At 38.2% G+C, this 115,343-nt stretch carries 96 protein-coding genes and 1 pseudogene (1 of these 97 running past the window's edge); 62 read left to right on the top strand and 35 right to left on the bottom strand.

The annotated features are described in order from the left end of the window. Both GVK91_RS13035 and GVK91_RS13030 read left to right on the top strand, forming a co-directional pair. Positions 1 to 4,072, top strand: partial view of a CotH kinase family protein gene (locus GVK91_RS13035; RefSeq protein WP_159729227.1) — the 3' portion only. It extends 2,516 nt beyond the left edge of the window; the window shows 4,072 of its 6,588 coding nt (coding positions 2,517-6,588); the start codon falls outside the window, past its left edge; its stop codon occupies positions 4,070 to 4,072. 5 nt (positions 4,073 to 4,077) lie between these two features. Next, on the top strand, positions 4,078 to 4,545 hold the full coding sequence (locus GVK91_RS13030) for a hypothetical protein (RefSeq protein WP_159729225.1): 468 nt from the start codon (positions 4,078 to 4,080) through the stop codon (positions 4,543 to 4,545). 33 nt (positions 4,546 to 4,578) lie between these two features. Here GVK91_RS13030 and GVK91_RS13025 read toward each other — a convergent pair whose 3' ends face one another. Further along, entirely contained in the window at positions 4,579 to 5,094 is a 516-nt protein-coding gene (locus GVK91_RS13025) for a hypothetical protein (protein ID WP_159729223.1), read from the bottom strand. A 62-nt stretch (positions 5,095 to 5,156) separates the two neighbouring features. On the opposite strand from GVK91_RS13025, the gene GVK91_RS13020 reads away from it, so the two are divergent. From GVK91_RS13020 to GVK91_RS12960, 13 genes are all read left to right on the top strand, one after another. Continuing rightward, positions 5,157 to 7,388 carry a hypothetical protein gene (locus GVK91_RS13020; RefSeq protein ID WP_159729221.1) on the top strand — a complete coding sequence of 744 codons (2,232 nt, stop codon included), beginning with the start codon at positions 5,157 to 5,159 and terminating at the stop codon, positions 7,386 to 7,388. Between the two features lie 28 nt (positions 7,389 to 7,416). Continuing rightward, positions 7,417 to 7,785 (top strand): hypothetical protein, encoded by a 369-nt coding sequence (locus GVK91_RS13015; RefSeq protein ID WP_159729219.1) that lies wholly within the window; start codon positions 7,417 to 7,419, stop codon positions 7,783 to 7,785. Between the two features lie 106 nt (positions 7,786 to 7,891). Beyond that, entirely contained in the window at positions 7,892 to 10,633 is a 2,742-nt protein-coding gene (locus GVK91_RS13010; protein WP_159729217.1) for a hypothetical protein, read from the top strand. Between the two features lie 59 nt (positions 10,634 to 10,692). Next, positions 10,693 to 11,295, top strand: coding sequence for an XkdF-like putative serine protease domain-containing protein (locus tag GVK91_RS13005; protein ID WP_159729215.1), 603 nt, complete (start codon positions 10,693 to 10,695; stop codon positions 11,293 to 11,295). A 42-nt stretch (positions 11,296 to 11,337) separates the two neighbouring features. Beyond that, the gene (locus GVK91_RS13000) at positions 11,338 to 11,934 is read left to right on the top strand and encodes a hypothetical protein (RefSeq protein WP_159729213.1); all 597 of its coding nucleotides are present in this window, start codon (positions 11,338 to 11,340) and stop codon (positions 11,932 to 11,934) included. A 25-nt stretch (positions 11,935 to 11,959) separates the two neighbouring features. Further along, positions 11,960 to 12,859 (top strand): hypothetical protein, encoded by a 900-nt coding sequence (locus GVK91_RS12995; protein ID WP_159729211.1) that lies wholly within the window; start codon positions 11,960 to 11,962, stop codon positions 12,857 to 12,859. A 75-nt stretch (positions 12,860 to 12,934) separates the two neighbouring features. Further along, complete coding sequence (locus GVK91_RS12990) at positions 12,935 to 13,459, top strand: hypothetical protein (RefSeq protein WP_159729209.1); 525 nt, start codon at positions 12,935 to 12,937, stop codon at positions 13,457 to 13,459. Between the two features lie 97 nt (positions 13,460 to 13,556). Next, a complete protein-coding gene (locus GVK91_RS12985) occupies positions 13,557 to 13,883 on the top strand; it encodes a hypothetical protein (RefSeq protein ID WP_159729207.1) in 327 nt (108 codons plus the stop codon). Beyond that, positions 13,867 to 15,705: a hypothetical protein gene (locus GVK91_RS12980; RefSeq protein ID WP_159729205.1), complete on the top strand. Its 1,839-nt coding sequence runs from the start codon at positions 13,867 to 13,869 to the stop codon at positions 15,703 to 15,705. The genes GVK91_RS12985 and GVK91_RS12980 overlap by 17 nt, the downstream gene beginning before the upstream one ends. A 7-nt stretch (positions 15,706 to 15,712) precedes the next feature. Then, positions 15,713 to 16,276 carry a hypothetical protein gene (locus GVK91_RS12975; RefSeq protein WP_159729203.1) on the top strand — a complete coding sequence of 188 codons (564 nt, stop codon included), beginning with the start codon at positions 15,713 to 15,715 and terminating at the stop codon, positions 16,274 to 16,276. Continuing rightward, positions 16,269 to 16,694 carry a hypothetical protein gene (locus GVK91_RS12970; RefSeq protein ID WP_159729201.1) on the top strand — a complete coding sequence of 142 codons (426 nt, stop codon included), beginning with the start codon at positions 16,269 to 16,271 and terminating at the stop codon, positions 16,692 to 16,694. Before GVK91_RS12975 ends, GVK91_RS12970 begins: the two co-directional genes overlap by 8 nt. Before the next feature lie 77 nt (positions 16,695 to 16,771). After that, positions 16,772 to 17,257, top strand: a complete 486-nt coding sequence (locus tag GVK91_RS12965) for a hypothetical protein (protein WP_159729199.1) — start codon at positions 16,772 to 16,774, stop codon at positions 17,255 to 17,257. Next, entirely contained in the window at positions 17,244 to 17,396 is a 153-nt protein-coding gene (locus tag GVK91_RS12960; RefSeq protein ID WP_159729197.1) for a hypothetical protein, read from the top strand. Before GVK91_RS12965 ends, GVK91_RS12960 begins: the two co-directional genes overlap by 14 nt. 126 nt (positions 17,397 to 17,522) lie before the next feature. Here GVK91_RS12960 and GVK91_RS12955 read toward each other — a convergent pair whose 3' ends face one another. Together GVK91_RS12955 and GVK91_RS12950 are read right to left on the bottom strand one after the other, a co-directional pair. Beyond that, positions 17,523 to 18,038 carry a hypothetical protein gene (locus tag GVK91_RS12955; protein WP_159729195.1) on the bottom strand — a complete coding sequence of 172 codons (516 nt, stop codon included), beginning with the start codon at positions 18,036 to 18,038 and terminating at the stop codon, positions 17,523 to 17,525. A gap of 1 nt (position 18,039) precedes the next feature. After that, positions 18,040 to 18,333 carry a hypothetical protein gene (locus tag GVK91_RS12950; RefSeq protein WP_159729193.1) on the bottom strand — a complete coding sequence of 98 codons (294 nt, stop codon included), beginning with the start codon at positions 18,331 to 18,333 and terminating at the stop codon, positions 18,040 to 18,042. A gap of 75 nt (positions 18,334 to 18,408) precedes the next feature. Here GVK91_RS12950 and GVK91_RS12945 point away from each other — a divergent pair, with 75 nt between their 5' ends. From GVK91_RS12945 to GVK91_RS12935, 3 genes are all read left to right on the top strand, one after another. Beyond that, the gene (locus tag GVK91_RS12945) at positions 18,409 to 18,651 is read left to right on the top strand and encodes a helix-turn-helix domain-containing protein (protein WP_159729191.1); all 243 of its coding nucleotides are present in this window, start codon (positions 18,409 to 18,411) and stop codon (positions 18,649 to 18,651) included. Positions 18,652 to 18,877: 226 nt separating this feature from the next. Continuing rightward, positions 18,878 to 19,399: a M15 family metallopeptidase gene (locus GVK91_RS12940; protein ID WP_159729189.1), complete on the top strand. Its 522-nt coding sequence runs from the start codon at positions 18,878 to 18,880 to the stop codon at positions 19,397 to 19,399. 3 nt (positions 19,400 to 19,402) lie between these two features. Next, positions 19,403 to 19,837, top strand: coding sequence for a phage holin family protein (locus GVK91_RS12935; protein WP_159729187.1), 435 nt, complete (start codon positions 19,403 to 19,405; stop codon positions 19,835 to 19,837). 15 nt (positions 19,838 to 19,852) lie between these two features. On the opposite strand, the gene GVK91_RS12930 is transcribed toward GVK91_RS12935, so the two are convergent. After that, positions 19,853 to 20,575, bottom strand: coding sequence for a hypothetical protein (locus GVK91_RS12930; protein WP_159729185.1), 723 nt, complete (start codon positions 20,573 to 20,575; stop codon positions 19,853 to 19,855). Positions 20,576 to 20,656: 81 nt separating this feature from the next. Between GVK91_RS12930 and GVK91_RS12925 the strand changes: the two genes are divergently transcribed. The 6 genes from GVK91_RS12925 (at position 20,657) to GVK91_RS12900 (ending at position 25,301) form a co-directional block, all read left to right on the top strand. After that, positions 20,657 to 21,157 (top strand): hypothetical protein, encoded by a 501-nt coding sequence (locus tag GVK91_RS12925; protein ID WP_159729183.1) that lies wholly within the window; start codon positions 20,657 to 20,659, stop codon positions 21,155 to 21,157. A gap of 329 nt (positions 21,158 to 21,486) precedes the next feature. Continuing rightward, positions 21,487 to 21,903, top strand: coding sequence for an HIT family protein (locus GVK91_RS12920; RefSeq protein ID WP_153845017.1), 417 nt, complete (start codon positions 21,487 to 21,489; stop codon positions 21,901 to 21,903). Between the two features lie 143 nt (positions 21,904 to 22,046). Beyond that, a complete protein-coding gene (locus GVK91_RS12915; RefSeq protein WP_046674211.1) occupies positions 22,047 to 22,697 on the top strand; it encodes a DedA family protein in 651 nt (216 codons plus the stop codon). An 8-nt stretch (positions 22,698 to 22,705) separates the two neighbouring features. Next, entirely contained in the window at positions 22,706 to 23,248 is a 543-nt protein-coding gene (locus GVK91_RS12910) for an inorganic diphosphatase (protein ID WP_115047605.1), read from the top strand. An 8-nt stretch (positions 23,249 to 23,256) separates the two neighbouring features. Further along, positions 23,257 to 24,570, top strand: coding sequence for a hemolysin family protein (locus GVK91_RS12905; protein ID WP_153845016.1), 1,314 nt, complete (start codon positions 23,257 to 23,259; stop codon positions 24,568 to 24,570). 17 nt (positions 24,571 to 24,587) lie between these two features. Beyond that, the gene (locus GVK91_RS12900; protein ID WP_153845015.1) at positions 24,588 to 25,301 is read left to right on the top strand and encodes a 16S rRNA (uracil(1498)-N(3))-methyltransferase; all 714 of its coding nucleotides are present in this window, start codon (positions 24,588 to 24,590) and stop codon (positions 25,299 to 25,301) included. Between the two features lie 96 nt (positions 25,302 to 25,397). Here GVK91_RS12900 and GVK91_RS12895 read toward each other — a convergent pair whose 3' ends face one another. From GVK91_RS12895 to GVK91_RS12885, 3 genes are all read right to left on the bottom strand, one after another. Next, on the bottom strand, positions 25,398 to 25,874 hold the full coding sequence (locus GVK91_RS12895; RefSeq protein WP_159729181.1) for a hypothetical protein: 477 nt from the start codon (positions 25,872 to 25,874) through the stop codon (positions 25,398 to 25,400). A 118-nt stretch (positions 25,875 to 25,992) separates the two neighbouring features. Next, a complete protein-coding gene (locus GVK91_RS12890; protein ID WP_153845013.1) occupies positions 25,993 to 27,387 on the bottom strand; it encodes an FtsX-like permease family protein in 1,395 nt (464 codons plus the stop codon). A 47-nt stretch (positions 27,388 to 27,434) separates the two neighbouring features. Beyond that, positions 27,435 to 28,076, bottom strand: a complete 642-nt coding sequence (locus GVK91_RS12885) for an ABC transporter ATP-binding protein (RefSeq protein WP_153845012.1) — start codon at positions 28,074 to 28,076, stop codon at positions 27,435 to 27,437. A gap of 447 nt (positions 28,077 to 28,523) precedes the next feature. On the opposite strand from GVK91_RS12885, the gene GVK91_RS12880 reads away from it, so the two are divergent. The 4 genes from GVK91_RS12880 (at position 28,524) to GVK91_RS12865 (ending at position 34,382) form a co-directional block, all read left to right on the top strand. After that, positions 28,524 to 31,316: a TonB-dependent receptor gene (locus GVK91_RS12880; RefSeq protein ID WP_159729179.1), complete on the top strand. Its 2,793-nt coding sequence runs from the start codon at positions 28,524 to 28,526 to the stop codon at positions 31,314 to 31,316. A gap of 85 nt (positions 31,317 to 31,401) precedes the next feature. Beyond that, the gene (locus tag GVK91_RS12875) at positions 31,402 to 32,790 is read left to right on the top strand and encodes a T9SS C-terminal target domain-containing protein (RefSeq protein ID WP_153845010.1); all 1,389 of its coding nucleotides are present in this window, start codon (positions 31,402 to 31,404) and stop codon (positions 32,788 to 32,790) included. Between the two features lie 480 nt (positions 32,791 to 33,270). Beyond that, entirely contained in the window at positions 33,271 to 33,561 is a 291-nt protein-coding gene (locus GVK91_RS12870) for a hypothetical protein (protein WP_153845009.1), read from the top strand. Continuing rightward, on the top strand, positions 33,561 to 34,382 hold the full coding sequence (locus tag GVK91_RS12865) for a hypothetical protein (RefSeq protein ID WP_153845008.1): 822 nt from the start codon (positions 33,561 to 33,563) through the stop codon (positions 34,380 to 34,382). The genes GVK91_RS12870 and GVK91_RS12865 overlap by 1 nt, the downstream gene beginning before the upstream one ends. Positions 34,383 to 34,541: 159 nt before the next feature. Here GVK91_RS12865 and GVK91_RS12860 read toward each other — a convergent pair whose 3' ends face one another. After that, positions 34,542 to 35,741, bottom strand: coding sequence for a hypothetical protein (locus GVK91_RS12860; RefSeq protein WP_235032916.1), 1,200 nt, complete (start codon positions 35,739 to 35,741; stop codon positions 34,542 to 34,544). 151 nt (positions 35,742 to 35,892) lie between these two features. On the opposite strand from GVK91_RS12860, the gene GVK91_RS12855 reads away from it, so the two are divergent. Both GVK91_RS12855 and rlmB read left to right on the top strand, forming a co-directional pair. Next, positions 35,893 to 37,737, top strand: coding sequence for a DNA polymerase III subunit gamma/tau (locus tag GVK91_RS12855; protein ID WP_153845007.1), 1,845 nt, complete (start codon positions 35,893 to 35,895; stop codon positions 37,735 to 37,737). Between the two features lie 77 nt (positions 37,738 to 37,814). Next, complete coding sequence (gene rlmB, locus GVK91_RS12850) at positions 37,815 to 38,603, top strand: 23S rRNA (guanosine(2251)-2'-O)-methyltransferase RlmB (protein WP_046672182.1); 789 nt, start codon at positions 37,815 to 37,817, stop codon at positions 38,601 to 38,603. A 61-nt stretch (positions 38,604 to 38,664) separates the two neighbouring features. Here the strand turns inward: rlmB and GVK91_RS12845 are convergent, their stop codons facing one another. Together GVK91_RS12845 and GVK91_RS12840 are read right to left on the bottom strand one after the other, a co-directional pair. Then, complete coding sequence (locus GVK91_RS12845; protein WP_153845006.1) at positions 38,665 to 40,446, bottom strand: long-chain fatty acid--CoA ligase; 1,782 nt, start codon at positions 40,444 to 40,446, stop codon at positions 38,665 to 38,667. A 158-nt stretch (positions 40,447 to 40,604) separates the two neighbouring features. Then, the gene (locus GVK91_RS12840) at positions 40,605 to 42,482 is read right to left on the bottom strand and encodes a DEAD/DEAH box helicase (RefSeq protein ID WP_153845005.1); all 1,878 of its coding nucleotides are present in this window, start codon (positions 42,480 to 42,482) and stop codon (positions 40,605 to 40,607) included. Between the two features lie 263 nt (positions 42,483 to 42,745). On the opposite strand from GVK91_RS12840, the gene GVK91_RS12835 reads away from it, so the two are divergent. The 6 genes from GVK91_RS12835 to GVK91_RS12810 all read left to right on the top strand — a co-directional run bounded on the left by GVK91_RS12835 (position 42,746) and on the right by GVK91_RS12810 (position 50,949). Next, the gene (locus tag GVK91_RS12835; protein WP_153845004.1) at positions 42,746 to 43,360 is read left to right on the top strand and encodes an RNA polymerase sigma factor; all 615 of its coding nucleotides are present in this window, start codon (positions 42,746 to 42,748) and stop codon (positions 43,358 to 43,360) included. A 131-nt stretch (positions 43,361 to 43,491) separates the two neighbouring features. Then, positions 43,492 to 44,454 carry a FecR family protein gene (locus GVK91_RS12830; protein ID WP_153845003.1) on the top strand — a complete coding sequence of 321 codons (963 nt, stop codon included), beginning with the start codon at positions 43,492 to 43,494 and terminating at the stop codon, positions 44,452 to 44,454. Positions 44,455 to 44,617: 163 nt separating this feature from the next. Then, the gene (locus GVK91_RS12825) at positions 44,618 to 47,971 is read left to right on the top strand and encodes a TonB-dependent receptor (protein ID WP_228280327.1); all 3,354 of its coding nucleotides are present in this window, start codon (positions 44,618 to 44,620) and stop codon (positions 47,969 to 47,971) included. Between the two features lie 369 nt (positions 47,972 to 48,340). Beyond that, the gene (locus GVK91_RS12820; RefSeq protein ID WP_159729175.1) at positions 48,341 to 49,696 is read left to right on the top strand and encodes a hypothetical protein; all 1,356 of its coding nucleotides are present in this window, start codon (positions 48,341 to 48,343) and stop codon (positions 49,694 to 49,696) included. 56 nt (positions 49,697 to 49,752) lie between these two features. Continuing rightward, positions 49,753 to 50,556, top strand: coding sequence for a hypothetical protein (locus GVK91_RS12815; RefSeq protein WP_153845001.1), 804 nt, complete (start codon positions 49,753 to 49,755; stop codon positions 50,554 to 50,556). Between the two features lie 78 nt (positions 50,557 to 50,634). Continuing rightward, positions 50,635 to 50,949: a hypothetical protein gene (locus GVK91_RS12810; protein ID WP_159729173.1), complete on the top strand. Its 315-nt coding sequence runs from the start codon at positions 50,635 to 50,637 to the stop codon at positions 50,947 to 50,949. Positions 50,950 to 50,954: 5 nt separating this feature from the next. On the opposite strand, the gene GVK91_RS12805 is transcribed toward GVK91_RS12810, so the two are convergent. From GVK91_RS12805 to GVK91_RS12785, 5 genes are all read right to left on the bottom strand, one after another. Beyond that, positions 50,955 to 52,313, bottom strand: a complete 1,359-nt coding sequence (locus tag GVK91_RS12805) for a S41 family peptidase (protein ID WP_159729171.1) — start codon at positions 52,311 to 52,313, stop codon at positions 50,955 to 50,957. Positions 52,314 to 52,520: 207 nt separating this feature from the next. Beyond that, positions 52,521 to 53,846 carry an OmpA family protein gene (locus GVK91_RS12800; protein ID WP_159729169.1) on the bottom strand — a complete coding sequence of 442 codons (1,326 nt, stop codon included), beginning with the start codon at positions 53,844 to 53,846 and terminating at the stop codon, positions 52,521 to 52,523. A 144-nt stretch (positions 53,847 to 53,990) separates the two neighbouring features. After that, entirely contained in the window at positions 53,991 to 55,334 is a 1,344-nt protein-coding gene (locus GVK91_RS12795) for an OmpA family protein (RefSeq protein ID WP_120336541.1), read from the bottom strand. Positions 55,335 to 55,424: 90 nt separating this feature from the next. Further along, positions 55,425 to 56,267: a universal stress protein gene (locus GVK91_RS12790; RefSeq protein WP_153844997.1), complete on the bottom strand. Its 843-nt coding sequence runs from the start codon at positions 56,265 to 56,267 to the stop codon at positions 55,425 to 55,427. A gap of 10 nt (positions 56,268 to 56,277) precedes the next feature. Then, positions 56,278 to 57,126, bottom strand: a complete 849-nt coding sequence (locus GVK91_RS12785; RefSeq protein WP_153844996.1) for a universal stress protein — start codon at positions 57,124 to 57,126, stop codon at positions 56,278 to 56,280. Positions 57,127 to 57,548: 422 nt separating this feature from the next. Between GVK91_RS12785 and alaS the strand changes: the two genes are divergently transcribed. The 6 genes from alaS to GVK91_RS12755 all read left to right on the top strand — a co-directional run bounded on the left by alaS (position 57,549) and on the right by GVK91_RS12755 (position 66,337). Continuing rightward, positions 57,549 to 60,164, top strand: coding sequence for an alanine--tRNA ligase (alaS, locus tag GVK91_RS12780; RefSeq protein WP_159729167.1), 2,616 nt, complete (start codon positions 57,549 to 57,551; stop codon positions 60,162 to 60,164). A gap of 231 nt (positions 60,165 to 60,395) precedes the next feature. Further along, positions 60,396 to 61,493, top strand: coding sequence for a TlpA disulfide reductase family protein (locus GVK91_RS12775; protein ID WP_153844994.1), 1,098 nt, complete (start codon positions 60,396 to 60,398; stop codon positions 61,491 to 61,493). Between the two features lie 103 nt (positions 61,494 to 61,596). Then, positions 61,597 to 62,292, top strand: coding sequence for a response regulator transcription factor (locus GVK91_RS12770; protein ID WP_075991688.1), 696 nt, complete (start codon positions 61,597 to 61,599; stop codon positions 62,290 to 62,292). A 237-nt stretch (positions 62,293 to 62,529) separates the two neighbouring features. After that, complete coding sequence (locus GVK91_RS12765) at positions 62,530 to 63,867, top strand: dihydroorotase (protein WP_153844993.1); 1,338 nt, start codon at positions 62,530 to 62,532, stop codon at positions 63,865 to 63,867. Positions 63,868 to 63,876: 9 nt separating this feature from the next. Then, positions 63,877 to 64,932, top strand: coding sequence for an LD-carboxypeptidase (locus tag GVK91_RS12760; RefSeq protein ID WP_153844992.1), 1,056 nt, complete (start codon positions 63,877 to 63,879; stop codon positions 64,930 to 64,932). Between the two features lies 1 nt (position 64,933). Continuing rightward, positions 64,934 to 66,337 (top strand): M14 family zinc carboxypeptidase, encoded by a 1,404-nt coding sequence (locus GVK91_RS12755; RefSeq protein ID WP_159729165.1) that lies wholly within the window; start codon positions 64,934 to 64,936, stop codon positions 66,335 to 66,337. Positions 66,338 to 66,410: 73 nt separating this feature from the next. Here the strand turns inward: GVK91_RS12755 and GVK91_RS12750 are convergent, their stop codons facing one another. The 4 genes from GVK91_RS12750 to GVK91_RS12735 form a co-directional block, all read right to left on the bottom strand. After that, complete coding sequence (locus tag GVK91_RS12750) at positions 66,411 to 67,880, bottom strand: RagB/SusD family nutrient uptake outer membrane protein (protein WP_153844990.1); 1,470 nt, start codon at positions 67,878 to 67,880, stop codon at positions 66,411 to 66,413. 17 nt (positions 67,881 to 67,897) lie between these two features. Further along, positions 67,898 to 71,104: a TonB-dependent receptor gene (locus GVK91_RS12745; protein WP_159729163.1), complete on the bottom strand. Its 3,207-nt coding sequence runs from the start codon at positions 71,102 to 71,104 to the stop codon at positions 67,898 to 67,900. Positions 71,105 to 71,227: 123 nt separating this feature from the next. Beyond that, a complete protein-coding gene (locus GVK91_RS12740; protein ID WP_153844988.1) occupies positions 71,228 to 72,283 on the bottom strand; it encodes a dipeptide epimerase in 1,056 nt (351 codons plus the stop codon). A gap of 8 nt (positions 72,284 to 72,291) precedes the next feature. Then, positions 72,292 to 73,518, bottom strand: coding sequence for an NlpC/P60 family protein (locus GVK91_RS12735; RefSeq protein ID WP_153844987.1), 1,227 nt, complete (start codon positions 73,516 to 73,518; stop codon positions 72,292 to 72,294). Between the two features lie 418 nt (positions 73,519 to 73,936). Here GVK91_RS12735 and GVK91_RS12730 point away from each other — a divergent pair, with 418 nt between their 5' ends. Together GVK91_RS12730 and msrA are read left to right on the top strand one after the other, a co-directional pair. Then, a complete protein-coding gene (locus tag GVK91_RS12730; RefSeq protein ID WP_153844986.1) occupies positions 73,937 to 74,965 on the top strand; it encodes a N(4)-(beta-N-acetylglucosaminyl)-L-asparaginase in 1,029 nt (342 codons plus the stop codon). Between the two features lie 199 nt (positions 74,966 to 75,164). Next, positions 75,165 to 75,680: a peptide-methionine (S)-S-oxide reductase MsrA gene (gene msrA, locus GVK91_RS12725; RefSeq protein ID WP_153844985.1), complete on the top strand. Its 516-nt coding sequence runs from the start codon at positions 75,165 to 75,167 to the stop codon at positions 75,678 to 75,680. An 81-nt stretch (positions 75,681 to 75,761) separates the two neighbouring features. On the opposite strand, the gene GVK91_RS12720 is transcribed toward msrA, so the two are convergent. From GVK91_RS12720 to GVK91_RS12700, 5 genes are all read right to left on the bottom strand, one after another. Continuing rightward, positions 75,762 to 78,497 carry a DNA gyrase/topoisomerase IV subunit A gene (locus GVK91_RS12720; protein WP_153844984.1) on the bottom strand — a complete coding sequence of 912 codons (2,736 nt, stop codon included), beginning with the start codon at positions 78,495 to 78,497 and terminating at the stop codon, positions 75,762 to 75,764. A gap of 143 nt (positions 78,498 to 78,640) precedes the next feature. Next, positions 78,641 to 79,189 (bottom strand): GNAT family N-acetyltransferase, encoded by a 549-nt coding sequence (locus GVK91_RS12715; RefSeq protein WP_153844983.1) that lies wholly within the window; start codon positions 79,187 to 79,189, stop codon positions 78,641 to 78,643. Positions 79,190 to 79,216: 27 nt separating this feature from the next. Next, the gene (locus GVK91_RS12710; protein WP_153844982.1) at positions 79,217 to 79,894 is read right to left on the bottom strand and encodes an ATP-binding cassette domain-containing protein; all 678 of its coding nucleotides are present in this window, start codon (positions 79,892 to 79,894) and stop codon (positions 79,217 to 79,219) included. Beyond that, a complete protein-coding gene (locus GVK91_RS12705) occupies positions 79,891 to 80,805 on the bottom strand; it encodes a hypothetical protein (RefSeq protein ID WP_153844981.1) in 915 nt (304 codons plus the stop codon). Before GVK91_RS12705 ends, GVK91_RS12710 begins: the two co-directional genes overlap by 4 nt. 200 nt (positions 80,806 to 81,005) lie before the next feature. After that, positions 81,006 to 82,178, bottom strand: a complete 1,173-nt coding sequence (locus GVK91_RS12700; protein ID WP_153844980.1) for an MFS transporter — start codon at positions 82,176 to 82,178, stop codon at positions 81,006 to 81,008. Between the two features lie 153 nt (positions 82,179 to 82,331). Here GVK91_RS12700 and GVK91_RS27760 point away from each other — a divergent pair. Continuing rightward, positions 82,332 to 82,496, top strand: a pseudogene (locus GVK91_RS27760) (hypothetical protein); the annotation flags it as partial. 13 nt (positions 82,497 to 82,509) lie between these two features. After that, entirely contained in the window at positions 82,510 to 82,680 is a 171-nt protein-coding gene (locus GVK91_RS27375) for a hypothetical protein (protein WP_200845612.1), read from the top strand. A 19-nt stretch (positions 82,681 to 82,699) separates the two neighbouring features. On the opposite strand, the gene GVK91_RS12690 is transcribed toward GVK91_RS27375, so the two are convergent. Continuing rightward, entirely contained in the window at positions 82,700 to 83,449 is a 750-nt protein-coding gene (locus GVK91_RS12690) for an RNA methyltransferase (RefSeq protein ID WP_153844979.1), read from the bottom strand. A gap of 8 nt (positions 83,450 to 83,457) precedes the next feature. Between GVK91_RS12690 and GVK91_RS12685 the strand changes: the two genes are divergently transcribed. Then, entirely contained in the window at positions 83,458 to 85,809 is a 2,352-nt protein-coding gene (locus GVK91_RS12685; RefSeq protein ID WP_153844978.1) for a BamA/TamA family outer membrane protein, read from the top strand. Positions 85,810 to 85,878: 69 nt separating this feature from the next. On the opposite strand, the gene GVK91_RS12680 is transcribed toward GVK91_RS12685, so the two are convergent. Both GVK91_RS12680 and GVK91_RS12675 read right to left on the bottom strand, forming a co-directional pair. After that, positions 85,879 to 86,406 carry a hypothetical protein gene (locus GVK91_RS12680; protein WP_075991705.1) on the bottom strand — a complete coding sequence of 176 codons (528 nt, stop codon included), beginning with the start codon at positions 86,404 to 86,406 and terminating at the stop codon, positions 85,879 to 85,881. Positions 86,407 to 86,825: 419 nt separating this feature from the next. Then, positions 86,826 to 87,710, bottom strand: a complete 885-nt coding sequence (locus tag GVK91_RS12675) for a hypothetical protein (RefSeq protein ID WP_159729161.1) — start codon at positions 87,708 to 87,710, stop codon at positions 86,826 to 86,828. 92 nt (positions 87,711 to 87,802) lie between these two features. Between GVK91_RS12675 and GVK91_RS12670 the strand changes: the two genes are divergently transcribed. Further along, positions 87,803 to 90,913 carry a DUF6493 family protein gene (locus GVK91_RS12670; RefSeq protein WP_153844976.1) on the top strand — a complete coding sequence of 1,037 codons (3,111 nt, stop codon included), beginning with the start codon at positions 87,803 to 87,805 and terminating at the stop codon, positions 90,911 to 90,913. A gap of 4 nt (positions 90,914 to 90,917) precedes the next feature. Beyond that, positions 90,918 to 92,252, top strand: coding sequence for an SWIM zinc finger family protein (locus tag GVK91_RS12665; protein ID WP_153844975.1), 1,335 nt, complete (start codon positions 90,918 to 90,920; stop codon positions 92,250 to 92,252). A 108-nt stretch (positions 92,253 to 92,360) separates the two neighbouring features. On the opposite strand, the gene GVK91_RS12660 is transcribed toward GVK91_RS12665, so the two are convergent. The 3 genes from GVK91_RS12660 to GVK91_RS12650 all read right to left on the bottom strand — a co-directional run bounded on the left by GVK91_RS12660 (position 92,361) and on the right by GVK91_RS12650 (position 94,404). Next, positions 92,361 to 92,849: a hypothetical protein gene (locus GVK91_RS12660; RefSeq protein WP_153844974.1), complete on the bottom strand. Its 489-nt coding sequence runs from the start codon at positions 92,847 to 92,849 to the stop codon at positions 92,361 to 92,363. Positions 92,850 to 92,925: 76 nt separating this feature from the next. Continuing rightward, positions 92,926 to 93,711, bottom strand: coding sequence for a triacylglycerol lipase (locus tag GVK91_RS12655; protein ID WP_153844973.1), 786 nt, complete (start codon positions 93,709 to 93,711; stop codon positions 92,926 to 92,928). Positions 93,712 to 93,804: 93 nt separating this feature from the next. Next, on the bottom strand, positions 93,805 to 94,404 hold the full coding sequence (locus GVK91_RS12650; RefSeq protein ID WP_153844972.1) for an SMI1/KNR4 family protein: 600 nt from the start codon (positions 94,402 to 94,404) through the stop codon (positions 93,805 to 93,807). Positions 94,405 to 94,674: 270 nt separating this feature from the next. On the opposite strand from GVK91_RS12650, the gene GVK91_RS12645 reads away from it, so the two are divergent. Together GVK91_RS12645 and GVK91_RS12640 are read left to right on the top strand one after the other, a co-directional pair. Then, a complete protein-coding gene (locus GVK91_RS12645; RefSeq protein WP_159729159.1) occupies positions 94,675 to 95,688 on the top strand; it encodes a YhcG family protein in 1,014 nt (337 codons plus the stop codon). A gap of 167 nt (positions 95,689 to 95,855) precedes the next feature. Next, on the top strand, positions 95,856 to 96,116 hold the full coding sequence (locus GVK91_RS12640; protein WP_075991712.1) for a hypothetical protein: 261 nt from the start codon (positions 95,856 to 95,858) through the stop codon (positions 96,114 to 96,116). 175 nt (positions 96,117 to 96,291) lie between these two features. Here the strand turns inward: GVK91_RS12640 and GVK91_RS12635 are convergent, their stop codons facing one another. Both GVK91_RS12635 and GVK91_RS12630 read right to left on the bottom strand, forming a co-directional pair. Next, positions 96,292 to 96,705, bottom strand: a complete 414-nt coding sequence (locus GVK91_RS12635; RefSeq protein WP_112374214.1) for a hypothetical protein — start codon at positions 96,703 to 96,705, stop codon at positions 96,292 to 96,294. 67 nt (positions 96,706 to 96,772) lie between these two features. Continuing rightward, positions 96,773 to 97,387: a sprT domain-containing protein gene (locus GVK91_RS12630; RefSeq protein WP_075991714.1), complete on the bottom strand. Its 615-nt coding sequence runs from the start codon at positions 97,385 to 97,387 to the stop codon at positions 96,773 to 96,775. Between the two features lie 303 nt (positions 97,388 to 97,690). On the opposite strand from GVK91_RS12630, the gene recN reads away from it, so the two are divergent. Beyond that, on the top strand, positions 97,691 to 99,352 hold the full coding sequence (gene recN, locus GVK91_RS12625) for a DNA repair protein RecN (protein ID WP_153844970.1): 1,662 nt from the start codon (positions 97,691 to 97,693) through the stop codon (positions 99,350 to 99,352). 49 nt (positions 99,353 to 99,401) lie between these two features. On the opposite strand, the gene GVK91_RS12620 is transcribed toward recN, so the two are convergent. Together GVK91_RS12620 and GVK91_RS12615 are read right to left on the bottom strand one after the other, a co-directional pair. Further along, positions 99,402 to 99,821, bottom strand: coding sequence for a hypothetical protein (locus tag GVK91_RS12620; protein WP_159729157.1), 420 nt, complete (start codon positions 99,819 to 99,821; stop codon positions 99,402 to 99,404). A 138-nt stretch (positions 99,822 to 99,959) separates the two neighbouring features. Next, entirely contained in the window at positions 99,960 to 102,485 is a 2,526-nt protein-coding gene (locus tag GVK91_RS12615; protein WP_075991716.1) for an ATP-dependent Clp protease ATP-binding subunit, read from the bottom strand. A 185-nt stretch (positions 102,486 to 102,670) separates the two neighbouring features. Here GVK91_RS12615 and ettA point away from each other — a divergent pair, with 185 nt between their 5' ends. From ettA to uxuA, 9 genes are all read left to right on the top strand, one after another. Next, on the top strand, positions 102,671 to 104,353 hold the full coding sequence (gene ettA / locus GVK91_RS12610; protein WP_046672222.1) for an energy-dependent translational throttle protein EttA: 1,683 nt from the start codon (positions 102,671 to 102,673) through the stop codon (positions 104,351 to 104,353). A 9-nt stretch (positions 104,354 to 104,362) separates the two neighbouring features. Next, positions 104,363 to 105,547: a PAS domain-containing sensor histidine kinase gene (locus GVK91_RS12605; protein ID WP_159729155.1), complete on the top strand. Its 1,185-nt coding sequence runs from the start codon at positions 104,363 to 104,365 to the stop codon at positions 105,545 to 105,547. 42 nt (positions 105,548 to 105,589) lie between these two features. Beyond that, positions 105,590 to 106,657 (top strand): response regulator, encoded by a 1,068-nt coding sequence (locus tag GVK91_RS12600; RefSeq protein WP_153844966.1) that lies wholly within the window; start codon positions 105,590 to 105,592, stop codon positions 106,655 to 106,657. Positions 106,658 to 107,021: 364 nt separating this feature from the next. Continuing rightward, a complete protein-coding gene (locus tag GVK91_RS12595) occupies positions 107,022 to 107,438 on the top strand; it encodes a lactate dehydrogenase (protein WP_120336507.1) in 417 nt (138 codons plus the stop codon). A gap of 1 nt (position 107,439) precedes the next feature. Continuing rightward, positions 107,440 to 108,810, top strand: a complete 1,371-nt coding sequence (gene hemN, locus GVK91_RS12590) for an oxygen-independent coproporphyrinogen III oxidase (protein ID WP_182332918.1) — start codon at positions 107,440 to 107,442, stop codon at positions 108,808 to 108,810. A gap of 9 nt (positions 108,811 to 108,819) precedes the next feature. After that, positions 108,820 to 111,213 carry a heavy metal translocating P-type ATPase metal-binding domain-containing protein gene (locus GVK91_RS12585; RefSeq protein ID WP_153844965.1) on the top strand — a complete coding sequence of 798 codons (2,394 nt, stop codon included), beginning with the start codon at positions 108,820 to 108,822 and terminating at the stop codon, positions 111,211 to 111,213. A gap of 5 nt (positions 111,214 to 111,218) precedes the next feature. Then, positions 111,219 to 111,407 (top strand): cbb3-type cytochrome oxidase assembly protein CcoS, encoded by a 189-nt coding sequence (gene ccoS, locus GVK91_RS12580; protein WP_075991720.1) that lies wholly within the window; start codon positions 111,219 to 111,221, stop codon positions 111,405 to 111,407. A gap of 79 nt (positions 111,408 to 111,486) precedes the next feature. Then, complete coding sequence (locus GVK91_RS12575; protein WP_088160737.1) at positions 111,487 to 112,305, top strand: SDR family oxidoreductase; 819 nt, start codon at positions 111,487 to 111,489, stop codon at positions 112,303 to 112,305. A 12-nt stretch (positions 112,306 to 112,317) separates the two neighbouring features. Next, entirely contained in the window at positions 112,318 to 113,478 is a 1,161-nt protein-coding gene (gene uxuA / locus GVK91_RS12570) for a mannonate dehydratase (protein ID WP_159729153.1), read from the top strand. Positions 113,479 to 113,619: 141 nt separating this feature from the next. Here the strand turns inward: uxuA and GVK91_RS12565 are convergent, their stop codons facing one another. Continuing rightward, complete coding sequence (locus GVK91_RS12565) at positions 113,620 to 114,642, bottom strand: LacI family DNA-binding transcriptional regulator (protein ID WP_120336504.1); 1,023 nt, start codon at positions 114,640 to 114,642, stop codon at positions 113,620 to 113,622. Positions 114,643 to 114,717: 75 nt separating this feature from the next. Between GVK91_RS12565 and GVK91_RS27755 the strand changes: the two genes are divergently transcribed. Next, on the top strand, positions 114,718 to 114,825 hold the full coding sequence (locus GVK91_RS27755) for a sortase B protein-sorting domain-containing protein (RefSeq protein WP_159729815.1): 108 nt from the start codon (positions 114,718 to 114,720) through the stop codon (positions 114,823 to 114,825). Positions 114,826 to 115,343 lie beyond the last annotated feature (518 nt).

Genomic DNA, 115,343 nt, shown 5'->3' with positions numbered 1-115,343 from the left:
TGAAATCACGGTTGACAACGTTGCAGATGATATGCGTTACATGGTTATTACAGGAGTTGAAGCGAATGGAGTACCAACAGTTTTGCAAGCAGCCATTAATAATAACAAGAAAACTAAATATAACGTTACTGAGATTTTGCACATTAAAAAGAGTGAACCACAATTGAATTTTAAATTGGTAGGTGGCTCGATTCAATTGCAAGGTACGTCCTCATTAGCGTACCCAACAAAAAACTATAAAGTCACATTTAAAAACTCCTCTAAAGTTGCAGGTCAGTTTTATTTAGGGGTGGATGCTCAGGGGAATGGAGGAGTTTTACAAACTACAGCTAAGTTCTCATTTAAAGTAAAATCCGATTCGGGCAAAATTCCTGCTCCTGTCGATTTATGGTGTTTGAAAGCTGACTTTGCGGAATCTTCAAGCGGTCACAATACAGGGGGTGCGAGAATAATCCATAATACTTTAACAAGCATTGGAGAAAAGACACCGCCACAAAAGGCAGTTCCAAATGATTACGCCTACGATGTACGCACGACTGTTGACGGAGAGCCGTGTTACTTGTTCTATCGAGCAACTGTAAACGATGTACCTAAATTCCTCGGAAAGTTCAACATGAACAACGACAAGGGAACGGAACAAGTTTTCGGATTTTTAAATATTCCTAATTACCATGTTGAAGCTGATGGAATCACACCGACACAATGGATACAGACAAAATTTGGGGGTACTAATCCAACAGAATGTTGGGAGTTCCTTAATAATGATTACCCAATGGGTAGTTATTTAGATGGTGATTTTGACGTGAAAGTTGATGTTGACGGTGTACAAGTACCGAATTGGACTAGAGTATTCGAAGCTCGTTTCCCCGATAACCAAGATACCTATTCAGATGGAACAAAGAAGCCTATTTATTTAGAGCGTTTTGTTAAGTGGGTTAAGGCCACACAAGCCAATAAGCCTAAATTCAAAACAGAGCTTAAGGATTACGCAGATGTAAAATACCTATGTGATTATTATGTTTTAACGGACATTCTAGGGGCGGTTGACCAACGAGTAAAAAACCAAATGTTAGCCTTTTGGTATGATACCGAGAAGGATAAAATGTTAGCCTATTTCATCTTTTATGATAATGATACAATCATGGGTGTTCGTAACGATGGGCGGTTGAAGTATAATTTTGATATTGATGAAAATACTATAGATACGGAGTTGTCAATTGGCGGTAATACGGTGTATGCGTATGCAGGTCACAATAGTGTGCTTTGGAATAATCTAAGGACGGAGTTTGGAACGGAATTGCAAGAAGCTTATACACGTATCAGAGCAAAGATGACGAACGACTATATATTTAACATGTTCGACAAAGAACAGTCTGATAAGTATGTAGAACGTGTTTTTAATCTTGATGCACAATACAAATATGTTAAGCCAAAAACATTAGGTATTGATGTTAACGTTGGTGGTACTGTTTCAAATTTGAAATATTCGTACTTAGAATCAATGCAAGGTTCTAGGAAATCCCACCGTCATTGGTGGTTAACTAATCGTCTAAATATCTTTGATGCTAAGTACTCAACAGGCCAATATACATTGACTGACTTAGCCTGGAAAGGGTATTCAAATGCAGGAGCAAAAATTAAGGCTATACCATCAAGGGATTTTTATTTTCAAGTTCGTAGAGAGGGTACAGTTATGACCCACGCCAAAGTTACTAAGGGTGTTGAATGGTCATATACCTATCCGAATGATGCAAACATCGGTACTATATTCCACCTTTATGGGGGCTTATACATGTCGAGTTTGGACATGTCGGAATGGGGAGGTTTTACCGATTTGAATTTGCCTGCCTTACCTGTTTTGGATACATTAAAATTGGGTGGTGCGAGCGGAAAAACATACCCTTTAACAGAGATTGCAGTAGGTAATAAGTTACCAATGTTAAAGACTTTGGATATTCGTAATTATACTGCATTACCTTCAATTGATTTATCTAGTTGTACAAGGTTGGAGCAGGTTAACGCATTAGGTTGTAATAATTTAGCTTCAATATCATTTGCTGATGGTGCGCCATTGCAATTATTGGTATTGCCAAAGAACATGAAGAGCTTAGTTTTAAACTCCGTTGCTCAATTGAATAACACCAATATTCAATTCCCAGAAGGAAATTCCTTGCAAGTGTTATCTATCTCGAATTGTCCAAATATTGATTGGTACCAATTCTATTTTGCTAACATAGCGACCATTACCAACATCCGTGTTACGGGTATTGATATGAAGGGAGATGTTGAGTTTTTAAATCAATTTAAAACCCTCGGTGGTGTTGATGATAAGGGGAATTTAGTAACTACAGCACGTTTAGTAGGCTCTTATCGATTGACTCAATATTATGATGATATTGCAGTTTTAAGAACACAATTCCCCGAATTAAATATCATTCAAGCAGAATATAGTAGCGTTATCTATATGCGTGATGTTGTAGCAACAGCTAACATTTACAATCCTGAAAATAAAACAGGTTATACAACTGCATTGCCGTATGCTCCAAGTGGTCACTTTAAAGCTTTATTGGACAAAAGGCATAGATATTTGGGTAAAATGTCAGGCGGTATAATGAATATTGCACAGTTGAGCGATACCAACAGTAACTATTATGCAGATGGTACAACGCTAGCAACTATCGACGGAACTAACGGAGATGTGTTTGTAAAGGAACCTTTATATTGGTATAAGGGAATTACTAATCATAAAGAAGGAAAGAGTGTTATATATCTTTCTACTAATGCAGATAAACCAAAAAGTCAAGCTATACAACGTAAAGTAATTACGAAAAATGACTTAAGAAATAGCGGTGATTGGGAGAGAATTGCGGATAGATATTTAGCTAAAGGATACGCAACTATTAATGCATCTTTAAAGCAGGTAAATGTTAGCGGTAACGGTTCAGCGACTGATTACGGAATTTATAGAGTAGACGTAAGTGGTTTTAATTTTATCGCTTTCCCAATGGGATATAGCGCGAGTGAGTTCCCACAAGTAAGCTTATTCGCTGATGCAAATGACAACGTACTTGATACAGTTGAAATCAAAAATTCCTCAACATCAAACTCCAATTGGTGGGTTGACACTGTTTGCCAAATTCCTGCAAATGCAAAATACTTATATGTATCGGGTAATTCATATTACGCTGATAATTATATCGATGCTCTTAATACACCTATTTCTTTAGTAAAGGGCGATGATATAAGTGACGTTTATGATTGGAACAAGTTCGACGAATGTTTACTATCTGCTTTTCCAAATAGTTACAACGCGGATAATGACCCCGTGATTAGGTCTAAGAAAGGCGGTACATATACAGCAAGTTTACTGAGCTTAGCGGAGATTGAAACGAAAATAAATGCTAAAGGAGCAGGTTTTAGAATTCCTAAATACGGACTCTTAAAACATATTCAAATTTTGCATATGGTAGCATACGGTGAAAGGAATTTTCAAACTAAGTTTATTTACAATGTCCACGATACTAAGCCTAATTTATTATTCAGTAATTACGGTGCATCCGCTCCATACGGAATGAAGGAAACTAACGGTGATAATTCCGATTCTCCACGTTATAAACTTGCTGACGGCTCATTTATAAATACTCCTATATCCGTTGCTTTTGGCTATGAGGGATTGTATGAAAATCGGTTAGCTGTAGAACATCTATTGCCGTTCACGTACAATGGTATTACAAATAACGCTTCTCAGGCTACAATAACTGATGTTGAAGGGGGAAGAAGGGGATTATTAGGGTATTATCAGGATGTAAAAGATTTGCAAATAGGTCGTTACGTGGATATGTTGCCCGATATGAATTGCGATAGAAGAACGTTATATTATAGTTATTGTGCTAGTTGGTTTCAATATCCTGCATATTACGCAGGGGATGAAAGACATTTGTTAGGATTTGCATCAAATAATGTTGAGAACCGTGTTATGGCAAGTAGCTATATATATACGACCAATAAAAATGTTACCCCTCGATTTGCCTTTTATGGTAATATCGCAGTGGTTGCGCCAAATAATTATTAAAATAGATGTTAAAGAAAGTAGAAGAAAGAAAAATGGGTGGGCTGTTATTGGCCGACCCATTCAAAGACTTGTGGGTGTGTGAAATTCTTTGCAGTAATTCCGATACCCATTATTTGTTCAACAAGGAATACAGAGGAAAACCAACAATAGAGACAGTTTCCAATGATGTATTAAGCGAACTCAATAGCGAATGTGAAAAGGAGATTAGAGAGGGATTTAAATACAATGAATATTCCGTTTGGTTATCGTTGGAAAATCAACAAAACTATAAAATGCTTTATGATTATCTAAAGAATGGTGGCACGGAGCAGGCCAAAGTTAAGCTTTATGATAGTGATGGAAATAGTGTCTATAAGGAGTTTGAAATTAATGAATATGAACCTTTTTATTTTGCTGTAATAGAGCATATCAATGCAACTTTATCCAAATATTGGGATATTAAAGACAATATTGGCTTACAAGAATATATTTAGTAAATTTAAGTTCTTTCATAAAAATTGAAATTTTTAGCCCCTTCGTAGTTCGGAATGCGAGGGGGCTTTTTTATTAAAGGGCTTTACCCACGGAATTTGATTATTTTCGAGCATCTCAATGACAATATTAAAGTCAGCAGCCGTGAACCATTGTGCGGAAAATTTAAGAGTTAAATTGTTCACCCACCCCTGATTTTCACAGTAATATAAGCTCCCCATATCACTATTATTGCACATAAAACTGTAGGCAAATTTTTGCCCTGTATGGCTCAAATCGGATACTGTTATAATTTCTCGTTTGTCACCGTGGTAGGCTAAGCAAAGTAAATTGCTCTCATATTTATGAATTAAAGCATCTAAAATTATAGTTTCCAATTCTTTGTTCAATTCACCATCGACAAACCGCCAAATATGGTATTGTTGTTGGAAAAGGAATTTTGAATTGTTTTTTCCATATACGATGTAATCGATTATAATTTTCCCTTCATCAATTACTTCAACTTTTACGTTGTACTGTTTATCCTTAAATATGAATTCCAAATTACCCATAATAATTCAATATTACTAAAAATGTTAGTATTCTCCAAGAGTCCAATATTTATAAGTAAAACATGGTAGAATTATTTTTGGTAAATGAGGGAGAACAACCAATACAAATAGATTTAGATAATGGTGGTTTAGTAACCGACATGACATATCAATTAATCGATGTAGAGGATATAACAAAGGGTGTGGATAATGCAACAAAGACCGTTAAAATAGTTGGTAACAATCACAACAATAATGCACTTGGTTATCTATTTTCAATAGATAGATTTACAAACTCCTCTAATTCCCATAAACTTAAATCGAACTTTTCATTTGGTCGTCAGGTAGATTGCTTAGTTTACGAAAACGATGAGTTAATATCAAAAGGGCTATTCAGGATTTTGAAAATAGAAACTAAGAACGGAGTAGTGAATTATGAAGGCGTAATTGTTGGTTATCGCGGTACTTTCTTTAGTAAGCTGAAAGAGTCAAAGATAGTTGATTTAGATTTTTCAGAATTGACCCACACATATAACCAAACTACTTTTCAAAACTCCTTAAATAATACAAGTGGTTACTTATATCCGTTAGTGGATTATGGTCATGGTGGTGTGCCTGAGCAGGTCGAAGACGGAGCAACAAAGACATGGGATTTACGCAATTACAAACCTGCTTTGTTCGTTAATACTCTATTCAAAAAAATATTCGAGGGCAAGGGATACACTTATTCTATTGATGGGAATTTCAATAACGTTTTTCAAAAATTACTTATTCCATCAAATAGTGGAATAGTTACCAATAGTGTTATTTACTACTCTTTATGTGCAGTCGATGGAGTTCAACCGTATGTTGATTTTAATCAAGATGGAGGATTAGTAAAATTTAACCTATACACTTATGATAGTGATTTTTCAAATAATCAATCATCAACCGCAATCAAAAGTGAGAAGCAAAAAGAATGCGATGTTAAGGCAGATATTAAGGTTTTAGATATTACCAATTGGGTACTAGGAAATCAATCACCGAATAACCAATCAACAGCTTTTGTAACGTATGACTTAGTTTGTTCCATAGTAAAAAAAGAATCGCAAGATGGAGAGTTCGAAGAGGTTTTTAATAGTTCTATATCTCGAAAACAATATTATTCTCAATCAAGTACGGACCAAAGGACAACAAATGTATCTGTATCAACTAGGCTATCTGTCAATGAAGGTGATTATGTTGGTGTAAGGATGTACATCAAGAATATAGATACATCAAATGTTAACTATTCAAGCGGTGGGAAAATTCCTACATCGAATGTTGCAGGCCGTGTGAATGGTGGAATAATTGAATTTGGAAATTCCTCATTAAACAATACTATCACAGAACTAGCCGAGGGAAATACTTTTGAGTTTAACAGTTATGTTTTACCTGATTTAAAACAGTACGATGTTATAAAAGAGGTAATGAAAATCTTCAATCTCGTTTGCTATACTAAAGTTGAGAATGAGAAGCATATCTATTTTGCAACCTATGATGAATATTTTGACAAGTGTTTACCGAAGAATTTAATAGCAAACTCCTTGGATTGGACCAGCAAATTGGATATTGCGAATTACAAAATTACACCGATATCAGACGTAGCAAAAAGTTATACATGGACTTATGCAGAAGCGGAGGATTGGTTAAATACGACCTATAGCGAGAAATACAAAGAGGTTTACGGCTCTAAAAAATTGGATGGTATTGTTGAATATAATGAGGATGAGAAGACCGTAGAAAGTGTTTTTTCAGCACCTATCATAACAAAGGTAAATGACTTGGATATGCTTTGCTTATTCACGTATGACGAAAATAACTACAAAGAAGCTTATAATACCGAGTTGCGGTTATGTCTCTATAAAGGACAAAAGACGGTTAACATAAATCGGGGTAAATGGAAGAAACAAAACGAAAATGCATATAATTTTAAACCCGATAATATCAACATTACCAAAGTCGGAGAATTGACAACTATTTGGGATGACGGTACATTGAAATTTGATATGACTTTTGGAACTCCTTTTGAAGTATTTTATCCGACCTCACAAACCTATCCAACATTATTTGATACATTTTTTCAAAAGTTGATTCTTCAACAGAATAATATGGATGTACATCTTTTGGAAGCTAAAGTTAACCTAACATCCTTTGATATAGGTAATTTGGATTTGTCTAGAGGGATTTATTTAGAAACTGATAGTGGAGCATCATATTATAAAATAGTGAAAATTAATTATATGCCAGATAATCAGTCACTTTCGAGTGTTGTTTTTCAAAAAATTATCGTTTAAATCAATAAAAAAATATTAAATTTGCAGTATGAAAAAAGCCATATTACTATTGTTGGTTGTGTTAGGACTAACAACAACCATATTTACAAGTTGTGAGGGAGATAAAGACCCATATCAATACGAATACACCATAAAAAAAGGAAATACTAAAGAGGAGTTTATCACAAACCTAAAAGGGGCGTATAAAGAGATTTACGGTAAGGATTTTGTTTATTCGCTTAAAATGCTAAATGGTGATAATACGTATAGAATAATATCAGAGCCTGATGGAGTTATTGATTTCAATTTTTCTAACGGTCAATTAGCTAGTTACACTTTAGTCAGAAATGATAATAAACGCCTAGATTGGATTTTCAACATTATGAAAGGTGTTGAAGCGGTCAAAGCAGAATATTAATACATAACTATATACTACCTACCAGAGTATGTGAAGGCTCCCTGATCGGGGAGCCTTTTTTGTTTCCATCCTTAGCCATTGAGCCAATATTTATTTGAAAATCATAATGGCTATTAAAGGCAATAATAATAAAGAAGAAATATTACTAGGCGTATCCGTCGATGTAGCAGAAGCGGAAAAGAAAGTTCAAGAACTCGAAAAAAAATTAGATGCTCTAGAAGAGGTCAAATTAAAAGTTTCGGGCGATGCATTGGCGCAAGTCAATATGGAGATTGACCAAACTACAAAAGCAATAAAAGACCTCAATGAAACAATCATAAATCCCTCTTCCAATGTTGACGAAATACAAAATGTAGGTAGAGTCATTGAAGACTTAAATGATAACATCGATGATGTAAATAACAATAAAGTCAAACCTCAAACTGACAATAAAGACCTAAAAAATACAATCCTCTCATTGGATGAAATGGATGACTTATTGTCAAAGCTTCGTGACGAGCAGAGAAGCACAAAAGACCCTTTGCGACTGCAACAGCTTGCAAATGAAGCGAAGGATTTAACCTTGCAAATTACTGCAATGGAAGACGGTTTTGTCGATACAAACCAAACGATTGGGTTGTTGGAAGACCGATTATATGCTATGGCTCAGGCAGGGCAAACAGGTACGGAGGAGTTTAATAATATGTTGAACCGTGTAGCGGAATTGAAACAACATGTTATAAATGTTGATATGGCGTTAGACTCATTATCAGCTGATAAATGGGGCAAATTCATCGAAGCAGGGGAGAACTTAACTGGGGTTTTTGGCGGTGTGACAGGTGCATTACAGCTAATGGGAATTGAAAGCAAAGGAGCAGAAGAAAGTATCGCCAAACTGATGCAATTACAATCAGTTATGCAGGGGTTGCAATCATTAAACCAATTCCGTAAGCAATGGGTAACATTAATTTCATCATTTAAATCCGCAAAAGAAGCGACCGATACAATTAACAATATAGCCGATGCGACGGAAACGGCAAGTGATGCAACAGGAACATTAACGACAGCAACGCAAGGGGCTACAACAGCAACAGAGGGCTTTGGTCTAGCCTTTAAATCAATTGGAATCGGCTTAGCCGTGGCAGCACTAACTTATTTAATCGCAAATTTTGATAAGCTTAAAGAAGTTGTTTTTAACCTCGTTCCTGGTCTTAAAGATGTTGCGGAGTTTATTGGTAATATTATTCAAAAAGTTACTGATTTTATCGGGATTACCTCAGAAGCTGAGCGACAATTAGAACGCTTGAAAAAATTGAATGAAGGTATCACGGCAGGAATTGATTCCCAAATCGAAATGCTCCAAGCTCAGGGGGACAAAGAAAAAGAAATTTATGAATTATCACTAAAACGCAATTCACTAAAACGTCAATCATTGCTCGAAACGGCAAAAGTGAACAAACAATTAAATGAGGAGGAACAGAAGCAATTGATTGATTTAAATACTGAGCGTAATGTATTGATTTTGTCCGAGCGTAAAAGAATCAATGACCTTGCTAAAGAGCGTGCAGATAAGGCAAAGCAGGAATATGATACACTATTAAATCAGTTAAAAGGCTACCTAAAAGAAGCCGAAAAAATAACTTACGCTTCCAACCACAATGCAAGACAGACAGAATTAAAAAATCTTGCAGATAAGTATAAAGAACAGATTGCAGTAGCAAGGAAATTAAATCAAGATATTTCCAAGCTTGAAGAAGCGGAACGAATAGAACGCAATATTGTCAATAAAAAATATGATGACGAGTACTTCAATTACATTAGGGGAAACAGCCGTCAATTCCTTGATGATTTTTCAAGAGAGTATTTAGAGACCATCGAAGGTTATAATAGGCAAAAAGAAAATGCTACAGCAGAACAAAAAGCTGATTTGGATACAAGATTACAGAATCAATTATTGTATTTATCGCAATTGAAACAATTAGCTATATCACAAAAGGAAGCCGAAAAGGATTTAAATTCCTCATCAACCAAAAATGAAATAGACGAAGATGATAGCTTTAAAATCCAAAAACAAAAGTTAGATGCTCAATTGCAGGCAACCAAAGATTACGAAGATACTTTATTGTTAATTACAACAGAATCTAAAAATCTTGAAAATTCCGAGATTCAAAGGCTATATGAAGAAGGTCAAGCGAGATTGAAGGAACTAATGGCTGACCCATCGGTTAATGCAAATGAAATAACCAATGTTCAAGCAGAGCTAAATGCTAAGCTAGGTGCAATCGAAGCAAACAATAAGGAAATTGAAGATGCAACAATTAAGCATCAACAAACCATTCAAAAGGCAGAAAAGGCAAATGCAAAAGCTAAGAAAAAGTTATTAGATGAAGAGACAAAAGCCAAACTTGATAATCTCTCCGTAATATCAGGAGCCACTGACCAAGCGCAACAACTGTTAGGAGAATCCACCGTTGCAGGAAAAGTTGCAGGTATAGCAACAGCAACAATTGACACTTATGTAGCAGGTGTAAAAGCTTATAAAGATGTTCCGTACCCTTTCAACTTCGTAGCGTTAGCGACTACTATTGCATCGGGATTAGCCACCGTCAAAAAAATAATGAGCGTTAAAGTTGATGGTGACACATCTAGCGGAGCAGGGGCAGATGCAAGCAGTGCGTTAGGTTCAGCAGTGCAAGCACCGGTAATAAATTCAACTGTTTTGAAGCAGTCGGAAAACGGTACCGATAAACTAAGCGATGTAATTCAACAGCAACAAGAACAGACAGTTGTTAAAGCTTACATAACAAATAGTGATTTGGAAAGTAACGAACAGAAAAATCAATTCCTTAAAAAGATTTCTAGCTATTAGTTTTTAGCCCCTCTTAATGAGGGGTTTTTTATTGTCCACCAATATTTATTTAAAAATATATGGACAGAAAACTATATGAATTAAAGATAAACCCCTCTATTGGAATGGACGTAAATGTGATTTCAATCGTTGATTCCCCCGCTGTTGAAAGTTCTTTTTTAGCTTTTAGCAAACAGGAAAAGAAAGAAACCTTTGCGATAACTAGTGAAGAACGATTTGAATTAATTGGGGTAGCAATGATTCCCCATAAGATAATTCCACGATACGATGAAGCGACAAAAGAAGAATATGATGTGTTTTTCTCAAAGGACACCATTCGCACAATAGCACAAAACTATTTTTATTCGGGCTATCAGCATTCTATCAACCTTCAACATTCCGACACTTTTGTAAATGCACATGTGTGGCAAAGCTATATAGTTGATTCAGTTATGGGCTTAAATGCACCGCACGGAATTAACGCACCTGATGGTACTTGGATAGTGGGGGTACAGTTAGATAAAAACGAAACTAGTTCCCAAAAACTTTGGAAATTCATCAAAGATGGAACCTTTACAGGGTTCAGTGTAGAGGGGTATTTTATAAACCAATTAACCCAAAATTTTAACTCCCAAATCACACTTGAACAAGAAATTGACAACGCTTTAAAGTCTCTAAAATAGGAAAAACAACCGCCCAATATTTATTGGAAATAAAGAGACAAAATGAATATTAAATCATTTAAAGAAATTAAAGCAAAATACGATTCTCTAGTATCTAAGTTTTCTTTCAAGTCAGATTCTGTTGGTGAAACGGTATATGAATATACATCTAACGAAGTTGGTTCAGAAGTTTATGTAAGCACATCTAACGGTTCAGAATTAGCACCCGATGGAAAAGTTGAATTACCGAATGGTGATTCTTTCATTGTAGCTGATGGCAAAATTGCTGAAGTAATCACAGTTGCAAATGACGTTGCTGAAGAAGAATTAACTGCTGAAGAAGAAAATAAAAAAGCTGAAGAAGAAAAAGCAATTGATTTGATTATCGAAAACGTTGACGAGGAAGAAAAGGATAAAGAAAAATTAGCCGACGAACCAACAGTCGATAATAACGAAGTCGATGTTTTGAAAGCTGAAATTGAGGACTTGAAAGCTAAAATCAAAGAATTGAAAGGAGAGTTTGCGAAAGAAATCGATACCAAAATCGAGGAGTTTAAAACCATCCTAAAAAATACGCCTGCATCTTTTTCAAAGCAAAATACGGTTGCAGAGGACGTAAAAGAAGATAAATGGGCAAGTCTTGCAAAAAAGTTAGCCTAACCAATTTTAAAATATAAAAATTATAATGAGTTATAACGTAACTAATTTACCTGCATATACTTCCGAACAGTCAAGAAAGTTTATGCTTAAATCCATTTTAGGTGGAAAAACAATTGAATTTTTAACAAACCAAGGTTCATTCGACCCAACCGCAATGGGTAATCAAGCTATTCAATTATTAGAGACTGATGTAGTTTGGCAAGACGGTTCAGCATGTAAATTGTCTGAATTGGGTTCTGTAGCATTAGCACAAAATGTATTGGTAGTTCAACCAATCGCAATGAAATTCCCTTTGTGCGCTCGCACATTAGTAAAAACATACGCTGTTGAAGACTTGAAAGCAAAACAACGTGGTGAAAACGGCTTTGACGATGCTTTATTTATTGAGCATATCGGTGACGATGTTGCTAGCAAAAATCAAGCTGAAATTGAAAAATTAGTTTGGCAGGGCGATAAAACAAAAACAGGTAACATGAAATTTATTGATGGTTTCTTAAAGCAGTTAGCAACAGGAACTTTTGATTTATCGACAGTTACAGGTGCTGATATTATTGCAGAATTGCAAAACGCTTATTTGGCTATGCCAATTGAGGTAAGAGACCAAGAGGATTTCAGAATCTTTTTAGGTAAAGAAGTGTATGATAAATACAAAGCAGTATTGGCAGGAAAGAACATCTATCAAGCTACTGATGATAACACATTGTTTGGTACTACTGCAATTTTCCAAATCGCTAATGGCTTGAATGGGACTAATAAAGTTATTTACGGACGTGCAAGGAATTTTCAAACAGGCGGTGATTTAAAATCTACAGAGCTTGAACATTGGTACTCAAAAGATGACGATGAAGTAAAAGTACAAGCTCGTTTCTCGTTAGGTGCAACAGCGATTTACAAGCAAGAGATTGGTGTTTTAGACGTAGCGTAATAGCTATTTAACAAATGAAATTATAAAGGTGGTGCAATAACAATCACCACCTTTTTTTATAAAAATATTAAAAATATGGCATGCAATTCCAGTCTGGTTGGTTACATAAAGCAATGTGGAGAAAAGTTAATTGGTGGTACCAAAAATATCTACATGATAAGTTTTTCTGACCTAAAAAATGTTGAAGGCTCAACCTCTGTATATTCCATTACAGCAGGCAAAGTGAGCGAAGTCGGTTTACAGACTTCAAAGAAATTCGTGAAAATCGAAGTAGAAAATAAACAAAATAATGTAACCGATACTATTACAGTCGGTGATAACGGCATTATAAGCGGAACGTTTGCATATACTGCACAAATGGTTGGTTATTCAGCAGAAGCAAATCAATTTGTTACTTCCTTGCTCGGTCAAGCTGTTTCAATCATAATTGAATTAGCTAATGGCTCTTATGTTGTTGGTGGCCTTGATGGAACTGTTCAATTAAAAGAAAGTGTTGGCACAATCAGCGCAACAGATTTAAACAGAACGTTATCTTTTTCTGGGGAGATTTACGCTCCAACACCTGAATTAGACAAAACGATTCTCGCAACATTAATCTAATCCCAAATTAGATTTTAAAATCATTCATTACTTAATTATTCGAGGGGGCTTATTCAAGTCCCCTTTTTTATTGAGCCAATATTTATTCAAAAAGAAGATGATTATAGATAAAAAACTCCTTACAAATTCTTTGTTCTTCAATGTCGCACCCTATACTATAATTGGGGAAGTCACATTGAAGTTAACCAAAGAAGCATCGAATAAGGAATCATCATTTACAATTATTCCAACCAAAATAACGGAGCGATTTATTGAGGTTAAAGAAGGATTTGAAGGTGTAGAGGAAGGAAAATATAGGTATCAACTAATCTATAATAATAGCGTGGTTGATAGCGGTTTTATCCGAGTCATCGGAGAAGACAAAGAAGTTGCTATTGAGCGACCAACAGAAGTAAGAAAAGTGATTGATGGACGAAAAAAATAACCATATAAATTATAAAGTAGAAAATTTTGCAAGATTTATTACACCATTGCCAACTGAGCCAAAGCAAAATAATGCTGATAGACATGTTAACTGGGGAGAAGATAACTTGTACCCTAATTTTTTAATTGATATCGCTGACAAATCATCGTTGCACGGTTCAATATTAAACTCAAAATCCAATTATATCTTTGGTGATGGTCTAATTGATAGAAAATCAGGGGAGTTTTTAGATGAAATTAGAGTAAACGAAGATGATTCGCTATCGGAATTGATAAAAAAATGTATTAATGATTTAGTTTACTTTAATGCTTTTGCTGTTGAAGTTACTTTTAATCAATTGGGGGAACCGTATAATTACTACCATGTGCCTTTGCATCATGTTAGGTTAAATAATAGCAAAACCACATTCTTTGTAAATAAAGATTGGAAAAACACACCAAGGACTGTATTGTCTTACCCAAAGTATTTTCCAAAATCGAATGAGACTACAGAGCCTAAATTGTTTTACTTTTCGTCTTACAATGTATCGGTAAATAATACCTATTCAACACCCGATTATAAATGTATTGAAAGTGCAGTAACTGATATGTTAGTCACAACCTTGTTTAAAAATAACGTTGCGAACGGATTTTCATTAACTAAAGTTATCAAGACTTTTAACGGTCAGGTATCAGAAGACCAACAAAGAGTAATTACTAAAAAATTCCGTGACATATTCAGTGGTGCTGATGGTGAAAATTTACTTGTTGAATTTAATGCACCACAAGGTACACCGATGGCAATTGACACCATAGAAGCAGATGATTATGCAAGTAAACTAATCGAGGTCATTAAAAAAACGGAACGCAATATTCTATCTGCACATCAAGCGACTAGTTCAATCCTTTTCGGAATTGAAAAAGAAGGAAGTCTGGGCAATGCCACCGAGTTAGAAAACGCCTATCAATTATTTAAAAACAATTATGTTAAAGATAAGCGTATAGAAATTGTTAACGCATTCAACAAGCTATTTCAAGCAGACGACAGATTACCAATAATTGACCTAAAAGACAAAGAAAGACTTTTCAAACCTGAATTGGATAGTGCGACTAAAGAGAAGATAATGACCGTAAATGAATTGCGTTCCGAAGCAGGTTTAGAACCATTGCCTGATGGTGATACGTTACTAACCACAACTCAATCTTTTGCATCTGATAAAAAAAAAGATGATGATGAAATAGAATCTTATTCAGCTACTATTGAAGATTTTGAAAAGGTAAAGCATTTAGGTACAGCGAAAGAGGATTTTGTTTTAATCGGTAAAGCTAAGTTTTCAGGTTGTGGACATTATCATTTTGCAAGTAATTACAATTCAATTGAAGAATACCTTTTAGATAACAAGATTGAGGGTATGACACTTGATGAGATTGCAATAAAAGTTGGTAAGGAATTAAATCAAAATGTAAGCAAACAAGATGTTCAAAATGCTATAGAGTTGCTTAAAAATGCAGGTCTAATTAGTGCAAAAATCAATACAGCAAGTAACATAATTCATACTGCACCATCGGGCATTAACAATGCTAATAAAATTGAGGTATGGTATGATTATCAAAAAAGGGATGAAGCATCGGGCAATACAATCATTCCAACTACATGTCACTTTTGTGAAGCTGTAATTAATTCTAACAAGTATTTCAGTGCATCGGATATTCAAAAATTTAGTACTGCATTCGGTTACAATGTAATGGAGCATTGCGGGGGCTATTGGCTGGATAAGAAAACTGGTATTCGGAACAAACATTGTCGCCATTTTTGGCAACCAGTGAGGGTATTTAAACCTTAATACTAATATGGAAAAAGTAAATTTAATAAGTATACAAAGCATAAAAAACAATAGTGTATTACCATCTAATATAGATGAAGATATATTACAGATAGCATTAAATGAAGCAACTGACCTAGAATTGGAGCCTTTAATTGGTGCCGAATATATTGCATCAATGAGAACCAAAATTGCAGAAGATACGACAACGGAAACAGATAATTATGTTCTTGATGAAGTCATTGAGCCGTTTTTGATTTATGCGACTATAGGGTATGCAATCGACTATTTGCACTTAAAAATTAACAATAAGGGTATTAACGTTTCAACTGATGCAACCTTGTCAGCTTTGCCGATAAAAGACAAAGATTCAGCGGTCCAGACAGTAAAACAAAAAATGGATGGTTATAAGACACGCCTTATCAAATATTTTACGAATGACAATGATGAAACAACAAATACATCAATTGATGCTGACAGTACATTTAATTCGATGAATATCTATTTGGGTGATAATATTGACTATTCAACCCAATATTATAAGGAGCGAGCGAGCAAAGTAAACTATTACAGAAGGGGGTACTATGGTTAGAAATCTTAAATATATCCGTAAAATAATTGAAGAATATTTTGCTCAACATCCGATGGTCAATGACATTAAATTTGGAGATACTGATAAGCTATCAACTTACAAAAAACTTCAATACCCATTGTTGAACTTCGAATACGTGAAATCAAATTTTAATGCAGGTAATAATAATGCAACGATTTGGGAATTCGCAATAATGGACTTAAGCGATGAGATTACGGAATTTGATGTAATTGATGCTACCAATGAGATAGCACAAGATTTTTTAAAATTCCTCGAAAACCATGATGATTTAGAAATTAACGGTAATGTTTCGGTTGTACCTTTTAGTGACAATTTCGGGGATATGTGTAGCGGTAATGTTTTCACTGTAACATTTTCATCATTTAGAAACAATTGTTTAAATATTTTACCAAAATAGGTGGAAAATATTAAAGATATTTGTTTTATTAAATATCAATAAAGTTTGTATTTTTGTGAATTAATTTTTATATTTAAATGAATTATCCAAAATATATTTTCAATTCGAGTTCTGATAGTGTCGATTTCACTTTTAAAAGTGTTGGAGGGAAAGGCGAAATTGAAAAAGCTATTAGATATGAGCTAGTTAATGAGGAGCACAATATTTATAATTTATGTTTTGGGGAGATTAAGGGGTATAATGAAGGGACTGGTAAATTAGAAATTGACGATAAGGTAGAAAGTAAAAATGGTGATATGGAGATGATTCTAGCAACAGTTGCTTCATCTGCGTATTTATTTAATGAAACATATCCCGAGCGTATCATATACTTTAGTGGTAGTACAGATTCTAGGACAAGATTATATAGAATGGCTATTTCAAAAGAATATGATGAAATATCAAAGAAATTTGATATTTTTGGTGCAGTATTTGAAGATAATGTATTAAGAACTGTTCCGTTTAATAATAATGGATATTTTAATGGATTTATTATAAAAAGTAAGCAAAATGAAAAATCGTAAAGTAATCGTGGAATTAATTGAACCTAACACAGGTGGAAAATATACAATTAATAAAAAATTGGATAAAATTAAGTCTGTAGTTACCGTTTCAGGAAAGCTTGAAGAATTGAAAAAGGTTAAATTCAATTTAACCTTTTAATTTAGAAATTATATTCGAAATATCAGAGACAGGGGAAGAAACTGGACAGCCTTTTAAATGTAGGGCAGGATTCTAAACTGGACAGTCTCAAAGAAATAAAGAAGCCCCTTTCATGGGGCTTTTCTGTTATTGGTAGATATAGGAATTTATGTGTTCTTTTAATTTGTTTATTGCTTGGCGGTGGCTGTCACTTCGTAGTCCATCATACCAATAATTTCCGTCTTTTTGTATTATCGTGAAATGTACCATTTTGACTTTATTGGCACTTAGTTCTTGGACTATATAAGCTATTAAACCTACAACGGCACCAATTGCAATACCGTAGAAAATTCCGAAAAAACTCCCCCCAATGGAACCAACAATTGCGCCACTGATACCCCCATCGTCATTAACTAAAACATTGTATACGAATGTAATTAGACAAGCCACCACAGTTGTACCTATAGCGACTTTGGACGAGCTATAATTGTAGGTATATTGCTTGCCTTCTTGTTCCGTCAAGTCTGCACCCCGAATCTCATTTATACCAATAAATGCTTCCTGAGAGCCATTTTTGTATAGCAGTCTTTTGTCTGTTAACTTAAATCTTTCGTGATTGATTTGGATTGTCAAAAGCTCGTTTTCGTTATTTAAAAGTTCCATATTATTTATTGCTACAATTTTCGATTACTTTATCAAATTGGTCTCGAGCTGTTTTTACTTGTTCATCTGTCCAATTTTTATTTACTCCAACTCGTTCAAGAGTTGCCATATTGGACTGTTGAAGTGTTTGGCAACGAGCTAGTTGTTCTAATCTTCCTGTTTGATTGGCTATCTGGTCCATTTTGCGATAACAATCACATACTTCTTTTGCTAAATCTTGTGGATTATTTTTTGAGCATGATTCGAGTAAGAACACGACTCCAACGAGCGTGTAGGATAATATTATTCTCTTCATATAAGTTAAATTTTAATTTCAAATGTACGACATGTCGTATATAGTTCAAAATATATTATCGCAATTTTTGTTCTAATGGCGATGAAGAACCCAAGGAACGAAGAATTGATAACAGCATTTGGTCAAAATGTGAGAAAATTCCGTTTGCAAAAGGGTTTGACAATGAATGAATTAGCTTTGGAGTGTGATGTTGAATATGGAGCGATAAGCACCATTGAAAGAGGAATTGTAAATTGCTCAATTAGTACCGCATTCGCCATTGCAAAAGCTTTAGATACCCCAATTGAAAAGCTTTTAACCGTTGAAACAATCAAATAATTAGCCTTATTACCAATCAATTTTTACCCCTTTCTATATAAAGATAAATAAAGCCTTTTAAGGGGTTTTGTATCTAGATGGATTAATGATATTAAATGTTGTAAATAATGGCTTGTATAGCTTCTTATGCAGCCCGTTTTAGACGGCAATCTACCTTTTATAAGTAAAACTAATTTATTTTACTTTTCTACGTGCTTTTACCGTCGAGTCCAATATTTATTGGAAAATGGAAGACAAACGACTCCAATGGGCGGATAATATTACGCTTGAAAGAATAGATTTAATGCACCCTTTATTGAGGACGGAATTAACTAACCAATATCTTGAAATAAATACCAAATTACCTAAAGGTGTACGACTGAGATTTACTCAAACCTTAAGAACCATACAAGAACAAAATGAACTTTACGCGCAAGGTCGCACAAAAGCAGGTAAAATAGTTACCAATGCAAAAGGTGGCACCTCATGGCACAACTATTCGCTAGCATTCGACATTGTAATTCTATATGATAAAGACAATAACGGCACATTTGACACAGCTTCATGGGATGAAGACAAGTATTTTATGACAGTTGTCAATTATTTCAAAAGTAAAGGTTGGTTTTGGGGTGGAGATTTTCGAAGCTTTAAAGATTCACCGCATTTTGAAAAGACATTTGGATTGTCAGTTAACCAAGCATTAGCTAAATACAACGCCAATGATATTACCATCAACAATGGTATCAAATATATTAAGATAGGAGGTTAAAAGATGGGAATTTTAAAAATTATAAAAGAGATTTTGAACTCCTTTTTTACTTCTTCAATAATCAGCAAATTGATATTTTTTATATCTGCTTTCTTTGCACCTATATACGAGCTGTATATTTTACTTATATTCTTGGTTTCGGTTGATTATCTGATGGATTTAGCTGTATGGTTTTTTAAAGGGGATAAGCAAACAACCAAGGTTTGGGATGTAACCAAGCCGTTTATTGTCAAATTGATTATGTATTCAGTATTGGTAATAACCGTTAACAGCGTTCAAATGCACCTGATTAAAGAAGCTTTTGAGTTGTTTAAAATGGTTATTGCAATACCTATCATTGCGGAATTGCTCGGTATTGTTGCGACTGTTGAACGTTATACAGGGGTGCGGATTGTTGATAAATTGAAACGGTATTTAGGGAATTGGGCTAAGAGGTAAAGAAGATGAAACGAATTAAAATAATTGTCTAATCATCTTATCATCCATAAAAACACGTTTAATTTGAATATATGATGAGCCACCGATATAAGGAAATTCTATCTCATAGGTGTGTAAATATTCATTTCCATCACAATCAAAATAATTTATTTTAAACATTAGATTTTCAATATGCGGTTTTCCATCAATATAATCTTTAACTTCCAAATTAATACGCTTTCTAAAATAATATTTGCTTTCTCCCTTTGTTAAAATGTAATTTGGGGAAACTTCGAAAATTGTTTTGGACTCAGTATAAATTTTGTAAGATAATTTACATTCTCTGTCCGAATAAATCAATGCATTAATGTCTATACTCAAAAGCTTCGTATTTTCAGGCGCACAGTATAAATCTTGCCAAATTTTTCCCAATGAATGTGTTATTTTTATAATAGGCCGTATTTCCCTTATATATTTTAATTCTTCAATTTTAAAAATTCTAGTTTGGTCTTTTTGAACCTTCATTTGAGAATCTAAAGTTTTATAAACGAAGACACCACCAATCAAAGCAACTAAAAATGTAAACCAATCGGAAACGGTTCCCCAAGTATCATAGTTTAATAAGTATCCTTTCGGCCAAAGGGAATTCAAAAATAAAACCCCAAAAACTAAGACTAAAGTTCCAATCAAAGTGTATATTATTAGAAATATTGTCTCTTTAATATGGTCTTTATCTTCATTTTTAGGTTTTTCTCTCATGGCTAAAATTAAGTTCTATAATCACAAATATAAAATTGCTTTGTTTAAAAGTGAAATATTAAAATTCCTTATATTTGGTATATGACTAATACGTATGGATTTTTCTTTTTAGCTCCGTCTTTCATATTTACAGCACGTGAATATGGCGTGGATTTCGACCGTAGTAATGTTCTTAGTATATTGGCCAACCTCGATAAACTAAGAGTAATATTAAGGGATAATCCCCATAAAGGCTATGGAAATGATTCTCGTTCACCTTTGGATATTAAAGAAGTAAATCATTATTTTGATATTATTACTAATGATGTTCAAACCTATGAAAGTTATGGAAGAGAAATAACTTTGCGAACTAAGTATTATGATGTGCTAGATTTTTTAAGAAATCAAAAAACACTCGAAGAAAATACACAGAAATTAGAGAAAAGCAAAGATAAAGACCTCCTACGTGAACTTATCAGTGATACTAATTCAAATTCAAAAACTGTTAAAAATAAACCTAAAACTAAAAGGGAACTTATAGACGAAAAGAAGCGAACAATGATTGCTGATATGAGGTTAAAAGGTGTAGGCAAACAGCTGTAGGTTTTGTTCTAAATTTGTTCTAAATGTTCTAAAAAGCATGATTTTTAGATATGGAAATGAAAAATAGGTACGTTTAAGCAGTATAAAGGCAATGTTTTATTTTTTGTCTAGTACGCCATAACCGCACATCCACAAATTAACTTTATATTAAGAAGGTCGTGATATAGTAATCGCGACCTTTTTTGTTTATATTTGTTGGCAGTATAAAAACAGGGTATGATAAAATTTGCAGTTAAATTTTTAATTGCTAACATACCGAAGGCTTTGCATTTTAAAGTCTGTTGTTTGCTGATTATTGTTTAAAAGATTTATTCCAAGATTAGAATAATATGTCGACAATTTTTTCAAAAATCGTTGCTGGGGAGATCCCAGCTTACAAAGTTGCAGAAAGTAATGATTTTCTAGCTTTTTTGGATATCAGTCCATTGGCTAAGGGGCACGTTCTGGTGATCCCTAAGAAAGAAACAGATTACATTTTTGATATAGAGGATGATGAATATATGGCACTTTGGGTCTTTGCTAAGATTGTTGCTCAAGGTATTAAAAAGGTGATTCCTTGTGTAAAAGTCGGTGTAGCAGTAGTTGGCTTGGAGGTGGCTCATGCACATATACATCTGGTACCTATTAATAAAATTAGTGATTTAAATTTTGCTGGACCTAAATTGAGCTTGGCAGAGGACGAACTTCATGAAATTGCGACTACTATTCGCGAGTCTATCGTCGGCATAACTGCTCAAAATCAATAATTAGAAAAGATTATATTACACTTGATTTACGTTCGATTTTTAGAAGAATGCTATATTTGTACTTTGTTGTTTCAAATTTGTACAAGAATAAGCGTAGGATTTGTTCTAAAAAAGGAACGCAACATTGATTTTTACTAAAGGTTATGCATGAACTTTTGTTGTCATTTCAACAATTATTAAACCCGGAGGAGCTATTGAGCTCAGGAGGGTTTTATCTGGTTATCTTAATTGTATTTGCTGAGACGGGTCTATTTTTTGGATTTTTTCTACCTGGTGATTATTTATTATTTCTTGCAGGATTATTTTGTGCGCTAAATAAAATTGACGTTAATATTTACACGCTTTGTTTGGGGTTGTTTGTTGCGGGAGTATTAGGGAATTTTACAGGCTATTGGTTTGGTTATCGAGCGGGGCCGATGCTGTTTAAGCGAAAAGATAGTTTCATCTTTAAGCGAAAATATGTGGTCATGGCCGAAGAATTTTACCATAAATATGGAGGAACAGCTTTAATTATAGGAAGATTTGTTCCAATAGTTCGTACTTTTGCACCTATCTTCGCAGGTGTTGTAAAATTAGATTTTAAGAAGTTCGTTCTGTATAATGTCGCTGGGGCTGCCATTTGGGTACTTGTGTTGACCCTGTCTGGATATTTCCTTGGTATTGAGTTCCCTTGGATTATACATTATGTAGAATATGTTGTCGTTGGTATGATTGTTATTGCATTTTTACCAATTGCAATAACGTTGTTAAAAAAGCGTATAAAAGATAAAAGAAACAAACAAAATATACAGTAAATTAAAAAATGAGTAAACAAAACCCTTGGCACATGGTTTCTCCAGGTGAGAATGTTCCAAATGCCGTAAATGCTATCATTGAGATTACAAACGGATCCAAAGGAAAGTATGAATTAGACAAAGAAACTGGTTTGTTGCTTTTGGACAGAGTAATGAGTTCATCTGTCGTTTATCCTGCCAATTATGGTTTTATCCCACAGACTTATTGCGATGACAAAGATCCTTTGGATATTTTGGTCATTTGTTCAGTGGATATTTTACCATTAACATTGGTTGAAGCACAGGTTATTGGTGTAATGAATATGGTTGATGGTGGAGAACAAGATGATAAAATTATTGCGGTAGCTAAAAACGATCCGGTTTTTAATTACATTAAAGATATTGATCAGTTACCTCCGCATACAATGAAAGAGATTGTACAATTCTTTGAGAGTTACAAAGCACTTGAAAAGAAGCATGTCATTGTTGAAGGTGTAAAGGGACGTGAAGAAGCACAAAGAATCTTGATCGAGGCTATCGAGTTGTACAAAAAAGAATTTGTTAACAAATAACCCCAAGCATGGCGCTCGATATATTTTGGACATTGTTTTTAGTATTGGCCAACGGCTTTTTTGTCGCGGCAGAATTTGCTATTGTAAAGGTCCGAGTCTCCCAAATTGAAGTTCAGGCAAAAACAGGTAGCAAAGTTGCTACAATAGCCAAAAGTATAACGGAGCATTTGGATGGTTATTTGGCCGCTACACAATTGGGTATTACACTTTCTTCACTTGCCTTAGGTTGGGTAGGAGAGGCTGTGATGACCCAAATTGTGCAGGGGGTACTAGGTTTTTTCGGTGTTGAATTGACAGGTACTATCGCGACCAATGCAGGACATGTATTGGCTTTTACGATTATTACTGTGTTACACATTGTGTTCGGAGAGCTCGCTCCTAAATCAATTGCTATTCAAAAACCTGTTGCAACAACAATGAAAATTGCGGTTCCACTGCAATTTTTCTACTTTATCTTTAGACCATTTATTTGGATTCTAAATGGTTTCGCTAATTTTCTGTTGAAGATTTTGGGATTTGAAGTTACCAAAGGGGAATCTGCTCACTCTTCTGAGGAGTTGCAATATCTTTTGGATAAAGGTAAAGAGTCTGGTGCTCTGGATATTTCTGAGCACGAGTTAATCAAAAATGTATTTGATTTTAACGAACGTATCGTTAAGAATATTATGGTACCTCGTACCAAAATTGTGGCTGTTGAGGTCACGGCTGATGCCTCTGAGCTGATAGAAACCATGACGGAAGAGGGGTACTCTCGTCTGCCGATTTATGAGGATAATATCGATCAAATCGTTGGTGTTGTCCATACGAAAGATATTTTACCCCTATTAGCAAAAGGAAAAGAGGTTGTCATGAGAAATATCATGCGCAAGCCTTATTTCATTCCTGAAACGAAGAAGATCAATGATCTAATGGCTGAGTTCCAGCAAAAACGTCTACAGTTAGCGATTGTATTGGATGAATTTGGTGGGACTGCGGGTATGGTTACTCTTGAAGATATTGTTGAGGAACTTGTTGGTGAGATTCAAGATGAATACGATGAGGAAACTCCAGTTGTCGAACGTATCTCTGAAACGGAATATATGGTCGATGCAGGAGCTAGTATTCATGATGTGAATGAATTTCTCCCGATAGAATTACCAGAGAGTCAGGATTACGATACGATGTCGGGTCTGGTGAGCGAAATCTTTGATAAGATTCCTGAAGTCGGTGAGCGTAAAGAAGAATATGGCTACGTATTCACTATTATCCGGAAGGCTCAGCAGAACATAGAGTTTGTCAAATTGGAATTGGTCGAATCGGCCGATGATGATACAGAAGAATAAAACAATAACGAAAGCACATGCAGTTATTTTTTACGCCGGATTTAAATCCTTCATTAGAAAATTTTATCCTTAGTGAGGAAGAAAGTAAACATGCTATTCGTGTGCTTCGTATGGATACTGGCGATCGTTTACATCTCATAGACGGTCGCGGTGGTTTGTACGAAGCTCAAATTATTGATCCGCACCCCAAACGTACTGTTCTCACTATTTTAAATGTTGCGGAAGACTTTCAGCGGCCAAAATATCATTTGCATATTGCTGTTGGTCCAACGAAGAATATTGATCGCATCGAATGGTTTTTGGAAAAGGCGACTGAGGTTGGAATTCAAGAAATAACTCCAGTTATCTGTGAGCATTCTGAGCGAAAAGAGGTGAAATTAGATCGTCTAAATAAGGTGGTTGTTGCAGCGATGAAACAATCGTTGAAAGCCTATCTCCCCAAGCTAAATCCAGCAGTATCGTTTAAACAGTTTTTGAGAGAAATCCCAAAAGAAGGTGTTCAAAAGGCAATTGCACACTGTGTTGACGCTGAAAAGAAGTATTTAAACCAGGTTTTGGAGCCTGACCAGCATTATATTATCCTAATTGGTCCGGAAGGAGATTTCTCTGAAGAGGAAATTGATTTGGCACTACAGATGGGATTCCATCCAATCTCACTGGGAGAAGCGCGTTTAAGGACCGAAACGGCTGCTTTAGCGGCCTGTATGGAAGTTTCCCTGTTGAATAGATAAAATAGATAATAGGGGAATAAGCGACGAACCTGGCCCAGTAAATGGGCTGTGAGAGATCTGCAAAGCCCATTTAATAGTTTAATAATAGACGCTAGTTTATTTTATTGGTTCTGCGTCTACAATCTGAATTTCAGCATTTCCCTTAAGCGGATCTTTAGTAAAGATCATTTTCCCTTTTAATTTAATTGGATCTTCAGAGAATTTTATTGCATTGCCCTTTAATGTTACTTCAACCATTGGTGGTATTCCGTTGGATCCACAGAATTGGCATTGCATTACGGGTAATACAGACATCATAAAGTTTTTATGGTTGCGGCCACTATGAAGAGGAACCATGTAACCAGGTAATTCAACAATTTTATTTTCAAGCGCTTTAAGTTCTTTTGGATAGAAAGGAGTATATACTTTCTTTGCCCCATTATAAGTTACTTTATAAGCCATCTTATCAATTGCTTCCCAAGTTTTGTTCATCATAGGTGTATGATCGGGAACATCCGGATTACCGCCTATTTGGGCTTGGGACTGTATGGTACAGAATAATATAAATAAGAATACTGTCAGTGTTTTTTTCATGTGTTATGCTATTGTTATGTATCGAGAAGCTGTTCGGCTGTATTTTCCATTTTCCTGTCTAATGGATAAGCGACTCTTCTTATTGCGATCTTTTGTCGTTGTGTGATCTTAGTTAAACTTATTTATTTGATAGTGTTCCAGAAATACTTGTCCTGTAGGCCTTGATCGCCGGAATAAGTGCTGCGAAGATACCTATTAAACAAGCAACAAACAAGAAAATCAGTTCTTTCGGATGAAGTGTAAAGGCCTCTATAAAATCGGCGCTTTGACTTGTCTGATTACTGATATAGTAAAGCGCTAGATGTGCCATTATAAGCCCAATTAACCCACCAAGAATCGTAATGGTTAGTCCTTCAAGAAGCACAATGGCAAAGAGTTTTCCTTTGGAGGCTCCAAGCGTACGCATGATGGCAAGGTCGTATTTACGTTGCTTTAATGCGTTATATAAATTAATAAAGACGCTCAAACCTGCAATAAACATAATTACATAAGCGAGTATCGATAAAGAATCTATCCCTACGCCTAATAGCGAGAATAGACGAGTGCTTTCCATGGCGGGAGATGCGGCCTGCATGTCTGTTTGCTGATCAATCAATTTTGGCAAAATTCCAATAGCAGCAGGTGATTGATATTTTAGTAGAATTGCTGTTATTTCTAGCCCATTTTGCTTCACCATATCCGAACCAATAGATTTCACAAATACTGCTCCCTCTTCGTGATCAGTGTGTTCTTCCTGTTCGTGACGTCCTTTTTCGTTCGTTTTGGCTGGAGCAGATGAATTTTCTGCTATATCTTCACCATGATGGTGCAGGTGCGCTTTGAGGGTTTCTTCTCGGTCTTCTTGACGTTCGCGTAATTCTTTCTCTACCGCTGTTTCTTGATGCTCATGTTTATGTGCAATGCCATGTACATCCCAAACACTTTCTAAGTTGGTTAGAATTAAGTTATCGGTAACGTTATTGTTATGTTTTAGAATACCAACAATGGTAAAAGGATGTTCATCATGATGGTGCCCATCTTTGCTCAAGCCATGTGAACTATGGATCTGATCGCCAATTTTGAGCTGTTGTTTTTTTGCAACTTGATCACCAATGACTACTTCAAAATTACTTTGCCAGATACGACCTTCAGCTACAGATGTTTCGTAAATAGACAAGAAAGATGAATCGGTTCCAACGATGCGATGGCCCTTGAAATTGTCGCCTAAAGATAAGGGAACTGCTAGCTGAACAAGGGGATTTTGACGTAATGGCTCCAGCTCATCCAATGGAATGTTACCGGTCGGATTGTCAATATGGTAAACACTGGATAGAATCAACTGAAGCGGACTTCCTTTAGCACCAACAACCAAATCAATATTTTTACTGTTATTGTCAAGCTGCTTTTCAAAAGTTTCTCCGGTAATTGAAAGCACGGCAAGGATGGAAATTCCAAACGCCGTTAACAGAATGCTTAGAAAGACCGAGCCAAACTGTCTACTTAAATTTTTCCAAACCAATTGTATCGTGTTCATAACAAATTTTAAAAAGTAAAGGGTGACGTGTAAATAAAGTAAAACAATTATTTTAAAAGGTACATTTTGGAGAACTGATCTTTTATTCTCTTGTCGTGTGTTGTTATCAGTAAAGTCGATCCTGCAGTGTCAGCTATCGATAACAGTAGTTCTAATACTCTGTAGGTATTGTTGTCGTCTAGAGCGGCAGTCGGTTCGTCAGCAATAAGTAGGGCTGGTTTATTGATGACGCTGCGTGCAATAGCAGCACGTTGTAATTGGCCGCGACTCAATTCGTTCGGGTAGGCATCACTTTTTTGATCTAATTGCAGTTGCGTCAATATGAAATGTATTGCATTAAGGTCTATTCTTTTCCCTGCTAAAGATTGTGCCAACTTGATGTTTTCCAAAAGTGTTAAATTTCTTAGGAGGTGAGCCTCTTGGAATATAAATCCGATATATTGCGCACGAAACTGATCCAATTTACTGTTTGATAATAAGGATAGGTCTTGGTTATTTATTTTGACAAGACCTGTCTCCGGTCGTGACAAACCTCCTAATATATTAAGTAACGTTGTTTTTCCAGAACCTGAATCCCCCAATAACAGCGTATGCTGACCTTTCTCGATGTGAATATCTGGAAATTCAATTGGCGTTGAATTGGGATACTGAAATGATAACTGTGTTGTCGATACGATTGGAGTGCTCATGAGGATCAGAAATTGAAAATATATTCAAACTTAGATAAATTGCTTTTTATATGCAATATAATTGCAATTATATTGCATATAAAAAGCAATTTACTGCAGTGGGTTAACAGTTGGCAATGGAAGATGATCGGTCTCTCTCAACTAGCAGTACCACTTATCTATATAAAACCGTTACACGGTCTTCATTAAGGTATAAATTAGAAAAATAATCTTATTGTGTTAATAAATTAAGTGCTTAATAATTTTATTACACTTCTTTAATATGCTGTCCCATTAAGGGGGGCAAATATTCGTATAAATTGGATAAAAAGCCATTTTTTGCTGAAAATCAAGAAAAATAGGAGATAAGTAACATTAAATTAACAACCGGTTTACGCAATGGTAATTTGTTGTTAATGTTAATCTAATATTCTGCTAATAGCTTTGCAGAAACAAAAAACAAATAAATTGGAACCACAATTACAACTTAAAAGAATCGCTGCAGTCGTAACGCTAGCAGTAGCTGCGTCAACAACAGTTTATGCACAGGGCAGTGGAAAGGTGGCGGGTAAAGTAACAAATGTCAAAACAGGTGAAACAATCACAGGTGTGACTGTTAAGGTACTCGGTACGGCGAGAGTGGGAAGTTCGGATGTGACTGGTAATTATAATATTCCTGCGGTACCTGCAGGGAAGTATACATTAGAATTTAGTTATGTAGGCTTTGCTACTAAACAAATTACTGATGTAGAGATAAAGGATAAGGATGTTACGACGCTAGATGTAGTACTCGATAATACTGGGGAAACTGTATTGGATCAGGTTGTTGTTACGGGAACTTTCAAAAAAGAGTCGATAAGTGCTTTGTACTCGCAGCAAAAAAATAGTGCTAGAATTTCCAGTGGTATTTCGACCGAACAAATTAAGAGAAGTCCAGATAGAAATACGTCAGAGGCAATTAAGCGTGTAAGTGGCGCTAGTGTCCAAGATAATAAATATGTTATTGTAAGAGGGCTGAGTGATCGTTACAATTCAGCTATGTTGAATAATGCGATTTTACCCAATACAGAAGTAGATAAACGTGCTTTTTCTTTTGATATTATTCCTTCAAATTTAATTGAATCAATCATAATTAATAAAACTGCAACCCCAGATATCCCTGCTGATTTTTCCGGAGGTGTAGTTCAAGTGAATACTAAAGATTTTCCAGAGAAAAATTTCTTTGATGCATCCATAGGTACATCTTATAATACACAATCAACATTTAAAGATTTTACCTCAGCAAAAAGAGCTGGTGGTGAAGTGTTTGGTTTTGCAGGAAGTGACCGCGAAATTCCTAAAGGTTTTCCTTCCACAAAGGACTTTCAATCTTTACAAAATAATTCAAATGAAATTTTTGAGTATTCTAAATTGTTTAAAAACAATTGGGGTTATGATACGAAGAAGTCAACATTAACGCCGAATTTTCAACTGAACTACGGTTCTACTAAGAATTTTAAAGATGATTCTAAATTTGGAGCTATTTTTTCATTGACTTATCGTTACGACCAAAGGAAACGCGAAGCAGACCAAAAAGCATATGTTGGCCAGTCGTTGCCAGAAGTATTCCATGACGATCAATATAGTTACAATACAAATTTAGGAGCTCTTGCAAACTTCGCGTACTCTTGGAAGTCAAATAAAATCTCTTTCAAAAACTTATATAATCGAATTTTAGAGAATCAATTTACGTTCCGTGAAGGAAAAGATGATTCGGGGAGTGAATTCTATCGCACGGGAGATTATCTATTACAACGATCTATTTTAACAAATCAATTATCTGGTGAACATATCCTTTCAGATAACAGTAAATTAAAATTGGATTGGTCCTTGAATTATGGTCGTACGGATAGAGATGAGCCCGGTTATAAGCGGATGGAATATTCAAAAGATGGTATTGCATCGATTTCTGCGACCAGTTCGTCTACAGCAGACAGAGCAGGTAATTTCAATTCGACAATGACTGAGAATTCGTATGGTGGGGCTTTAAATTTGACATTACCGATCCGTTTATTCTCGGAAAATGACAAATTAAAAGCAGGTTATTTCAATCAATTGCGTGATAGAAATTTTAATGCAAGGGTGATTGGATTTATTCGAAATGGAAACTTTGATGCAAGTTTGTTGAAACTACCGCAAGACAAAATTTTTGATCAAGCCAATATTCGTCCAAACGGCTTTATACTAAATGAAATAACCAACGGTGGTGATCATTATGATGCGAAAGCATTTTTGAACGCAGGCTATTTGATGTATGATGGATTTGTGATGGAGAAATTGAGGGTAATTGCTGGAGCACGTCTTGAGTCATATAATTTGAAATTGAATAGTGAAGACAATGGCAATCCAGTAGGTGTTGACACAACGACAATTTCACTACTACCATCGTTGAATTTAATCTATAATTTAGATAGTAAGCAAAGTTTTCGCTTTGCAGCCTCACAAACGGTGGGAAGACAGGAGTTTAGAGAAATGGCACCTTTCCCATTTTATGACTTCAATAAAAACATGAACGTTCGTGGAAATCCCAATTTGAAACAATCAAAAACGTCAAATTTTGATCTGGGATATGCGTATTATCCAACAGCTGGTGAAGTTTTATCGGTGGGAGCTTTTTATAAATATTTTGAAAATCCGATCGAACAAGCTTTACAATTAGGAAACTCAGGCCGTTCATTTAATTATACCAATTCAAAGTCTGCGGATGTGTTTGGAGTGGAAGCAGAAGTAAGAAAGAATCTGAAATTCATTGATGAGCGATTGGATAATTTTGTCATCAACGCGAATGGATCATACATTTATTCGAAAGTTATTGTTCCAACTACTGTGAACTCAACAGGTAAAAGAAAACTGCAAGGACAATCACCTTATCTAATCAATGCTGGATTATCGTATACGACCAAAAATCCAAATACCACAGCGATTACACTCTTGTATAATAGAGTGGGACCAAGAATATGGGCAATTGGTAATGCTGAAGATCCAGATATTTACGAATATTCTAGAAATATTCTTGATTTACAATTGGCGCAAAAATTTGCGAACTCCAGAGCCGAAGTAAAATTGAATTATAGTGATATTTTAAATAATAAAGCTTATTTCTATCAAAAACCAAAAGGTTCTGATCCAAACGCAGCATTCAATAAAAACACAGATAATATCAATAGAGCTGAGAAATATGGATCTACTGTGTCCCTTACGCTCTCTTATAAATTTTGGTAGTCTATTGTTAATTCATAAATACTTAACATAGAGTTAATTGTATCGTTAAATTAAATTATTCTTTTTGTACAAATAAAACATGAAAATGAAAACGAATTTAAACTTAAATCTTTTAGCTGTTTTAGCGGCAGGCTTAACTGCATTTGCAAGCTGTAGTAAGAGTGATCCTTCGGTAATTGAACCTCCTGTTACCCCGGGTGATTCAAATGAATCGCTTGCTGATGCTTTCTTTGAGAAAGTAGCTTATAAAGGTGCATTTGGTTCTACTGACTGGACATCAGGATGGGTTAATTATGAACCAAATAAAACAGCATATTCTGCTGCTACAGAGGAGATTTCAGGTGAAATAACTGCAGATAAAACTTTAGATGCATCAAAAACATACTTGTTAAAAGGTTTTGTTTACATTAAAAGTGGTGTTACATTAACGATTCCAGCTGGAACAGTAATTAGAGGAGATAAAAATACTAAAGCAACATTGGTTGTCACAATGGGTGGTAAAATCAATGCAGAAGGAACTGCTGCTAAGCCAATTGTATTCACTTCAAACCAACCCGCTGGTACAAGAGCTCCAGGTGATTGGGGCGGGATTATTATCTTAGGTAAGGCACCTAATAATATCCCAGGTGGAACAGGTCTTATTGAAGGCGGTTTAACAGCTCCATACGGAAATCATGGTGGAACCATTGCTGATGATAACTCAGGAGTTCTTAAATATGTACGTGTTGAGTTCCCAGGTATTGCTTATACAACAAACAACGAGATTAACGGTGTTACATTTGGATCAGTTGGTTCTAAAACAACTGTTGAATACGTTCAAGTTGCTTATTCTGGTGATGATTCTTTTGAGTGGTTTGGTGGTACAGTAAATGCTAAGCACCTTGTCTCTACTGCAAACATCGATGATATTTTCGATTTCGATAATGGTTACTCAGGAAAACTTCAATTCTTAGTAGGTCTTAGAGATCCGAAATTAGCGGATCAAGCTGGTCAATCAAATGGTATTGAATCTGATAATTCGGAAAAAGTATTTGATTCTTCTCCAAGAACACGTCCTGTTATATCAAATATGACATTGGTTGGACCTGGTAATACTGAGGTTGATCCAAAACATGAGTATGCAAATTTGTGGAGAAGAGGAAGTAAGATGATCCTTGCTAACTCTATCTTTATCAACATGCGTTATGGTATCGATATACGCGATAAAGAAACTGGTGATGCTTTGACAGATAAAACATCTTTGATCAAAAACAACATTTACCAATCATTTACGGCTGGTAGAGACGTTATAGCCGATGGTACAGTACCTTCATTTGCTACTGTTGATTTATTGAAAACGTATTTGACTACAAATAATAATACATTCTTGGACGATGCGGCAGCTAAAAATCTTTTGGTTAATCCATATAGTTTAACAGCGCCAAACTTTATCTTGAAATCAGGATCAGTAGCTGCTACTGGTGCTTCTTTCTAAGAAATAGATAATTATAGTTTAGTAAAATAGATGGAAAATCCTGCCTTGGCAGGATTTTTTTTTGACCAATTTTTCACGGTGGTCAATGAACAATCGCAGCTCATTTTCATGAATAGTTGATTTGTCCAATACATAACCTTATCCATTCAAGTTATTTGGTCGTCACGTTTGAGTTGCTGTAACCTGGATGTAGAAGTGAAAGATGCCCCTTTATTCTCTAGCTAGGTTATATTTTTATAAGGTGATTTGATGTCGTGTCATTGTAGTTTGAATACTATCTTATGTTGAATTAAAGTATCACGAATGGTTATTTGTGATAGTTTGGCCGTATTTTAAAATACACTGTTATATTTCTAGTTTTTATTTTTTTTACAAATAGCTATTTTGTTTAGTGTGTTTATTTAATTTTATTTCCAGTTGTTTAAAATAATGTAATATTTAATTTATTGTTGTTTAATGTTGTGATGTTATCTTCAGGTAATGAAAAGAATATATGAAAATTTTCTCAAGATAGCAATAGTTGCATTCTTGTGTGTAACAGCTTTTACCGGCTGCAAAAAAGAAGAAGTCGCGCCTTCAGAAGTCTCTCAGGCAGAACTTGCTACTGTAAGTGTATCTGAATTAGTTGATTATCTTGCTAACTCCATAAATGTTAAAAAAAGCGATGTAACCTATGATGCAAAAACCCAACAGTTTAAATTATGGGGAGTTGATCAGGTAAGTCGAGAAAAATTAATTGAAATGTTTAATAACTCTAAAAAATTAAGATAATGAGTAAGCTAAAATATTATATAATAATACTGTTTTTCTTTATTGCGGCTCAAATTTCATTTGCACAAGGAATACCTACTTATGTAAGTGATTTTAAAATTAACAATAATAACCTGCTGAGTTCTACAAAAATTGCCTTATCTGCAACAGGTTCTAGTACAACAGTGAAATATAATGTGACATTAACGAGAGCTATTAATCCTTCAGGTGGTCCATGGAATTGGTATCCAACAAATATGCTAATTGGACTTGGAACACAAATCAATGGACAATTTGTTTGGTTGGATGGTTCTAAAGAAATTACCAATTCGAGTTTTGGGCAATATAATTCTATTTTGGATAAGGAATATACAGCTAACATAGATCATTCAAAACTTCCTGCAGGAGGTAAGATCTATTTGGTGATCGAAAACCATCCTTCAAATGTTCCATCATCATTGTGGTTTAAGGAAGCTTATCATGTTAAATCTTTTGACTATGAAATTCCTCCTCCGGTTGTTCAACCTCCAAGCTATGATAATTGGATTAATGATATTGGCCATTTTGCTATTTACAATAATGACATTCCGCCAGCTATCACCTGGAATAAAAATCTAGTTAACACAAGTACAGTTTCGCTTGAACTTTATCAATATGGGGTGAGTAAAGGCTTTATCGGCAAAAATGTTCCTAATACAGGCAGTTATAGCGTTGATTATTCAGCATCGCAATATGGTCTCGTCGGTGGTTTTAATAAGTATGAAATTCAAATTAAAATTATATCAGATGCAAATCCAAGTATCAGTGATATGACAAAAAAGTTTGACTATTACCAAGATTAACTCTGTGGAAATTAACATTGATTTATTCATTTTTTCTATGTTACCCAAAAAATAGCTGTCTAAGTGGAAGTGATAAATTTAGGTGCAAGTGGATCTTTACTTGCATCTAATTTAATGAAGCTATTTTTTGCTTATAGTTTGCTTACGCCAAAAGAAGGCTTATCTCGGCTCGTAATGATAAACAATCTGATAAGACTGATTTTTAAGCTCCTCAGACAATTGACCTATATCCAGTGTTTGCGCTTGTGGAGTAGGCTCACAGACAGAATAATATTTTCCATTGTACAAAATAGCATCACCGATAGGATGTTCAAATTGAACGGCCATCGTTACATGCGTGGGATAGAGCAGGGTGATCATAGGTAGATTGTAGATTTCCTTTACCAGATAAAAAAACAGGGCAACACGGTCATCACAGTCACTGTATTTATTCAATAGTGTTTGTTCTGCAGAAAGGCGCTTTTCGGATCCGAAATTATCTTCGTCATTTTCGTATAAGAATGCATATCGCGTAAATCGCATTAAATAATCGACACCTTCCTGCTGATTTTTTCCTTTTAAATTTTCCTTGAGGGCAGGAATCAGGGATTGATAAGTCTCTTTGCTGAGTGGAATATTGAAATAAGTTTCGAAATCTACACCCGGATAGTTTTTAAAAAGATCACTGATATCTTCATTCAACTTGACATTAAAATGGTAGGCTTTATGTCCATAATTGAACTTAATTTGCTTCTCCTTATAATTTGCTGGTACAAAATCAGGTAATTTTGTGATTTTATAACTAAAATCTTCAATGGCTTCTGGTACTTTAATCTTAACAGGAATATAGGTGTCTGCGCGTTGAAAGAGCTTTCCATAGTCATGGAAGTTTAAACAGGTGTATTTCTTACCATCGATTTCAAAAAAGGGAATATCAGAGATATCTTCTTTGTTCTGAATGAAAAATATGATCTGATTATTACCCACAGCCAAACGGGCATCATAACCGGATTTACACATTAAAAACCATTTATATAAAGTATAGCGTGTATAATTTTCGGCTTTCGGGGCAATCTGTTGTGCGGTGCGGCGAATCAGCTGATAATATACCCAATCATTTAAATGATGTTCATCTTTGTATTCGAGAAGGCTATTTATAAGCTGTATGTAATCCGTCTGATCAGCTATTTGATAGAATTTTTGTATGTGGGCTATTGTTAAGCTGTCTTTGAATGGAATATTAAAGGAGGGGGGGACATCAATAGATACTTTGCCATCGTAAAAATCGAAATCGTGATGCTGCGCCTGTAGCTGTTGTGAAGCACAGGTTAGCCAAATTAAAATGGTCAAAAACAGCCTATGGATTTCCCTTAATTTCAATTGTTAACAATTTAATAACATTGTATTAATATAAAATTAACGATAAAATTTGCTTTTTTTGTACATTGAAGGAATTATTATTAAAAAATTACAATCTATTTTTAGGTTTTAGATTCTCCTTTTTCATTTTTAAAATCCGTATCTTCGTGCAATGGATAATTTTATTGTTTCTGCACGTAAATACCGCCCGATTACCTTTGATTCGGTTGTAGGTCAGCAACACATCACTGGTACCTTAAAGAATGCAATTCACAACAACCAGTTGGCGCAAGCATTTTTGTTTTGTGGTCCCCGTGGTGTAGGTAAAACTACCTGTGCACGGATTTTAGCTAAAACAATAAATTGTGAAAACATCTTGGCAGGTACCGAACCCTGTGGCGCATGTGATAGCTGTAAGTCTTTCCAAAATGGAAATTCTTTCAGTATTCATGAACTGGATGCGGCATCCAATAATTCCGTAGACGATATCCGTAACCTGATTGATCAAGTACGTATACCACCTCAGGCTGGAAAATATAAAATCTATATCATAGATGAGGTGCATATGCTTTCTCAAGCGGCTTTCAATGCTTTTTTGAAGACTTTAGAGGAGCCACCTTCCTATGCTATCTTTATTCTGGCGACCACAGAAAAACATAAGATTTTACCTACTATTCTTTCGCGCTGTCAGATTTTCGATTTTAATCGGATCAAAGTGGAAGATATGGCAAGTCATTTGGCCCGTATCGCTGACAGAGAAGGTATTGCTTATGATCAGGACGGATTACATATCATTGCCCAAAAGGCCGATGGTGGCCTTCGGGATGCCTTGTCGATGTTCGATCAGATCGTCAGTTTTTCCAATAAAAATGTCACCTATCAAGCTGTAATCGATAATTTGAATATCTTGGATTACGATTATTATTTTAAGCTAACAGATGCTATTTTAACTGAGGATGCGGCACAAACCTTATTGATTTTCAATGAGATTTTAAATCACGGATTTGATGGCAGTCATTTCATAGCAGGTCTGTCAGCGCATTTCAGAAATTTGTTGGTTGCTAAGGAGCCAACTACGCTAAAATTATTGGAAGTCAGTGATAGTATTCGTCAAAAGTATCTGCAGCAGTCCCAAAAAGCTTCTCCAGGATTTTTGTTATCTGCATTGAATATTTCCAATCAATGTGAGATCAACTATAAGACAAGTAAAAATCAACGCCTGCAAGTTGAACTTTCACTCCTCAAGACATGTCATATCGCAAGTGCGATTAAATTGAGCCAGCTTGGATCCGCACAGATTCCTTCGGCAACCGAGGGCGTAAAAAAAAAACTTCCTGAGCCAGTAGTTGGACAAGCGCAACAAACTTCGGTAGTCTCCACTCCGCAAGCAACTTCTCCTGCGAATGCTCCTGTCGTTGAAAACCATGTGGCACCGCGTTCGCAAGCTAACCCCGTAAATTATCAGGCTTCCGAGACTAAGGAAGAGGTGAAAAAAGATCCTATTTCCAACGTGCCCCCTAAAGTAAAAAAAGGCGGATGGGGAGCATCTACTGCAGCAATTATTCCGTCTTTGCCGGATTTGAATACCATATACGATAACAATGCGGTTGCCAAAGAAGGGGATGAACCAGAATTGATACGTGGGAACGAACAGCGTGATGTTTCATTCGGCCAATTTATTACTGTTTGGAACAGTTATGCTGAACAGCTTAAAACAGAAAACAAGATCAATCTGTACACCATGATGACGGCTATGCAACCCCGATTAAATGGTGTATTGATTGAAATTGATGTTGAAAATGGTGTTCAGATGGATGTATTGCAAAGTGCAAAGGTTGATGTACTGAACTACCTACGTGTGAAACTCCAGAATTTTTCATTGGATCTAAAGGGCGTGATGATGGAACATACTATTTCGCGTAAACCTTATACCTCACAGGAGAAGTATCAAGCCATGGTCAATAAAAACCCGCTTTTAGATACTTTGCGGAAAGAGTTTAACTTGGGGCTAAGCTAATTCAAACACGCTAGTTGTTTTTTATTTTTGTACATTTGCAAACTCTTCCATGAAGAGGGAAATATTTAGTATTTATTATGCAAGGAAATTTTCAGAGACGTGATCGCGACCACGGGGAAAGACGTGAAGTGAATCAGATGGTATTTGGTATTCGTGCTGTCATCGAAGCAATCGATAGTGGTAAAGAGATCGAGTCATTATTTATACAACGCGGCTTGAGCGGCAGTTTGATTCTAGAATTGAAAGCCTTGTTAAAGGAACATAATATCGCTTCTCAACAGGTGCCAATTGAAAAATTAAACCGGATAACACGTAAAAATCATCAAGGTGTAATTGCGGTTATTTCTCCAATTACCTATCATGATATAGAAGAACTTCTCCCTCAGATTTATGAAAAAGGTGAAACTCCTTTACTTCTGATGTTGGATGGAGTGACAGATGTGCGCAATTTGGGTGCTATTGCACGTACAGCAGAATGTTCTGGAGTCCATGCCATCATTGTCCCTAAAAAGGGCTCGGCTGAGGTTAACCCTGATGCGATTAAAACATCTGCTGGAGCACTCTATAAAATCCCTGTCTGTCGCCATGATAGCTTGTCCAAAGTTGGTAAATTTTTGATTGATTCAGGTGTACAGTTAGTTGCCAGTACAGAAAAAACAACGTCGAGCATTTACGATGTGGATTATACAGCTCCAACCTGTGTGATTATGGGTGCGGAGGATGTTGGTGTTTCCAATGACCTAATCCGCATTGCCGACCACCTGGCCAAGATACCAATGTACGGTGAAATAGGTTCGTTAAATGTATCTGTATCGGCCGCAGTAGTGATCTATGAAGCGATTCGCCAACGGATTGTTAAAAAATAAAGAATATAATTTAGTTGATTACAAAAAAAGCCTTTGTTTTGACAAAGGCTTTTTTTGTAGACTAGTTTTGATAAATCTCTTCAATCTCTTGTTCGTATCTTTGTAAGATAACTTTTCTTTTCATTTTTAACGTCGGTGTCAATTCACCGGTTTCAACGGTCATTTCGTCGGGGACTATGGTGAACTTCTTGATCTGTTCCCAGCTGCCAAAATTTTGATTAATACGGTTGAGTTCCGATTCCATTTTCTGTTTCAGTTCTGGGCTATTTAGAAAATCTAGTCTAGAAAGATTAGCAAGGGCGGGAAAAGCACTTCTTGACCATTCTAGAAGATTATTATAGTTGGGAACAATCAACGCCGCAGGAAACTTACGGCCTTCTCCAAGTACCATAGCCTGTTCGATAAATGAAGATTCGACCAGTTTAGACTCGATCTGCTGCGGAACGATATATTTTCCTCCAGAAGTCTTGAACATCTCTTTCTTTCGGTCTATAATTTTGAGAAATTTACCGTCTACCCATTCACCAATATCTCCTGTGTACAACCAGCCATCTTTGATCGCTTCTGCTGTTGCCTCTGGATTTTTATAATAGCCAATCATATTATTCTCGCCTTTAGTCAATATTTCTCCATCGTCAGCAAGCTTTATTTCGATATTAATTAACGGTAAGCCTACAGTACCAATTTTCATACCTCGTTTATAGCAGTTTACAGCGATACATGGTCCCGCCTCAGTGAGGCCATAACCTTCATATATTGGAATTCCTGATGCCATATACAGACGGATTAATCTTTCCTGTAAAGCAGCACTCCCGGAGGCAATTCCTTTGATGTCACCACCTAATGCTTCGCGCCATTTTGAAAAAACTAATTTACGGGCAATGTTCAGTTGAAAGTCATACCACCATGTACGTCCCTCCAGTTTGTATTGTTCTCCGACGCTCAAGGACCAGAAGAATAGCTTACGCTTGACTCCTGTTAGCTGCTCTCCTGTAGCCATAATCTTTTCATAAACTTTCTCCAATACACGAGGTACTGCGGAAAAAATATGCGGTTTAACGGATTTAAAATCTTCACCTATCGTATCCATCGATTGAGCAAAGAAGATTGTCAAACCTTTGTACATATATACATATTGGAATACGCGTTCATAGGCATGACAAACTGGAAGAAAGGAGAGGGCACGATCACCTCGTTCGACAGGAAAGGAATATTCACTACTCAACGTATCTGCCAATAAATTTTTATGAGACAACATAACACCTTTGGGATTTCCTGTTGTGCCAGAGGTGTAAATGATGGACGCCAATGTATTGGTTTTTATACCATCACGTAGTTGGTTTAGCGTTTCATCTGTAATGATCTCGCCCTTGGAGACGAAGTCATACCAATGGTTTAGACCATCCTCTTTGTCTAGACTGTAAATAGCATTTAGTTGAGGACAATCATCTTGTATCGTTAATATCTTTGTGTATAGTGTCTTTGAACTAACAATACACTTCCTGATTTCGGCATGATTGAAGATATACGTGTAATCTAAGGTCGAAATATTAGGGTAAATGGCAACTACTACAGCTCCAATTTGTTGAATGGCAAAATCAAGGATATTCCACTCGATACGGTTCTCACTAATTAATGCTACTTTCTCTCCCGGCTGAACACCTAGGGCGATCAAACCTTTTGATGTCTTATTGACCCGTTCAATAAATTCGGTATTACTTACTTTTATCCACTCGTTGTCTTTTTTGAAAGAAAACATAGGGAAATCTGGTGCAATAGCATATTGCAAGCTTGCTAAATCAAATAATCTTGTTGCTGTTGGCATGTTGGAAATCCAGTTCATGTAATACAGCTAATTTACGTTTTTTTATAGATACTATTGTATTGGCGGGCGAGATTAGTACCTGTACTGCTAGAAGGGATATAAAAGAAAAGACTCTGGCATCTCAAGCTGATCGCTTTTATGCCAGAGTCTTTCACTCTTATGCTAAGTACTAATGATTAGTATTTGCTTTTTGATTCTTTACGTTTTCCAGAGAAATCACGGAAGCCACCGCCATTGCTGCTACGCTCACCACGCTCACGACGCTCACCACTGAATCCGCCTTCACGTCTTCCGCTGCGTTCGCCGCCACCATATCCACCTTCACGTCTTCCACCGCGATCACCACCACGGTATCCACCTTCACGTCTTCCGCCACGATCACCACCACGGCTTCTTCCGCCACGGTCGCTACGACCTTCACCTCTTGCTTCACCAGATACTTCGATACGTACTTGACGACCGTTGTAATCTACACCTTGGAATCCTTGGAATACTTTTTCTACTTCTGCATCTTGAACTTCGAAGAATGTGAACACGCCTTTCAAATCAATTTTACCGATTGATTTTCCTGAAATATTCGCATTGTTACAGATGAAGCCCAACATATCTCCACGAGAGAATTCATCTACAGAACCTAAGTTCATAAATAAACGCGTGTAGCCTTTTGAACCTTCACGTGAACGACCATCACGTCTATCACCGCGGTCTTCACGACCACCGTCACGCGCTTCGATATTTAAATCAGGTGCATTTTTGTAATAATCCAAGAAACGGTTGAACTCAAGAGAAGCGAATCTTTTGATGATATCTTCTTTTGAAAGTGACTCCAAATTTTCCATAATTGCAGGCAAGAATGGGCTGATTTGTTCGTCGTTTACTTCAACATTTTCAATCTTTTTAACGATAGAAAATAATTGTTTTTCGCAAACTTCAGCACCTTGAGGTACTTGTTTTTTCTCAAAAGGCTTACCGATGATCTTTTCAAGATGACGGATTTTGCTTAGTTCTTTTACGTTTACCAAAGAAAGTGAAATACCAGTTTTACCTGCACGGGCTGTACGGCCTGAACGGTGTGTATAGTTTTCTGTTTCATCAGGTAAAGAGAAGTTAATAACGTGAGTTACATCACTTACATCAATACCACGAGCGGCTACGTCTGTTGCGATCAACAATTGTAAACTACGGTCACGGTAACGTTTCATTACTTTATCACGTTGTTGTTGGGACAAATCACCATGCAGTGAATCCGCATTGTAACCATCTTTGATCAACGCTTCAGCGATATCCTGTGTTTCGATTTTTGTACGACAAAATACGATACCAAAGATATCAGGGTTTGAATCCACAATACGTTTGAACGCAGCGTATTTATCTTTTGCTTTGATCAAATAATAGTGGTGTTCAATGTTGGCGTTACCGGTGTTTTTTGTTCCTACAGTAAGCTCAACTGGATCGGTCATATAATTCTTTGCGATACGACGTACCTCAGAAGGCATTGTCGCCGAAAATAACCAAGTTTTTTTCTCGTCAGGAGTTTCTGACAAAATGTTGTTGATGTCTTCTTTGAAGCCCATATTGAGCATCTCATCCGCTTCATCCAATACAACATATTTTACATTTGAAAAATCAATCGCATTTCTGCCGATGATATCCAACATACGACCTGGGGTCGCTACTACAATTTGCACTCCACGTCTAATTTGACGTAGCTGGTCTGAGATATTTGCACCTCCATATACAGCAACAACATGTACGTTGTCAACGTATTTAGCAAATTTTTCTAAATCTTTTGAGATTTGTAAACATAATTCCCGAGTAGGGCAAAGAATTAATGCCTGTGGGTGTTTTTGAGAAAAGTCTAATTGCTCTAATAATGGAAGACCAAATGCCGCGGTCTTTCCTGTGCCAGTTTGGGCTAATCCGACAAAATCGTCGTTACCAGTCAATAAAACAGGAATGGCTTTTTCCTGAATTTCAGAAGGTTTTTCGAAACCTAATTCTGAGATGGCATTAACAACTTCCTCACGGATTCCCAGTTCTAAAAATGGGTTCATGAAATATTTTATACAATAGGCACTATTGCCTAAGGCGTTGCAAAGGTAAGAATAATATTGGAATAAACAAATAATTTAAATAATTGATTTTTAAGGTGATCTGATTCTTTTATACCAGGTGATAATAAATTGAGCGCTGTTATATAGATTTAGCTCACTTTGAAAAGTATTATTTCGAATGTGAAACTATTTTATATACCTACAGTTTCTTTATTCATTTATTAATAGAAACTTAATATTTCAACCTTAATTTTGGTATTAGCATGAATCAAGGACCAGTTGTACATCAGCGTTGGCTACAAGCTATTAAAGAGTTTAACGATACTTCCGCTTATGAGGAATTGTATCGCTATTGCTGGAAAGATCTTTATCAGCACGCTGCCCGTCGGATCCTAGACCGACAGGATGTGGAGGATATTCTACAGGAGCTGTTTGTCCAGTTTTGGGAAAGGCGGCATACAATCGACATCCAAATGAATCTCCCAGCCTATTTGAAAGGAATGCTCAAATATAAAATTATAGACTTTTTTAATTCCACCAAAGCCAAAGATAAATTGTTGGATCATTGGAGCAAGCATATTTTTGATTATGTACAGGAACATCCAGAGGATCTCAAAACATATCTAGCGTTAGAGAAATTGTTGGAGGAAGAACTCGAGGTTATGCCCCATAATATGAGACAGGCACTTTTATTGAAGTGGGAACATTTATCCATTCGAGAGATTGCTACACGTATGGGGCTGTCTGAGCAAACGGTCAAAAATAACCTTACGGAAGCATCCAAACGACTACGGAAAGCTATTTTGGGCTATCAACATGTTCAAAACGGTAGTTTTAGCCTTCTTTTGGTCTTTATTATAGACGAGCTCGCTAAGTAGCTTACCCACCTTGCCACATTCCTATTTTCTGAACTTTGATCCTTTAACAATTCTTTCATACAACATTAACTATTTCTTGAAGTACTTTGGGGCTTTTTTGCGGACTTGTATATAAACAGCAGGCATAAAAAGTGAAAAGAAGAATTTTTGAATCCTTAATCTATAGATACCAGCATAATAATGCGAACAAGGCTGAGAGGTCCCTGATTGATCGCTGGTATGATACGCTTGATCGGGAAGAACTTTCTGCAGGGGAGGTAGATGAGGTTCGATTATGGAATAATATACAGCAACGTATTGGAAGTACTGCGTCTAAAAAATCAGTGGGTCGGAGCATAATCTACTGGAGCGGAGCGGTTGCGGCAAGTCTACTGTTATGTGTTGGCGTTTTATTTTGGACAAAGCAGCATGATCTGAATTTCTCCCAAAGAGAAGCGAATTTAAAACCCGGTTACCGGATTTTTGAAACAGGGGCCTCACAACGTAAGCGGATATTTTTGGCCGACGGATCAACCGTTGTAATGAACGCATATTCCAAAATTAAATTGGATACCGTCTCTTACAATAGGCGTGATAGAGTTGTGGAGCTTATGGCTGGAGAGGCCTATTTTGAGGTCAAGAAAGATTCCACAAAAGCTTTTGTGGTGAACGCCCGACAAATACAGACAAGGGTGCTGGGGACCTCTTTTACCGTGAAAAACTATGCGGAATTGGATGATATATCGGTGTCTGTATTTACAGGTAAAGTGCAGGTTACTGCCGATAGCAATCCGCTGGGTGTGCTGACCCGCGGCGAACAGATCCGTTATACCCAAAATAACCACAATAGCCATCAGGAGACTTTTGATCTGACGACACGTAATAGCTGGATTGAGGGAAGAGTCTATCTTAAGCAAAGCAGTTTTGAAGAATTGGCACTGGCGGTCAAAAATATCTATGATGTGGATATTAAAACTGACGATCAGCGGATTGCCCAACAACGGTATAGTATGCCGATATCAAAGCAGCTGTCCTGGACGGCAACCCTGGAAAGTATCAAAGCAATTCATCACAACAAATCAAGGAAGGAGGGCAGGATAGTGCATATTTACTAATTCGGGGATAAAAAAAGAGAGCTGACGACGGCCATCGTCAACTCTGCATCATGTACCATTTGGAGATGGTATAAATAATATATACAACAACTTAAGAGATATTATATACGCATACAAATTTATGAAATTTAAGCAATACGTTACGCAAAACGATATTAAGTTTATGATAAGGACATCGTTGGTAGGTCTATTTCTTTCGATCGTGTCGGCCGAAATGCTCTTAGCTTCGGGCGCATACGGGCAGTTACTCAATAAAAAGATTACAGTTTCTTTTAGTGAATCTAATATTCCGGCGGCTTTCGAACGTTTGGAATCCCAAAATATACATATCGCTTTCGATGCAGCGAAATATAATCTGGCAAAGAAAAAGGTAAATGCCAAAATTTTTAAAAGTAATAGTGTCCGCGATGTCATGCGTTATCTGCTCAGGGAGACTGACCTAATGGCTCATGACAACAGTGTCTATATTACATTAGTCGAAAAACCTGTACAGCAGAATGGGTATATTTCAGGTAAAGTTATTGATGATCGCGGTCAGCCTTTGGCTAATGCCAGCATCAAACTGATCGGTACCAATAAATCAACACAGAGCGGTATTGATGGGAGCTATCTTTTGAATGCTGAACCGGGAACCTACATACTGGAAGTCAGTTACCTCTCTTACCAGACCCAACGTATTGAAGGGGTCAAAATACAGGCCGGAGACCGGACAGGGTTAAACATTGCTATGAAGACGCAGGTAAATGCGCTAGAGACGGCAGTTGTCAATGTGTCGTTTAAAAAAGCTTCCGTAGCCGGTCTGTATGCGGCGCAAAAAAACGCAGCGTCGGTGACGGACGGAATATCCGCCGAACAGATCGCCCGTACACCGGACAATGATATGGGGCAGGTTTTAAAACGTGTTACCGGATTGACCACTGTTAATAATCGGAACGTCATTGTGCGGGGGATGTCCGACCGCTACAATCAGGCCATGTTGGACGGTGTGGTGATTCCGAGTACTTCGCAGAATAGACGGGATTTTTCCTTTGATATTATACCGACAGAAATGGTGAGCTCGGTGGTAGTCAATAAAACGGCAACACCGGATGTATCCGCTGAATTTTCCGGCGGACAGGTTTCGGTGAATACGATAGATATTCCAGAAGAGAATTTTACAACAATACAAATTGGATCAGGAAGTAATAGTCAAACTTTGGGAAAAAATTTTTACCGACTTGGAAAACGACATACAAGTGAATATTTCGGTTTCTTTGACAAATCGTCAAAAATGCCTGATGGAATAAAAACCTGGCAATGGAATAGCAGGTCTTTATTATTAGATGCGCCTCCGGGTTATATTTTGACAGACGAGGAATTAAATAATACCCCTTTAAATCCAACTGAATTTGGTGATGCCGTGAAGTACAACGATTTGGACGCTATCGCACAATCCAAACGCTTTAACAGTGACGCGATGAGGCAATATAAATATAAAGCTTACCCTAATCAGAATATGCGTTTTTCGCTTGGTCGCTTGTATCAGTTAAATAACGGAAATCGATTCGGTTTTGCAGCTTCGGTAAACTTTAGAAACGAGCAGAATATTGTTGCGTTTAATAATACGAGGGGGTCTGCATTAATTGGAGCGCACTATATAGATAGTACCGGTATCGGAGACAACGGTGCCGGCACCTCTTATCGCTTTAACAGTAACGCTGGATTGGTTGCAAATATGGGGTATCAAGCGGATGGATTTAAAGTTTCTTTACGAAATATGTATGCACGTACGTATGCAAATAATTACAATGAAAGTATTCGAAAAGTATACACTGACCCTGATCCAAAAGCAAATAGGCTTACGTATCAATTACCTGAGGCGATGTCGTTGCAGCAACATCAGTTGATCGGAGAATATCAGATGCCCTGGCAGGTAAAAGCGGAGGGAATGTTTACCATCAATAAGATTAAACAGCAAATTTTAGATGAACGAAAGCTCTCCTATAGAATAACGACCACGATAGATGATCAACCTTATTTTCAAACACCTAATTTATTGACAACTGCTGGATTTTCTAATAAAGGGGCGGTAACTGATTGGCGAATGTGGACTAGTATAGATGAGACCGATTATAATTGGAGCGCAGCATTTTCTCGGAAATTTCAACGAGGTACAGGAGTATCAACTCTTGTAAAATTAGGTTATCAGGCTTGGGTCAAAAAAAGAACATTGGATTTGTTTAAATTTTTACCTATGACACGATCGACCTTGGTTGGCAATGTTAGTGTCCCTGCTCCTCCAATTGAGTCGAGTTATGATAGATTGTTTTCAAATGAAAATATTGGAAATGGAGATGGGCAAGCATACTATTATGCCGAAGGTCTTGGCGGTAGGTATTATAATGGAGAAATGAGCTCCCATGCACTTTTTTTAATGGCTGATCAAAGGCTATGGCAAAAATTGCGGTTGGTGTATGGTGTAAGGGCTGAATATTTTAATCTTAATAGTAGACAGGAGGAGCTGTATAAAAGAAAGTATCAAAAGGGAGATACAAATGGTGCTGAAGCCTATGAACTTGGTGTAAAAGAAAATAACTGGCGGTTTTTACCATCTATTAATGCCACGTTTAATTTAACCAATACATTCAATATTCGAGGAAGTTATGCGCGTACGGTAATTCGTCCGGATTTTAGAGAGGTAGGTATGTTTGCGATGTATGATTTTGAATTAGATGGTTATGTATCGGGCGAACAAGTGCAGAGTACTGTGATTGATAATCTGGATATGCGTTTTGAATGGTATCCGTCTTCAGGTGAAATAATATCCCTAACGGGCTATTATAAGTATTTAGACAAACCAATAGAGCTCGTACATCGAGGGGACGATAAGCGGAATTATACTTTTGCAAATATGGAATCTGCAAAGAATTTAGGGCTAGAATTAGAAATTCGAAAAAACTTTGCATTTATAGGTGATCAAGAATGGCTAAAAGATCTATTTATATCAGCTAATGGCACGCTTTTGAAATCTAAAGTCAATGTGTTATCCCATTGGGAAACTATAGATGGCGCCACGCCCGATGGACCTAAACGTCGCCAGTCGCGTTATCCGGGGCAAGATAGACCTTTGATGGGACAATCGCCATGGTTGTTAAACCTAGGATTTGGTTATTGGGGCGATTATTTCGGAATTACGACAAGTTATAACCATAGGGGGTACCGGACAAATATTGGGAATTTTAACCTTTCAGCAGTTGAATATGAATTGGCACCAAAGCAGTTGGATGCACAATTTTATGCACGTTTTTTTAATAAAAAAATGGAAGTCAAACTTAATTTGGCTAATCTGCTTGATGATTGGACACGCTATTATGAAAATACTGAAGGATTTACGACTGCCAATGATCCTCAGACAGGTGACTATGTTACCACAAAAGTAAAAGGAGATAATAAATATAATAAAGCGGATGGGGATATAATAACCTATCGTAAAAAAGATGGAAGAAGATTTAATCTTTCAGTTACCTATAATTTTTAATAAATAAGTTTTAAATCAATTAAAGAAATGAACTTCGCCGGCCTATGGGGACGGTAGTACGACATATAAAGATGCGTTTCATCCTTCAACGCCTCCGTGGACCGTTCGTTGGACTCAATTTGCACCAACAACGTAATAAAAAAATTGAAATATAAAGAATAACCTGCGCGAGGCAGTTTCATATCACTCCTAAATAATGTAAAAGAGTTCCGGGTTTGTCCAAGTCGCACAACAGGGAAATAAAATAGAAAAATACAGAAAACGGGTGATTGAAAACAACTATGCAACCTTATGAAATGCTATCCCATAGGGATGCATAGTCTAAAAAATGATCTTGTGATGGCAAAACTAGTAATTATTTAACACAAAATGAAAAAAATCTTAACAGTAGCAAGCGTATGCGCAATCGCATTGGCTTCTTGTAACAAAGACAACGTAGGACCTAATTCAGATTTGACTGCTGGTTTGCCAAACAAACCTCAGGCAACGATCCCAACAGATGCTGCCGGTATTATTACTAAAACTACGCTTTCTGCAGATACCGTATGGAAAATTGATGGAGTTGCTTTCGTAAAACCGGGTGCAACATTGACGATTCAAGCGGGTACTTACATTACTTCTGGTGTAACTAAAGCATACGATGACCAAATCACCGGAATAACACAAAATATCAAAGGCGTTTTGGTTGTACCTAAAACAGCGAAATTAATCGCCAACGGTACTGCTTCCGCACCAATCGTATTCACTTCTCCAAATGCGGCAGGATCTCGTAACCCTGGTGATTTCGGAGGTGTCGTATTGTTGGGTAGCGCAACTACCAATCAAGCTGCCACACGGAGAATCGAAGGGATTCCTCAACCTGTGGGTGTAGATGTTACTTATGGAGGTACAAACGCTGCAGATAATTCAGGCTCATTGAAATATGTACGTATTGAATTTGCGGGTTACAACTTAACTGCTGACAATGAGATCAACGGACTAACTTTAGGTGGTGTTGGTACTGGTACCACCTTGGAAAATATTCAGGTATCTTGGGGTAAAGATGATGGTTTTGAGTTCTTTGGCGGTACTGTAAATGCGAAATACCTGGTAGCCTTATCGAATGACGATGATGACTTTGATTTCGATCATGGATACACCGGAACAATTCAGTATGCCTTATCATTAAAGGATCCTAATTCAACAAATAGCACATCAAGTGGTAGCTCGGATTCAAACGGTTTGGAATCGGATAACGACGGTACAGCGCCATATGCAGCGACACCTAAGACTCGCCCAGTACTGAAAAATTTTACATTCTTGGGAATTAAGGATGCTACTGTAGCTGGTACAAAACTGAAATTTGGTAACCGTTGGAGAAGAGCTTCACAGTATGATATTCAAAATTCGATTATCGCTGGTTATGCAACAGGTGCAGCATTTCAGGATGGTGCAACAGGTACTTTTACAGGTAATGTTGTACATGCTTATACTGCGGCATTCAGTGGTGCTACACCAACAGGAAACCAAACAAATGTGTCAACAGATGCAACGACATATTTGAATTTAGCAGGAGCTGGAAATATTTTTTATCCAACAACATCTACATTTAATCCTGCTTTTTTAAGACCATTGTCAACTTCACCTGCATATGGTGATGGAAGTACAACTTATAAAGGTGCATTCCATCCGACAACTGCTCCTTGGACTGCAAACTGGACTCAATTTGCTCCAAAAACTTATTAATATTGATTATTTAATTGAGTGAGCCATACAATGGCTCACTTCTTTATCCTTTATAGATGATTAAAAATTTATTTCTCTGTTTTATAGCCCTTTGGATTGGATCCCTATTGTCTTCCTGTCAAAAAGGTGAACCTATTGTAGAAACTGAAGAACTGGCCCGGATTGCTTTTATATCCTATAGCACTGCGTCGGTGGATGTAAAAAGAGTAACGATAGATGGAAAAGTTGCTAATCCAAGCGATGCTAATTTTATTTTTCTACGAAATAAAGATGCCGATTCTTCATCGGTCGTTGCATATAATAGTAATGATCAGGTCGTCCTAGAGCAACGGCTTCCGCTCAAATCAGGATTAAATACCTTTGGTGTACATAGTAAAAGTCCCGTTGATCCGTCACTCGTTGTCGGGCCAAATCCCTTAGGAGATGATGTCGAATCGATTCCGGGTGTGAGGCAAGTAAAGATCTTAAATTATAATAAAACAATTTCACCTAATGGTGAGCCAATTCGATTGGCGGTTTATCAAGGTAAGCCTGTCTATGATGAAAGTTGGGGAATGGATATGGTCAAGTATGACGAAAATCCAATCCTGATTACCGACTTGATATCAGATAAAATTCCCGAAGAATTTATCAAAATACCGATTGACGCTACTTTTGTGCCAAAGGCGCAAGTATTAGATAAGGATTTAAAACCGATCCTTATAAATGGACAAAAAGTCTTTTTGTTTTTTAATTTTTCGGTAGATATCGGTATTGTATATCTCCCTCAAAAAGAATCCGATGCATCTTTTGATGTTGATGCATTCTCAGAAATTGGAGGGATAGGCTATGGTTTAGATAATATCTGGCTACAGAAATAAAACTCATTACAAAACAAACACAGATACCTGTCAACACTTACATCAATGGTAAGCCATTAATTCAAAAAAATAGTCACTATGAAAGGCATCAATGCTATAAAACATCGCAATTTATTTGCTATCTCCCTGAAAATTCAGGGAGATGTAGATCAGTCCGTTGATGCGGCTGCGCTGCTAGCCTTACGGAATGAAATGGCGGAGCTGAATGAACTTTATCGGCAATATTTGGAACTGTTGCAGCAGCTGGAAGACATCGTGCAGGACTATGAATCGAAGGAACGAACCATTCGTTCGAAAATTTTGTCTCCTTCTCTTCGCAAATTAGCCAAAAATAGACAGACTGGAGCCGATCTACGTATGATCATCACCTCATTAAATTCTTGTGCACACTGATAAAATTATTTTTCGGTCTTATCCTCTTTACTTACTTCGATAGGTATTACCTGATAAGTACTTCCTCTATATTTTGGGGATAAAATGTTCGTCTTTTCTGTTGTATTGACAGTGCCCTTGACTCTGGTGTTTTTATCGCTAATTGTTCGTAATACTTCCCGGATCAATGGATCTCTGGTGTCACCTATTGGGGGCAAAGGTAAAAAGGCAAATTCGTCGATCTTGATAGAAGGAGTAATTCCGTTACTATAATCTCCTTGTCCCATTTTATTGTATATTTTATAGATCATGGGAATCAAATGCCAAGCACGTTCAGTGCCATGAATCTCCTCAGGTGTAGATAGCGTGGTCGATGCCATATCTTTTCCATAGGTTTTATCGCCAACCTGTACAACCTGTACATAGGGATGTAATCCATTAATTAACATTTCGGACGCGGATGCCGTGTTTGGCCCTGTGAGCATATAAATTCTTTTTAAATGTAAACCTTGTTTTAGAACATCTTTTGCTGAAAATGAATAGCCATCGGGCTGACCTTGCAGTGCTGCTGCGAAGCTGTCTTCTCTATTTTTGATATTTTTGTTGCCTTGGTATTTAGCAAAAATGTCGTTTTCCTTGATGTCTGCCAATAAGAGTGCGCAAAATGAGGCGAAAGCAACCTGTCCACCGGGGTTATAACGTAAATCGACAATAAGTTCTTGTACCTGTTGGGACTTGAAATTTTGGACCGCTTCCAATAATGAATATGCCCCACTAAAGTCAAATTGACTTAAAAACATATAGCCTACCGTGGGGGAGGAGGAGATGAGTTTAGCGGTATAGAGGACGGGCTGCGAAATATAGGAAGAAGGCAGATGAAATATTTTGCCATCGTTTCGCGTCAAATGCATTGCCGGTAAAAGTAAGGATTTGCTTAGTAGCGATTTCAGGTTGCTGTGGTCGATGGGCTCGTTGTTGATGTGGCTTATGCTGTCTCCCCGTTTGAGTCCCATTAAATCTCCTTCGCTGAAGGGAACAATCTGGGTGATCAGTTGGATGGTTTTACCGGTTGTTTGGAGTTGTACCATATCTAACCCAAAGGTGTTCGTCAGCGTATTGCCATAGGTGTCGCTGTTAAGTGTCTGTAATATGCTGGAATAATGGTCATCTGGAAATAAGATGCTTTTGAAAAATAAATCTGGACTTTGTTGGTAACCTTGGGTTGATCTAATTTTATCATTCCAGTAGTAGTAGCGTTTCATTTGGTCTAATGTCCACTGGTTGATGGTTTCATTTGATCCGGGTTCGTGAAGCGGTGGATCCTTTTCACAAGAGGAAAAGATCAACGAAAAGAAAGCCAACACAAGAGCATGGGGTCTACGCATTTTTTAAATTTTGCTTTATTAAAAATACGTGTTATGTTGTTTGTTTGGAAGTTATCTTTTTGTTGCTCAAATGTTTATTTACTTTAAATAGGGGGAGCTTTTTACGTTTACCTTACTAAAGAATAAGGTTTCGATAAGAAAAGGAGTAATAAAAAAGGCATCACCGTGAAGTGATGCCTTTGGCTTGTATAAATCAAAGAATATCGATTAATAAAGCGTGAACTCTACGCGACGGTTTTGTTGACGACCATCAGCGGTTTTGTTTGATGCGATCGGTTGGTCAGGGCCATAACCTGTCGCTTCAATACGTGATGCATTAGCACCTTGAGATACTAAATAGGCTTTTACCGATTCAGCGCGTTCTTTTGATAAACGCATGTTCAATTCACGGGAACCTGTATTATCAGTGTGACCAGCTAGTTTTAAGCTAAAATTTTTCTCGATTAACAGTTCGGCTACTTTATTTAATGTCGCGTATGACGTAGGACGTATGGTTGCTTTTCCTAAATCGAATTCCAAGTTTTTGATTGCGTCAGCAACAACTTTTCGGTCAGCTTCTGTTACAACAACCTTTTCAACCACTCTCGTTTCGTTTTTCACAACGATTGGACATCCTGCACCGTCTACCTGAACACCTGAAGGTGTGCCTGGGCATTTGTCATATTTGTTAGCTACACCATCACCATCATCATCTTTCAGATCACTGTTTAGACCATCCAATTGATTTTTTAGTGCTTGGTTTTTAGCATTTAAAGCATCATTTTGTGCTTTAAGATCATCATATTTCAATGTGTAGTCGTTAACTAAGGTTGCTACTGGATTTGAATTGTTCAAAGCTGGTTTGCTACCATTACCCAATGCAAATTCTAAACCACCATGGATGTAAGTAAACAAGTCATTCTTATATTGACCACCTTGAATACCGTCAAAGTTTTGGTTAACCCAATTTAACTGATAACCCAACTCGAAGTTGATTCCTTTGGCAACAGCAAATTTAAGTCCCATGTCCAATGGTACGTAAATTTTAGAAATACCATCCGCTTCTTGGGAAGTTGATCCTGTTGTCAACGTAGTTTTGCTGTTCATCACCCCAACACCGATAGATGCATAAGGTTTGATAAAACTGTTGAAGAATCTCCAGTTGGTATTAGCCGCTTGGAATTCTCCTGACAATGCAGCAGACCATGGTGTTTTAGCCTCAAAAGATTGTGATCCATCTTTAAATGCGCCACCTGTTTTACCGCCAAAGTAACTCGCTTTAATGCCGAAAGAAGGAGAGATTTGCTTTTTAATATAAGCACTATACCCCAAGTTCCATGCTAAGTCATCGTATCCTTCACGATTAAAACCAGCAATGTTAGTTTGGTTTGTCACTCCGGCACCGACACCAATAGACCATGTTCTGTATTGTGTAGCTGGTCCAAATGGAGTTGTTCCCTCAATGGATGATACCTTTGCATTTTGAGCAATTGCATTATTGGCAAATAAGCCCGCTGATGCTAGAGCAAGTACTAATTGTAATTTTAGTTTCATATAATTTGTGTTTGTATAAACCGCTGTAAAAGTAATAAGTTAAAAATTAAATTAACTATAGGTTTGTAGTTGAAATATGACGTTTGGTAAATAAAAAGGTGTTTCTGTTTAAAACACCTTTTTATTAGTGTAATTTGTTAGTTATTAATAAAGTGTAAATTCAACACGGCGATTCTGTTGGCGGCCCGCTGCATTTTTATTAGATGCAATTGGTTGGTCTGGACCATATCCAGTTGCTTCGATACGCGACGCATTAGCACCCTGAGATACTAAATATGCTTTTACAGACTCTGCACGCTCTTTAGATAAACGCATATTTAATTCACGTGAACCTGTATTGTCGGTGTGACCTGCGAGTTTTAAACTAAAATTCTTCTCGATCAATAACGCAGCAACTTTATTCAATGTTGCATACGAAGTGGAGCGAATAGTTGCTTTACCTAAATCGAATTCTAAGTTTTTGATCGCTTCAGCAACAACTTTTCGATCTGCTTCAGTAACCACTACTTTTTCAACAACTTTGGTTTCGTTTTTCACGACAATTGGACAACCTGATCCGTCAACCTGAACACCTGAAGGTGTGCCCGGACATTTATCATATTTGTTGGCAACACCGTCACCGTCGTCATCTTTTAGATCATTGTTTAGACCATCCAATTGACCTTGCAAAGCTTGGTTTTTAGCATTCAATGCATCATTTTGAGCTTTTAGATCATCGTATTTTACTGTATAGTCATTCACAAGGGTTGCGACAGGATTCGAATTATTCAATGCAGGTTTGCTGCTGCTGCCTAAGGCGAATTCTAAGCCGGCATGTGCGTAAGTAAATAAGTCATTTTTGTATTGTTGTGGCGGAGTTGTATTGTAACGATTGTCAAATCGTTGGTTCGCCCAATTCAATTGATAACCCAATTCAAAATTGATGCCTTTGGCAACAGCGAATTTCAAACCAAAATCTGCAGGTACAAAGATTTTGGAATAGGAATCTCCATATTCACCTTTGTTACCACCAGCGATTGCAGCAGTTTCAGCATTCATTACCCCAACACCAATCGATGCATAAGGTTTAATAAAACTGTTGAAAAATCTCCAATTCGTGTTGGCTGCTAAAAACTCACCAGATAAGGCAACTGACCAAGGAGTTTTGGTTTCGAATCCAGTTTGCTTGTCACTGTTATCATAACCAGCTGTCTTTCCGCCAAAATAAGTTGCTTTCAATCCGAATGATGGTGAGATTTGTTTCTTGATATAAGCACTATATCCTAAATTCCAGTCTAGTTTGTCATAACCACCATTGTTAAACTTGGCGATATTCTGCAAGCTTGTTACACCGGCCCCTACACCGATAGACCAGGTTCTATATTGTGTCGCCGAACCTAATGGAGTTGTGCCTTCGATTGATGCTTCTTTTGTGCTTTGCGCAAAGGATGCGGTGGATAAAATTCCTGCCGCAACAAGTAATCCTGATTTTTTAAGGCTAATTTTCATAATGCGTGTTTGTAAAATTATCTACTATAATACTGTTGTTAAATTAACTCACTGAACACTCTTGCAATAAATTTGCCAAAAATTATTTGGTTACTCTACACGCCCAAAAAAGTTTGGCACCTCAATTTCAAAAGCCAGATGCTTAACAATATTTTCTGTAAAAATGTTTTGGAAAAAAGTTTTTCTGCTTTTTGTGATCAAAATAACATCGATATCTTCATCCCGGATAATGGTATGGATACCGTTAGCAATATTCTCTCGTGAACCTGCAAAATAACTTGGCGACTTGATGATATAGGAAATATCCTCGATCCCAGTTTCAGCAATAATCTGTTCAATCCAATTTTCAAGTTTTTCTCCTAATATATTGATTTCTAGTTCATTTTTATTGATATGTATGAGTTGTAAATGGAAATTTTTCCCATACAATGGTATCGCTTGTTTAAGCACTTCAAGTTCACCGGGTTTGAAATTTGTCAATAGAGCGATGTTGTCATTTTTGAATTTTATCGCGTTTTTTGGGATGGCTAGAACAGGGATCTTCGACTCTTTAATGACATCATATGTATTGCTTCCAATCAATACAGATTCAAGTCCGGTCACTCCTTTTGTACCCATAATCACCGTTTGATAGACCTCTTTTATCTCTTGTTTATCCAGTGTTTCAGCCAAAATACCGTTGGCAAATAAGGTAGAAATTTTAAGCGAAGGATATTCCTGTAGAAGTTCGGCTACAAGTTTTTCCATCTGACGGCGAGCTTCTCCCTCGGTGGGGTCTACTAAATGCTTCGCATTTGCAAATTTGTTGATATGCGAAGTGAACGAATGAAAGAGTGTAATCTCATCATTTGTTGTCGTCGCGATTTGAGCTGCATAAAATGCGGCAACTCGTGCGTTTTCGGAATAATCTACTGGTATTAATAGTTTAGACATGGCTATAAGGTTATGCTTTAGTAAAAAATATTGGAACTAAGGGATGACTAAATAATGCTTTTGCAACGGAACGCGTAAAAACACGTTCAAAGAACGATTTCCTCGATCGTGTCACCAATAATATTTTGATCTTTTCCTCATGGATCATCTCATTAATCACTTCCGGAACCGTATCTAAGTCCTCAATGTCGCCTTGTATTGAATCCACTTCTATAGCAATATTGGTCACACCAATATATTTTTTGATCTTATATTTCCATACTTCAAGCTTGTCTTCGATTCTGTTTTCTGATGAATGATCGTAGTGAACATGCATAAGTTTTAGTTCAAAGTCTTTGCCGATGATGTTGACAAAATCTTGTACGGTCTGTACCTCTTCTTCTTTAAAATTAGACAGTAAGCCAACTTTGTCAATAGGTGTAAAGGACGCTTCAGTGGGGATGGCCAAGACAGGTATTTTGGCTTTTTTGCTAATGACATAGGTCGTGCTGCCAATAAGTTGGCTATCGTCATTGGTGATGCCTTTAGTCCCCATGATGACAAAATCAAATCGACTAGGGGTGGCGAGCTCCGGTAGTGTTTCAGTAATCATACCGCGCTCACATTGGGTGGTTATTTCAAGCGTAGGATGCTTTAATTTTATTGATTCTGCCAGATTTTTAATAAGAATATCAGCTTTGAATGTTGGAGAATTAGTCTCATTACGGCCATTTTCGTCCTCAAATACAGCAGAAGCCGAAGTATAATTGTGGTAAAGATGGATAGAATACCCCTTTTCGAGAGCAAGGTCCACTGCGTAATTTACAGCATTATTAGAATGAGCCGAAAAATCTACCGGTAGTAGAATGTTTTTTTTCATTAGAAGGAATTTAATCTACAAAATCTAATCTTATTTATTTTGCATTTAGGGAATGTGCGTGAAAGTGTACTAGATTCCCTATTTTACTATCAAATGTAATAAAACAAATGTAATTGTGAATGACCTTAAGTCAAATAGTTTTTGTTGTTTTACGTGTTGAATTTGACGCGCTTTAGACAAAAATGAATAACTAATAACACTTTTAAAATGTTGTATTTAATATCAGTTTGTGATTTCTGTCACATCCAAAATAAGTGTACCCTAATTGTCTGTATGTTATCTCCTGATTTTTTTGTTTGAAAAGTCAATATTGAAGTTTTGGTCGTTTAGAGAAAACAGTCGTTTCAAGGTCAATATATGGAATTCTACATTGCATAACCTACCAATTTTGAGTAAGTTTGCACATATTTTTAGATAATTAAATGACAAGTAGAGAAATTCGTCAAGCCTTTCTGGACTTTTTTAAAAGTAAAGGGCATCAGATAGTACCTTCAGCACCAGTAGTTGTAAAAAATGACCCGACATTAATGTTTACCAATGCGGGGATGAATCAATTCAAAGATTTGTTTCTTGGTGAAGCACCCATTAAATTTCCGCGTGTTGCCGATACGCAACGTTGTTTGCGTGTTTCCGGAAAGCACAATGATTTGGAAGAAGTAGGGATCGATACCTACCACCATACGTTGTTTGAGATGTTGGGAAATTGGAGCTTTGGTGATTACTTTAAGAAAGAAGCTATTGCTTGGGCTTGGGAGCTGTTGACAGAAGTATATAAATTAGACAAAGATCGTTTATATGTGACTATTTTTGAGGGGGATGCAAAAGAAGGCTTAGAACGTGATATGGAAGCTTTCGATTTCTGGAAAGAATGGATTGGTGAAGATAGAATTCTCCTTGGTAACAAAAAAGATAATTTCTGGGAAATGGGCGAGACAGGACCTTGTGGACCTTGTTCCGAAATCCATTTCGATATGCGTAGTCCGGAAGAGCGCATACAGACTTCAGGGCAGAGTTTGGTCAACGCAGACCACCCTCAAGTAATTGAGATCTGGAACCTTGTCTTCATGCAATTTAATCGGTTGAAAGATGGTTCACTTCAGTCGTTACCAGCTAAACATGTGGATACGGGAATGGGCTTTGAGCGTTTGGTGCGATGTATACAGGGGAAGACCTCCAATTATGATACAGATGTATTTACGCCTACCATTGATTTTATTGCTGAGAAATCAGGTATAAAATACGGTATAGATGAAAAGTCTGATATTGCCATGCGGGTAGTGTCTGATCATATTCGTGCGGTTAGTTTTGCAATTTCCGATGGTCAACTGCCATCCAACAATAAAGCTGGCTACGTGATCCGTCGTATTTTACGTCGTGCAGTACGCTATGCTTATACATTTTTAGGCTTTAAGGCTCCTTTTATCAATGAACTTGTACCTGTATTGGCAGCTCAGTTCGCCGGAGTATTTGACGAATTGATCCAGCAGCAGGATTTTGTGCAGAAAGTAATCTTGGAAGAGGAGGTTTCATTCTTAAGAACGTTGTCTACGGGCGTCCAACGTTTTGAAAATTATGTGGAGGACCACACCGTAATTAACGGGGATTTTGCTTTTGAATTATACGATACGTATGGATTTCCTATCGATTTGACGGAATTGCTAGCGCGCGAAAAAGGTTTAACAGTTGATATGGAAGGTTTCAACCAAGCACTTCAAATTCAGAAAGATCGTTCTCGTGCTGCCACTGCTATAGATACGGGTGATTGGGTTGTGGTAAATGATGAAGAGGGATTTGAATTTGTAGGCTATGATGCATTGACTGCTGTTACTGAAGTTATTAAATACCGTAAAGTTGTTGCGAAAAATAAAGAGCAATTCCAATTGGTGCTTTCTGTTAGTCCTTTTTATGCCGAAGGTGGTGGCCAGGTAGGCGACTCTGGAGAATTGGTTTCCGAAGAAACTGGAGAAAAGATTTATATCACAGATACGAAAAAGGAAAACGGTCTATTTGTACATTTTACAAACAAATTGCCGCTGGAATTGAAAGGAACATTTGTTGCACAGGTCGATAAAACCAAAAGAATCGATACTGAGAACAATCACTCCGCAACCCATTTGCTGCACGCTGCCTTAAAGCAGGTGTTGGGAAGTCATGTGAATCAAAAGGGATCGTTGGTCAACGCTGATATTTTGCGCTTTGATATCTCTCATTTTGCAAAAATGACAGAAGAAGAGATCAAACAGGTGGAAGATATTGTCAATGCCAAAATTCGTGAAAATATTCCGTTGAAGGAGGAACGAAATGTACCTTATCAACAAGCATTGGATTCGGGTGTAACAGCACTATTTGGTGAGAAGTATGGCGATTTTGTTCGTGTAATCACCTTCGAAGATCAATATTCTAAAGAATTGTGCGGTGGTACACATGTTAAAGCAACAGGGCAAATAGGGTTTTTCAAAATCGTTTCGGAATCTGCTGTAGCAGCTGGTGTACGTCGTATAGAAGCGATTACTGGAACTCGTTCTGCAGCTGTTATCCGTGAACATTTCGAATTGGTTCACCACCTGAAAGAGCTCATGAATAATCCGAAGGATTTTGTTTCTGCACTGGGTAAAATCATCGATGAGAATGGCGCTTTGAAAAAAGAGGTAGAGAAAAGTATTACAGAAAAATCCTTAGCGTTAAAGTCAGATCTGGAAGCAAAGATCCAGCAGGTTGGCGAGATTAATTTCTTGTCCACAATCGTCGATCTACCGAGTCCAGAGGCGGTGAAAACCTTGGCTTATGCCGTGAAGGGTGCCGTTAACAACTTATTTTTGGTTATCGGTGCTGAATTTGATGGTAAACCAAGTTTAACAGTCGTCATATCAGATGAATTGGCTAAAGAAAAAGGATTGAATGCAAGTAATATCGTTCGTGATCTAGCCAAGGATATCCAAGGTGGTGGCGGTGGTCAGCCATTCTTTGCAACAGCTGGAGGTAAGAACCCTGCCGGATTAAAAGGTGCAATTGAGCGAGCAATAGATTTCTTGAAATAAATTTTAGGGTAGTTGAACAGGCTACTTAGCTAAACTAGGATGTAAATAGATGATTTTATTTCCTAAATATACAATACGAAGCCATCAGATTTATTCGAGTTCTTCCTTGGAGGATTCGAATAAATCTGATAGTTTTTACGATTCTTTAAGCTGTGACATGTAGCGTGAATCAAACAGAGCAAAGCCATTTGCGTAATTGGGAATAGGTACTTAACAAATAAAAATAAAAGGATGAAAAAGGCAGTTTTTTTAGCAGTAGGGATCGTTGGTTTGATGATGGGTTGCCAAAATAAAGAACAGTTTACCATCGCTGGAAATGTCGAAAATCCTGGCAATATCAAAGTTATTTCATTGTATGAAGGCGATACCAAGCTGGATTCTATGTTTTTTGGCGATAATAACAAATTTCAGTTCGTACGACCTGCTAGCCAATCCAGATTGTTGTCCTTGCGTGTTGGTAAAAATCGGTACGATTTAATTGCTTCTCCGGGAGAAACGATTACATTTAAGACAGATTTGCATAAAGATGTAAATGATTACCAGGTTGATGGTTCTGAATTGTCAAAGACTATACAGCCTTTTGCCAAAGAGCGAAATTATCGCGATTATCTACAGGACTCATTGCAGACAGTGTTTTCAAAGCTAACGGCCAATTCGACAGCAGCTGAGATCGAAAAGATTCGTGCTGAATATAAAGCAAAGTTTGCAGAAGAATTGCGTACATATACAAAAAAAGCAGTCGATTTCTCGAATAAACATAATGATCTTGCAGGTTTTTATGCAATCTCGACCTTAGATCCTGAAGTAGCCGAAAATGAAATCATTACCTATGCAGATAAAATAAAAAATGAATTTACGGAGAACAGATATGTAACACAGTTTAAAGAGGAGACCCAAAAACTGAAAAAAATGGCAATTGGGCAACCTGCTCCTGAGTTGACTTCTTTTACACCATCAAATAAAGAAGTTAAATTATCGAGTTTTAAAGGGAAATATACTTTGGTGGATTTTTGGGCTTCATGGTGTATGCCCTGTCGCCAGGAAAACCCTAATCTCGTTAGGTTGTACAATACCTATCATGGTAAAGGCTTTGATATACTCTCCGTTTCATTTGATGATAATCCTGGTTCCTGGATGCGTGCTATTGAAGATGACAAGTTAACTTGGACACATGTGTCAGATTTGAAGGCTTGGAGCTCACCGGTTGTCATTGATTACCGTGTGAAAGCCTTGCCTACCTCATATGTTCTCGATCCGAACGGCATTATTATAGCAAAGAACTTGCGTGGAGAAGAGTTAGAGGCATTTTTGAAGAAAACAATTAAGTAATCAATGTGTTATTGTTAAATATTATATTACTTAATAATTTGGTAACATTAGATTAACTGATTGTTATCATTTTGTTTATAATTTAGCAAAAAAAATAAGACAAATGAGTTCTTCGAAACAAAAGATTTTAATTGTTGATGACGAAAAGGATATCTTGGATTTAATTGCATTCAACTTAAATCGTGAAGGTTATCAGGTCTCTACAGCGCAAAATGGGGAAGAGGCAATCAACGTTGCCAAACAAGTAAATCCTGATCTTATCATCTTGGATGTGATGATGCCAAAGATGGATGGAATTGAAGCTTGTCGTATCATGCGCGCAATGCCTGAATTCAAAAGTACATTCATGGTATTTTTGACTGCTAGAAGCGAAGAGTATTCGGAGATCGCAGGATTTCATGTCGGTGCAGACGACTATATAGCAAAGCCAATTAAGCCGCGTGCTTTAATGAGCCGCATCAATGCTATCTTAAGAAGAAATGCTTCCGAAGAGTCAGATGCCTCTGTTCAGGATAAAATTGAAATTGCCGACTTGGTCATTGATCGAGATTCTTTCTTGGTATATAAAGGGGAACAAAAGATCGTTCTAGCAAAGAAAGAGTTTGAACTATTGTATTTATTGGCATCAAAACCGAACAAGGTGTTTACACGCGAACAGATCTTAAAGAGTATTTGGGAAGATTCTGTTGTGGTAACCAATCGTACAATTGACGTCCATATCCGCAAGCTGCGCGAAAAGATAGGTGACGATTATGTAACCACTGTAAAAGGAGTAGGATACAAATTCGATAAAGAATAAAAAAAGAGGCTTTAGCCTCTTTTTTTATGCGATTAACTTCCGGAGTTTAGATTTAATGCGATTTGTTTTGCGCCAAATCTAGACAAATACGAGTAGGATATTTCAAATTTGACATAAGAGGAAGGCGAGAATTTAAGGAAGAAATTGTCGTCGTTATAGGGAACTCTTTATCGAGATAACTTGATATCACCACAACAAATCTTTACTTTTGACCTAAAGCAAAGTAAAAATTTCAACATGTCATCTATTCTTATAAAATCTGCGCAACTTGTCAATGAAGGTAAAGTTGAGGTTGCTGACGTATATATCAGCAATGGTCGAATCGAAATGATTGCTCAGGAAATTAATCATCCTGCTGATCAGGAAATAAATGCTGAGGGGCTACACTTGCTACCTGGACTTATTGATGACCAGGTTCACTTTAGAGAACCCGGTTTAACTTATAAAGCGGATATATGGCATGAGAGTCGCGCAGCAGTTGCCGGTGGGACAACCTCTTTCATGGAAATGCCTAATACTGTTCCTAATACGTTGACCCAGCAATTGCTTCAAGATAAATATGATATTGCGGCAAAAAATGCGCTGGCCAATTATTCATTCTTTATGGGGGCAGCTAATGATAATCTTGAGGAGGTACTTAAAACGAATCCAAGAAATGTCTGTGGTATAAAAGTTTTTATGGGCTCCTCTACTGGCAATATGCTGGTTGATAATGAAAAAGCGTTGGAAGGTATTTTTGCAAGTGCTCCGACCTTGGTGGCTACGCACTGTGAAGATGAGGCAACGATAAAGGCGAATTTGGCCCTATTTAAGGAAAAATATGGCGAGGATGGATTAAAAATTGAGATGCATCCCTTGATTCGTTCTGAGGAAGCTTGTTATTTGTCTTCGTCAAAAGCTGTCGAGCTGGCAAAAAAGCACAATACACGCTTGCATATCCTTCATATCTCAACCGCCAAAGAAATTGCATTATTTAATAATGATATTCCACTAAAGGATAAAAAAATAACGGCTGAAGCCTGTATTCATCACCTTTGGTTTTCTGATCAGGATTATGCCTCAAAAGGTAATTTTATCAAATGGAATCCAGCTGTAAAAACAGCCAATGACCGCGATCAGATTTTAAAAGCTGTACTGGATGGACATATCGATGTGATAGCGACAGATCACGCTCCGCATACAATTGAGGAGAAATCTCAGCCCTATGTTTCAGCACCAAGCGGAGGACCTCTTGTACAGCATGCGTTGCAAGCCTTGTTAGATATGGTCAAAGCAGGAAAAATGACCCTGGAACAATTGGTGCAAAAATCTGCACACAATACAGCTACATTGTTCCAAATTGAAGATAGAGGGTACATTCGTGAGGGATATTGGGCGGATCTTGTGTTGGTCGATCTGAATAAACCTTATACGGTATCGAAAGCGAATATCCTGTCGAAATGTGGCTGGTCACCATTTGAGGGGCACACATTTAGTTCAACGATTGAACATACTCTCGTATCAGGTAAACTTGCTTTCTCCAATGGACAACTTATTGAGAAAGGTGCTGGTGAACGTCTGTTGTTCAACCGATAGTATTTAGCAATGGAAAAAAGAGCCTTTCTAAAATCGATTGCTTTAAGCGTGTTGTCTATTCCTGTACTGGGAATGGGGAAGCCAACCGGAGATAAAGCCGAATTGTACGGTCAAGCTGCTTTGCTTGCAACGAGGTTAAAATTGGGGGATATCGTAGGTTTAATAACGCCTGCTGGTGTATTGGATGATGAAGAATCAATTAGTATTGCACGTGAGATATTTGAGACCTTAGGTTTTAAAGTAAAAGAAGGTAAACATATACGCAGCCGCTACGGTAATTTGGCCGGTACAGATCAGGAGCGTATAGCAGACATTCATGATATGTTTGCAGACAAGACCGTCAAAGCGATTGTTTGCATCAGAGGAGGTTCGGGTACATCACGTCTTTTAGATCGATTAGATTACAGACTGATCGCCAATAACCCAAAAATTTTATTGGGATATTCAGATATAACAGCCTTAATTTTGGCATTATATGCCAAGACAGGACTTATAACGTTTCATGGTGCAGTGGGGATCAGTACCTGGACTAAGAAGCTTGCAGAGGCTTTCAATGCTCAGTTTGTAGCCAATCAGCCAGCAATATTTGAAAACCCCAAGTCTAAAGGTGATAGCATTGTGCAGACCAAAGACCGAATTGCCACAATTCATCCTGGTATAGTAGATGGGGTATTGCTGGGTGGAAATATGACCGTGTTGACCGGCTTATGTGGTTCACCTTATCTGCCAGATTTTAAAGATAAAATTCTTTTTCTTGAAGAGGTCGACGAAGATATGGAACGTGTTGACCGCATGTTCTGTCAATTGAAAAATGCTGGTGTACTGGGTGCGATTAAGGGTTTTATTTTTGGCAAGTGCACCAATTGTAAACCATCTGGTGGCTATGGATCCGTAACACTTGACCAACTGTTCAATGATTATATCAGACCGTTAAAAATACCCGCTTATACAGGGGCTGTCGTTGGTCATATTGCCGAACAGTTTATTTTGCCCGTAGGAGCAAAAGTCCGTGTAGATGCTTCGCAAGGAACGATTGCTTTAATGGAGCCTGCATTAAAAGATTAATATGAAATTAGTAAAAGTTGATTTCATCAAAGCCTTTTCTTTATATGAAGAAAAGGCTTTGATGCATAGAAGATTTAAACATGCTGATATTTTGCCGTTATTAGAAAATATCAGAAGCTCTGGACGTTTTGCTGTAGCGGAAATTGGCAAGTCTACCGAAGATCGTTCGATCTTTCGACTACAATACGGACAAGGGCCAATCAAGATACTTTTATGGTCGCAAATGCATGGTGATGAACCTACAGCAACAATGGCCTTGTTTGATCTATTTAATTTTTTCAACGGAAAAGATGATGGTTTTGATGCGGTTAGAGATGACATAGCATCAAAAGTGACCTTATATTTTATTCCGATGCTAAATCCTGATGGAACAGAACGGTTTCAGCGTAGGACAACCATGGATGTGGATATGAACAGAGATGCAAGGGCAACAGCAACAGTGGAAGGAGCCTTATTGAAGGCGCAAGCCATGTTGCTAAAACCTGATTTTGCCTTTAACCTGCATAACCAAAACAATTACTACAATATTCCCGGAACAAATACGCCAGTAACAATTTCCTTATTGGCACCTGCTTATGATTATGCGCGGAGTATCAATGAAACTCGGAGAGATGCGATGCGGGTGATTGTTGGAATAAATAAAATCCTTCAGGACTTTGTTCCAAAGGCAGTTGCAAGGTATGACGATGAGCATACACCGCGCGGTTTCGGTGATAATTTTCAAAAATGGGGCGCTAGGACGATTTTAATTGAATCAGGAGCTTATGTTGGTGATACCGAAAAAATGCTGGTCAGAAAATGTAATTTCGTAGCATTGTTAAAAGCATTTGAGGAAATTGCTGATCAATCCTTTAAACGGCATTCGGTTACCGATTACGATGCAATTCCCTTCAATGATGAAAAGCTCCATGATGTGTTGCTGAGAAATTTGACCATTGAGCGGAGTGGAAAACCATTACTTGTCGATGTCGCCATCCGGCAAAATGAAAAGACGATAGGCTCTGACTATTATCTGGAGGGGATAGTAGAGGATATTGGCGATCTGCAAGATTTTTATGGTTATGTAGATATTGATGTTGCAGGAATGGAGTTTGCCCCAGCCAAGATGTATATGGAGCCATTTGCTTCCCTGATCGATTTAGATGATACCATCGTGATGGGATTACTTGAAAAAGGCTATGCCGCTGTTATTATTGAAAATGTGATCCCGGGAGAATTTTTGCATAACCTTCCAATTCGTGTATTAACTAAAAAAGCTATAGAATTTTCACAACAATTAGCTCTCGGAGCTCAGGCGGATTTCTTTCTTCGGAAAGAAGGAAAGATTATTTACGCCGTAGTTAATGGTTGGGTGATCGATTTGAAAAAACCAAAGCAACAGCAGTATAAAAATCAGATAAGTTAGCAATGCCTAATATAGCTCAAAAAAGGAAAAAGGTCACAGCATAGGCTGTGACCTTTTTCCTTTTTTGAGACTACTAGTAGCCGGTATTCTGTTGATTTGCTATAGCTGGGTTTGCATTCATCTCATCCAGTGAAATAGGAAGAATGGTTTTAAAGAAAGTTCTATCGATCGTTTTTTGCCTATTTGTTGTGCTTATATTTCCTAAATCATCATCAAAAGTTATCGATTTGTTCCAGCGCATCATATCAAAGAAGCGATGACCTTCTCCAAGGAGCTCTTTGCTTCTCTCATCGGCAATCATATCTAAAGTAATCGTGCCTGAGGTCGCGACATCTAATTTTGGAGAACGTTGGCGTATTGCATTCAGGTAATTTGCTGCAAGGGCCTTGTCAGGAGATGATTTTAATAGAGCAGCTTCAGCAGCGATAAGATATACTTCGGACAAACGGATGACCTTAATATTGACTGCGGTACTATTTGCTGTTGAATTTTTATCACCAGCAAGAGTGGTGCTACCGCTATATTTATAGACCGCTCCTAAATGGGTGGTGCCGACTTCATCGTACGCCATAACACCCCATCTGACATCTGTCTCGTCTTTCTTAAGTTTGGCCAAGAATGGATCTGCGGCTATAAAGTTTCCCAATATGGCTGTACTGCCATGTCCTTTTCTGCGGAACATCGCACCCAGAGAACTAGTCCCCGCATCAGCTTCATTCGGATAGACACCCAATTCTAGAATAGATTCAGTTCCAAACATACCTGTCCAGGATTTCACCCAGTTTTCATTGCTATACAATGTGTAGACTTTGGAGTCTATGACCTCCTGCGCTGATTTTAACGAGTTATCATAATCATTCATATAGAGATACACACGAGCTTGCAGTGCTTTATTGGCGAAAAAATTGAAATATCCATCCGATTTGGATTTTGGCAATAAGCTTTCTGCATCCTTTAGATCCTGTACTATTTGTTTGTAGTTTTCCTCAACGGAGATACGTTTTTCCTGCGCGCTATATTCGAGTACTTTCGTCACATTAGGGATACCAAGGGCAGATTTTTCCATGTTGTAGGGTTTTCCGTACAACCTGACAAGATCAAAATTGATGAGGGCTCTTGCGGTCAATGCTTGTCCTTTATACGTATTAAAATTTTCTGTCGAACCGGCAGCGATTAGTTTATCGATATTTGTCAAAAGATTATTGATCTGCACGAGTGTATGAAACCCTTGTGTCCAGATGCCTGAATAGGGATTAGAAGAGGCCGAATGATTAAATACATAAAGATAGTCATAACCGCGGCCTTGGGATGCAATCGTAAAGTCCCCCCCTTTGGCATCAGCATAGAGCGGGAAATTTCGTCCATAGTAGGCAACATTTGCCATTTTACTCATTAATCCATTCATAATAACCTTTGCGTCAGCAGCAGTTTGGATGGAGGTATTGGAGTCCCCCATATTGGTCGGTGTGACATCCAAAAAATTGCTACAAGAGCTGATTGCTAATGATATTGTTATGCACGAGGCAATAAAAAGCTTTTTCATAATACTGTTTCTTTTCGTTAAAAACTAAATTCAACACCGAAAGTGTACGTTTTTGCCAATGGTGTTTCCCAGCCCCGCGTACCAAATTGGTTAACTTCTGGATCCATATACTTGTATTTCGAAACAGTCAATAAATTGCTTCCATTGAAAAATACCCTTGCATTGGAGATGCCAGCTCGTTTTAAAAATTCATTTGGTAATCTATAGCTCAACGAAATGTTCTTTAATCTAAGATATGACGCGTCAAACAGTTGTCTACTGCTGATCTGGTTCACATCTTCCAGATCTCTTCCGGTAACCATCGGGTAAGTTCCATCCGTATTTGAAGGTGACCAGCTATTTTCTGTAAAATAAGCGGCATGAATTCGTTCCCAATAATAGCCGTCATCGGCAACATCTTTGGATGTCGCATCATAAAGTTTGCCGCCAATTTTATAAGCAAAGTTCAATCCCAATGAAAAGTTTTTATAATCGATGTCAGAATTTATACCGCCATATAGTTTAGGATTAGCATTTCCGATGATGGTTTGTTTAGCTTTTTTGTAATCATAACTTGCAGCTTTTCCGTTAAAGATAAAATCGCCATCCGTGCCGTCGTTTGTATACCAGACGTTTTTGCCATTGGTTTGATCGGTACCTGCCCATTCCAACCCAAAGAAAGATAAAGACGATTCTCCTTCGCGATAAATAAATCGAGCTCTATCGTCTCCACCTGTGGGATCATACCAGACGATATCTCGTCCACCATATAGTTTTGTAATCTTGGATTTGATAATTGCGGTATTTGCACTTAATGTCCATTTCCAATTTTCATTTCTAACAATATCTGAGCCCAGTTCAATCTCTATACCTTTATTGTTCATTTCGCCAACATTTCGCAATATGGAGCCGAAACCAGTAATTGTGGAGATCGGAACATTCTGTAAAAGATCCTTCGAGTCTCTGTTAAAATATTCAATTGTACCGAATAGTTTATTGTGGAACAGACCAAATTCCAATGCGATGTTTGTGGAGTAATTTTTCTCCCAAGCGACGTCCGGATTGCCTAAATTATTAAGCCCACCACCTGGCTGCGTCATATATTTGTTGGAATAACTTGTTAAATTGCGCCAGGCAAAAAGATCCGTAGGTAATGTTCCATTTACCCCATAGGAACCTCTAATTCTTAGGTTATTGATTTCTTCAATCTCTTTAATAAAAGATTCCTTGGCCAAATTCCAGGAAGCAGCTAAAGACCAAAAGTTGCCCCAACGAGGACCTGGTGCCAAGCGGGATGAACCGTCCCTTCTAAAAGATGCCGAGGCAAAATAGCGTTCATCGTAGTTATATTCCGCCCGCGATAGTACAGACATCATATTATTGCCCCAAGAATAGGCGGACGCATCCAATATACCTGCAGTGGCGACTGTATGAAGTGATGAGGATGGTAAATCTTTACCTGTAGCACGGATAAAATCAGTCGTGTTTTTTTCAGCTTCGAAACCAGCTAATAACCCGATATTATGCAAGCCAAAACTCTTGTTGTAATTGGCGGTTGTGGATGATACCAATTTTTCAATGGACGTAGACACCTCTGTGACCCGGCCATTGTCTGCCATACCGTTATAATGTTTAGCACTGTAATAGATATGATCTTTGACTTCGGTCCGGTCATAGGAGAAAATAGTCTTCAATGTAAGTTCAGGCAATAGCTTTAATGATAAAGATTCTATAGCTGATAATTTGCTTGTTTTCGAAGAGTTTTCCCATTCCTTGTTGTAATACAGTGGATTATAAGCGAGACTACCATAACGTGCTGTATATTCGTTACCTGTTTTATAATCAGTTGGCCAATACATCTGCCATAATAAATTACTCGCTTGATACAGGTAATTTGTTCCTGTATTCCTGGTGTCATTCATCCCAATAAGCTTGTTTTTAGCGTAGTTGACGTTTGAACCAAATTCGAGATATTTCCCAATCTTTTGCGTTAAATTAATCCGACCATTGATTCTGTCGAAGTTATTCTCAATAATCCTGCTTTTGTCTTGCGTGTATCCTAAAGACGCATAGTAATTGGTTTTTTCTGTTGCTCCGCTTACCGAGATATCGTTGCTGTTGAATATCCCGGTTCTAAACAATGCTTTGTTCCAGTCATAATACTTACCATCTCGATTCTCTACACCATCTGTTTTTCCTGAGATATGTACATTTTCCCATTGTGAGGTTCCATCCGTGCTGAATTGATAGCCATGAATACCAAAACCATAAGAAGAAGTTGGTTTACCGTAATTTGCCGAATTTGGATTCCAGTCCAAAGAATTTAAGCGGAATAAGGTGTTTTTATTCGCCTGTTCAGCCGTTTGACCAGCTGCTATTCTAGAATCGTATAAAACACTATAAAGCATATTGATTTGATCCTGTACCGAAGCAGGTTCATTATTTTTGGTTGCCCAGGAAGGACTAATGCCAATAGAGGACTTGACATTGATCTTCGGATCTCCGTTTTTTCCCTTTTTTGTGGTGATGATGATGACACCATTTGCCGCGCGGGACCCATAAAGGGATGAGGCGGCAGCATCCTTAAGCACAGAAATAGATTCGATATCGCTGGGATTTAATGTGCTCATGACGTTGTTAGTATTGACAATATAGTCGCCCATCTGTCCGACACTACCCGAAATGACTGGAACACCGTCAATGACATAGAGTGGTTCGTTCGACGCGTTCATGGAGCCTATGCCTCGAATGCGTATAGCTGAAGTTGCACCTGCCTGACCAGATCCATTTGACATTTGCAGACCTGCAACACGGCCAGTAAGTGCTTTTTCAAAAGAAGTGACAGGTTGTTTATCAATGGCATCTGATTTTACTTGTGCTGCCGAACCTGTATAGGTGCTCTTTTTAGCCGTTCCGTAGGCAATGACAATGACTTCGTCCAGTGCCTGTTCATCACTGTTGAGTGAAATACTAATGGTTTTTCGGCCATTGACCTGAATTTCTTGTCGGCTATAACCTACGGCAGATATAGTTAATGTCGCATTGGCGTTTGTGTTTAAGGTAAACAGGCCATTTTCGTTTGTTGAGGTCCCTTGGCTAGCGCCTTTTACATTTATTGTAACTCCGCTAATTGGTTTTCCATTGCTGTCTGTGATTTTACCAGCAATTTGGATCTGTTGTGCATATAAAGACTGCATCGAACTACAGGCTATGAGACACAACGTTGTGAGCACATGTTGTTTCATAAAAGTGTGAATTGATTAATTTAGTTTGTTAATATTTTGGTGCTGTCGAGTGTTGGTCAAACTTGCGATAGCAATTCAGTGCAATCTTTTCTTTAAGAAAAAAACATTGCACTGAATATAGGGTTATTTTCTTAAAATTCCAATCCCCGGACGGTCGGGAAGAAGGCAGTTACCATTGACAACGGTCATGCCGTCGTATATATCATTTCCGATCAATAAAGCACCATCTAAATCAGCCCAGTCTGTTAATGGTGCAAGTTGTGCAGCTGCACTGATCGCGCAGGTAGTTTCGGTCATACAGCCGATCATAACTTTCATTTCCAAAGAACGAGCAAGTTCTGCCATTTGTTTAGCTTCACGCATGCCCGTGCATTTCATCAATTTGATGTTGATCCCCGAGTATACACCCTTTAATGCCGGAACATCTACAAGGCGTTGGCATCCTTCATCGGCAATAGTAGGGATAGGACTATGCTCAGTAAGCCAGGCGTTGTCGTCTATCTGCTCCTTGGGCATCGGCTGTTCCAAGAAAGAAACATTTCTTTCTGCAAGCCAGTGTGCCATTTCCAAAGCCTCTTCACGTGTTTTCCAACCTTGATTGACGTCGGCACACAAAGGACGATCGGTAACCTGACGGATGGTGTCTATGATCATTTTATCCGTATCAAGACCCAGTTTCACCTTTAAAATTTTAAACTGATCAGCTTCGGCGACTTTTTGGCGGATCATTTCTTCTGTATCGATTCCGATGGTGTAGGACGTCGGTGGGATAAGGTTAGGATTCAATCCCCATATCTTATAATAGGGCTGATTCATAATTTTACCAAGGATATCATGTAGGGCAATATCAATGGACGCTTTTGCAGCCGTGTTTTTCAAAGCAAGCTGATCAATATAATGCAGGAGCTCTTCGGTTTGAAAAGGAGAGTTGAAGCCTGTCAGATCAATCTGATTGAGGAATGATAGGACACTTTCCTGAGATTCGCCTAGATAGGGTGGCATACTCGCTTCACCATAACCGATAATGCCATCATACTCTAGTTCGGTCAATACAACCGGTGTTGTGCTTCGGCTAAAGGAAGCTACTGTAAAGACATGGCGCAAAGTTAAAGTGTAAGGTCTAAACCTTAATTTAAAGGCCCCAAAATCTTTACTGATCCATTCAGATTGATTGCTCATCGTTATGTTTATTTATTGTTGTAATAATTGCTTTCAACGACTTTCTGTATTGCGCTATCGTGGGTCCCGAGGTAACGGCGTGCAGCAACCACAGTTCGGGTTTGGAAATCATCGTAGTTTGCAGCGTCCTTAAGCATACTGTTGATCCGGACTAATCCGGCAGCGTGAATAAAAGTTCCATTGCCGATATAGAGTGCAACATGTGTTACACGCGCATTAGGGTTGCTGTTTTTGCCTGCCGCAAAGAACAATAAGTCTGCCGGTTTTAGATTTTTGAGTGCTTTCTCAGGGTCGAAATGTCCTTCTTGATCTAAAATGTCGATTTTTTCACCTGCAAGTACTTGTTGCGATGCATCTCTCGGAATCACGAAGCCGTTCATAAAAAAGCTTGTTTTGGTAAAACCGCTGCAGTCTACACCTTTCACCGATGTTCCCCCCCATAAATAGGGTAGGCCCAACATTGTTTTTGCACTGGCGATAATATTTTCCGCTGTAGGCTGGCGCGTTTCAAACCAATTTTTTAAGGTTAGACTTTCTGATTTTTTAATATAACCTAAACGCCCATCCGGATATGCTATTTCATAAAAGTTGCTTTTCTGTCCTTTTAACTGAAGGATGTCACCATATACGAGATCAGACACTCGTTGGCTTTTTTCATTGGGTTCAGAATATGATTTTCCAAACTCCGCTGTATAGATAACTTTTTCTGCTTGCCGCCAATTTGCCAGCATGGTTTTGTCCATCGCTTCAATGGACGAACTTGGTACCCATGCAATATAGCCGTCCGGCGTGCGGACACGGTAGTCACCGCTCTTTTTTTGCAGAAGATCCACTTGCGTTCCCAATAAAACCTGGCTGGTTAGCTCCGCAGCATTATCTGGAAATGTGCGCATATTTGCAACGGAGAGTCTGATGACTCCAGTAGTTTTTTCACCTACACTTGCATCAGGCAAGAGCTGTACTTGAATATTGGCTGATATATCTTTTGCCTTTTGCTCCAAAACGAACTTAGCATCTTTTTCAGTTGTTTCAAGCACATATTGGTTCTGTGCTATATCCGCTTTTTGGATTGCTACGATCTTGGTTCTTTTATCGGGAGCGAATTCACGTTTTACGTTTTCTTGCAACTCTTTGATCTTGAAATAAGTCGTGGAATCTAGCTGCTGCGCCTGACTGCTTTCAACACCTATAAGGCTTGCATAAGCTAAAATAGCGAATTTAAGAGTGTTTTTCATGCGAATTAGTTTGTTTCTAAAGATAGGATTAATTCATAATATAAGTCAATTTTTATTGTCGATTTTTAAGTGATTTTGATGTTATGTTGCTAAAAAACGAATGTTTGGGTTTAATTTTAATTAAATTATCTAATTGCTAAAACCATTTTGTAATATTGCTTATTGATTGTGAAGTCAATATCCTTCTTCAGTTTAACACGAAGCTGTAAAAATGTAGAACAGCATTTTTCAGCGTATATCGATGAAGTAGATTGGGAGCAGATGTGATGTAAGGTCGTGCAATACGCTAGAAAAGAAAGCGATGCTTTTGTGCAGTCAATGATGAAAATTTTTTGTATTCGGTAGACTGAAGGCAATTTAATGATTGTTTTTGCCGGATTAATCAATAGCGATAGTTTTATAAAATATTAATAAGGAAATGAGTTCAAGACGTGATTTTATTAGGCAAGGTTTGATTGCTGCGACGGCAATGGGGACATTGACAGCCTTTGATGCGAAAGGATTGACGATTGCAGCAAGAGGCAGTGTTAAAAAATATCCTATTGTAATTTCAACTTGGGACTTTGGGATCGCAGCAAATAAAGCCGCTTGGGAAATATTGTCCAAAGGAGGCAAGGCATTGGATGCGGTAGAACAAGGTGTGCGTGTGCCCGAGGCCGATCTCAAAAATATGACAGTTGGTAAAGGTGGTTATCCAGATCGCGATGGTCATGTCACACTTGATGCTTGTATCATGGATGCGGATGGTAACTGCGGCGCTGTTGCTGGAATGGAAAAAATTGGACATCCAATATCAGTAGCACGGATGGTCATGGAAAAAACACCCCACGTGATGCTTGTGGGCGAAGGCGCATTGCAATTTGCGTTAGAAAATGGTTTTAAGGAAGAAAATTTACTGACCCCAGAAGGTGAAAAAGCGTGGAAGGAATGGTTGAAGGAAAAAAAATACAAACCTGTAGCCAATATTGAAAACCAATCTTTTGCAGCAGAACGTTTGCCAGGAAACCAATATAACCACGATACGATCGGTATGTTGGCATTGGATGCCAATGGCAATATTTCTGGGGCTTGTACAACCAGTGGTATGGCTTTCAAGATGCATGGTCGGGTAGGAGATAGCCCAATTATTGGAGCCGGACTTTATGTCGATAATGAAGTAGGCGGAGCTACATCTACCGGAGTTGGCGAAGAAGTCATACGGAATGTAGGTAGTTTCTTGGTTGTCGAATTGATGCGTCAGGGTTATTCTCCAGAAGATGCCTGTAAGGAAGCTGTTATGCGTATCGTGAAGAAGAAACCTGCAATTGCGAAGGAAATTCAAGTTGGATTCTTAGCAATAAATAAAAAAGGTGAATATGGTGCCTATGCGCTGCAACAAGGTTTTTCCTATGCAGTTTGTGACAGTAAAAAACAAGATTTATTGATTAAAGGAAAACACTACTATTAATATTAAAATAGGGGTATATGGGTACGAGGGGTTCATTCTCAAGTGGTAAATGAAACGTAAACTGCCATTTTTCGCAATGATAGCAGGGTATATCATTGCCGATTAATAATTATATTTGTCTAAACATTTTTCGCTGTAGCTACTAAATCGGCTATAGTGTTTGAAAAAGTAAGATTAAAATACGCAAGATTATAAAAGTATGAAAGCAACATTTGGAGGAGGATGTTTTTGGTGTACAGAAGTTATTTTCCAAAACACTAAAGGGGTAACATCGGTATTGCCTGGTTATATGGGAGGGCATGTAGATAAGCCAACTTATGAGCAGGTCTGTACGGGTACAACTGATCATGTTGAGGTTGTCGAGCTAGAATATGACGACGAGCTGGTGAACTATGAAGACCTATTGAAAATCTTTTTTAAGACACATAACCCGACGACATTAAACCGTCAAGGTAACGATGTGGGTACACAGTATAGATCAGTTGTTTTTTATCATAATGAAGAACAGGAGATCTTAGCGCAGAATTTTATCGACGAATTGGAAAATGAGGATGTTTATGAGGACACTATTGTCACAACGGTAGAACCAGCCGTGACATTTTGGTTAGCGGAAGATTATCATCATAATTATTTTAATGATCATCCTGAAAATCCATTTTGTTCAGTAGTCATTGCTCCAAAACTTCAAAAATTCCTAAAAGAATTTAAAGCTTAAAGGACAATACTTAAGGTGTTGTATCCTACACAAAAAAGGCTCGAATATTTATTCGAGCCTTTTTTGTGTATGGAATACGAATTAGAACATTTCCATCTGTCCTTTATCGTCGATTTGGATGTCATTTGGATTAGTGATTTCCAATTTGATATCGTCATTTTTATCGGTTGACTCTACCTCCTTCTCCTTCACGGAACTGTCCACCGCCGTTATGGTGCTATCAACCGTTGTTTCTGTGGTATCAGTACTTGTTTCGGCTGCTCTTTCTTTACCTTTTTGACTTAAATCTTCATCCGCTGTTGTTAGCGCAACCGATTTTACCGTATGGAAAGACAGGCGGTTTCCTTGTGCTTTTATTCCTTTGACGTCAATAATTTCGGTCAAAGGTTGATCAAGAGTTTCTTCTGTTTGGGATTTGCCTTTTAAAATCTCCAATTTAACCATCGGTTCAGCCGCATTACTCATCAAGATCAGTTTAGATCCCGCATCTTCATTAATAAAGGAAATGCGTTTTCCAATAGGTTGATCGTCAAATTTAAAACGTTTGACAAAGTACGTTCCACTCTTGCCGTCCTGATGCACGACTGTATAGACATGGTCTGGATAGTATTTTTCGATCCGGATCATTTTCTCGTCGAAGTGGTTGCTTAGATCAAAGTTTGACAATTCGTAGCTGCCATCCGAAAGAGCCACTAATATCTTGTCGTCGCCATCAAACTCGCCAAGGTATTGGCCACGTTCATCTGCGTTTAGACGTTTCATGATGGTATCGTACCATATTTTTCGTCCTGCCAGTGTGGAAACACCAGAGCTTTTAAAGCTGATTTTTTTGACGGGATATTTTGATACAATATTTCCCTGTGAAGCACGGCCCTTGATTGCAATCTCGGCAAAGTCCATGTCAAAATTCAACTTGCGCAATTTTGTGTGCGGTTTAAGCTGTATATTAACTACCTCTGCTTCACCGTTTGGATTGGCTGTGAAATACAGGATTTTAGATCCTTTGGATCCTTTGGATACATCATATTCCTTATCCCGAGTGACACCTACCACAGAGAAACGTTTGATGTAACTGGTGCCAGTTTCACCTTCTTTATAGATGGCGTTATAGATTGTCCGCTCATCACCTTTTTTGAAAACAGCAACGTGGATAATTCCTTTTCCAACAAATACTTTATCCTGGATTTTACTGACAACATATTTGCCATCCTCGCGGAATACAATAATATCGTCGATATCCGAGCAGTCGCATACAAACTCATCTTTCTTCATGCCTGAGCCAATAAATCCTTCCTCACGATTGACATATAGTTTGGCATTTGCTAGGGCAACTTGGGTCGCTTCTACTTTATCGAATATACGCAGTTCGGTTTTACGCTCGCGGTCTTTACTATATTTTTCACGCAATTTCTCAAACCATGCAATGGCATATTCTGTCAATTGACGTAGATGACGCTTGACTTCCTTGATCTCATTTTCGAGTGTTTTCGTCATTTCGTCCGCTTTTTTAACGTCGAAACGTGTAATACTACTCATTGGTTTATCGATCAATTTTTTGTAATCTTCTGGACGTATCTCGCGATAAAACTGATCGAAGAAAGGTTCAAACAAGCGATTCAGAACCTGCACCACGACCTCAAAGTCACCGGCATTTTCATAATCCGGATGTTTGTACATCCCCTCTTGAATAAATATTTTTAATAAACTACTGAAGAAGATTTTTTCTTGAAGATCGTTTAAACGAATCTCCAATTCTCGTTTCAATAAATTTTTGGTGTTTATTGTGTTTTCCGTTAGAATGTCATTGACACTCATAAAGTGAGGTTTCTCATCCTTGATAACACAAGTGTTAGGTGAGATAGAGACTTCACAGGCTGTAAAGGCATATAAGGCATCAATCGTTACATCGGGAGAAATTCCCGGAGCCAAATGCACAATGATCTCTACATTTCCCGCTGTATTGTCCTCGATTTTTTTGATCTTAATTTTTCCCTTATCATTTGCTGTAACCACACTTTCAATCAGACCGCCGGTTGTCGTTCCAAATGGAATTTCCGTAATTGCGAGCGTCTTTTTGTCGCGTTCTTCGATTTTCGCACGTACACGGATTTTACCGCCACGTTGACCCTCATTATAATTTGAAACGTCGGCCATACCACCCGTAGGGAAATCTGGGAAGATATTCGGACGTTCACCGTGTAATACCTGAATTGATCCGTCAATTAGCTCAATGAAATTGTGCGGCATAATCTTGGTCGCTAGACCAACAGCAATCCCTTCAGCACCTTGAGCCAATAATAATGGGAATTTTACCGGAAGTGTGACAGGTTCGCGATTCCGTCCATCGTAACTTAATTGCCACTCAGTCGTTTCGGGATTGAAGACAACGTCATTTGCAAATTTGGATAACCTTCCCTCAATGTACCGTGGAGCAGCAGCAGAGTCACCCGTAACTGGGAAACCCCAGTTACCCTGACAGTCAATCAGGAGATCCTTTTGTCCCAATTGTACCATGGCATCACCGATAGAAGCATCACCATGTGGGTGATATTTCATCGTGTTACCAATGACGTTGGCAGCTTTATTATATCTTCCATCATCCATTTCCTTCAAGGAATGGAGGATACGACGTTGTACGGGTTTCAAACCGTCATTGATATGTGGTACGGCTCTGTCCAAGATAACATAGGATGCATAGTCCAAAAACCAGTTTTCGTATAGTCCTGATAAAGGTATCGTCTGACTTCCGTTTTCTGTTTTTCCTGATCCCAGTTCTTCTTGATTATCTTCCGTTGGGAAGTTCGTTTCGTCACTCATTTACTCAGCAATAGATTAAATTGTACAATACAGAAATGTTCGAAATAGTATTTTATTCGAACGTGTAAAAATACAAAACCATTTTGTTTTATCCCAGTGAAACTATGAAAAGTTAAAAAAATTAGTTTTTAAAGCTAATATAATTAGTTTGTTGGTCGGTCAATGGCCAGATCATACCAATAACAGGGAATATTCCATAGGTCGAAATGAGATTCTTCAGTTACCTGAAATCCTACTTTTTCCAAGACATGCCTTGACCCCAGGTTTCCCGTATGTGTGATGGCATGTACTTCAAAATGGGTCAGCTGTTCTCTGTAATATTGCATGCAGGCTAGTGCGGCTTCTGTCGCATAGCCTTTTCCCCAAGATTCCGTTCTGAAACGATAACCAAGGTCTAAAAATCCAATACGTCCGTTCTCCAGTTCGTCAATATATTTAAATCCTGTCCAGCCTATCCATTGATTGCTTGATTTCTCAATGACCCCTAGACGGCCTATACCGTATTTTTCATATTGTTGCTGAATATGCGCGATGGCCTTTTTCATTTCTTCAATGGATTGAATAGGTTCGTTATTCAGAAAGGTATGAACCTCCGGCTGTGAATCCATTGCGAAAAAATAAGCTGCATCATCCATCTGTATTGGGCGGATAATTAAACGTTCAGTTTCCAGTATAGGTAAATGTTTTTCCATATTGTTTATCTCAAGTGTTACGGCATACTAAAGCCACAATTTGTCGATATCTTTTTGTAGTATTTTTTCTTTCATTTCCTCCTCAAAGTCTCCGAACTGCTCTTTTTTTACAGATTTACTAATTCTGCCAGTTTCGAGTACTAAGATTTCATCGCAGGTATCTTTTAGCGTGGAAAAGATATGTGACGAAATTAGGATCGTTTTACCCATCGCTTTTAAGCGAAGAATAATCTCCGTAAGAATAATGCTGCTTTGTAGATCGATGCCATTAAAAGGTTCGTCAAGGATATAATAATTATTGTCCTGAAGTAAAGTAGCTGTCAGGGCTAGTTTTTTTTTCATTCCCGTGGAATAGGTGCTCGCATACTCCTTTAAGGGCAACTCGAAAATATTCCTTTCACTGAGGTTTTTGATCTGTTTACCCCGTGCATCTGCCAGCAAATAAATATACTCTTCCCCGGTGAGTTTTGAAAGGAAATACGGATCCGAGGTGAGGTAACCTAAATTGTTTTTCAGCGGTTCTAAATCAGATTTTAGACTTCCAGTGGCGGTTTCTAGTCCAGCAATACAACGAAACAGCGTTGTCTTTCCAGCGCCATTTTCACCGACGATACCATATATTTTTCCGCTATCAAAGATGTAAGTAACCTCGTGGAGTACTTGATGCTGTCCAAAGGACTTGCTGATATTTGTAAGCTCGATCATAAGTGATTTTTTAGATTATTGATTGCTTTGATATAATAAAAAGGCAAGAGCGCTAGAATCAAGGGGTAAAAGCTAAAACAAAGTGCCAAAGCAAAACCTTCGGGGAAATTAATCTCCCGTGGGTAAGCGACGTATTTCAATGTGATTGCAAAAGGAAGTAAAAGTAATATTCCGCCCAATACAATACAGGCATTAAATAAATCCGATGGAAAGATTACAACATACAGAAAAAGAAGGGGCAGTAGCAAGAGCAGACACTGTAAAATTCCCCTTTTAAACTTTCGCATCAGAAAGACTGTTGGTGTATGATGGTTATTCCAGAGGTAAAAAATAGGCTCCGGCAATTGATAATAGAAAACGCAGGTGAGCGCAATGCAAACGACGCAAAATAAAACAAGATTGGAATTGGCGACATAAAAACCGATTCCAGCCAATAGATACAATACAAGCAAAAGCAAGTAGCTCCGTCGGAACCCGATGATAAATTCAAAAGGTCTTTTTGCGAAAGGTGTCGGGATAGATTTTCCGAAAGCCCTAAACGTCAAAAATGCAAAAACAACAGCTAAAGTAACCAATAACAACGCATAGTGCCATTGGCTGTGGAGGAAAAGAATGACGAAGGACGGCAGCGTTAATAGCCCATTCTCAACTATTCTGATCTTATGAAAATCTCGCTTACTGTATGTATTTTTGAGAAAGTCATTTCTGTTTTTTTCTGTGAGCAGAAACAGTGCTTGAAAATTGCCAAGCAGTAGCGCATAACAACCAAAAAGCGGGTATTGAACCAATGCATAGTAAGCAAAATAACATAATCCAAATAAGAGGAGAAAGGCGAACCAAACAGGCAGTCCTGTAGCCCGAATATGCCGAGACAGTAAAGTATATTGAAGCTTTAAATAATTGCTTACCATGATAAATCAAACTTAGATAAATTACCTTTTATATGCAATATAATTGCGTGGCATATAAAAGCAAGTATTCGATCTTATCAGTTCTTCTCGTTACTCATGATTGCTGCACAGTTTATTGATCTCTCCGCTATCCATTGAGAAACTTATTTAAAGAGGAAATGAGGTTTGGTCCTGCATGAGTTTGCAAAAAAAATTAAAGACTAGTGGGCTTTGTGCCTTCTCTGCCAGCCCAGCATATAGGTCAGAGCAAGTAGCAAAACTATTGCATTGGCATACATAATGACTGGAATCCGGAAGATAACATCACTATAGTATAATCCAGCAAGCAGTGCGCCAAGCCCTATTCCAGCTTCAAGTGAGATATACATGGTTGCTACTGCCTTGCCCCGATGTTCAGGTAGGCTAAGGTCGATCGTCCAGGCATTGACGGCAGGTGAGAGTATACCTGTGCCAACGCCATAGATGCTTGCGCCGATCATCATTCCAATGAAACTATTGCCCATACCGATAGCAACGAGCGCAATAGCAATAATGACTATTCCGACAACAATGACTTTTGGTCTCCCGTAACGGTCCGAAACTTTGCCGGATACGAAACGTATCAATACCGATGCTATGGTGAAGGCCAGGAAAAATAGCCCTTTATTTTTAAGTCCCAGGTATTCACTCCAATCGGGAATTAAAGTTAGAATGACTCCATAAGCGGTATAAGATAAAAACGTGACGATTCCTGCTGGAAGGGCACGCCATTCAATAATATCCTTGCGGTTTATTTTGAGCATGGAAAGATTGAATTTTTCTTTTTTCGCCAGTGTTTCCTTCATGTTAATGACGATAAGAATGGAGAGAAGTGCCATGAAAGAAGAGCAATAAAACATAACATTGATACCAAAGGCCTCGAAAATGGCACTTCCAATCGCTGGACCCACAGCAGTTCCAACACTAAAAGCGAGTCCATGCATGCCAAGAGCCTCCCCCCATCTTTTTTGTGGAACTAGATCCGCGACATATGCAGAAGTTGAGGTGGGTTTAAAACCAGTGGAAAAACCATGTATCAATCGTAAGAATAGGAAGCCAGCGACTGATGTTAAAATGGGATAAAGAAAACCACAGATGAAACAAACGATGGATCCAATTGCCATGACCGGTACACGTCCCCACCGATCGGTCAATTTACCACTAAAAGGCCGCGAAATTCCAGCAGTCAAAGTAAACAACGCTATGATTAACCCTTTGTATTCTGCTCCGCCCAAACGGCTCAGATAATTGGGCAGTTCCGGAATAATCATATTGAAACTGGAAGAAAATAGGAGCGAGCTTAAGCAAAGTAAAATAAATTGAAACGTATAGATGGATTTCTGTTCAGCGGGCATGGTATAATTTTATCGTGTGTGAATATTCAAAAAAGAACATGGATAGCGGTATGGATCCGTCTTTCGATTGAACTGTTCAAATGTACAGTTTTTGGAGCGATTAAGCTTTTTCTTTTGACAAAAATTAATCGAATCTTTTGAACGAATAGAAAAATGACGCGACGGGGCTTTTTCTCTATTAAAATTGATATTTTTGATGAAGATCAGTGCTTAAATATGGAAGGGTATAGAAATCCAGGAATATATTTTGAAATTCCTGTAACGGATATGGAAAGAGCTGTTCGGTTTTACAGCCAAACATTTAACTTTTCCTTTGAACGGGAAAAGTTTGATGGAAATCATTTATTTCCATGTAGAAAATGTGATCGATACAATCGGGAAAGCGCTAGCGCTTGGGGGAAAAGAGTTATATCCAGCCACCTTTCATACCGACTTGGGCTTTGCCGTCGCAGAGATTGAAGATTTGGAAGGAAACAGGATCGGATTACATCAAAAGCTCTAAGTATCAAATAGAATCTGTTTTAGGTCAGTTTTTGTCTGGAAATCTCACTACAGAAGATCGTTGTTGCTACGGCTACATTCAATGATTCGGCTTGCCCTAGGCGTGGTATAGTGACAGCTTGATCGATCAAAGGTATTATTTCGTCGCTGATGCCATTTCCTTCGTTACCCATAACAATTAACCCCTCATCAGCCCACACAGTCTGATAAATGGATTGACCATCAAGTAGGGCGCCATACACTTTCAATCCAGTAGCCGGAATAAAATCAGTTAAATCAGTATAGTGGATCTGCAGTCTTGCCAATGAGCCCATAGTTGCTTGTACTACTTTAGGATTGTAAGCGTCTACGGTCCCAATGGAACAGATAATATGTTCGATTCCAAACCACTCCGCCGTGCGGATAATGGTACCCAGATTGCCTGGATCCTGCACATCATCGAGTACAAGGCTAAACTTATTTTTTAAATTACTTGGTACAATTTTTTGCTGTAAAGGAAGTTTGACCAAAGCGAGTATACCTTGTGGCGATTTCAGTGCACTAATCTTTTGGAATTCAGTTTCCGTTAGTTCATGGGATTTTATATTATGCGAGATTTTACCCACTTTTGTGTTGGCGTCGTCCGTGTAGAAAATAGACTCAACCTCATAACTTGATGAAATAAATTCCATCACGGATTTTATACCCTCAACGATAAACAGGCCGTGTTGTTTTCTATACTTTTTATTTTGTAGAGACGTTATTAGACTGATTTGCGCTTTTGACAACATTTTTATTGATGATTAAGTATCCTCGTTTTATCGGATTTGCAAGTATAACGCTTTTAGTGTTATTTTTTGCATCATGCCGGTCTTCAAAATATCTTGACGATGACCAAGCTCTGGTTACAAAAGTACAGATTTCTGGTGTTACCCCTGCATTGAAAGAATCATCCGAAACGTATATTTCCAATCAAATAAGACCTAATTCAAGGGTAAATCTATTTATTTACAATACGTTCAATACTAAAAATGGACGCTATAAAACCAAGAAAATTCGGAATGTCGGCGAACCACCTCATTTGCTGGATTCGGCAATGGTGGATTTGTCTGCCAATCAAATCCGGCGTTTTCTATTTTCAAAAGGTTACTTTAAAGCTAAGGTCGAACCTGCAATTTCAGTTTCCAAAAAGCGAGCACATATCGATTTTAAAGTGGATGAAGGTGTTCCTTATCAAGTTAGAAATATAGATCGAAAATTTGAGGATGAAGATGTAAAGGCAATATTTGAACGGGAGGTACTACCTAAAACTTCCGTAAAATCCAATACCCAGTACGATGCCACAAAGTTGCTTGATGAGCGGGAGAAACTTTATGTTTCGATGCGTAACAATGGATATTACGATTATGTAAGGCAATATATGCGTGCTGGGGTCGATTCAGCCATCGATGGACCTTTGATCGACTTGAAAATTAATGTCGAAAATCCATCTGACTCTACGATACATAAAAAGTATCAAATAGACAGTGTTTATATGACGATAAGGAATTATGGAACAATGTCGAAGAAGGAGCCACGTCGTATCCTAGATTCTGCAAAACGCCTTTTGTTTGTTGATGAAACGAATAGTTTCAGGTGGAAACCTTTGGAACGTTATATGTATTTACGCTCAGGTCAGTACTATTCCTTGCGGGAGGAAAATAAATCCTATGACCGATTGTACGAGATGAATGGTTTTCGTTCTGTCAAAATGCAGTTTGTCAAAAAAGATTCCAATAAACTAGATGTGCACTATGATTTCGTTCCAAGACCTCGTATGGGAAACCAGATAGAGGGGGAGTATACCTTTAGTTCGGGTATGAGCGGATTTAATATTGGAAATACATTCTCACAACGTAATATCTTTGGTGGTTCGGAGCAATTGGAAGTGAAATTACGTTATGGTGTATTGTTTGATCCGCGTTTAGCAGGAGGGCTTTCCAGTAAAATATTCAATAACGATTTTCAAGCGGGCGTAAATTTGGTTATTCCTCGTCTGATGGTGCCCTTTCATATTAATCCAGGGGGGAAGTTTGGTTTGCCCAAAACGACCTACTCGATGACATTGCAGTTGTTCGATCAAGATAAAACCTATTCAAACCGCTATTTTATCACATCTCTGAATTACTCTTGGTATGAAACAGAAAATAAGTACCATAGTTTTACGCCTATCGTTTTGGAGTATCGGGATGGGCGCTTGGATTCCAATTTTCGGAACAAGCTTGTACAGGAAGGCTACCAGCTGTATGTACGTAGCAACGATCGTCAATATTTTGGTTTAGGAACACAATATACCTTTATCCTGAATGGCAAGAAATTGAATAGCAAGGAGGATTTTCAATATTTCAGAGGAACATTGGACGTGAGTGGAAACGTGCTGGATCTTATTAGCTCCTTGGCAAAATTGCCCAAGAATGCTGATGGTGAGAAAAAAATATTTGGTGTGCCCTTTCTTCAATACGCCAAGACAGAATTCGATTATCGTTTATACCGAAATCTTGGTGGAAATAGGCAGTTTGTCTTCCGTTTTAATCCAGGGATAGCGATTCCTTATGGTAATAACTCTAAACTGTTGATTTTTGAAAAGAGCTTTTATAGTGGGGGGATGAATGGTATACGCGCTTGGCAGGCGCGTACCTTGGGACCAGGTGCCTATAACCGGCAGAGTCTTAGTGAGGATTTGCGTTTAAACCTGCGTAATTTGGATCAGTTGGGGGAGATTAAGCTGGAAGCGAATGCGGAGTATCGATTCAGATTACTTAATAACTTCCTGGGCGCAAAGATGAATGGAGCGACATTTGTGGATATGGGAAATGTTTGGCGATTGAAGAAGGATGAAGAACTAAATCCGGGTGGGGAGTTTAAATTCAATAAATTCCTTGGGCAAGTCGCCATCGGTACCGGTTTCGGACTTCGTTTCGATTCGGACTATTTTGTGATTCGCTTAGATGCCGGGCTTAAACTAAAAGATCCACAATTCTCAGGTGCTGATCAATGGGTTATCAAGCATTTCTTTGATTCCAAAGAATTTAAGGCACAATATTATGAAACCCATAGACCCGACAGATACAATTTTATTCAATACAATTTTGGAATCGGTATGCCGTTCTAATGTACAATCGTTTTGTTATGATGTACTTTGATCGCATCAATTGATGTGATTTCCCGTGAGATCGTGTTGTTAACCGATGAGATTTTTGAGACTTGAAAATATAGATTCGAAAATTTTACTCAAGTCTAAACCCTGCGAATGGTTGAATAAAAAGAAAACTATAGCCAGTGCGATCGCTGTCATAATCACTTTTTTAAACATGTAAGCTATTCCCAATACAATGGCCGGGATAATCAAAAACATCAATCCGCTAATGGCAAAAGGAGAGAGTCCGCTATCGCTCTTATAGATATAAAATAAGCGACCTTTGGAAGTTTGTTGATTCTTATGGCTAAAGAATACAAATGTTGATGACTCAATTTTCTGATTAGGGACAGCGACACCCTCATGAAATTGTAGTGCTTGCGAGAAACCATTGATTGTAAATAGGTAATTGCCATGGATGTTTTCATTGGTGTTTCCAAGTGAATCCAATGCAACTACAGCTAATTTTCCATTTTTGGAAAGGTTTTCTTTTACGATAAAGTTTTGGATATTTTGCTCTTGAGCAGCCGCCCAAAAAGGTATCAGTAATAGAAAAAATATAATCTTTTTCATCGTTTTATTTTTATTCAACTCGCTATTTCCCTTTTTAGGGCCTATTTCCGTAGCGTCAATATCGTTTGGAAGATCAGTAGCATTAATATGCTGAATCCGATTTTCTTGAAATGAGACTGCAATTTTAGGGATTTTAATTTTCTTTTGAAAATCTTTAACTATATGAATGTTGAAACCTTTGTAAATAGGTTCGTGAGTTTTTCATGGTTCCTCAGAAGAAGGTACTATCATCTGCTTCAGTTAGCCATCCTTTTATTTTCTTCCATGGGTAAATTAAGTGTTATCCTCGTTGGGTAAAGCATACGAATTGCTTTTATCCATGTCTTTTGTTAAGATCATCTATAATTAAATCGATAATATTTTGGTCCATCGTAATGTTGGATTATTCACTTATAAAATAGGCTAATTTCCAGAAAAATTTAGTTCTTTGAAAGTTCTTGGATCAATTGCAATTTCACTGCGTCATTTAGAATACCTTTTGGGTCATCAATGATTACCGTTCCAAAGATATCCTTTTTAATTGACGCCCGGTTTCCATTGTTATCGCTGGCTTCATAATTTCCAAATATATCTTTTCTTACAGCAACACGAGTCCCTTTGTTATCTTCAATTGTTTTATCTCCCAATATGTCGGTTCTTATGGTTGTACGTTTACCATTGTTACTTTCAATTGTAAAATTCCCTAAAATATCCTTTGATACACGACTGCTATTTCCTTGGCTGTCACGAATGTCTAAATCGCCAACAACATTTTTTGATACAGTAGTTTGGTTGCCATTTGCATCACGGATATCTAAACCGCCGAAGATATTTTTTGAAATAGTGGTTAGGTTACCGAGGTTGTCGCGGATTTTCAAATTATCGAGAATATTTATGGATGCGGCGGATGGAGCTCTGTCTTGATCAGGAATGTCAAAATCGCCATTTATGTTTTTTCTGACCTTTTTTTCATTTCCGCCGTTATATTTTACGACTATATTACCTGAAAAATCCTGTTTTATCGATGTTTTAAGTCCGTCGTTGTCTGTTTTTGTATATCCGTCCCAATGACTTTTGCTGTATTTTGCATTTTTGCCCCAGTTATCTGAGACAATTACTTCACCCCAGCTATCAATTTTTATTTTAATGGAGCTTTTATCAAAGCCATCCGAAATAGCTAATTGTGCAATATACTTTCTGATATTATCAGAAAGCGTATCAGTCAATTGCCTTGAATAGTTTTTATGGTGAGAAAGACCAGCTTTCGCAATCATTGTTGCTGAAAACAACAAAGCAAAGCTAAATAGGATATATAAACGTTTCATGCGGCTGTGATTTAATGTCAAGATACGTTTTTTTGCGCTAGTTTCATTATATTTAAGCAGTAAGCGAATTAATTGATAATACTTTAGATATAATGTTTAAGCACTTAAAATACATAGACGGGACATCGGATAAATTTTGGGAGATACAAACTGCGGGGACAACTCATACAGTCACCTACGGACGGAACGGAACCGCTGGGCAAAGTAAAAGTAAAACCTTTGATTCCGAGGAAGCCTGTCTAAAGGATGCTGAAAAACTAATTGCGGAGAAGACTAAAAAAGGCTATTCTGAAGATGGTGCTGTAGATGCAGACAGCAAGGATAAAGGATCCGCTGTTCGACAGCCAACGGCTGCCAGCCAGCGAAAAGAAGAAGCGGTAGCAGCTCTGAAGTTGCTTATTAAAGAGGCAAGGACGGAAGATATCATCCCTTTTCTGGAAGAATATTCCAGTGGCAACCTGGAAATTTTAAAAAAAGAAATTCGTGTAGCCAAACGATATTGGGTCGACTACAGTGATCTCTCCAAAGATCCTGAATTTAAAAATAAGACGCAGTACAACTGGGGGACACGGGGTACGAAAGAGCAACAACGTACAGTAAAATTACTGGCGCTCGCCACATTTTCCGGCTCCGATGCCGGCAATTGGGATATTTTTTATGAACTTTTGAACCAGGCTCGGAGCAAGGAGGTGATACAGATCCTTGCCTATGCGAAGCCCAATTGGTTGGGCGGATATTTATTACAGTTAGTTCGTAAAAATGAGTGGCAGCAGATTAATTACGACAATCTCCGTTTTTTGGAGAGAATGGGGCATGTTGATTTTGAACCGGAGCTTTATGCAAGTTCAATTTCTGGGTTTAATAATTATGAATCCAAAAAGTTTTTTGAGCTGCTGACAACAGATGAATTGACGATCCAGCGGGATATTCCTCTGGTATTTGAATATGAAACGGGCGTTCATAGTAGGTATTGGGACTATAACTATCAGAATGTAGTCAATGAACTGTTATGGGATAGAGTGTTCGATACGTTGTTGGAAAACGGAAAAATTGATCCGGTACTCATCATCACTGGAGCGCTCGAAGCTCAAACCAAAAATTGGAATAATAATCTAAAAAGCTATTTCAGAAAGCTTATTGAGCGGATGAAGCTTTCCGAGAATACAGTTATTGAATATCAGCAACAGTTTTTCCCTTTATTGCATGCTGAGCATAGTGCTGTGGTCAATTTTGTGGTTGAGTATTTAAAACCATTCTTAGCGCATCGTGATTTCCAGTTACAGGAATTTTTAGATTGGGCCGAACCTATCTTTATGCGGAGTGATATTAAGACAAGTCTTAAAACTCTTTTGATTCAATTTGATAAGCTATTGAAACAAAAACCGGAATGGCGGGAGCGATTTGTTTCCCTGGCTGCGGATCTATTTATGATTTCGGACCTACAGTTACAGGAAAGAGCAAGTAAATTCATCTTAAAAAATCAGACAGAGCCTTCAGAAGAACTTTCCGGTAAGCTTCAGTTATATAAAGCCCAAATGATGGGTTCAGTGGCTGTTGACCTGAAGCATCTTTTGCAAGAGGATGGATATTCTGAAGCCGAAATCCTAGCAGAGCTGAATGGTCAATCTTCAGAGCAATATATTTATCAGCCAACAGAAGTTCGTTACCTGAACGAAGCTTATGACTATCCACAGACCTGGAACGAGTTATTTTTCAAGGTAGGGGAGGTAATCGGAGGTTCCGACCCCATTCAGGTGGAGATCCTAATGAATGCCTGGGTGCAACAGACAGCTGTTTTTCCCTCAGACTATCAGATCCAGCTGGAGCCTTATATAAAACAGCTAACAGGAGCTTATCGCGAATCTTCCTGGTACAATCATTTCTCAGGGACCTTCATTAATATGTATTATAAACCCACGGTAGTATATAAAGATAAGGATCGGTATCACAATTACTCCAAATGGGTCAGTCTCATGGGCAGCCAATTGGAGCTATTGCAACGTTATCGGATTGATGGTATCCGCCTGCCACTTTTGAGTCTGCCGACACATCGACCATTTTGGATCGCGCCGACGATTCTCGTTAAGCGTATTTTGGCTTACCAGGAAGCAGGAGTGAGAATCAATTTATTGGATTTGTCTATAGCACTGAGCCGTACTGTCCGTGAAGATCTGGAAGGAATTGAAGTACTGATAAAACAAATAAAGGAACAGCAGGTACAGGATGTGATCAGCTATGCCCTAGGTTTGAATCCGATGAAGGTTCAGCAGCAATCTTGGGTTAGAAATTTATTGTCTTCCAAAGATTCCGATCAGTTCAATTGGATTGGTGTATGGGCTACAGTGGCGCGCACGCATCATCGTGATACCTATTTTGAAGAATTTAACAAAGAGCCTTTGGCGGATATTCCTTTCGCTGGACAGCCATTCCGTCCGGTCTTGAAAATAGAACCGACCTATTATAACGGTTATAACTATACGACTAGAAAATCCGAGCAGGTATATAACGGAGATAAGCTCACCTATCATTTCCCCCCATACAAGCTAGGAACGGATACCTTTTTGTATCACAAAGATATTTTCAACCGTGGGAACGATGTTTTATTGTCTTATTATTTATATAGGGCAGATGTCCCTTATATGCATAGTTTGATGCCACAGAATACAGAAAGTCTTTCTATGTTTTTAACGATGGGGCTGAATAGCAAAAGCGATATCGGTGGAAAGTCTTCGGCAGCCTATCTGCAAGAGATGCTGTACGATTTTTTCCGTTTTGATCAACAGTCCAATCTATATCTGGCAACTTCGCTCTTCAATAAAGAGAAGGAGGTGCGCGCGATGGCTGTTGAAGTCATCTTGGCTGCAGTTAACGAAAATAGATTGGACACCACTGTATTAGGTGAACAATTGGGAATGTTGCTGAGCAATGGGTATGGTCCGATTGGCCGTTGTATTGAAGTGTTGGAGCAATGTCGCGATATATCTTCGAAGCATAACAATGCTTTGTTGCAGCTATTGGATGCGGCTTTTGCGCATTACATCATTGCTGAAAAAATGCCGACCAATTTTAAGAAAATCGTCGAATATTATTACGATTTGATGAACAAGGAACAATATCATTTTCCGGATGATCTTCAACAGGTTTTTGAGAAGCTGGAAATATATAAGAGTTTACAATCCATTTTGAAAAAAATAAGAAAATAACAATATGGCAGAGCAAGATTTAGCGATTAGCTATGCAAGAAATTCACAACTGACCCAACAATCGGGCATACAGCAATTGGTATTGGCACATCAGTCGGAATTGGCAGAAATCGCCAACGTACCTTGTTTCTTTTGGGGGAGTTTGACGGATCCTTTACTGACATCCAAATGTTTGTTGACCTTGTCGAAAGTAGTGCGGTCAAGTTTTGGTCCCGTACCTCCGAGTTTACGGGATCCTATCGTTTCTGCTGGTACCAATCAGATTCGTTTTGAGGGCTTTTCTTCCTGTAATGGTGTTTATGCACGCCTGGATTTATTGGAAGATGCTATTGATGGGGAGTTTATTACGAGTGGTACAACCAATGTGGATTTCAATGAGCCGATGCTCAATGCGTTAAATGCTGTCAAGAAAACCGAAAAGATGGTGTTGGGAGTAGGAAGCAATGAGGTTGCCATTAGTACCGATAAGGCTAAAGTGACCGAAAAGAAAGTGACTTTGCCCCCGCGTTGGATCAAAGGGCTGACTTCGGTCCAATTATATTTGGCAGGTATGGAGTTACAGTTTGAATTAAATAAAATTCAGCTTATCCAATTATTTCAGGGCATTCCGAAAGGGAATGTGAAGGGGGAATTTTATCTGACGAAAAGGGCTAACCGGTTTGTGTTTTCCCCTATAAGTACAGGTGATGCGGTGCGTATTGGTGGTTTACAGCGGTTGCGTTTATTGGAGGGATTGCTGACTTACGCAGATAAGTTGTTTGTTTATCAGGAAAAAGGAGGTGAAAGTGTGGCTTTTGTTGCCGACTTTGGTAAAATGAGACTGACTCTTGCGTTGTCACCAGATAGTTATCGCGGATTTTCGGGCGAAGGTAATGTATTGGAAAATATGATTAAGGCCGTTCCGGATGAATGGATACATGCGGTCAACGGATTACTTAAATCCAACGAGTTATTTGATCCAACAATGCTTTCAATTGAGCATGATGTCGACTTTGATACGATGGACACGCTATCAGCATCATTGTCTTCTATTGGGTTGCTTGGTTATGATTTGCATAGCCATCAGCACTATTATAGACGATTACCGTTTAAGATGGAACGTATCTTGGCATTGAACCCAAGGCTAAAAAATGCTAAAAAACTTGTTGCGACAGCAGGTGTACAATTTGTTAAGAATACAACGGATTATATTGAAGCTAGAGTGGATGGATCAGGTGTGCAACATACCGTCATTATACAGGGCGACAAGCATCAATGTACCTGCAATTGGTTTACCAATCATCAGGGAAAAAGAGGGTTATGCAAACATATACTTGCCGTCAAGATGTTGAATGGCTAACCTGTTTGTTGCTTCATACTTTACTTGCTGCGAAGTATGAAGTAACAAAATATAGGGGCACATATTTAAAAGTAAAGCGATAGGAGGTTTGACCTGTTCTGTGTTGAACTAGTCTAAGATCTCTTCGTATGTCAATGTGTTTTTATGATTGGATACACAGATTTTTATAAATGTTGGAGTGATGCCTTTGCCATTTGGACGATACATGGAATAAGTATAGGAATCATTGTCATGATAATTGGCGCGTAGCGTGTCACCTTCATATCTGTCTACCGCGGAGCTATGAACTTCTATTCTTTCATCCATTTTGTCACTCCAAGTTCGTTGATCGATAAAAGATTGTTTGTCTTTTTCGGAAATAGATAGTTCAAATTGATGTGTGTAATCTCTTAAGCCACCACTTTGATTGGAAATAATTTTAAAATCATCGTTTAGCGTGATATGGTGTTCGCTGAGTAGTTGTCTTGCATCAGATTTAGAGAATAATAGATCATCAAATAGTAGGTATAGCGTGAGCATAAGAAAAGGCAATATTAAAACAATCGAGACGATAGTTCCCAACTTTTTACGGCCAGATTTTTTTAGAATCCAGTACATTAAATAGATGAATAGGCCTGGGATGCCAAACCATATCAAAAAAATTAGCGCGTATAGCGTATACATTTGTTAATCGTTATAATCCTAAAGCTCCTAATCCACTAATAATGTCTAAGTAGATTTGTGGTATATGTACATTCCCAATATTGTTACGGGTGATATCGGTAATACCAGCATGCGAAATACCCTGGGAAGCATGTATATGTTTAAAGTTGGCTCCCCACACTGCACTTTCTAATGGGACCATCCCATCATTTTTACCTGCCAGTCCCGTCAGGTATTTAAAACTCAATGCGTACAATAAATCATCCTGTGGCTTATTCATAGTCGAAGCAAAGCTCTGATAAAATACATTGTCCATATTGGGGTTGAGCTGGTTGAAAGCACGCATTTTTTTTACACTGAGATCTCGGATTAATTCGATTGGGGCGGGAGATTGCCCTCTAAATAAGAAAGAAATACGTTGGATCAGTTTTTTTGTGACAGAATCCCCGGATAGATGTTTTTCCATTAGATAATCTGCTATTGGTGTTCCGAAGTGTGGCGTGGATAATGTGCTTAAAGAGGCCACCATTTGATGGCCTTTTAGAGTTGAAATAAAATAGCGGGCGTCGATCCCACCTTTAGAATGCGCGATGAGATTAAATTTAGTGACACCTGTTTTTTCTGCAAGATCTGACAGATTTCTTTTCAGCATCTGCGCATTGTTAGCTACAGAGCCCCAACCATCGGTTTTGCCATAGAAAAATGAGATATTGTTTTTTTTGAAAGTCTTGGGGATCCTGCCCCAAAACAAACTACTATCTCCAGCTGCGGTACCATGGATCAATATAATAGGATATCTTAATTTAAAGGCATTCATTGGTTTTTTTATACGTTTTAATCCATCCAATAGATTTTTTAAATTAGCTTTATCGCATTTATAAACTAGGGAAAAACCACTATTTCGATACTATTACATATTTTCTTCATCAATAAAATTGCAACCAGTATTGATCAGTAGCTGGAGATACGCATCGAAACTATCCGCTATGACACGAAACTCATCAGGGTCATGCACGAAACGTACAATTTGTCCTTTTTTACCTTTTCCGGAGGGGCTGAAGTCTACAAATAATTGAGAAGTCCCGCCGTTATTCATACAATCGGAAAAATGAAGCCATTTTAAGTCCGTTGATTTATCAGTAATCTTGTTGTCGATCTCTACATGATCGTATTTTCGGTCAATATAGTCAGCATAATAGGTGTGCGCAATATGTTGATTATCTACCATCTCCTTAGATGATAGCAGATAATAAGGATACTCATTTAAGTCAGACCCCAAAAAGAAAAAGGCAATTTCTTCATCGGCATAAGTCCTCCAATAAGTCCCATCGACATATTCGAGCAAATCGACCAGTCCCTGGGGGATTGCTGGAAAAGCTTCTTGAAGTTTCTTAATATCTGTTTTGCTTGCACCATGTTTAATCTTTTCAAAATGATTCCAGGTTTCTTCGTTACCATTGTCATAGTATGCTTTCTTTAAACCAGATAAATAATTGTCAGCTATTTTCATTTACTTTTCTTCTTGTCAGTGAAGTTAGCCAAACTTTATGATAGAATAAAAGTAAATTCTCGCGTATCTCCTATTCTGTTGATTTTAAAAAGGAACTGAAATTTAAAAGTATAGAAAAGAATCATTTTAGCCAATAATTCTTGAAGACTAGGATAATTAAATCTGATGTGATAGGGAATTATTGTTTGCTAAAATATTTAGTATTTAAATTATTTATAGTTATCTTTGTATTGTTCACTTACAGAAGTAATACCAAGAAAATAAACAATTATGTTGTCCGATCAAACTTTAGTATCCGATATAAAGGCAATTATTGCGCAGTCCAAAGATAATGCGATTCGTGCGGTCGATCATCAGCGCACATTAATGTACTGGCACATAGGCAAACGTATTTTTGAGCAGGAACAGGAAGGCAAGGATCGAGCTGATTATGGAAAATACATCATTAAATATCTTTCAGCAGAGTTACAGCCTGAGTTTGGAAGTGGTTTTTCATCTAGACAGTTAAATTGGTACCGTCAGTTTTATCGCACATTTCCAATTGTGTCTACACTGTGGACGCAATTGAGCTGGAGCCAATACAAGCTACTTTTAAGTCTTAGGAGCGAAGAACAACGTGAGTTTTATATCGCCGAGACCATTAAGAATAACTGGACAGTCCGGCAGCTTGAGCGGCAGATCAATACGAATCTATACGAACGCCTGTTGCTTAGCAACGATAAGGAAAGTGTGTTGGCTGTAGCGAAAAAGGAAAAGATGCCTTCCGATGCGAAGGAGATTATCAAAGATCCGATGGTGCTGGAATTTTTGGGTTTGAAACGGGAAAGCGCTTACTATGAGAAAGATCTTGAGGGCGCCATTATTGCCCATCTTCAAGAGTTCTTATTAGAATTAGGGAATGGCTTTTCATTTGTCGCTAGACAAAAACGTATTCATATCGAAGGCGATGAGTTTTTTGTCGATTTGGTCTTTTACAACCGTTTGTTGCAAAGTTTTGTGATCATTGAAATTAAAACCCATAAATTAACGTATCAGGACATTGGTCAATTGCAGATGTATGTCAATTACTATGACCGTATTGAAAAGCTTCCGCATGAACATCCGACGGTTGGTATCTTGCTATGTGCGAGTAAAAACGACGCGGTCGTCAAATTTACGCTTCCTGAAGATCAAAAACAGATTGTTGCAAGTCAATACGACCTTTATCTACCGACAGAGCAACAGTTGCTGGATGAGGTGAATAAAGAGTTGAATAGTTTTGTAGGTAAAAGTGACGCTGAGTAGAACTTTCAAGTGTTTGTATGGCGCCATTTAAGGGAATTTTAAACGCGCTAAACCGAGTTAATTTATAAGTATTGGGAGATGAAAGCCCTGTGTTTCCGCTTTTTTCATTTTTATTTTTCTAACATAGATTATTTTGTACATTTGTATCGAATAAAATCGAAATTGAAATGGCAGAAACTGTACAACCAAGAGGTCCAAAGACAACTGATAATAATGCGAACCAAACTCATTACTACAAAACATTGGTAGTAGCGATCGCTTTAGGTTTAATAGGTACATTTATCCGTTTTGTACCGGATGTATGTGCGGCAATGGGTCAACAAACTTTTTTGTTTTCCGCGATAGCTAACATCTCCATGATCGTAGGTGCACTTATCGCATTCAAAACCGTTTTCGGAATTTTGGGATTTGGAAAAAACCGTGACTAATTAAAAGTCAACTAAGATATTTGAAAGCCCCAGTTTACTGGGGCTTTTTTATTTTAATCCTTTTTTCGAACTCAGTTCATCGTGGACGATCCCGTCCCGTTATGCTTCTATGATCTACAAGGTACAAAAAAAGGCCTCACGATCGTGAGGCCTTTTCTTGTATGATTATCGCAGACTACGCGAAAAGTGACCAAGTAGACCAAGGAATACGAGCAAGAATTAAAATCAAACCGATGATATAGAAAATAACAACCGTTTGGTTTGCTTTTTTTGCATTTTCAATCTTTTTAGCTTTAGAGTAACCAATTGTGATCAATACAATAGCAATGATCATGGTTAATGGGTGTTCGATGATTTTAAAACGTAATGTCGGATCTTTCATTACGGCGCCAGAGATCATCGATGGATACTTTAAATAAAAGAATAAGATCAATCCCACCAATAATTGAATATGCGATGCGATAAAACCCAATAAAGCAATTTTACGGTTGTACGGTTTGTTGCCTAAATAGTTTGATAGGGTGATCACGATCGATATCACCAGGGCTAGCAATAATACAATTGCTATAGTCGAGTGTAAGTGTAACATAAAAGCTCTCTTTAATTGTTTCCTAAGTTAGCAAAGATAAAAATATAATGAATGTATTTGTCAAAAATCATTGTTCTAGCAGAAATACCTCCGCTATTGGATTGAATAGGTACATGCGTTTGCTGTTTAATTCCATGCACTTATAGCGTTTTCTTATCTTTTCAATGCGTTGAAATGAACGACCATTTTTTAGTTTAAAGAAATGGCCATCCTCCAAAGATTCCACCGTAAGGGCACTGGTTTTGACGGTATCGTATGATTTTAAGGTGCGAAACAGGTGAAGGTCCGTGCAGCTTGAAGCCGCGGGGTTTTCCATGTAGCGATGAATGGCACTGCTAATATCGATTGGAAAAATATTCAATTTAAGGAAGGGCTCCATCAGTTCCTTGAAATTATTTTTCCACTCAGTACCATGTGGCTTGACACGATGTTGGTGTTTGTTCCAGGTTTGTAAATGGGCAAATTCATGGATCGTCGTAATCAGAAATGAATAGGAATTTAAGTCATGGTTGACTGAGATGCGGTGTGGGCTTCCTTTAAACGGTGCACGGTAATCTCCTAGTTTGGTACTCCTTGAACGAGAGATCTTAAATAAGCAGCGGGTATGATTAATCCAGTTGGATATAATCGGCGCAGCTTCTTCAGGCATGTATTTTTTAAGCGTAGCACTATAATCTTGCATGCCATAAAAATAGGGATTTATTCATGTCAATAGTGCTAAATGAGAACATTCTTTTGTAAAAAATAAAATCTATTTACTAAAAATAGTAGTTTTTAATTTGGAAAAATGATATTATTTTTAGTATTTAGTGCCTGAGAATATTAAAAGTGGGCATGTTATTAAAGCAGAGTAGCTGTTTTTTTTAAATAAAATATATTGAAATCGCCTGAGTTTTAGGTAAATTACCTACAGAAAGGTTCATGAAACATAGGATCCGATTGAGGAACGGTATTTCCTCTAAACTGTAATTAGACCTTCAAGAATATGCTAGATACCTTACATATTAGAAATTATGCGCTCATCAACGAATTGGAAATCCAATTTGATAAAGGTTTGAATATGATTACCGGTGAAACCGGTGCCGGTAAATCTATTATCATGGGAGCATTATCGTTGATCTTAGGAAATAGAGCAGAGGGCAAGCATTTTTTCGACCCAACCAAGAAATGTGTGATTGAAGGGGAATTTAAAATTGGTTCTTACCAGCTACTTCGTTTTTTTGAGGAAAATGATCTCGATTACGCGGACCACACGATTATTCGAAGAGAAATATCTCCCGATGGTAAATCCCGGGCATTTATTAATGATTCTCCCGTCACCCTGGCTATCCTTAAAGCTTTAGGCGAGCAGTTGATTGATGTGCATTCTCAACATGCAACATTGCAGATTAATACAGAAGATTTTCAGTTTTTGGTAGTGGATAGTGTAGCAGGCTCTTTTGGACTGAAGCAAAGCTATCGAGAGAGCTTCTTCGCTTATAAGAAAGCAAAAAAAGAACTCGAAGAATTTAAGGATCTGGTAAAAAAAGCTGCAATAGAACAAGATTATTTTCAGTTTCAATTTGATGAACTTGACGCCGCCCGATTGGTAGCAGATGAACAGGGACAACTCGAAGTACAACAGCGACAATTGGAAAATGCAGAGGATATCAAGCGTGCACTAACTGGGGCATCACATCTTTTGGAAAACGAAGATACAGCAGTTTTAAGCCGTTTAAAAGAGACGATGAGCCAGGTGGAAGGCATTGCTTCATTTCTGCCTGAGGCTGCAGATTTGGCTACGCGATTAAAGAGCACTTGGATTGAGCTGAAGGATGTCGCAGCAGAGCTGAGCTCACTTGAGGAGGATACCCAAATCGACGAAGGAACTTTATTGGAAATCAATGAGCGCTTGAGCTTATTGTATTCCTTACAGAAAAAACATCATGTGGACTCCGTTGATGAGCTGATCAAATTACGTGATGATCTTGAATCCAAACTGTTTGCTATAAATTCTTCGGATGAGCAATTGGAGCGATTGGAAAAAGAGGTTGTGGCTAAATTAGCCATTGCCCAGAAAAACGCAAAGGAACTATCAGCAGCCAGAAGAAAGGTACTGGAGATGATCGCAAAGGATGCGCAAGCGACCTTGTCAAATGTAGGTATGCCGAATGCACGACTTCAAATTAATCTTGAACCATTAAAGGAGGGGGATATGCGGGAATCGGGGATGGATTCAATACAGTTTTTATTTTCGGCCAATAAAGGACAGGCATTGCAATCCATTCATAAGGTTGCATCCGGAGGAGAGCTTTCTCGCGTGATGTTGGCCATTAAATCCTTAGTTGCTAAAACTTCTGCATTACCTACTATTATTTTTGATGAGATCGATACAGGAATCTCTGGAGAGGTAGCGTTGCGTGTGGGGGAGGTAATGGAAAGTCTAGCGGAGAATATGCAGGTTATTGCTATTTCCCATTTGCCCCAAATTGCAGCTAAAGGTGCTGCGCATTATAAAGTATATAAGGAAGATAAAGCCAATCGAACCATATCTAATATTGTTCGATTAGATCAAGAGGGGAGAGTCAAGGAAATTGCTCAGATGCTCAGTGGTACCAATCCCACAGATGCAGCACTGGAACATGCGGAGTTGTTACTGAAAGGATAGTTATTAAATATAAAAAAAGGTCTTAGAGATTTTCTAAGACCTTTTTTTATTAGTTTCCACCGTTATCGGCATCCGTTAATGTTACTTTTACTAACATATTGGTCGGACGGACTGGTTTATTGTCGCTACCCACATAATCAGCATAGAGATATACTTTACCAATTTTATACTCCACACGATAATTGTAAGGGCCAATAGCTGAAGGAATGTTAATGAAATAATTTGGATCATTATCAAATGATACAGCTACTCCCACATGTCCGTAGTCGAAATATTTTGCATCTAGTTCGGGAAAGTCCAATTCATTTGAGAAAGAATATCCAGTATTATCAACTCCCCAAGAAGAAGATACCACCTTCGTATTAAAAGTTACTCCCGGTAAATAGTTTGTAACGTATTCTTTCTTACAAGAAGAAAATGAAACCAAGGCTGCGGTTCCAATTAATGCTGCTAATAAAAGTCTTTTCATATTGTTCGTGTTATTTGTGACATTTTTTTATTATAGGACGATAAAATAGTGCGAAAGTTTAACGCCAAATTTATATACAACAAAAAATGCACCATAAAGGTGCATTTTATTGAAATTATTTTTAAAGATAGCTGAAGCTTACTTCTCAGCTGTATCTTTTGAAGACTTAGAATCTGAGCTAGAAACCTCAATATCTTTGGTTTCAGGATTAATGCTCACGGTCAAAACTGAACCTGTTTGCACATTTCCTTTGAGGATCTCTTCTGCAATCGGATCTTCAAGATATTTTTGGATTGCTCGTTTTAATGGACGTGCACCAAAATTACTGTCATAACCTTTGTCTGCGATGAAATCTTTTGCCTCATCGGTTAAATTGATGGTATAGCCCAAATCAGCGATACGTTTGAACAATGACCTTAATTCAATATCAATGATTTTGAAGATATTCTCTTTCGTCAATGAGTTGAACACAATCACATCATCGATACGGTTCAAAAATTCAGGAGCGAAAGCTCTTTTCAAAGCGGTTTCAATAACTCCACGTGAATGCGCATCAGATTGTTGTGATTTTGCTGCAGTGGTGAAACCAACACCCTGACCAAATTCCTTCAATTGGCGTGCCCCAATATTTGAAGTCATAATGATTATGGTATTTCTGAAATCTACTTTACGGCCCAAACTATCTGTCAATTGGCCTTCGTCCAACACCTGTAACATGAGATTAAATACATCCGGGTGAGCTTTCTCAATCTCATCCAATAAGACAACCGCATAAGGTTTACGACGTACTTTTTCAGTCAATTGACCACCTTCTTCATAACCAACATATCCTGGAGGCGCTCCAACAAGGCGAGATACCGCAAATTTCTCCATGTATTCGCTCATGTCAATTTGGATCAGTGCATCTTCTGTATCAAACATAAATCGCGCTAATTCTTTAGCCAACTCTGTTTTACCAACCCCAGTAGGACCTAAGAAGATAAATGACCCGATTGGTTTTTTAGGATCCTTCAAGCCCGCACGTGTACGTTGAATAGCTTTCACCAATTTACCTACAGCGTCATCTTGACCAATGATTCTTCCCTTCATCAACTCAGCCATATTCAACAGTTTTTGACTGTCTGTTTGACTAACACGTTGTACTGGAATACCTGTCATCATGGCCACTACTTCAGCAACATTTTCTTCTGAAACAGTATAGCGTTTAGATTTTGTCTCTTCTTCCCAAGCGATTTTTTCTTTCTCGAGCTCTTCGATCAATTTTTTCTCCGTATCACGCAATTTGGCGGCCTCTTCGTATTTTTGACTACGAACGACCTTGTTCTTTTCCAATTTGACCTCTTCAATTTTATTTTCAATGTCAATAATGGACTGCGGTACATGAATATTGTTTAAGTGCACGCGAGAGCCTGCCTCATCCAAAGCATCAATAGCCTTATCTGGTAAGAATCTGTCTGTAATATAACGTGTTGTTAACGACACACAGGCTTCGATCGCTTCGGGAGTGTAGGTCACATTGTGGTGATCCTCATATTTCTCCTTGATACGATTCAATATCTCTACCGTTTCATCATGTGTTGCCGGCTCAATTGTTACCCGTTGGAAACGACGGTCCAAAGCACCATCTTTTTCAATGTATTGACGATATTCGTCCAATGTGGTTGCACCAATACATTGGATTTCTCCTCTTGCCAAGGCTGGTTTGAACATATTGGAAGCATCTAACGATCCTGAAGCGCCACCTGCACCAACGATGGTGTGAATCTCATCGATAAATAAGATGACATCCGGTGATTTCTCCAGCTCATTCATGACCGCTTTCATACGTTCTTCAAATTGACCGCGATATTTCGTCCCGGCAACCAATGAAGCCAGATCCAATGTGACTACACGCTTATTGAATAGTACACGCGAGACCTTGCGTTGGACAATACGAAGAGCAAGTCCCTCCGCAATAGCTGATTTACCAACTCCCGGTTCACCGATCAACAAAGGATTGTTCTTCTTGCGTCGGGATAAAATTTGAGATACACGCTCAATTTCTTTCTCGCGACCCACAATAGGATCCAATTTACCCTCTTCGGCAGCTTTGGTCAAATCACGTCCAAAGTTGTCCAATACCGGAGTTTTGGATTTGATATCCGAAACTTTTTTAGGTTGGATATATTGATCATCCTCAGCAAAATCATCGTCGCCGGTAGGAGAGCCTGGAGCCTCATCCTTGATGGTCGTTCTATTTTGCTCAACTTCAGATTTGAAGATGTCGTAAGTCACATTGTATTGTTGTAAAATCTGAGAAGCAATATTATCTTCATCTCGTAAGATAGCCAATAATAGATGCTCCGTTCCGATGATGTCCGATTTGAATATTTTAGCTTCCAAATAAGTGATCTTCAAAACTTTTTCAGCCTGTTTTGTTAATGGCATATTGCCAATAGGAGCGCGTGAAACCGATGCCCCCTTCACTGCGTCCTCCACAGATTGACGTAGTGCTGTCGTGTCAATGCCTATGTTTTTAAGGATCTTTATCGCCATACCATCGCCTTCACGAATCAATCCGAGCAATAAATGCTCCGTTCCTATATAATCGTGACGCAATCTCAAAGCTTCCTCTCTACTGTACGATATGACATCCTTTACGCGCGGTGAAAATTTTGCTTCCATTGAATACCTTTCTGTTTTATATTAAGGATATATAAATGTAGTAAATTCTGCATTTCAAACCTTAAAATTATTTTAAATAATGTCATCAACAATTAAGCCATGACCGTTATACGTCCAAAATGTCAGTATAAAAGATTACATTTGTATGTTAATATAATAAGAGTTTTCGAATTTTTTTAAATTTTATGTCAGACGAGAAGATCATTTTTTCGATGGCGGGTGTCAACAAAATCTATCCGCCTCAAAAACAAGTTTTAAAAAATATCTATTTATCTTTTTTCTATGGGGCGAAGATCGGTGTGATCGGTTTAAACGGATCAGGTAAATCTTCCCTATTAAAAATTATCGCTGGATTGGATAAGTCCTACCAAGGCGAGGTGGTGTTCTCCCCAGGTTACTCTGTGGGTTATTTAGCACAAGAACCTCAATTGGATCTTGAAAAGACTGTTCTTGAAGTCGTTCAGGAAGGTGTCGCTGAAATTACAGCCATCTTACAGGAATACGAAGAAATCAACGAAAAATTTGGCTTGCCAGAGGTGTATGAAAATGCCGATGAGATGGACAAATTGTTGGCAAGACAAGGGGAACTTCAGGATATCATTGATGCCACTAACGCTTGGGAAATCGATTCGAAATTGGAAAGAGCAATGGATGCTTTACGTTGCCCCGAACCAGATGCGAAGATTGTCAATTTGTCAGGTGGTGAGCGCAGACGTGTAGCATTATGTCGCTTATTGTTGCAGGAACCTGATGTATTACTCCTAGATGAGCCGACCAACCACTTGGACGCCGAGTCGATTGATTGGTTAGAACAACATTTAAAACAATATAAAGGAACGGTCATTGCCGTTACCCACGACCGTTATTTCTTGGATAATGTAGCCGGATGGATTCTTGAATTGGATCGCGGTGAGGGTATTCCTTGGAAAGGAAATTATTCTTCTTGGTTAGATCAAAAAGCAAAACGCTTGGCACAGGAAGAAAAACAGGAAACCAAACGTCAAAAAACCTTGGAACGTGAGCTGGAATGGGTGCGTATGGCACCGAAAGCACGCCACGCCAAATCGAAAGCTCGTTTGCATAACTATGAAAAATTAGCTTCTGAGGAAACGAAAGAACGCGAAGAAAAATTGGAATTGTTTATTCCACCGGGACCACGTTTAGGTAATTCGGTCATTGAGGCAACTAATATTTCCAAAGCGTATGGCGATCGTATCTTGTTTGAAAATTTGAGTTTCATGTTGCCGCCTGCGGGTATCGTAGGGATTATTGGACCCAACGGTGCGGGTAAAACAACCTTATTCCGTCTAATTACAGGTCAGGAAACACCTGACACGGGTTCGTTTAAGGTCGGAGAAACGGTAAAATTGGGTTACGTAGACCAAATGCACCACGACCTCGATCCTGAAAAATCGGTTTGGGAAAATATTACGGGTGGCAGCGACAATATGATGCTGGGCAATCGCTCGGTAAACTCAAGAGCTTACGTTTCCAAATTTAATTTTAACGGTGCTGATCAACAAAAGAAAGTAGGTGTACTTTCCGGTGGAGAACGTAACCGTGTTCACTTGGCTATTACACTCAAAGAAGGCTCAAATGTGCTCTTACTCGATGAGCCGACCAATGATATTGATGTAAATACCTTACGGGCACTGGAAGAAGGCTTGGAGAATTTCGGTGGTTGTGCCGTTGTGATCTCCCACGATAGATGGTTCCTGGATCGTATCTGTACACACATCCTTGCTTTTGAAGGGGATTCACAGGTTTATTTCTTTGAAGGTAACTACACTGAATATGAAGAAAACCGTAAAAAACGCGTTGGTGACGTGACACCGCACCGTATTAAATACAAGAAACTGGTAAAATAAGCAACGATCATGGACGGTGGAAGGCTTTTAGCTGCTATAATAGATCACGCTATTGATGGAATAATTACCATAGACAACAGGGGGAATGTGGAAAGCATTAACCCTGCTGCCTTGGAATTGTTCGGTTATCAGGCTGAAGAAGTGATCGGACACAATATCTCCATGTTAATGCCTGAACCTGATCGTGGCAATCACGATGGTTATCTGCATAATTACCAAACCACAGGTCACAAGAAAATCATCGGAATCGGCCGTGAAGTGATGGGCTTAAAGAAAAATGGAGAAACATTTCCATTTCGCTTGGCAGTCAGTGAGGTTTGGTTAAAAGATAAGAATATCTTTACCGGCTTTATTCACGATTTATCGCGTGAGAAGGCTGCCGAGGATATGCTCAAGCAACATGCAGCCGAACTTGAACATAAAGTCAGTGAGCGTACACGCGACCTGATCTCTCTGGTATCTGAACTTGAAAAAGCTAAAGCAGAAGTCTCAAAGTCTTTGGAAAAAGAAATTGAACTTAACCAGCTGAAATCACGGTTTGTGTCCATGGCCTCGCATGAGTTCCGGACACCTTTAAGCTCGGTTCAGCTTTCGGCTTCTCTGATTGAAAAGTATTCCGAACGACCGGATGATAAAGCTAATATCCTTAAACATACCAATAAAATTAAAAGTGCAGTTCAATTGCTCACAAGTATCCTGAACGACTTTCTGTCACTTGAAAAATTGGAAGCGGGTATTGTTGTGATGAATAAGCAGTACATCAATCTCGTTGAGTTGGCAGAAGAGATCACCGAAGAAATGCAATTGATCTGTAAGAAAAATCAGCATATTGTATACCAACATACCGGAGAAATTGGGCATTTCACCCTAGATCCAAATTTGTTGAAAAATGCTTTGGTCAACTTAATCTCCAACGCGATCAAATATTCCGGAGAAGATACCTTGATCGAATTCACAACCTGTATCGACGACGAAGGCTGCTTAATATCCGTGAAAGACAATGGTATTGGTATACCCGAGGAAGATCAGGTACATTTGTTTGAGCCTTTTTTTAGAGCACATAATACAGGTAATATCCCTGGTACAGGATTAGGTTTGAATATTGTAAAACGATACATCGAATTGATGGCGGGGCAGATGGAATTTGAATCGGAAGTACACAAAGGAACTTCATTCAGAGTAAGCTTTAAATAAAGGTGAACTTGCAGATTCGCATAACTGAATAAATAATTGCAGATGAGAAATAAAAAGACAATTCTAATTATTGAAGATAATATCGATATCCGAGAAGGGACTACCGAAATATTGGAGTTGACAGGAAGGTATGATGTCATTACAGCCGAAAATGGGCGCGTTGGCGTCGACCTGGCGACAAGACATATTCCTGATTTGATTCTCTGTGATATCATGATGCCTGAATTGGATGGTTACGGAGTCTTATTTATGTTAAGCAAAATTGAAAGTACAGCCAAAATTCCGTTCATTTTTCTGACTGCCAAAGCGGAACGCGCAGATATGCGCAAAGCGATGGAAATGGGGGCGGATGATTATTTGACGAAACCTTTTGATGATGTCGAATTGATGAATGCAATAGATGTTCGCCTCAAAAGACATGAGCAGCTTGCAGCAGATATCCCTCGGGAAGAAGATTTGAGTTTGAGCGCCGAAGAGCAGGTATTGTTGCTAAAAGAGCTAATTGCCAATTCACGTGTGAAAACAGTGAAGAAAAAACAGTCTATTTATGAAAAAGATGATTCGCCAACGTACGTCTATTTTGTGAAATCTGGTCAGGTACGCAGCTTTAAGTCCTATAAAGATGGACGTGAGCTGTCTACAGGTATTTTTATTGAAGGCAATTACTTTGGTTATGCTTCGATTTTGTTGAATGATAATTATGAAGACTACGCCGAAGCTGTTGAACAAAGTGAAATTGTGTTGATTCCAAAGGATAGTTTTTTGGAACTGTTATGGAAAAAACCTGCAATAGCCAGTAAATTTATTAAGCTCCTTTCTGTCGACTTACGTGAAAAAGAAGAGCAATTGCTGGGTTTTGCCTATCATTCTGTCCGTAAGCGTGTCGCCAATGCTTTGATTAGCGTTGCTGAAAAAAGTGGAGTCAATATCAATGAGGCTGATGCATGCTCAATTGATGTGACACGAGACGGCCTAGCTTCAATTGCAGGTACAGCCAATGAAACTGTTTCCCGTATGCTCTCCGACTTTAAAGAAGAAAAACTGATTTCGAAAGAAAAAGGAAAAATATACATCAATTCTATCAAGAACCTGCGGGATGTGAAGCAGTAGGGATCAGCAGCTAAGATTTAAAAATCAATTTACTAAAAAAGGCGTGTTCAGTTTTTCTGAACACGCTTTTTTTCTGATAGCCTATGTTTACTGATTTGTGTCTTTTCATTAAAGTATCAATGCGAGTTCGCTATGCCGTTTTATTGAACTAGTTTGGTTTCAATGAACGTATTGTACGCGATTATTGGCTAGATAATAGCTTTCGGTTGACTTTTAAAGCTGTTGATGTTAGCGAAATCATGCAAGTTTTTGTGAATTGTGATAAATATCATTTTAAGGTGTGGTGCTATATCATCTTTTTGCCCATATGCATGATTTACTTTTGTTCTTAGGATAAACCTTAATTGGTGATTGTAGAATCAGAATGAAAGTAGTAGTATATAATGTAAGGTCATTTGAAAAAGAGTTTTGGGCATTGGCAAATGCCAAACAACATGATTTGACTTTGATTTCAAATGGATTAAATGCGGAGACACAGAATTACGCGCGTGGAAAAGATGCGGTAGTTATTTCCGTGAGCGATATTTTGGACGAGAGCATGCTACTTAATTTAAAAGGGTTAGGGATCAATAAGATTATGACCCGCAGTAAGGATACTGCTCATATCGATCTGGTAAAGGCTGGAGATCTGCATATTCAGATTGCCAATGCGCCATTTGAAGATCAGAGTCCAAAAGGACTGGCAGAGCAGACCGTCCGGAATCTCAACTTATGGGGATTAGAAAAATGTGTTGGTAAAGCCTGTTGTTGTCTAAACGACTGTGCTAAAAAAATAAAATAAAATGATTACATCGCAGGTTACAATGGAAGAATTGGTGCAAAAATATAATGTTGCCGCACCGCGCTATACAAGCTATCCTACTGTTCCCTTTTGGGATAATGAAGCATTTTCTCGGGCGGCTTGGACTAATCAAGTCTACCAAACTTTCCAGCAGTCGAAAGAAAAAGGTATCAGCTTATATATACACCTTCCTTTTTGTGAAAGCCTCTGTACTTATTGTGGCTGCAATACGCGCATTACAAAAAACCATCGCGTTGAAGAACCTTATATTGCCGCTCTTTTGAAAGAATGGGAAATGTATGTCGCTTTATTTAAGGGAGAAAGACCGTTATTGGCAGAAATACATTTGGGTGGTGGTACTCCGACCTTTTTCCATCCGGATAATTTGAAGGTACTGATTGAGGGGATCCTTAAACACGCAGACCTGGCTCCTGATCGTTCATTCTCCTTTGAAGCTCACCCTGCTAATACAACCGTCACACATTTAGAAACCTTATTTGACTTGGGGTTTCGGCGCTTGAGCCTGGGAATACAGGATTTTGATCCACTTGTGCAGTTTGTGATCAACCGACATCAAACATCGGCGGAAGTGAAAGAAGTGATGCTGAATGCGCGGAAAATTGGATTTGAGTCGATCAACTTCGATTTGATCTATGGATTGCCTAAGCAAACATTGGCTACGGTGGAAGATACGATCCAAAAAGCGATGCTGCTCGGTCCAGACCGGATCTCTTTCTATAGCTATGCCCATGTGCCTTGGATAAAACCCGGTCAACGGCATTATACTGAAGCAGATCTACCTCATGGCGCAGCCAAACTCGCCTTATATAACCTTGGGAAAAAAATGATTTTGGCCCATGGCTATGAAGATGTCGGTATGGATCATTTTGCGAAAAGAGAGGACGAGTTATTTGTGGCTTTTCAACAAGAAAGATTACATCGCAATTTTATGGGGTATGCCGATCGATTTAGTCCCTTGTTAATCGGTATCGGAGTCTCTTCGATCAGCGATGCCTGGGGGGCTTTTGCTCAAAATGTGAAGACCGTAGAAGAATACCATAAACTCATTGATACAGGGGTATTGCCCGTTGTAAAAGGACATATACTCAACGAGGAGGATCTTCTTGTAAGGCGTTATATCCTCGATATGATGTGTAAAGGTAAAGTGCAGTTGCCGACAGGTGCGCCGTTGAATGAGCAGATTATCGACGAATTGTCTGAACTTGTTGCAGATGGTTTAGTCTCCATAACCGGCGAACTAATTCAATGTACTGCTATTGGACGCTCTTTTTTAAGAAATATCTGTATGGCCTTTGATCAGCGATTATTGCGTTCAAAAGCACAAAATCAATTATTTAGTCAGGCAATTTAGAACGAAGGTATGGGAGAGCTAAGGGATGAAATACAACTTGCAGAAAAATGTTTCCATTGCGGCGATAAAATTGAGGAAACGGGTTATCAGCTCGATCATCACGATTTTTGCTGTCTGGGGTGTCAGACCGTTTACCAGGTACTGAACGATAGTGGTATGCAGCAATATTATCGCTATAATCAGCACCCGGGTAAATCGAATAAATCCAAGCAAGAAGATTTTTCCTATCTGGATGAACCACAGATTGCCGGTAAATTAGTGGATTATAAAGATGATAAGATGACCATCATCACCTTTTATATTCCGGCTATTCACTGTAGCTCTTGTATCTGGTTGCTGGAAAATTTATATAAACTCAATCCCAATGTACTGCAGTCGCGCGTGGACTTTATGAAGAAACAGGCGAGCATTACATTCAATCACAATGAGCTGCCATTGAAAGACCTGGTTTATCTTTTGGTCAATATCGGTTATGACCCTAAAATCACCTTGCAGGATGTTGTAAAGGAAGGGAATAGAAATAATCTGAATCCTTTGGTCGCAAAAATTGCTGTTGCCGGTTTCTGTTTTGGAAATTCTATGTTATTCAGTTTCCCTGATTATTTTGGAATGGGGAGTTTTGAAAAGGAATATGCCAATTTCTTTGGTTATATAAACCTTGCCTTTGGTCTCCCTGTTTTATTGTATTGTGCATCGGATTATTTCAAATCGGCCTATTGGAGTCTGAAACAAAAGCGGTTGAATCTGGATGTGCCATTAGCTCTGGGAATCCTCGTGTTATTTTTGCGTTCCGCGTTTGAGGTGATCACACAGACAGGTGCCGGTTTTACGGATACGCTCTGTAGTCTTGTGTTTTTTATATTGATCGGAAAATGGGTACAACAACGTACCTATTATCATATCTCATTTGAACGGGATTACCGGAGTTATTTTCCGGTGGCTGTAACAGTATTGACCGAATCTGGGGATAAACCTGTACAATTAGCTGACGTTCATATAGGTGACCGTATCTTGGTTCGGAACAATGAAATTATACCGGCCGATGCTATGCTTTTAAAAGGTGATGCTGCGATAGATTTTAGCTTTGTAACGGGAGAATCAAGTCCGGTCAGTAAGACCTTAGGCGAAATTATCTATGCCGGTGGGCGCCAGACCGGGGAAGCGATAGAACTTGAAGTGGTCAAACCGATTTCACAGTCCTATTTGACCAAATTATGGAATAATGAGAATTATAAAGATTATGACAAACATTTTCAGACTTTTGTCAACTTTATAAGTAAATATTTTACTGTTGTTTTATTGGCTATTGCACTATTGGCGGCCTTGTTTTGGGCCGTTGATGGGAGTGCAAGCAGGGCTTGGGGAGCTTTTACGGCGGTATTGATTATTGCATGTCCATGTGCGTTGGCGTTGAGCTCTCCATTTACCCTTTCTGCAGCGCTAAGTATTTTTGATCGAAATAAGTTCTATGTGAAAAATACGGCTGCTATTGAGCAGATGGCAACGATTGATACCCTGGTGTTCGATAAAACTGGCACGATATCGTCGCCTAAAGCAACCTCAATTTATTTTGAAGGTAGCCTTTCGGCAGTTGACAAAAAACTACTGAATGCGGTATGTAGAAACTCTAGCCATCCGTTGAGCCGTGAAATCGTCAAGTGGCTGAATGTCTCTTCTGCTATTTCGATACAGGATTTTAAGGAATTTCCGGGAAAGGGGATGCAGGCTAATGTAGGTGGCAAGGAAATTAAAATCGGTAGTGCTAACTTTTTGAATATCGGTAATATTAAAACAGATGGTTCTGTGGTTTTTATTCGTATAGGTGAAGAGTTAAAAGGGTATTTTACCATGGAGCAATCCTGGCGGGATGGCCTTTCGGCTTTGATTGAAGATTTTAAAGTCGAATACGACCTTCATTTAATCTCAGGGGATAACGATAGACGTCTGGATGCACTCCAGTTAATTTTTCCCTCGAATGCAAGCCTGCTTTTTAATCAATCACCAATGGAAAAACTGGAAACCATTCAAAATTTTCAGGTAGCAGGAAAGCATGTCTGCATGATTGGTGATGGCCTTAATGATGCGGGGGCATTGCGTAAAGCAGATCTGGGTATCGCCGTGAGTGATGATATCAATAACTTCTCTCCCGGCTGTGATGCGATACTGGATGGGGAGTCATTTTCAAAAATGCCGGATTTCTTTGCTTTTAGCAAAGATGCGGTGAAAGTAATACATATGAGCTTTGGTATATCTCTTTTATATAATGTAATTGGATTGAGCTTTGCCGTGCAAGGTATTATGTCCCCGTTATTTGCCGCGATTCTAATGCCAATAAGTACGGTAACGATCATCTCCTTTACAAGTCTCATGACGAGGTGGTATGCCAAACGTCGTAAACTCTAGTTGTTATGGAAATAATGTATATTTTGATCGGTTGTAGTGTTTTGTTGGCTTTGGTTTTCCTATGTGCTTTTTTCTGGGCAAATAAAACCGGTCAGCATAATGATACCTATACACCTTCTATACGGATTCTGTTTGATGATGAAACGACAGAAGGGGAAGATAAAGAAGGTGACGTAACTAAAACGTTATCGTAATTAAATCAATTACTTTTTTTTGTAATTAAGGTTATTATCAATAAAATTGGGGGTAAATACCAATTTGAAATAAAAATACATGCATAATAATCCATTTTCATTAAAAGATAAGGTAGTTGTAATTACGGGAGGTACAGGGATTTTAGGCGAAGCATTTGTTGAGGCTTTGGCCGAGGCAGAAGCCAAAGTCGCAGTACTTGGACGTAATGGACAAATCGGAGCGGAGCGTGTCCAGCAGGTAGAGTCTGTTGGTGGCGAAGCTATATTTGTTGAAGTTGACATCATGAACGAACAGGATGTCACTCGGGCGAAAGATGAAGTTTTGCAAAAGTGGGGTAGGATAGACGCTTTAGTAAACGCCGTTGGAGGCAACATTCCAGGTGCAACAATTGGTGCCGATCAAGATTTATTTGCGAGCAATATTCAGGATACTATTAAAGCAATTGAGCTTAATTTGTATGGTACAATGATTCCTACGCATATTATTGGTCGTGTGATTGCTGAAAGCGGAAAAGGTGTCATCATCAATATATCTTCTCTTACAGCCAGTCGTCCTTTTACACGTGTTTTGGGCTATACTGTAGCAAAACACGGTATCGATGGGTATACAAAATGGATGGCCACCGAACTCGCTCAGCGTTACGGCGATCAAGTTCGTGTCAATGCAATCGCTCCCGGTGTATTCTTAACCAAACAAAACAAAAACTTATTGATCAATCCAGACGGTACGTATAGCGACCGTACCAAACGTATTCTTAACGGAACTCCCTATAACCGTTTGGGCGACCCTCGTGAGTTAAAAGGAACTTTAATCTATCTATTGAGCGATGCATCGGCCTTTGTGACAGGGGAGACGGTTTTTGTCGATGGTGGTTTTAATGCATGGTGTGGCGTTTAATTAAACTTTAAGATGAGAAAATTAGAACAAACCTGGCGTTGGTATGGTCCCAATGACCCGGTATCTTTACAAGATATCAAACAGGCTGGAGCTACTGGTATTGTTACGGCATTACATCATATTCCACACGGTGAGGTATGGCCACTTGCCGATATTCAAGAAAGAAAACGCATTATAGAAGATGCTGGTCTTACCTGGTCTGTTGTGGAAAGTGTGACAGTACATGAGGAGATTAAGACAAAAGGTGCTAGGGTCGATGAATACCTTCAGAAATATAATGAGACTTTAACCAATCTTGCACAATGCGGCATCAAAACAATTTGTTATAATTTTATGCCGGTGCTGGACTGGACACGTACACAATTGGATTTAACCATGGCGGATGGTTCAAAAGCATTGTATTTTGACTGGATTGATTTGGCACTTTTTGATATTTTTATATTGAAACGTGATGAGGCACAGACAGCGTATCCAGAGGATGTTGTTAAACGTGCGACTTTACGATTTGATGAAATTTCCGAACAGCAAAAAGAAGAATTGGCAAATGTTGTCTTAATGGGGATCCCCGGAGAGAAAAATGTGGAATTGGATGCGTTAAAAGCGAGCATTGATACCTATAAACATATTGGGAAAGATGGTTTACGCGATAATTTGGTTTATTTCCTTCGGGGAATTGCGGCAACTTGTGAGGATAACGGTATATGTATGACTATTCATCCCGATGATCCACCGTATCCTATTTTAGGTTTGCCCCGCATCGCCAGTAATGGTGCGGATTTCGATTATTTTTTAAATGCGGTTCCACAACGATTTAATGGTGTCTGCTTTTGTACAGGATCCTTGGGCGCCAGTCAGACAAACGATCTGCCGGCTATCTTAGAAAATATTAAAGGGCGGGTAAACTTTGTTCACTTACGGAATGTGAGGAAAGATGCGATCGGAAGCTTTTATGAGGCAGACCATTTGGATGGGGATGTCAATATGTATAAAATCGTGAAAATCCTGGTTGCTGAAAATCAATTGCGATCTACAGCGATCCCATTCAGACCAGATCACGGCCATCAGATGCTGGATGATCTGAATAAAGTAACAAATCCAGGGTATTCTGCCATTGGAAGATTGAGAGGGCTTGCGGAATTACGGGGCCTAGAGTATGGTATTGTTGGTGAATGATACCAATAATTCAGGCGAAGATTAGAGATTATGACCTGTAATAGAGGTCTAGCATAAAGACAGTCGGGAAATAGGGGAGCTAACTTCTTATTTCCCGACTGTTTTGTTTTAAGTATGTCGATGAGACTATAATCAAAAGAATTATAAGGAAGATTTGCGAATGATGAGCTGTGTTGGAAGCTCAATCGTTTCAAATTCATGTATTGGTCTTGTTTGGTTAATGGTGGCGATTAATTTATTTGTCGCCAGTTCCCCAATTTCTGTTGCCGGTTGTACAACTGTGGATAGTGCCGGATTTAAGGAAGCTGCTATCTGTGTGTTTGAAAAACCAATAACGGCGACCTCGGAAGGGACTTGAATCTGAAGCTCAGCCAAAATACCTAGTGTTCGGGTTGTAATAACATCCGTAGCGCCGAAAATCGCATCTATACTTTTATGTTCAAGATATTCTTTGCGCAAAATCTCTCGAATTGTTTCGTCTATATCGGTGGTATTATTAAAACTACATTCGATATAATGTCTATTATCAAAAGGAATCCCCGCATCTGATAAAGCAGATTTGAAGCCATTTAATCGTTCGGCTGCCACACCTAAGTTCTTTCCGGTGATATGCAAAATATTCTTTTTACCTTGTTCGATGAGATGCTTTGTGGCGTTATATGAACCCTGGAAATTATTGACACCTACCTTGAATGTGTCGAGCTGGTGATTGATACGATCAAAAATAACGACTGGGATCTGTGATTTTATCAATGCTTTTAGCTCTTCAATATTTGAATCGGAAGAAACCGGAGATATCATTAAGCCATCAATACCGCGCATGCGTAAGACGTCAATACAATTTTTTTCGATCCGTTCGTCTTCCCGGCTTTGCATGAAAATAACGTCATAGACAGTCTGTTGAGAGGCTATTTGAATTCCATCGAGGATTTGTGAAACGAATGTATTACTAATGTTGGATACAATAACCCCTATTGTATTGGATTTTCCTATTTTTAAGCTCCGTGCCAACTTATTTGGGTGGAAATTATGCTTTTTGGCATATTCCTGAACCATCTTTTTAGTCGCTTCACTTATTTCGTAGCTGTCTGATAATGCCTTGGAAACCGTCGAAACAGAAATATTGAGTGCCAACGCTATATCTTTCAGGGTAGTTCTGCTCATCGCTCTGGTGGTTATTTTAAGAAGATAAATCTACATAAAAAAATAGATAAATAGGTTTTTTATCTTGATAAGTGGATCAATGCTGCTATTATTTGGCTTTTCATATTGATATTTTCGCTTGTTTCAGCGGCAGTTTTGGCGAAGAGGAGAGATCTGTTGTTACGTTGCTTATGTTCAAATTGAATATCGATTTGTAATTAACAGCACTATAGCACCGCTTTAACAGGGGGGTAATAGGGGGTGTACCCCTGATAACCCCCTGTTAACCCCCTGTTATCCCCCTATAATACCCCTTTTAATTAGGAATAAAAGTTGAACGAAATTGGTAATAGATCCGATGCGAAGCCTGTCTCCATACTATAATATGATGACCTGGGGTTCTCCGAAGGCCCAGTCTGGTGGCCGGATCAGCCATTCCAGCCCTCCGATCACCTGTTTTACAAAAAGAATCTCGCACCGTTACAGGCAGTTAAGGGCGAAATGAAATAAATAAGAACAAAAGGCTTGGAAGTCTGCCCGAAAACTCCCTATCTTTGCACCACTCCGCAAGGGAGGAACGGTTACCCCGAAAGAAGGAATCATGAAAAAAGAAGGGTTTAAGAGAAGCCTGACAGGATTTAAAATCCCGCTCAGTTTATTTTAAACGCGGAAATCGAAAAAAGGGAAAAGAAAAAAAACTTGAAAAAGTTTTTGGAAGTTCA

Origin of the sequence: Sphingobacterium sp. 18053 (assembly GCF_902706145.1) — a bacterium.
Lineage (GTDB): Bacteria > Bacteroidota > Bacteroidia > Sphingobacteriales > Sphingobacteriaceae > Sphingobacterium > Sphingobacterium paramultivorum.
The sequence above is the reverse complement of the archived record's forward strand: the minus strand, read 5'-3'. Positions and strand labels throughout refer to the sequence as shown.

Bases quoted from the DNA above. Each gene is read 5' to 3' on its own strand.
- ettA (WP_046672222.1), top strand. From the start codon at position 102,671: ATGTCAGACGAGAAGATCATTTTTTCGATGGCGGGTGTCAACAAAATC.
- recN (WP_153844970.1), top strand. From the start codon at position 97,691: ATGCTAGATACCTTACATATTAGAAATTATGCGCTCATCAACGAATTG.
- GVK91_RS12650 (WP_153844972.1), bottom strand. From the start codon at position 94,404: ATGAAAATAGCTGACAATTATTTATCTGGTTTAAAGAAAGCATACTAT.
- GVK91_RS13015 (WP_159729219.1), top strand. From the start codon at position 7,417: ATGAAAAAAGCCATATTACTATTGTTGGTTGTGTTAGGACTAACAACA.
- GVK91_RS12745 (WP_159729163.1), bottom strand. From the start codon at position 71,104: ATGAAACAACATGTGCTCACAACGTTGTGTCTCATAGCCTGTAGTTCG.
- GVK91_RS12775 (WP_153844994.1), top strand. From the start codon at position 60,396: ATGAAAAAGGCAGTTTTTTTAGCAGTAGGGATCGTTGGTTTGATGATG.
- GVK91_RS12705 (WP_153844981.1), bottom strand. From the start codon at position 80,805: ATGGTAAGCAATTATTTAAAGCTTCAATATACTTTACTGTCTCGGCAT.
- GVK91_RS12795 (WP_120336541.1), bottom strand. From the start codon at position 55,334: ATGAAAATTAGCCTTAAAAAATCAGGATTACTTGTTGCGGCAGGAATT.
- GVK91_RS12925 (WP_159729183.1), top strand. From the start codon at position 20,657: ATGACTAATACGTATGGATTTTTCTTTTTAGCTCCGTCTTTCATATTT.
- GVK91_RS12565 (WP_120336504.1), bottom strand. From the start codon at position 114,642: ATGAGCAGAACTACCCTGAAAGATATAGCGTTGGCACTCAATATTTCT.
- GVK91_RS12740 (WP_153844988.1), bottom strand. From the start codon at position 72,283: ATGAGCAATCAATCTGAATGGATCAGTAAAGATTTTGGGGCCTTTAAA.
- GVK91_RS12820 (WP_159729175.1), top strand. From the start codon at position 48,341: ATGAAAAAAATCTTAACAGTAGCAAGCGTATGCGCAATCGCATTGGCT.
- GVK91_RS12575 (WP_088160737.1), top strand. From the start codon at position 111,487: ATGCATAATAATCCATTTTCATTAAAAGATAAGGTAGTTGTAATTACG.
- GVK91_RS12735 (WP_153844987.1), bottom strand. From the start codon at position 73,518: ATGAAAAACACTCTTAAATTCGCTATTTTAGCTTATGCAAGCCTTATA.
- GVK91_RS13020 (WP_159729221.1), top strand. From the start codon at position 5,157: ATGGTAGAATTATTTTTGGTAAATGAGGGAGAACAACCAATACAAATA.
- GVK91_RS12670 (WP_153844976.1), top strand. From the start codon at position 87,803: ATGTTTAAGCACTTAAAATACATAGACGGGACATCGGATAAATTTTGG.
- GVK91_RS27375 (WP_200845612.1), top strand. From the start codon at position 82,510: ATGGAAATCATTTATTTCCATGTAGAAAATGTGATCGATACAATCGGG.
- alaS (WP_159729167.1), top strand. From the start codon at position 57,549: ATGACAAGTAGAGAAATTCGTCAAGCCTTTCTGGACTTTTTTAAAAGT.
- GVK91_RS12910 (WP_115047605.1), top strand. From the start codon at position 22,706: ATGAGTAAACAAAACCCTTGGCACATGGTTTCTCCAGGTGAGAATGTT.
- ccoS (WP_075991720.1), top strand. From the start codon at position 111,219: ATGGAAATAATGTATATTTTGATCGGTTGTAGTGTTTTGTTGGCTTTG.
- uxuA (WP_159729153.1), top strand. From the start codon at position 112,318: ATGAGAAAATTAGAACAAACCTGGCGTTGGTATGGTCCCAATGACCCG.
- GVK91_RS12755 (WP_159729165.1), top strand. From the start codon at position 64,934: ATGAAATTAGTAAAAGTTGATTTCATCAAAGCCTTTTCTTTATATGAA.
- GVK91_RS12940 (WP_159729189.1), top strand. From the start codon at position 18,878: ATGGAAGACAAACGACTCCAATGGGCGGATAATATTACGCTTGAAAGA.
- GVK91_RS12975 (WP_159729203.1), top strand. From the start codon at position 15,713: ATGGAAAAAGTAAATTTAATAAGTATACAAAGCATAAAAAACAATAGT.
- GVK91_RS12800 (WP_159729169.1), bottom strand. From the start codon at position 53,846: ATGAAACTAAAATTACAATTAGTACTTGCTCTAGCATCAGCGGGCTTA.
- GVK91_RS12630 (WP_075991714.1), bottom strand. From the start codon at position 97,387: ATGCAAGATTATAGTGCTACGCTTAAAAAATACATGCCTGAAGAAGCT.
- GVK91_RS12785 (WP_153844996.1), bottom strand. From the start codon at position 57,126: ATGAAAAAAAACATTCTACTACCGGTAGATTTTTCGGCTCATTCTAAT.
- GVK91_RS12700 (WP_153844980.1), bottom strand. From the start codon at position 82,178: ATGCCCGCTGAACAGAAATCCATCTATACGTTTCAATTTATTTTACTT.
- GVK91_RS12840 (WP_153845005.1), bottom strand. From the start codon at position 42,482: ATGAACCCATTTTTAGAACTGGGAATCCGTGAGGAAGTTGTTAATGCC.
- GVK91_RS12620 (WP_159729157.1), bottom strand. From the start codon at position 99,821: ATGAAAAGACTTTTATTAGCAGCATTAATTGGAACCGCAGCCTTGGTT.
- GVK91_RS12750 (WP_153844990.1), bottom strand. From the start codon at position 67,880: ATGAAAAAGCTTTTTATTGCCTCGTGCATAACAATATCATTAGCAATC.
- GVK91_RS12655 (WP_153844973.1), bottom strand. From the start codon at position 93,711: ATGAATGCCTTTAAATTAAGATATCCTATTATATTGATCCATGGTACC.
- GVK91_RS12890 (WP_153845013.1), bottom strand. From the start codon at position 27,387: ATGAACACGATACAATTGGTTTGGAAAAATTTAAGTAGACAGTTTGGC.
- GVK91_RS12685 (WP_153844978.1), top strand. From the start codon at position 83,458: ATGATTAAGTATCCTCGTTTTATCGGATTTGCAAGTATAACGCTTTTA.
- GVK91_RS12895 (WP_159729181.1), bottom strand. From the start codon at position 25,874: ATGAAAAAAACACTGACAGTATTCTTATTTATATTATTCTGTACCATA.
- GVK91_RS12920 (WP_153845017.1), top strand. From the start codon at position 21,487: ATGTCGACAATTTTTTCAAAAATCGTTGCTGGGGAGATCCCAGCTTAC.
- GVK91_RS12835 (WP_153845004.1), top strand. From the start codon at position 42,746: ATGAATCAAGGACCAGTTGTACATCAGCGTTGGCTACAAGCTATTAAA.
- GVK91_RS12665 (WP_153844975.1), top strand. From the start codon at position 90,918: ATGGCAGAGCAAGATTTAGCGATTAGCTATGCAAGAAATTCACAACTG.
- GVK91_RS12720 (WP_153844984.1), bottom strand. From the start codon at position 78,497: ATGAGTGACGAAACGAACTTCCCAACGGAAGATAATCAAGAAGAACTG.
- GVK91_RS12865 (WP_153845008.1), top strand. From the start codon at position 33,561: ATGAGTAAGCTAAAATATTATATAATAATACTGTTTTTCTTTATTGCG.
- rlmB (WP_046672182.1), top strand. From the start codon at position 37,815: ATGCAAGGAAATTTTCAGAGACGTGATCGCGACCACGGGGAAAGACGT.
- GVK91_RS12690 (WP_153844979.1), bottom strand. From the start codon at position 83,449: ATGTTGTCAAAAGCGCAAATCAGTCTAATAACGTCTCTACAAAATAAA.
- GVK91_RS12935 (WP_159729187.1), top strand. From the start codon at position 19,403: ATGGGAATTTTAAAAATTATAAAAGAGATTTTGAACTCCTTTTTTACT.
- GVK91_RS12600 (WP_153844966.1), top strand. From the start codon at position 105,590: ATGAGAAATAAAAAGACAATTCTAATTATTGAAGATAATATCGATATC.
- GVK91_RS12595 (WP_120336507.1), top strand. From the start codon at position 107,022: ATGAAAGTAGTAGTATATAATGTAAGGTCATTTGAAAAAGAGTTTTGG.
- GVK91_RS12660 (WP_153844974.1), bottom strand. From the start codon at position 92,849: ATGTACTGGATTCTAAAAAAATCTGGCCGTAAAAAGTTGGGAACTATC.
- GVK91_RS12680 (WP_075991705.1), bottom strand. From the start codon at position 86,406: ATGAAAAAGATTATATTTTTTCTATTACTGATACCTTTTTGGGCGGCT.
- GVK91_RS12855 (WP_153845007.1), top strand. From the start codon at position 35,893: ATGGATAATTTTATTGTTTCTGCACGTAAATACCGCCCGATTACCTTT.
- GVK91_RS12605 (WP_159729155.1), top strand. From the start codon at position 104,363: ATGGACGGTGGAAGGCTTTTAGCTGCTATAATAGATCACGCTATTGAT.
- GVK91_RS13000 (WP_159729213.1), top strand. From the start codon at position 11,338: ATGAATATTAAATCATTTAAAGAAATTAAAGCAAAATACGATTCTCTA.
- GVK91_RS12640 (WP_075991712.1), top strand. From the start codon at position 95,856: ATGGCAGAAACTGTACAACCAAGAGGTCCAAAGACAACTGATAATAAT.
- GVK91_RS12990 (WP_159729209.1), top strand. From the start codon at position 12,935: ATGGCATGCAATTCCAGTCTGGTTGGTTACATAAAGCAATGTGGAGAA.
- GVK91_RS12585 (WP_153844965.1), top strand. From the start codon at position 108,820: ATGGGAGAGCTAAGGGATGAAATACAACTTGCAGAAAAATGTTTCCAT.
- GVK91_RS12715 (WP_153844983.1), bottom strand. From the start codon at position 79,189: ATGGAAAAACATTTACCTATACTGGAAACTGAACGTTTAATTATCCGC.
- GVK91_RS12870 (WP_153845009.1), top strand. From the start codon at position 33,271: ATGAAAAGAATATATGAAAATTTTCTCAAGATAGCAATAGTTGCATTC.
- GVK91_RS12960 (WP_159729197.1), top strand. From the start codon at position 17,244: ATGAAAAATCGTAAAGTAATCGTGGAATTAATTGAACCTAACACAGGT.
- GVK91_RS12945 (WP_159729191.1), top strand. From the start codon at position 18,409: ATGGCGATGAAGAACCCAAGGAACGAAGAATTGATAACAGCATTTGGT.
- GVK91_RS12970 (WP_159729201.1), top strand. From the start codon at position 16,269: ATGGTTAGAAATCTTAAATATATCCGTAAAATAATTGAAGAATATTTT.
- GVK91_RS12955 (WP_159729195.1), bottom strand. From the start codon at position 18,038: ATGGAACTTTTAAATAACGAAAACGAGCTTTTGACAATCCAAATCAAT.
- GVK91_RS12790 (WP_153844997.1), bottom strand. From the start codon at position 56,267: ATGTCTAAACTATTAATACCAGTAGATTATTCCGAAAACGCACGAGTT.
- GVK91_RS12845 (WP_153845006.1), bottom strand. From the start codon at position 40,446: ATGAACTGGATTTCCAACATGCCAACAGCAACAAGATTATTTGATTTA.
- GVK91_RS12810 (WP_159729173.1), top strand. From the start codon at position 50,635: ATGAAAGGCATCAATGCTATAAAACATCGCAATTTATTTGCTATCTCC.
- GVK91_RS12635 (WP_112374214.1), bottom strand. From the start codon at position 96,705: ATGTTACACTTACACTCGACTATAGCAATTGTATTATTGCTAGCCCTG.
- GVK91_RS12645 (WP_159729159.1), top strand. From the start codon at position 94,675: ATGTTGTCCGATCAAACTTTAGTATCCGATATAAAGGCAATTATTGCG.
- GVK91_RS13025 (WP_159729223.1), bottom strand. From the start codon at position 5,094: ATGGGTAATTTGGAATTCATATTTAAGGATAAACAGTACAACGTAAAA.
- GVK91_RS12805 (WP_159729171.1), bottom strand. From the start codon at position 52,313: ATGCGTAGACCCCATGCTCTTGTGTTGGCTTTCTTTTCGTTGATCTTT.
- GVK91_RS12985 (WP_159729207.1), top strand. From the start codon at position 13,557: ATGATTATAGATAAAAAACTCCTTACAAATTCTTTGTTCTTCAATGTC.
- GVK91_RS12730 (WP_153844986.1), top strand. From the start codon at position 73,937: ATGAGTTCAAGACGTGATTTTATTAGGCAAGGTTTGATTGCTGCGACG.
- GVK91_RS12965 (WP_159729199.1), top strand. From the start codon at position 16,772: ATGAATTATCCAAAATATATTTTCAATTCGAGTTCTGATAGTGTCGAT.
- GVK91_RS12915 (WP_046674211.1), top strand. From the start codon at position 22,047: ATGCATGAACTTTTGTTGTCATTTCAACAATTATTAAACCCGGAGGAG.
- GVK91_RS12825 (WP_228280327.1), top strand. From the start codon at position 44,618: ATGATAAGGACATCGTTGGTAGGTCTATTTCTTTCGATCGTGTCGGCC.
- GVK91_RS12875 (WP_153845010.1), top strand. From the start codon at position 31,402: ATGAAAACGAATTTAAACTTAAATCTTTTAGCTGTTTTAGCGGCAGGC.
- GVK91_RS12760 (WP_153844992.1), top strand. From the start codon at position 63,877: ATGGAAAAAAGAGCCTTTCTAAAATCGATTGCTTTAAGCGTGTTGTCT.
- msrA (WP_153844985.1), top strand. From the start codon at position 75,165: ATGAAAGCAACATTTGGAGGAGGATGTTTTTGGTGTACAGAAGTTATT.
- GVK91_RS12615 (WP_075991716.1), bottom strand. From the start codon at position 102,485: ATGGAAGCAAAATTTTCACCGCGCGTAAAGGATGTCATATCGTACAGT.
- GVK91_RS12885 (WP_153845012.1), bottom strand. From the start codon at position 28,076: ATGAGCACTCCAATCGTATCGACAACACAGTTATCATTTCAGTATCCC.
- GVK91_RS12950 (WP_159729193.1), bottom strand. From the start codon at position 18,333: ATGAAGAGAATAATATTATCCTACACGCTCGTTGGAGTCGTGTTCTTA.
- GVK91_RS12710 (WP_153844982.1), bottom strand. From the start codon at position 79,894: ATGATCGAGCTTACAAATATCAGCAAGTCCTTTGGACAGCATCAAGTA.
- GVK91_RS12765 (WP_153844993.1), top strand. From the start codon at position 62,530: ATGTCATCTATTCTTATAAAATCTGCGCAACTTGTCAATGAAGGTAAA.
- GVK91_RS12900 (WP_153845015.1), top strand. From the start codon at position 24,588: ATGCAGTTATTTTTTACGCCGGATTTAAATCCTTCATTAGAAAATTTT.
- GVK91_RS12815 (WP_153845001.1), top strand. From the start codon at position 49,753: ATGATTAAAAATTTATTTCTCTGTTTTATAGCCCTTTGGATTGGATCC.
- GVK91_RS12930 (WP_159729185.1), bottom strand. From the start codon at position 20,575: ATGAGAGAAAAACCTAAAAATGAAGATAAAGACCATATTAAAGAGACA.
- hemN (WP_182332918.1), top strand. From the start codon at position 107,440: ATGATTACATCGCAGGTTACAATGGAAGAATTGGTGCAAAAATATAAT.
- GVK91_RS12770 (WP_075991688.1), top strand. From the start codon at position 61,597: ATGAGTTCTTCGAAACAAAAGATTTTAATTGTTGATGACGAAAAGGAT.
- GVK91_RS12905 (WP_153845016.1), top strand. From the start codon at position 23,257: ATGGCGCTCGATATATTTTGGACATTGTTTTTAGTATTGGCCAACGGC.
- GVK91_RS12675 (WP_159729161.1), bottom strand. From the start codon at position 87,710: ATGAAACGTTTATATATCCTATTTAGCTTTGCTTTGTTGTTTTCAGCA.
- GVK91_RS12980 (WP_159729205.1), top strand. From the start codon at position 13,867: ATGGACGAAAAAAATAACCATATAAATTATAAAGTAGAAAATTTTGCA.
- GVK91_RS13030 (WP_159729225.1), top strand. From the start codon at position 4,078: ATGTTAAAGAAAGTAGAAGAAAGAAAAATGGGTGGGCTGTTATTGGCC.
- GVK91_RS12995 (WP_159729211.1), top strand. From the start codon at position 11,960: ATGAGTTATAACGTAACTAATTTACCTGCATATACTTCCGAACAGTCA.
- GVK91_RS13005 (WP_159729215.1), top strand. From the start codon at position 10,693: ATGGACAGAAAACTATATGAATTAAAGATAAACCCCTCTATTGGAATG.
- GVK91_RS13010 (WP_159729217.1), top strand. From the start codon at position 7,892: ATGGCTATTAAAGGCAATAATAATAAAGAAGAAATATTACTAGGCGTA.